General features: G+C 66.9%; 117 protein-coding genes and 1 pseudogene (2 of these 118 only partly in view). 60 read left to right on the forward strand and 58 right to left on the reverse strand.

What is annotated here, in order from left to right:
• The 3 genes from LTV02_RS12955 to LTV02_RS12965 form a co-directional block, all read left to right on the forward strand.
• Positions 1-194, forward strand: partial view of a patatin-like phospholipase family protein gene (locus tag LTV02_RS12955; RefSeq protein ID WP_233040243.1) — the 3' portion only. Its footprint begins 1312 nt before the window's first position; the window shows 194 of its 1506 coding nt (coding positions 1313-1506); its start codon lies beyond the left edge, outside the window; it ends in the stop codon at positions 192-194.
• 227 nt (positions 195-421) lie between these two features.
• Positions 422-1153, forward strand: coding sequence for a HalD/BesD family halogenase (locus LTV02_RS12960; protein ID WP_233040244.1), 732 nt, complete (start codon positions 422-424; stop codon positions 1151-1153).
• 118 nt (positions 1154-1271) lie between these two features.
• Positions 1272-1754: a hypothetical protein gene (locus LTV02_RS12965; protein ID WP_233040245.1), complete on the forward strand. Its 483-nt coding sequence runs from the start codon at positions 1272-1274 to the stop codon at positions 1752-1754.
• A gap of 115 nt (positions 1755-1869) precedes the next feature.
• On the opposite strand, the gene LTV02_RS12970 is transcribed toward LTV02_RS12965, so the two are convergent.
• Genes LTV02_RS12970 through LTV02_RS12980 form a run of 3 tightly spaced genes read right to left on the reverse strand, consistent with a single transcriptional unit; the run spans position 1870 to position 4759 of the window.
• Positions 1870-3162 carry a hypothetical protein gene (locus LTV02_RS12970; protein WP_233040246.1) on the reverse strand — a complete coding sequence of 431 codons (1293 nt, stop codon included), beginning with the start codon at positions 3160-3162 and terminating at the stop codon, positions 1870-1872.
• 4 nt (positions 3163-3166) lie between these two features.
• Positions 3167-4132, reverse strand: coding sequence for a DUF389 domain-containing protein (locus LTV02_RS12975; RefSeq protein WP_233040247.1), 966 nt, complete (start codon positions 4130-4132; stop codon positions 3167-3169).
• Between the two features lie 9 nt (positions 4133-4141).
• Positions 4142-4759 carry a DUF4203 domain-containing protein gene (locus tag LTV02_RS12980; RefSeq protein WP_233040248.1) on the reverse strand — a complete coding sequence of 206 codons (618 nt, stop codon included), beginning with the start codon at positions 4757-4759 and terminating at the stop codon, positions 4142-4144.
• Positions 4760-5163: 404 nt separating this feature from the next.
• Here LTV02_RS12980 and LTV02_RS12985 point away from each other — a divergent pair, with 404 nt between their 5' ends.
• From LTV02_RS12985 to LTV02_RS13015, 6 genes are all read left to right on the forward strand, one after another.
• Entirely contained in the window at positions 5164-5595 is a 432-nt protein-coding gene (locus LTV02_RS12985; protein WP_233040249.1) for a response regulator, read from the forward strand.
• Between the two features lie 58 nt (positions 5596-5653).
• Positions 5654-6448, forward strand: coding sequence for a hypothetical protein (locus tag LTV02_RS12990; protein WP_233040250.1), 795 nt, complete (start codon positions 5654-5656; stop codon positions 6446-6448).
• 113 nt (positions 6449-6561) lie between these two features.
• On the forward strand, positions 6562-7872 hold the full coding sequence (locus LTV02_RS12995) for an FAD-binding oxidoreductase (protein WP_233040251.1): 1311 nt from the start codon (positions 6562-6564) through the stop codon (positions 7870-7872).
• 75 nt (positions 7873-7947) lie between these two features.
• Positions 7948-8607, forward strand: coding sequence for a TetR/AcrR family transcriptional regulator (locus LTV02_RS13000; protein ID WP_233040252.1), 660 nt, complete (start codon positions 7948-7950; stop codon positions 8605-8607).
• 740 nt (positions 8608-9347) lie between these two features.
• Positions 9348-9689 carry a nuclear transport factor 2 family protein gene (locus tag LTV02_RS13010; RefSeq protein ID WP_233040253.1) on the forward strand — a complete coding sequence of 114 codons (342 nt, stop codon included), beginning with the start codon at positions 9348-9350 and terminating at the stop codon, positions 9687-9689.
• 35 nt (positions 9690-9724) lie between these two features.
• Complete coding sequence (locus tag LTV02_RS13015; RefSeq protein ID WP_233040254.1) at positions 9725-10069, forward strand: nuclear transport factor 2 family protein; 345 nt, start codon at positions 9725-9727, stop codon at positions 10067-10069.
• Between the two features lie 414 nt (positions 10070-10483).
• On the opposite strand, the gene LTV02_RS13020 is transcribed toward LTV02_RS13015, so the two are convergent.
• Positions 10484-11203 carry an alpha/beta fold hydrolase gene (locus LTV02_RS13020; protein WP_233040255.1) on the reverse strand — a complete coding sequence of 240 codons (720 nt, stop codon included), beginning with the start codon at positions 11201-11203 and terminating at the stop codon, positions 10484-10486.
• A gap of 164 nt (positions 11204-11367) precedes the next feature.
• Here LTV02_RS13020 and LTV02_RS13025 point away from each other — a divergent pair, with 164 nt between their 5' ends.
• On the forward strand, positions 11368-11877 hold the full coding sequence (locus tag LTV02_RS13025; protein WP_233040256.1) for a TetR/AcrR family transcriptional regulator: 510 nt from the start codon (positions 11368-11370) through the stop codon (positions 11875-11877).
• 233 nt (positions 11878-12110) lie between these two features.
• On the opposite strand, the gene LTV02_RS13030 is transcribed toward LTV02_RS13025, so the two are convergent.
• Complete coding sequence (locus LTV02_RS13030; RefSeq protein WP_233040257.1) at positions 12111-13547, reverse strand: ATP-binding protein; 1437 nt, start codon at positions 13545-13547, stop codon at positions 12111-12113.
• A 732-nt stretch (positions 13548-14279) separates the two neighbouring features.
• Complete coding sequence (locus LTV02_RS13035) at positions 14280-14996, reverse strand: VOC family protein (protein ID WP_233040258.1); 717 nt, start codon at positions 14994-14996, stop codon at positions 14280-14282.
• A 101-nt stretch (positions 14997-15097) separates the two neighbouring features.
• On the opposite strand from LTV02_RS13035, the gene LTV02_RS13040 reads away from it, so the two are divergent.
• The gene (locus tag LTV02_RS13040) at positions 15098-15478 is read left to right on the forward strand and encodes a PPOX class F420-dependent oxidoreductase (protein WP_233040259.1); all 381 of its coding nucleotides are present in this window, start codon (positions 15098-15100) and stop codon (positions 15476-15478) included.
• Between the two features lie 3 nt (positions 15479-15481).
• Here LTV02_RS13040 and LTV02_RS13045 read toward each other — a convergent pair whose 3' ends face one another.
• The 3 genes from LTV02_RS13045 to cobN all read right to left on the reverse strand — a co-directional run bounded on the left by LTV02_RS13045 (position 15482) and on the right by cobN (position 20474).
• Positions 15482-15871: a PPOX class F420-dependent oxidoreductase gene (locus tag LTV02_RS13045; protein WP_233040260.1), complete on the reverse strand. Its 390-nt coding sequence runs from the start codon at positions 15869-15871 to the stop codon at positions 15482-15484.
• 138 nt (positions 15872-16009) lie between these two features.
• Positions 16010-16519, reverse strand: coding sequence for a hypothetical protein (locus LTV02_RS13050; protein WP_233040261.1), 510 nt, complete (start codon positions 16517-16519; stop codon positions 16010-16012).
• 346 nt (positions 16520-16865) lie between these two features.
• A complete protein-coding gene (gene cobN, locus LTV02_RS13055; protein WP_233040262.1) occupies positions 16866-20474 on the reverse strand; it encodes a cobaltochelatase subunit CobN in 3609 nt (1202 codons plus the stop codon).
• Positions 20475-20748: 274 nt separating this feature from the next.
• On the opposite strand from cobN, the gene LTV02_RS13060 reads away from it, so the two are divergent.
• Positions 20749-21003, forward strand: a complete 255-nt coding sequence (locus tag LTV02_RS13060) for a hypothetical protein (RefSeq protein ID WP_233040263.1) — start codon at positions 20749-20751, stop codon at positions 21001-21003.
• 63 nt (positions 21004-21066) lie between these two features.
• Complete coding sequence (cobG, locus tag LTV02_RS13065; protein WP_233040264.1) at positions 21067-22383, forward strand: precorrin-3B synthase; 1317 nt, start codon at positions 21067-21069, stop codon at positions 22381-22383.
• 26 nt (positions 22384-22409) lie between these two features.
• Here cobG and LTV02_RS13070 read toward each other — a convergent pair whose 3' ends face one another.
• On the reverse strand, positions 22410-23750 hold the full coding sequence (locus LTV02_RS13070; RefSeq protein WP_233040265.1) for a DUF1214 domain-containing protein: 1341 nt from the start codon (positions 23748-23750) through the stop codon (positions 22410-22412).
• A 171-nt stretch (positions 23751-23921) separates the two neighbouring features.
• Here LTV02_RS13070 and LTV02_RS13075 point away from each other — a divergent pair, with 171 nt between their 5' ends.
• Positions 23922-24473, forward strand: a complete 552-nt coding sequence (locus LTV02_RS13075) for a hypothetical protein (RefSeq protein WP_233040266.1) — start codon at positions 23922-23924, stop codon at positions 24471-24473.
• Here LTV02_RS13075 and ddaH read toward each other — a convergent pair.
• Positions 24442-25326 carry a dimethylargininase gene (ddaH, locus tag LTV02_RS13080; RefSeq protein ID WP_233040267.1) on the reverse strand — a complete coding sequence of 295 codons (885 nt, stop codon included), beginning with the start codon at positions 25324-25326 and terminating at the stop codon, positions 24442-24444. The two genes, LTV02_RS13075 and ddaH, sit on opposite strands and share 32 nt — an antisense overlap.
• A 138-nt stretch (positions 25327-25464) precedes the next feature.
• Here ddaH and LTV02_RS13085 point away from each other — a divergent pair, with 138 nt between their 5' ends.
• The 4 genes from LTV02_RS13085 to LTV02_RS13100 all read left to right on the forward strand — a co-directional run bounded on the left by LTV02_RS13085 (position 25465) and on the right by LTV02_RS13100 (position 28759).
• Positions 25465-25902, forward strand: coding sequence for an Lrp/AsnC family transcriptional regulator (locus tag LTV02_RS13085; protein WP_067709352.1), 438 nt, complete (start codon positions 25465-25467; stop codon positions 25900-25902).
• Positions 25903-26000: 98 nt separating this feature from the next.
• Entirely contained in the window at positions 26001-26636 is a 636-nt protein-coding gene (locus tag LTV02_RS13090) for a precorrin-8X methylmutase (protein ID WP_233040268.1), read from the forward strand.
• Positions 26633-28165, forward strand: coding sequence for a precorrin-2 C(20)-methyltransferase (locus LTV02_RS13095; RefSeq protein ID WP_233040269.1), 1533 nt, complete (start codon positions 26633-26635; stop codon positions 28163-28165). The genes LTV02_RS13090 and LTV02_RS13095 overlap by 4 nt, the downstream gene beginning before the upstream one ends.
• A 48-nt stretch (positions 28166-28213) precedes the next feature.
• A complete protein-coding gene (locus LTV02_RS13100) occupies positions 28214-28759 on the forward strand; it encodes a PadR family transcriptional regulator (protein WP_233040270.1) in 546 nt (181 codons plus the stop codon).
• 3 nt (positions 28760-28762) lie between these two features.
• Here LTV02_RS13100 and LTV02_RS13105 read toward each other — a convergent pair whose 3' ends face one another.
• From LTV02_RS13105 to LTV02_RS13115, 3 genes are all read right to left on the reverse strand, one after another.
• On the reverse strand, positions 28763-29482 hold the full coding sequence (locus tag LTV02_RS13105; RefSeq protein ID WP_233040271.1) for a cobalt-precorrin-6A reductase: 720 nt from the start codon (positions 29480-29482) through the stop codon (positions 28763-28765).
• An 18-nt stretch (positions 29483-29500) separates the two neighbouring features.
• Positions 29501-30055, reverse strand: a complete 555-nt coding sequence (locus LTV02_RS13110) for a hypothetical protein (protein ID WP_233040272.1) — start codon at positions 30053-30055, stop codon at positions 29501-29503.
• 754 nt (positions 30056-30809) lie between these two features.
• Positions 30810-31547 (reverse strand): dienelactone hydrolase family protein, encoded by a 738-nt coding sequence (locus LTV02_RS13115; RefSeq protein ID WP_233040273.1) that lies wholly within the window; start codon positions 31545-31547, stop codon positions 30810-30812.
• A 236-nt stretch (positions 31548-31783) separates the two neighbouring features.
• Here LTV02_RS13115 and LTV02_RS13120 point away from each other — a divergent pair, with 236 nt between their 5' ends.
• Positions 31784-32461, forward strand: coding sequence for a PAS and ANTAR domain-containing protein (locus LTV02_RS13120; protein WP_233040274.1), 678 nt, complete (start codon positions 31784-31786; stop codon positions 32459-32461).
• Between the two features lie 43 nt (positions 32462-32504).
• Here the strand turns inward: LTV02_RS13120 and LTV02_RS13125 are convergent, their stop codons facing one another.
• Both LTV02_RS13125 and LTV02_RS13130 read right to left on the reverse strand, forming a co-directional pair.
• Complete coding sequence (locus LTV02_RS13125) at positions 32505-33311, reverse strand: ATP-binding protein (protein WP_332909597.1); 807 nt, start codon at positions 33309-33311, stop codon at positions 32505-32507.
• Positions 33312-33313: 2 nt separating this feature from the next.
• Entirely contained in the window at positions 33314-33703 is a 390-nt protein-coding gene (locus LTV02_RS13130; protein ID WP_233040276.1) for an STAS domain-containing protein, read from the reverse strand.
• Positions 33704-33898: 195 nt separating this feature from the next.
• Here LTV02_RS13130 and LTV02_RS13135 point away from each other — a divergent pair, with 195 nt between their 5' ends.
• On the forward strand, positions 33899-34129 hold the full coding sequence (locus LTV02_RS13135; protein WP_233040277.1) for a DUF4190 domain-containing protein: 231 nt from the start codon (positions 33899-33901) through the stop codon (positions 34127-34129).
• Positions 34130-34181: 52 nt separating this feature from the next.
• On the opposite strand, the gene LTV02_RS13140 is transcribed toward LTV02_RS13135, so the two are convergent.
• Complete coding sequence (locus LTV02_RS13140; protein ID WP_233040278.1) at positions 34182-35321, reverse strand: NERD domain-containing protein; 1140 nt, start codon at positions 35319-35321, stop codon at positions 34182-34184.
• Between the two features lie 375 nt (positions 35322-35696).
• Between LTV02_RS13140 and LTV02_RS13145 the strand changes: the two genes are divergently transcribed.
• The 3 genes from LTV02_RS13145 (at position 35697) to LTV02_RS13155 (ending at position 37564) form a co-directional block, all read left to right on the forward strand.
• The gene (locus tag LTV02_RS13145; RefSeq protein ID WP_233040279.1) at positions 35697-36293 is read left to right on the forward strand and encodes a DUF4352 domain-containing protein; all 597 of its coding nucleotides are present in this window, start codon (positions 35697-35699) and stop codon (positions 36291-36293) included.
• 107 nt (positions 36294-36400) lie between these two features.
• Positions 36401-36739, forward strand: coding sequence for a histone-like nucleoid-structuring protein Lsr2 (locus LTV02_RS13150; protein WP_233040280.1), 339 nt, complete (start codon positions 36401-36403; stop codon positions 36737-36739).
• 99 nt (positions 36740-36838) lie between these two features.
• Positions 36839-37564 (forward strand): hypothetical protein, encoded by a 726-nt coding sequence (locus tag LTV02_RS13155; protein ID WP_233040281.1) that lies wholly within the window; start codon positions 36839-36841, stop codon positions 37562-37564.
• A gap of 74 nt (positions 37565-37638) precedes the next feature.
• Here the strand turns inward: LTV02_RS13155 and LTV02_RS13160 are convergent, their stop codons facing one another.
• From LTV02_RS13160 to LTV02_RS13170, 3 genes are all read right to left on the reverse strand, one after another.
• Positions 37639-38124, reverse strand: coding sequence for a hypothetical protein (locus tag LTV02_RS13160; protein WP_233040282.1), 486 nt, complete (start codon positions 38122-38124; stop codon positions 37639-37641).
• 278 nt (positions 38125-38402) lie between these two features.
• Complete coding sequence (locus LTV02_RS13165) at positions 38403-39005, reverse strand: HAD family hydrolase (RefSeq protein WP_233040283.1); 603 nt, start codon at positions 39003-39005, stop codon at positions 38403-38405.
• Positions 39006-39218: 213 nt separating this feature from the next.
• Positions 39219-39992: a hypothetical protein gene (locus LTV02_RS13170; protein ID WP_233040284.1), complete on the reverse strand. Its 774-nt coding sequence runs from the start codon at positions 39990-39992 to the stop codon at positions 39219-39221.
• A gap of 198 nt (positions 39993-40190) precedes the next feature.
• Here LTV02_RS13170 and LTV02_RS13175 point away from each other — a divergent pair, with 198 nt between their 5' ends.
• Positions 40191-42110, forward strand: a complete 1920-nt coding sequence (locus LTV02_RS13175; protein WP_233040285.1) for a hypothetical protein — start codon at positions 40191-40193, stop codon at positions 42108-42110.
• Positions 42111-42145: 35 nt separating this feature from the next.
• Here LTV02_RS13175 and LTV02_RS13180 read toward each other — a convergent pair whose 3' ends face one another.
• Positions 42146-42778 (reverse strand): TetR/AcrR family transcriptional regulator, encoded by a 633-nt coding sequence (locus tag LTV02_RS13180; RefSeq protein ID WP_233040286.1) that lies wholly within the window; start codon positions 42776-42778, stop codon positions 42146-42148.
• Positions 42779-42998: 220 nt separating this feature from the next.
• Here LTV02_RS13180 and LTV02_RS13185 point away from each other — a divergent pair, with 220 nt between their 5' ends.
• The gene (locus LTV02_RS13185; protein ID WP_233040287.1) at positions 42999-43838 is read left to right on the forward strand and encodes a zinc-binding dehydrogenase; all 840 of its coding nucleotides are present in this window, start codon (positions 42999-43001) and stop codon (positions 43836-43838) included.
• Between the two features lie 201 nt (positions 43839-44039).
• The gene (locus LTV02_RS13190; protein ID WP_233040288.1) at positions 44040-44429 is read left to right on the forward strand and encodes a hypothetical protein; all 390 of its coding nucleotides are present in this window, start codon (positions 44040-44042) and stop codon (positions 44427-44429) included.
• 182 nt (positions 44430-44611) lie between these two features.
• Here LTV02_RS13190 and LTV02_RS13195 read toward each other — a convergent pair whose 3' ends face one another.
• The gene (locus LTV02_RS13195; RefSeq protein ID WP_233040289.1) at positions 44612-45550 is read right to left on the reverse strand and encodes an enoyl-CoA hydratase-related protein; all 939 of its coding nucleotides are present in this window, start codon (positions 45548-45550) and stop codon (positions 44612-44614) included.
• A gap of 71 nt (positions 45551-45621) precedes the next feature.
• On the opposite strand from LTV02_RS13195, the gene LTV02_RS13200 reads away from it, so the two are divergent.
• Complete coding sequence (locus tag LTV02_RS13200) at positions 45622-46080, forward strand: hypothetical protein (protein ID WP_233040290.1); 459 nt, start codon at positions 45622-45624, stop codon at positions 46078-46080.
• A 35-nt stretch (positions 46081-46115) separates the two neighbouring features.
• Here the strand turns inward: LTV02_RS13200 and LTV02_RS13205 are convergent, their stop codons facing one another.
• On the reverse strand, positions 46116-46466 hold the full coding sequence (locus LTV02_RS13205; RefSeq protein WP_233040291.1) for a putative quinol monooxygenase: 351 nt from the start codon (positions 46464-46466) through the stop codon (positions 46116-46118).
• 757 nt (positions 46467-47223) lie between these two features.
• Here LTV02_RS13205 and LTV02_RS39610 point away from each other — a divergent pair.
• Positions 47224-47682 (forward strand): annotated as a pseudogene (locus tag LTV02_RS39610) (MFS transporter); the annotation flags it as partial.
• 170 nt (positions 47683-47852) lie between these two features.
• Positions 47853-48749, forward strand: a complete 897-nt coding sequence (locus LTV02_RS39615; protein ID WP_408639399.1) for an MFS transporter — start codon at positions 47853-47855, stop codon at positions 48747-48749.
• A gap of 111 nt (positions 48750-48860) precedes the next feature.
• Here LTV02_RS39615 and LTV02_RS13220 read toward each other — a convergent pair whose 3' ends face one another.
• Positions 48861-49745 carry an SDR family oxidoreductase gene (locus tag LTV02_RS13220; protein ID WP_233040292.1) on the reverse strand — a complete coding sequence of 295 codons (885 nt, stop codon included), beginning with the start codon at positions 49743-49745 and terminating at the stop codon, positions 48861-48863.
• A gap of 71 nt (positions 49746-49816) precedes the next feature.
• Between LTV02_RS13220 and LTV02_RS13225 the strand changes: the two genes are divergently transcribed.
• Positions 49817-50404, forward strand: coding sequence for a TetR/AcrR family transcriptional regulator (locus LTV02_RS13225; protein ID WP_233040293.1), 588 nt, complete (start codon positions 49817-49819; stop codon positions 50402-50404).
• A 121-nt stretch (positions 50405-50525) separates the two neighbouring features.
• On the opposite strand, the gene LTV02_RS13230 is transcribed toward LTV02_RS13225, so the two are convergent.
• Complete coding sequence (locus tag LTV02_RS13230) at positions 50526-51434, reverse strand: alpha/beta hydrolase family protein (protein WP_233040294.1); 909 nt, start codon at positions 51432-51434, stop codon at positions 50526-50528.
• A 105-nt stretch (positions 51435-51539) separates the two neighbouring features.
• Between LTV02_RS13230 and LTV02_RS13235 the strand changes: the two genes are divergently transcribed.
• From LTV02_RS13235 to LTV02_RS13260, 6 genes are all read left to right on the forward strand, one after another.
• Positions 51540-52112, forward strand: coding sequence for a TetR/AcrR family transcriptional regulator (locus LTV02_RS13235; RefSeq protein WP_233040295.1), 573 nt, complete (start codon positions 51540-51542; stop codon positions 52110-52112).
• 26 nt (positions 52113-52138) lie between these two features.
• Complete coding sequence (locus tag LTV02_RS13240; protein WP_233040296.1) at positions 52139-52600, forward strand: hypothetical protein; 462 nt, start codon at positions 52139-52141, stop codon at positions 52598-52600.
• Between the two features lie 203 nt (positions 52601-52803).
• A complete protein-coding gene (locus LTV02_RS13245; RefSeq protein ID WP_157762073.1) occupies positions 52804-53118 on the forward strand; it encodes a hypothetical protein in 315 nt (104 codons plus the stop codon).
• A gap of 26 nt (positions 53119-53144) precedes the next feature.
• On the forward strand, positions 53145-53378 hold the full coding sequence (locus tag LTV02_RS13250; RefSeq protein ID WP_233041563.1) for a hypothetical protein: 234 nt from the start codon (positions 53145-53147) through the stop codon (positions 53376-53378).
• 107 nt (positions 53379-53485) lie between these two features.
• Positions 53486-54883 carry a serine hydrolase domain-containing protein gene (locus LTV02_RS13255; RefSeq protein WP_233040297.1) on the forward strand — a complete coding sequence of 466 codons (1398 nt, stop codon included), beginning with the start codon at positions 53486-53488 and terminating at the stop codon, positions 54881-54883.
• 127 nt (positions 54884-55010) lie between these two features.
• Positions 55011-55868, forward strand: coding sequence for an Rpn family recombination-promoting nuclease/putative transposase (locus tag LTV02_RS13260; RefSeq protein WP_233040298.1), 858 nt, complete (start codon positions 55011-55013; stop codon positions 55866-55868).
• 21 nt (positions 55869-55889) lie between these two features.
• Here LTV02_RS13260 and LTV02_RS13265 read toward each other — a convergent pair whose 3' ends face one another.
• Positions 55890-56255 carry a hypothetical protein gene (locus LTV02_RS13265; protein WP_233040299.1) on the reverse strand — a complete coding sequence of 122 codons (366 nt, stop codon included), beginning with the start codon at positions 56253-56255 and terminating at the stop codon, positions 55890-55892.
• A 260-nt stretch (positions 56256-56515) separates the two neighbouring features.
• Between LTV02_RS13265 and LTV02_RS13270 the strand changes: the two genes are divergently transcribed.
• A complete protein-coding gene (locus LTV02_RS13270; protein WP_233040300.1) occupies positions 56516-57463 on the forward strand; it encodes a decaprenyl-phosphate phosphoribosyltransferase in 948 nt (315 codons plus the stop codon).
• Here the strand turns inward: LTV02_RS13270 and LTV02_RS13275 are convergent.
• Positions 57410-58081, reverse strand: a complete 672-nt coding sequence (locus LTV02_RS13275; protein WP_233040301.1) for a hypothetical protein — start codon at positions 58079-58081, stop codon at positions 57410-57412. The two genes, LTV02_RS13270 and LTV02_RS13275, sit on opposite strands and share 54 nt — an antisense overlap.
• A 73-nt stretch (positions 58082-58154) precedes the next feature.
• On the reverse strand, positions 58155-58424 hold the full coding sequence (locus LTV02_RS13280; protein ID WP_233040302.1) for a hypothetical protein: 270 nt from the start codon (positions 58422-58424) through the stop codon (positions 58155-58157).
• Positions 58425-58486: 62 nt separating this feature from the next.
• Here LTV02_RS13280 and LTV02_RS13285 point away from each other — a divergent pair, with 62 nt between their 5' ends.
• Positions 58487-59095, forward strand: coding sequence for a hypothetical protein (locus LTV02_RS13285; protein ID WP_233040303.1), 609 nt, complete (start codon positions 58487-58489; stop codon positions 59093-59095).
• A 27-nt stretch (positions 59096-59122) separates the two neighbouring features.
• Positions 59123-60184: a GlxA family transcriptional regulator gene (locus tag LTV02_RS13290; RefSeq protein WP_233040304.1), complete on the forward strand. Its 1062-nt coding sequence runs from the start codon at positions 59123-59125 to the stop codon at positions 60182-60184.
• On the opposite strand, the gene LTV02_RS13295 is transcribed toward LTV02_RS13290, so the two are convergent.
• Positions 60124-60753, reverse strand: coding sequence for an HD domain-containing protein (locus LTV02_RS13295; protein WP_233040305.1), 630 nt, complete (start codon positions 60751-60753; stop codon positions 60124-60126). The two genes, LTV02_RS13290 and LTV02_RS13295, sit on opposite strands and share 61 nt — an antisense overlap.
• Before the next feature lie 11 nt (positions 60754-60764).
• On the reverse strand, positions 60765-61442 hold the full coding sequence (locus tag LTV02_RS13300) for an HD domain-containing protein (protein WP_233040306.1): 678 nt from the start codon (positions 61440-61442) through the stop codon (positions 60765-60767).
• Between the two features lie 140 nt (positions 61443-61582).
• Between LTV02_RS13300 and LTV02_RS13305 the strand changes: the two genes are divergently transcribed.
• From LTV02_RS13305 to LTV02_RS13320, 4 genes are all read left to right on the forward strand, one after another.
• A complete protein-coding gene (locus LTV02_RS13305; RefSeq protein WP_233040307.1) occupies positions 61583-62938 on the forward strand; it encodes a TIGR01777 family oxidoreductase in 1356 nt (451 codons plus the stop codon).
• A 68-nt stretch (positions 62939-63006) separates the two neighbouring features.
• Entirely contained in the window at positions 63007-64023 is a 1017-nt protein-coding gene (locus LTV02_RS13310; protein WP_233040308.1) for a zinc-dependent alcohol dehydrogenase family protein, read from the forward strand.
• Positions 64024-64361: 338 nt separating this feature from the next.
• Positions 64362-65486 carry a glycosyltransferase family 4 protein gene (locus LTV02_RS13315; RefSeq protein WP_408639359.1) on the forward strand — a complete coding sequence of 375 codons (1125 nt, stop codon included), beginning with the start codon at positions 64362-64364 and terminating at the stop codon, positions 65484-65486.
• Positions 65483-67582 carry an amylo-alpha-1,6-glucosidase gene (locus tag LTV02_RS13320; RefSeq protein ID WP_233040310.1) on the forward strand — a complete coding sequence of 700 codons (2100 nt, stop codon included), beginning with the start codon at positions 65483-65485 and terminating at the stop codon, positions 67580-67582. Before LTV02_RS13315 ends, LTV02_RS13320 begins: the two co-directional genes overlap by 4 nt.
• Before the next feature lie 3 nt (positions 67583-67585).
• Here LTV02_RS13320 and cbiE read toward each other — a convergent pair whose 3' ends face one another.
• Both cbiE and LTV02_RS13330 read right to left on the reverse strand, forming a co-directional pair.
• A complete protein-coding gene (cbiE, locus tag LTV02_RS13325) occupies positions 67586-68953 on the reverse strand; it encodes a precorrin-6y C5,15-methyltransferase (decarboxylating) subunit CbiE (protein WP_233040311.1) in 1368 nt (455 codons plus the stop codon).
• Positions 68950-69714: an SDR family NAD(P)-dependent oxidoreductase gene (locus LTV02_RS13330; protein ID WP_233040312.1), complete on the reverse strand. Its 765-nt coding sequence runs from the start codon at positions 69712-69714 to the stop codon at positions 68950-68952. The genes cbiE and LTV02_RS13330 overlap by 4 nt, the downstream gene beginning before the upstream one ends.
• 78 nt (positions 69715-69792) lie before the next feature.
• On the opposite strand from LTV02_RS13330, the gene LTV02_RS13335 reads away from it, so the two are divergent.
• Positions 69793-70209, forward strand: a complete 417-nt coding sequence (locus tag LTV02_RS13335; protein WP_269821625.1) for a PPOX class F420-dependent oxidoreductase — start codon at positions 69793-69795, stop codon at positions 70207-70209.
• A 91-nt stretch (positions 70210-70300) separates the two neighbouring features.
• On the forward strand, positions 70301-70906 hold the full coding sequence (locus tag LTV02_RS13340; protein ID WP_233040314.1) for a response regulator transcription factor: 606 nt from the start codon (positions 70301-70303) through the stop codon (positions 70904-70906).
• 9 nt (positions 70907-70915) lie between these two features.
• On the opposite strand, the gene LTV02_RS13345 is transcribed toward LTV02_RS13340, so the two are convergent.
• A complete protein-coding gene (locus LTV02_RS13345) occupies positions 70916-72679 on the reverse strand; it encodes a sensor histidine kinase (RefSeq protein WP_233040315.1) in 1764 nt (587 codons plus the stop codon).
• Positions 72680-72789: 110 nt separating this feature from the next.
• Between LTV02_RS13345 and LTV02_RS13350 the strand changes: the two genes are divergently transcribed.
• Together LTV02_RS13350 and LTV02_RS13355 are read left to right on the forward strand one after the other, a co-directional pair.
• The gene (locus LTV02_RS13350; RefSeq protein WP_233040316.1) at positions 72790-73917 is read left to right on the forward strand and encodes an epoxide hydrolase family protein; all 1128 of its coding nucleotides are present in this window, start codon (positions 72790-72792) and stop codon (positions 73915-73917) included.
• On the forward strand, positions 73914-74417 hold the full coding sequence (locus tag LTV02_RS13355) for a VOC family protein (RefSeq protein ID WP_233040317.1): 504 nt from the start codon (positions 73914-73916) through the stop codon (positions 74415-74417). Before LTV02_RS13350 ends, LTV02_RS13355 begins: the two co-directional genes overlap by 4 nt.
• A gap of 517 nt (positions 74418-74934) precedes the next feature.
• On the opposite strand, the gene LTV02_RS13360 is transcribed toward LTV02_RS13355, so the two are convergent.
• Positions 74935-75378: an SgcJ/EcaC family oxidoreductase gene (locus tag LTV02_RS13360; protein ID WP_233040318.1), complete on the reverse strand. Its 444-nt coding sequence runs from the start codon at positions 75376-75378 to the stop codon at positions 74935-74937.
• A 151-nt stretch (positions 75379-75529) separates the two neighbouring features.
• On the opposite strand from LTV02_RS13360, the gene LTV02_RS13365 reads away from it, so the two are divergent.
• The gene (locus LTV02_RS13365) at positions 75530-75679 is read left to right on the forward strand and encodes a hypothetical protein (protein WP_233040319.1); all 150 of its coding nucleotides are present in this window, start codon (positions 75530-75532) and stop codon (positions 75677-75679) included.
• Positions 75680-75868: 189 nt separating this feature from the next.
• Here the strand turns inward: LTV02_RS13365 and LTV02_RS13370 are convergent, their stop codons facing one another.
• The 3 genes from LTV02_RS13370 to LTV02_RS13380 form a co-directional block, all read right to left on the reverse strand.
• Positions 75869-76186: a hypothetical protein gene (locus LTV02_RS13370; protein WP_233040320.1), complete on the reverse strand. Its 318-nt coding sequence runs from the start codon at positions 76184-76186 to the stop codon at positions 75869-75871.
• A 177-nt stretch (positions 76187-76363) separates the two neighbouring features.
• Positions 76364-77569 carry a serine hydrolase domain-containing protein gene (locus tag LTV02_RS13375; protein WP_233040321.1) on the reverse strand — a complete coding sequence of 402 codons (1206 nt, stop codon included), beginning with the start codon at positions 77567-77569 and terminating at the stop codon, positions 76364-76366.
• A gap of 328 nt (positions 77570-77897) precedes the next feature.
• Positions 77898-78293 carry a hypothetical protein gene (locus LTV02_RS13380; RefSeq protein ID WP_233040322.1) on the reverse strand — a complete coding sequence of 132 codons (396 nt, stop codon included), beginning with the start codon at positions 78291-78293 and terminating at the stop codon, positions 77898-77900.
• 203 nt (positions 78294-78496) lie between these two features.
• On the opposite strand from LTV02_RS13380, the gene LTV02_RS13385 reads away from it, so the two are divergent.
• The 4 genes from LTV02_RS13385 (at position 78497) to LTV02_RS13400 (ending at position 80627) form a co-directional block, all read left to right on the forward strand.
• A complete protein-coding gene (locus LTV02_RS13385) occupies positions 78497-78772 on the forward strand; it encodes a hypothetical protein (protein WP_233040323.1) in 276 nt (91 codons plus the stop codon).
• Between the two features lie 195 nt (positions 78773-78967).
• A complete protein-coding gene (locus LTV02_RS13390; RefSeq protein WP_233040324.1) occupies positions 78968-79486 on the forward strand; it encodes a pyridoxamine 5'-phosphate oxidase family protein in 519 nt (172 codons plus the stop codon).
• A 182-nt stretch (positions 79487-79668) separates the two neighbouring features.
• Complete coding sequence (locus tag LTV02_RS13395; RefSeq protein WP_233040325.1) at positions 79669-80004, forward strand: hypothetical protein; 336 nt, start codon at positions 79669-79671, stop codon at positions 80002-80004.
• Positions 80004-80627 (forward strand): hypothetical protein, encoded by a 624-nt coding sequence (locus tag LTV02_RS13400; protein WP_233040326.1) that lies wholly within the window; start codon positions 80004-80006, stop codon positions 80625-80627. Before LTV02_RS13395 ends, LTV02_RS13400 begins: the two co-directional genes overlap by 1 nt.
• Positions 80628-80976: 349 nt before the next feature.
• Here LTV02_RS13400 and LTV02_RS13405 read toward each other — a convergent pair whose 3' ends face one another.
• Positions 80977-82104 carry a M24 family metallopeptidase gene (locus tag LTV02_RS13405; protein ID WP_233040327.1) on the reverse strand — a complete coding sequence of 376 codons (1128 nt, stop codon included), beginning with the start codon at positions 82102-82104 and terminating at the stop codon, positions 80977-80979.
• 102 nt (positions 82105-82206) lie between these two features.
• On the opposite strand from LTV02_RS13405, the gene LTV02_RS13410 reads away from it, so the two are divergent.
• Positions 82207-83178, forward strand: coding sequence for a 5'-3' exonuclease (locus LTV02_RS13410; RefSeq protein WP_233040328.1), 972 nt, complete (start codon positions 82207-82209; stop codon positions 83176-83178).
• Between the two features lie 244 nt (positions 83179-83422).
• On the opposite strand, the gene LTV02_RS13415 is transcribed toward LTV02_RS13410, so the two are convergent.
• The 13 genes from LTV02_RS13415 to dop all read right to left on the reverse strand — a co-directional run bounded on the left by LTV02_RS13415 (position 83423) and on the right by dop (position 97644).
• Positions 83423-84190, reverse strand: a complete 768-nt coding sequence (locus LTV02_RS13415; protein ID WP_233040329.1) for a DUF4333 domain-containing protein — start codon at positions 84188-84190, stop codon at positions 83423-83425.
• Between the two features lie 115 nt (positions 84191-84305).
• Positions 84306-87002, reverse strand: coding sequence for a DEAD/DEAH box helicase (locus LTV02_RS13420; RefSeq protein ID WP_233040330.1), 2697 nt, complete (start codon positions 87000-87002; stop codon positions 84306-84308).
• Between the two features lie 3 nt (positions 87003-87005).
• Positions 87006-87989: a twin-arginine translocase subunit TatC gene (tatC, locus tag LTV02_RS13425; RefSeq protein ID WP_233040331.1), complete on the reverse strand. Its 984-nt coding sequence runs from the start codon at positions 87987-87989 to the stop codon at positions 87006-87008.
• A gap of 93 nt (positions 87990-88082) precedes the next feature.
• Positions 88083-88352 carry a Sec-independent protein translocase subunit TatA gene (gene tatA, locus LTV02_RS13430; RefSeq protein ID WP_233040332.1) on the reverse strand — a complete coding sequence of 90 codons (270 nt, stop codon included), beginning with the start codon at positions 88350-88352 and terminating at the stop codon, positions 88083-88085.
• A 107-nt stretch (positions 88353-88459) separates the two neighbouring features.
• Positions 88460-89473, reverse strand: coding sequence for a 2-dehydropantoate 2-reductase (locus LTV02_RS13435; protein WP_233040333.1), 1014 nt, complete (start codon positions 89471-89473; stop codon positions 88460-88462).
• The gene (locus LTV02_RS13440; protein ID WP_233041564.1) at positions 89470-90444 is read right to left on the reverse strand and encodes a helix-turn-helix transcriptional regulator; all 975 of its coding nucleotides are present in this window, start codon (positions 90442-90444) and stop codon (positions 89470-89472) included. Before LTV02_RS13440 ends, LTV02_RS13435 begins: the two co-directional genes overlap by 4 nt.
• An 80-nt stretch (positions 90445-90524) precedes the next feature.
• Positions 90525-91517, reverse strand: a complete 993-nt coding sequence (locus LTV02_RS13445; protein ID WP_233040334.1) for a helix-turn-helix transcriptional regulator — start codon at positions 91515-91517, stop codon at positions 90525-90527.
• A gap of 210 nt (positions 91518-91727) precedes the next feature.
• Positions 91728-93086: a Pup--protein ligase gene (gene pafA, locus LTV02_RS13450; RefSeq protein WP_218026768.1), complete on the reverse strand. Its 1359-nt coding sequence runs from the start codon at positions 93084-93086 to the stop codon at positions 91728-91730.
• Positions 93087-93265: 179 nt separating this feature from the next.
• Complete coding sequence (locus tag LTV02_RS13455) at positions 93266-94060, reverse strand: peptidase inhibitor family I36 protein (protein ID WP_233040335.1); 795 nt, start codon at positions 94058-94060, stop codon at positions 93266-93268.
• Between the two features lie 115 nt (positions 94061-94175).
• Positions 94176-94949 carry a proteasome subunit alpha gene (gene prcA, locus LTV02_RS13460; RefSeq protein ID WP_233040336.1) on the reverse strand — a complete coding sequence of 258 codons (774 nt, stop codon included), beginning with the start codon at positions 94947-94949 and terminating at the stop codon, positions 94176-94178.
• Positions 94946-95737 (reverse strand): proteasome subunit beta, encoded by a 792-nt coding sequence (gene prcB, locus LTV02_RS13465; protein WP_233040337.1) that lies wholly within the window; start codon positions 95735-95737, stop codon positions 94946-94948. Before prcB ends, prcA begins: the two co-directional genes overlap by 4 nt.
• A 65-nt stretch (positions 95738-95802) precedes the next feature.
• On the reverse strand, positions 95803-95997 hold the full coding sequence (locus LTV02_RS13470) for a ubiquitin-like protein Pup (protein WP_067536347.1): 195 nt from the start codon (positions 95995-95997) through the stop codon (positions 95803-95805).
• Positions 95998-96144: 147 nt separating this feature from the next.
• Positions 96145-97644 carry a depupylase/deamidase Dop gene (gene dop, locus LTV02_RS13475; RefSeq protein WP_233040338.1) on the reverse strand — a complete coding sequence of 500 codons (1500 nt, stop codon included), beginning with the start codon at positions 97642-97644 and terminating at the stop codon, positions 96145-96147.
• Positions 97645-97776: 132 nt separating this feature from the next.
• Here dop and LTV02_RS13480 point away from each other — a divergent pair, with 132 nt between their 5' ends.
• Positions 97777-99012, forward strand: a complete 1236-nt coding sequence (locus tag LTV02_RS13480) for a DUF418 domain-containing protein (RefSeq protein WP_233040339.1) — start codon at positions 97777-97779, stop codon at positions 99010-99012.
• Here the strand turns inward: LTV02_RS13480 and LTV02_RS13485 are convergent.
• A complete protein-coding gene (locus LTV02_RS13485) occupies positions 98994-99707 on the reverse strand; it encodes a TetR/AcrR family transcriptional regulator (protein WP_233040340.1) in 714 nt (237 codons plus the stop codon). The two genes, LTV02_RS13480 and LTV02_RS13485, sit on opposite strands and share 19 nt — an antisense overlap.
• Before the next feature lie 95 nt (positions 99708-99802).
• Between LTV02_RS13485 and LTV02_RS13490 the strand changes: the two genes are divergently transcribed.
• Together LTV02_RS13490 and LTV02_RS13495 are read left to right on the forward strand one after the other, a co-directional pair.
• Positions 99803-100723 (forward strand): AurF N-oxygenase family protein, encoded by a 921-nt coding sequence (locus LTV02_RS13490; protein WP_233040341.1) that lies wholly within the window; start codon positions 99803-99805, stop codon positions 100721-100723.
• Between the two features lie 44 nt (positions 100724-100767).
• Positions 100768-101121 carry a DUF4873 domain-containing protein gene (locus LTV02_RS13495; RefSeq protein ID WP_233040342.1) on the forward strand — a complete coding sequence of 118 codons (354 nt, stop codon included), beginning with the start codon at positions 100768-100770 and terminating at the stop codon, positions 101119-101121.
• Positions 101122-101130: 9 nt separating this feature from the next.
• Here the strand turns inward: LTV02_RS13495 and LTV02_RS13500 are convergent, their stop codons facing one another.
• Entirely contained in the window at positions 101131-101817 is a 687-nt protein-coding gene (locus tag LTV02_RS13500) for a TetR/AcrR family transcriptional regulator (protein ID WP_233040343.1), read from the reverse strand.
• A gap of 132 nt (positions 101818-101949) precedes the next feature.
• Between LTV02_RS13500 and LTV02_RS13505 the strand changes: the two genes are divergently transcribed.
• Positions 101950-102405, forward strand: a complete 456-nt coding sequence (locus LTV02_RS13505; RefSeq protein WP_233040344.1) for a nitroreductase family deazaflavin-dependent oxidoreductase — start codon at positions 101950-101952, stop codon at positions 102403-102405.
• A 64-nt stretch (positions 102406-102469) separates the two neighbouring features.
• Here LTV02_RS13505 and LTV02_RS13510 read toward each other — a convergent pair whose 3' ends face one another.
• The 5 genes from LTV02_RS13510 to glnA form a co-directional block, all read right to left on the reverse strand.
• Positions 102470-102838, reverse strand: coding sequence for an arsenate reductase family protein (locus LTV02_RS13510; RefSeq protein WP_233040345.1), 369 nt, complete (start codon positions 102836-102838; stop codon positions 102470-102472).
• A 37-nt stretch (positions 102839-102875) separates the two neighbouring features.
• On the reverse strand, positions 102876-105029 hold the full coding sequence (locus LTV02_RS13515; RefSeq protein ID WP_233040346.1) for a hypothetical protein: 2154 nt from the start codon (positions 105027-105029) through the stop codon (positions 102876-102878).
• A gap of 252 nt (positions 105030-105281) precedes the next feature.
• Complete coding sequence (locus tag LTV02_RS13520; RefSeq protein WP_233040347.1) at positions 105282-105641, reverse strand: nuclear transport factor 2 family protein; 360 nt, start codon at positions 105639-105641, stop codon at positions 105282-105284.
• A gap of 68 nt (positions 105642-105709) precedes the next feature.
• On the reverse strand, positions 105710-107023 hold the full coding sequence (locus tag LTV02_RS13525) for a hypothetical protein (protein WP_233040348.1): 1314 nt from the start codon (positions 107021-107023) through the stop codon (positions 105710-105712).
• A 60-nt stretch (positions 107024-107083) separates the two neighbouring features.
• Complete coding sequence (gene glnA / locus LTV02_RS13530; RefSeq protein ID WP_269821626.1) at positions 107084-108520, reverse strand: type I glutamate--ammonia ligase; 1437 nt, start codon at positions 108518-108520, stop codon at positions 107084-107086.
• Between the two features lie 275 nt (positions 108521-108795).
• Here glnA and LTV02_RS13535 point away from each other — a divergent pair, with 275 nt between their 5' ends.
• The 3 genes from LTV02_RS13535 to LTV02_RS13545 all read left to right on the forward strand — a co-directional run.
• Positions 108796-110607 carry an AMP-dependent synthetase/ligase gene (locus LTV02_RS13535; RefSeq protein WP_233041566.1) on the forward strand — a complete coding sequence of 604 codons (1812 nt, stop codon included), beginning with the start codon at positions 108796-108798 and terminating at the stop codon, positions 110605-110607.
• Positions 110608-110618: 11 nt separating this feature from the next.
• The gene (locus LTV02_RS13540; RefSeq protein WP_233040349.1) at positions 110619-111803 is read left to right on the forward strand and encodes a PucR family transcriptional regulator; all 1185 of its coding nucleotides are present in this window, start codon (positions 110619-110621) and stop codon (positions 111801-111803) included.
• Between the two features lie 230 nt (positions 111804-112033).
• Positions 112034-112780: the 5' end (the start) of a CocE/NonD family hydrolase gene (locus LTV02_RS13545; protein ID WP_233040350.1), read on the forward strand. 1248 nt of this gene lie beyond the right edge of the window; only the first 747 of its 1995 coding nucleotides appear in the window; its start codon is at positions 112034-112036; its stop codon lies off the right edge, out of view.

Raw genomic sequence — 112780 nt, forward strand, 5'->3', positions numbered from 1 at the left:
CCACCCTGCTGACCGCCTTCGGCGTCGGCCGCGACGAGATCGGCACCGCCGCACTACGTCTGGACACCAACAACGACGGCGTACTGAGCTTCGACGAACTCGACGAGGCGTTCCGCGACTACTTCACCACCGACGAACCCGGAGCAGCGGGCAATCTACTGTTCGGACGGCTCGAACCCGGCAGCGTCCATTGACCAAGCACGCCTGGATCGCTACGGCATCCCCGGCTGCCTCGCGGTGTCGGCGCGGGCTGACTACCGATATAGATCAACGTCTTCCGGTCGTTCACGCAGTTCGGTGAACCCTCTGCGCGACGCCGATCGGCGCGGTACCGTCGAATCTTGTTGGTGACCAATAAATCTGGACTCGACGGGCATCGGGTGCATCCGAGGTTCGCCGAAGATCGGTGGGAGTCGTCCCAATGAATGTGCTCGACGATCTCCTGACCCACCTCGACGACCCCACGACCTCCAAGCGCTCCGATGATGTTCGGCGGCAATTCGGAGAGCGCGGTCTCGCCAGCGTTGGTTTCCTGGTTCCAGAGTCGGCGATCACACAGGTGCGACAGGAGGCCGAGCTATTGGCCGCCGCCCACGGCGTCCGGCGCGATCTGCGATTCACCGAAACCGGGAACACCGCCCGACATATGCGCAACGTGCGCCGCCACGCGATCCACGCGCACGGCCGTGTACTGCCCGCGCTCTACGAGGCCGCCTGTCTGCGCGAAGCACTCGCCACAATCGCCGGCGAGCCAGTGCTACCGTGCCCATACCAGCCGGAGCAGTACGTGATCACCGAATTGATCGCCGCCGGTGATACTCACGGATGGCACTGGGACGACTACAGTTTCGCCCTCGTCTGGGTGCTCGAATGCCCGCCCGCCGAAGACGGCGGCTTCGTACAGTTCGTACCGAACACGGTGTGGGACAAGAACGATCCATGCCTGGCCCGCCAATTCATCGGCAACCCGATCCATTCCGTGGAGTTGAAACCCGGCGATCTATACCTGATGCGCACCGACACCACCTTGCACCGGGTCTATCCACTACGGGCCGGCCGTCGCCTGATCGTCAACATGGCCTACGCGTCCCAGGCCGACCTGACCAAGCCGATCAGCCACGAAACCATGGACGCGCTGTGGGAAGCGACGTGAGAACGTCGAACGCCGGGCGAGATCGACGAAGCGTGCCGACTCGGAGAAGAGACACTCACAACGGTCGAGCAGACGACCTCGGACCGCGTTCTGGTCAAGGTGACGGTATGAAGTGAGCATGACTCGTATCGGTGTCGCCGGCCATATGAACATCACCGCGGACACAGCGGTGCTGGTTTACGACGAGATCACCCGGATGCTGGCTGCCGCAGGACCTTCCAGCGAACTCGTCGGCATCAGCTGCATCGCTCGCGGTGCAGACAGCGTCTTCGCACAGGCCGTCCTCGACCTCGGCGGCCGGCTCGAAGTGGTATTGCCCTGCCGGAGCTACCGCGAACGCAAGGTGAAGCCCGACCACGCCGAACAATTCGACGCGCTGCTCGCCCGAGCGGACGTAGTGAACGTTCTGGATTTCGACGTTGCCGGTGCCGAAGCATACGAGGCGGCCAATGAATCGCTCGTGGGATCGAGCGACCGTCTCATCGCGGTGTGGGACGGCAAACCCAGCGAGCAAGGCGGCACCGGCACGGTGGTCGAATTCGCCCAGAGCAAAGGAGTCCCGGTCGATGTCGTCTGGCCGGCCGGATCCACCCGCGCCTGACCGACGGTGTTCATTCGCAAATGGCTTGGCAGTCGGTGACCGCGAAGGTGCAGTTGCTGATCACGCCCTTACCGATGTGCCTTCGCCTGGCCGTAAGCGGCAACTCGATCTGCGCTCAGCCCAGTGCGGCCAGCAATTCCACAACGAGTAGAGCGGCAGCGGTGACGAGGACCGTCACGACGACCACCGATCCCGTCGGGTAGCGCCACGCTATGAGCGTGACCGCTGCCGCGGTAATGACGAGAATTCGGAGTGGGCTACGAAAGCGGGCCACGGCGGATTCGATTGCGAGCGGGTTTCGGTCGGTGCGACGCGCTCGTATCGCGGCGAGTGCACGGTTGTATTGGGCGCGAACCGCGGTCGCGGATGCGGAGGGTCCGCTGAGGAATCCGATGAGCGCGATCACCACGCCCAGAGTGAAAACCGCACGGAGCGTGGTGCGTAGCGGTTCCAGGAACGCATCGATCATGACTGCGGCCACTGATGGGGAGAGCGCGTCGGCGGGTAGCGCGTGTAGGTAGGCCGATCGTGCGATGCCGATGGTGGCGGCGAGTATCACCATGGCCACCGCCAGGGCCGCGCCTGTCCACGAAAAGGCCCGGCGGCGACCGCCTTTCGGTGCGGCCCATACCGCGATGACGGCGAGCAGCGTGGTGATCCACGGCAGCAGGTCGGCGGCGCGGTCGAGGATCGATGCCCAGCGTTGCGCCTTGACCAGTTGCGGGGATTCGAACAGGACGAACGACTCGTCGATTGTGGGTACGCGTTCGGCGAAGGTGAAGCCGCGATCGGTCAGGGCGGTGCGGACGCGGTCGATGGTGGGGGCGAGGGATATCGAGACAGTGCCGGTGTCGTTCATGTCGATGGCTTCGCGCGTGTCGCCGGTCAACATCGTGACGAGCGCTTGGTGCGCCTGGCGGTTGGCTTGGGTCCACAGGGTGGTGAATTCGTCCGAGTTCAATACGGATTCGGTGGTTTCGTGGACGAAGTCGTGTGCTTGTTGCTCGATGACCGGGGCCAGGCCGACGACGGCCGGAGGTACGCGTGGGGAGTCTTCGGCGATGGCCCGTAAGGCTTGTGCGGTAACGGTTTCGACGTCGAGGCGGGCCATGATGGTCGTGGTGATCCGGTCGGTGAGTGCGGCGAGCAGGGTCGGGTCGGCGCTCAGTGGGGCGACGGTCTGGACGTAGCGGTCGGTGTCGAGCAGTTCGCCGTGGAGGAATCGCGCCAGGACCGAGGCCAGGGCGAGTACGCCGACCAGGATCACTGAGACGAGAGTGAGGGACCAGCGCAGGGTGGTTCGGCCGGTGCGGCGGGTTGCGAGTTCTCTGCGCAGGCGGGTGAGTTCTTCGCGTTCGTCCGGATCGAGGGCGCCGGCGCGGTCCTGGGGGTCGTCTCGCGGGTTCATCGGGTCAGTTGCCGATCCGGCTGCCGACCGTGTGGACGATCACCACCCGGGGGTTCCATGGCACGAGATCGTCTACGCGGCTTTGTAATTCGCCCACGGGCGGGAGGTCGGAGGGCCCGAATATCTCGATGGTGGCTTTGTCGCTGTTCAGTGTCACCTGGGTGACCTCGGCGCCCTGGACGCCGCTGAGCCAGGATCGGGTGGCTTCGGCGATTTGATCGGCCCAGAGGGTGGATAGGGAGTTCACGACCATCGGGATCGCCACCAGGAGCAGCGCTGCCGCGAGCACCGCGTACGCGCGTCCGTGTTTCGCGGCGCCCGCACCTGCCTCGCGGGCGAACCCGGTGGCGATGAAAACCGCTGTGGCCGTGACGATCATGGCCACCATGTTGGAGGCGAACAGGACGAACGCTCCCAGTGCGAGCGCGGGTGCGTTCGAACCGAGGCAGACCCCCACGACGCCCAGTGGCGGCACCAGGGAGATCGCGATCGCGACACCGGGCAGCACATCGCCGACATCGCGGCGGATTATCGCGATCACACCGACGAGCCCGGTGGCGAACGCGGCTGTCAGGTCCATCAGTTTCGGTGAAGTACGCCCTGCCACTTGAGAATTGGTGAGTACATCGGCGGGATTGGGTAGCAGTTTCGCGACCAGGAAGCCGATCGTCACCACCAGCACGATGCCGGTGGCGACCAGCAGCAGGCTGCGGGCGATCAGCGACCCGCGCCCGGTCGCGATGCCCAGCGCGACACCCAGGATCGGCACCGACAGCGGCGCGACGATCATCGCGCCGATCACGGTGGCGGTGGAATCGCCCACCACCCCCGATACGGCGATCACGCTCGACAGCACGAGCATGATCCAGAAGGCGGAGCGTTTGGCGCCGGTATCACCGCTACCCAGGTCGAGCCGATCCACCAGCTCATCGAGAGTCCGGCGCTGACTCTCGGGTGCGAGCACTCCCATGACCGCTCCTTAACCTGAGGGCCAGCCGCCGTTCGCGCGGCTCATGTCGGCGTCTTTGCCCGCCAGATGCTGGATGCCGAGTTTCTCGGCGAACAGGTGACGCTGGGTGATCCAGCCCAGCACCGACAGACCGATCCAGGCCAGGGTGACGGTGACCTGCTGTATCCCAGGGTCGGGATTGCGTAGGAAGGCAAGGGAATCACTCATCCGCCCGAGCCCGCTGAGCACCATGCTGGCGCCGCCGATCGAGGTCAGCCACAGCAGCGCGCGGGCCCGGAACTTCTCGGCCAGGAACGCACCCGCCACGCACACCGCGAGCGCGACGATCATGCTCAACGCGAAGTTCTTGTCGCCGGGCTGCAGCACGGTGGCCAGTTTCGTGCCGATCATCGCGCCGGTGAGGCCGCCTATGAAGTAGGAGGCGAACCGGAAGACCAGCGAGGTGACCACCCACGAGGACACCGCGCCGATCAGGCCGATCAGGATCAGCCAGGAGAACGAGGCGTTGAAAAGGTCGGCGATCATCCAGCCGAGGCCGAATCCGATCGCGAGGATCCCGAGGTGCACCGACCGGATCCCATAGAAGCACAGCAGCGCCCCGACCAGGGCGACCACGATACCGTTCACGTGCGTTCCTCTCGCCAGTCGAGCTGCGAACCCGTCGGTCGCGGGCCGTACGGCTGATGAGCGACTACCGACCGGCCGACGCTACGGGGTACCGACCGCCGGCGCCTCACACCCTTCGGGTGAGATCCGACAAGCGCCAAAGTCGTTTGCGTGCCGGGAGTGGCTGATGAGGAAGCGGCTGATCGAGGGTTATGCGGTCGAGACCTGGAGGTCACGGAATAGGCGCGATTGTGTTGACTGCGTGAAAACTCTCCCCAATCCCATTGCTAGGAGATTGCGGAGTGACGTAGTTTTATGTTCCGTAGCTCGCGGTACCGGCATTGTGAATGCGGCACCGCCACCATTCTCAGCTCGTCGCGGCGCGGATGAACAGGGTCGGGGGACCCGCTTGCGAAGGATCTGCCATGAGCCAACTTCCTTATTCGACAAAGAAATCGACGATCGCCACCGAGCGTGTCGGCGAGCGGCCGAGCCGGGTTCTCGTTGTGGACAGCAATCCGGCCATGGCGGAGATCGCGGCGCTCGTGCTGGGCAAAGCGGGGCATGAGGTGCGGGTTGCGCCCAGCGGGGAGCAGGCGGTGGCTGTTTCCCGGCGGTGGAGTCCCGATCTTGTGCTGCTGGAGCTGGCGTTGCCGGACGTTTCGGGGACACGGTTGTGCCGGGTGCTGCGGCAAGAAGTCCAGGTTCCGGTGATCGCGTTCTCGCTCGATGGCGACCCGGAGGAGATTCGCGAGCTGTTCGCGGCGGGAGCGTTCGGTTATCTGCCCAAACCGTTCCGGACCACCGAGTTGCTCGATCGTGTCCGTGCGTGCCTGACCCCGCGGTTGTCGGCCTGACCGGAGCATCGACCGCGCTGACGACTGGCCTGTGCGTGCGGTAGCGCAAAATCGTTCGATGGTCCGGATTTCCGACATCACCGCCCTCGACGCGTGGCTGAACGAGCACTACGAGTTCGACGACGGCGTTCCGACGGTGGTGGAGCAGTCGAGCGATGGTGCGGTGACGCTCAGGTTCGACGAGTACGTCGAGCGGGGGTTGCGGCCGGGGGATGTGTCGGTTGTCGATGTGTACGAACTCGTCGCCGAGGCACCCTTGGAGTTCGACGCTCCCGAGAGCCCGCAAAGCGAACATCGGATCGAGGATGCCCAGGCGGATGCGAACGGCCGCTTGGTTATTCGGCTCTATGACGGGTGCCTGGTTGCCGAGGCGGTGACGGTTCAGCGAGTGCGGACAGAACGCCGGCGCACCGAGCCGTGGGTATCCGACGAATTCACCGTCACCACCGATGATCGCCACGACGATCGATTCTGGTCCGCGGCGGTGAGCACCGCGCTGGGCGCACCCGTGGTGTGGCGGATGCTCGCCGCCCCGACGCCACGCGAACCCGGCTCGGATATCGACGGCTGCTTCCTGCAGGCCCGGGATCGATTGGCGGAGACCGACTATGGCGTGTTCTGTACCCGGCACTCCGATGGCAGCGTGACCTTGCGGCCCAACGGCGACACCGATCCCGCGCTCTGGCGAGCGGTGCGGTTCGTGGCGGCCGAGTTCGCGACGGTCCGCTCGGGCAACTGCGTCTTCGGCTCGCACGATTGGGTGACTTATCTGACCACCGGACAGTTCCCGCCAGATGAGAGGTTGCGAGGCGCAACACCCTCCCCTGCCGCCGTTCGGTCGGACGAGTCCTAGGCAGGGCGAGCGCGCCTGCCATCAGGCGACGTCGGGCATCGGTGTCACACTTTTCGTTCCTGCATCGTCAACTCAGCAACTAGGTTCCGCTACTCGAGAGAACGAGGCTGAGGATGACCATCGACGACCTGCGCACCAGCGTCCGCGGCGGGGTACTGCTGCCCGGTGACGCGGACTTCGAGCCGGCCGCGCAGCCGTGGAATACCGCGGTGGCGCAGTCGGTCGCGGCCGTGGTCGAGCCCGCCGACGCGCGGGATGTGGCGGCGGTGCTGGAATACGCGGCTGCCGCGGGCCACGTGGTGGTCACCCAGCCCACCGGGCACGGCGCGACCGGCGATATCGACGGTGCGATCCTGGTGCGCACCAAGCATTTCGACGGCGTGGAGATCGATGCCGAGCGCCGGATCGCCCGGGTCGGCAGTGGCGTGCAGTGGGGGCGGGTGCAGGCCGCAGCGGCCGCGCATGGGCTGACCGGGCTGGCCGGCAGCAATCCTGTGGTGGGCGTGACCGGGTACACGCTGGGCGGCGGATTCGGCTGGTTCGCAAGGAAATACGGCTGGGCCGCGGACGCGGTGCGCGCGATGGAGGTCGTCGATGCCGCCGGCAAGCCACAGCGAGTCACCGCCGAGTCCGATCCGTTGCTGTTCTGGGCGCTGCGCGGGGGCGGCGGCGATTTCGCGATCGTGACGGCCCTGGAATTCGAACTGTTCCCACTCCCCCAGCTCTACGGCGGCCGGATGATGTGGGCGGCCGAGCGTGCGCGTGAAGTGTTCGACCTGTTCGTCGAGCTGACCACCGGGGCGCCGGAGGAGCTGTCGGTGTGGTTGCAGCGGTATCAGATTCCCGGTGCCGCCCCGACCGTCGCGATCGATTTCGCCTATCTCGGCGATCCGGCGGAGGGCCGTCGGCTGACGGCTCGTCTCGATGCGCTCGGCGGCATCGTGGCCGATTCCCGTGGTCTTCTCACTCCTGCCGAGATCGGGCGGATCACGGCCGAGCCCACCGACCCCAGCCCGTCCCTCTCCCGCGGCGAACTCCTCACCAATCTCGGCGATGCGGTGGTCAAGACGCTTATCGACGAGCCGGTCGCCCCATTGCTCAATATCCAGATCCGCGCGCTGGGCGGCGCCCTGGCCCGACCGTCGGCCGGTGGTGGCGCGCGCGGTCCGGTCACCGAGCCGTATGCGCTCTACTTGCTGGGCCTCGGGCTGCCGCACCTGCGCGAGGCGGTCGACACCCGATTCGGCGAGATCAACGATGCGCTGGGTTCGCACCTGACTGGCGCCAAGCCGTACACCTTCCTCGCACCCGGCGAGTCCGCCGCCGCGGCCTTCGACCCGCAGACCCTGGACCGGCTCCAGCAGATCAAGCGCCACCGTGACCCGAACAACGTCATCCGCGCCAATTTCCCCGTGCACGCCTGACCACCCGGCGCATTCGGTGATCACTTAACGCCCACCACCCGATGCCCCAATGTGCCGCTGCGCAATACTGATTCGATGGGTACCGACGACATCCCGCAGCCCGCCGCCCACGGCGCGCTCGCCACCGCCATGGCGAACCTGGAACGTACGCAGCGCCGCTTCCCCGAGGGGCAGCGCCGCATTTTCCTGGCTGCGCTCGATGCCTTCGCCGAACGGGGGTTCCATGCGACGACGACGCGGGATATCGCGGCACGGGCGGGGCTGAGTCCGGCCGGGCTGTATGTGCACTTTGGATCGAAAGAGGAAGTGCTGCATCAGATCTCGGTGTCGTCGGTGCGGCTGACCCATAACGTGGTGAGCGCCGCCGCGACCGCGCCGGGGACGCCGGTGGAGCGGTTGGCGGCGATGGTGCGGGATCTGACGGTGTGGCACGCCGAGCATGCGGCCACGGTGCGGATCGTGCTGCATCATCTGACGGACCTGACGCCCGAGCATCGGACTGAGGTGACCCAGATTCAGCAGGCCATCTACGAGATCATGGCCGCGCTGGTGACCGAGGGCGCCGGCACCGGTGACTTCGATGTCGCCGATCCCGGCGCGACCACCCTCGCCCTGACCTCGCTGTGTGTCGACACCGCGCGCTGGTATCAGCCCGGCTACCGGCGCACCCCGGCGCAGATCGGCGAAGACAATGCGACGGCCGCGCTGCGGGTGGCCGGGGTGCTCCAGCCCTAGGACGGGACGGCGACAGTCCGAGCCCGACACCGAGTGCGAGCAGGGGCGGTCGCGGTTTCGCGTGCGGGGAGCCGAGATTCACGGTCGCCGAGTTCGGTGGCCACCGTGGCGATGGTGTTCACCAGGGTGTCGAGGCGGGTGGCGAGTTCGGCGCGTTGGGTGGGGTCTCTGGTGGTAGCCGTCGTCGAAGAACAGTCGCCGGGCTGTGGCGAGCAGCTGTGCCCGAGTCTGGGCGTGGCTTTCCGTACGGCTCAGTCGCGGCATCGATCCGGACGACCACTGTCCCAGGTCCTGACCAGCGACCCGGTCATAGCATCGATCCTCACCGGCCTCACCCTCGGCAATCGCACCCCGACGGTCCCGATCACCCTCGTCACCGGGGACAACGACGACATCGTTCCCGCCGTCCCCGACCCGCTCCCTCACCCAGCGCTGGTGCGCGGCGGGCGCGAGCGTGCAACTCATCGAATCCCCACTGCCGACACTCCTGCCGGGGTCGATCCTCGGCCATACCGCCAACCTTCTTCACCAACACCACGACCTGGATGCACGACCGCCTAGCCGGGCAGCCAGCACCATCCACCTGCCGATGAGCACCCCGCCGACCGTGGGGCGAAAGCGCTGACGAGAGGCCCGGTGACGTTCGTCATGACATATCATGATTCGCTGGACCTCGAGTGCTGTTCAGGTTGCACGGTGAATGCGAACCATTTCGTTCCCCCGATCACTGAGGAGTTCCGATGAGCAGCGAACGCACCAAGGAACTGTTCCAGCAGCACCTCGAATACTGGAAGACCGGCGATCTCGATGGCCTCATGAAGGACTTCCACCCCGACGGCTTCATGATCAGCGGCAGCGGAATCGTTAAGGGTCTGGACAATATTCGCGATTTCTACGCCTATGTCTTCGCCAACGTCCTGCCCGACGATGTGCGGGCCGGGCTGGTGTTCGACAAACAGCAGTACGAGGGTGATGCCGTGTTCAGTGAATGGTCGGGTCCGGGCATCAAGTACGCCGCCGACACCATGGTTGTCAAGGACGGCCTGAAATGGGTCGAGACTTTCGCTGCCGTCTACGAATAACCCACTCCCGTAACTTGTTCCGAGAGGAGACCGGCATGTCCACCGACGAAACCCGAGCGGTGCTCGAACGCCACTTGAAGGCGTGGCGGGCGGGCGATATCGACGCCGTGATGGCCGACTGGGCCGAGGACGGCGTCCTGGTCAATGCCGCCGGCATCTTCGCCGGCAAGGACGCCATCCGCCCCTTCTACTCCGAGGTCTTCGGCACCTATTTCCCCGACGACGTCCGCGCCGCCGTCGACCTCGACCACATCAAAGTCGAAGGCGACGTCGCGTTCTGCGAATGGCAGGGCGGCATCGCCGAATACGCCTGCGACACCATCATCGTCCGCGACGGCAAGAAGGTCGCCCACACCTTCGCCGCCAAATACACGACGTGACCCCCCTTCACGCCAAACATTACCGGGGTCATCGATGTTGGGGTTGAACTCGGCAACGGCATCCCTGCGCTCGCACGGGTAACTGGAGATCTGATGCTGTCCAGTGCTCGTCAGTTCGAGAACTCGTTCACGCTGAACGACCCTCACATGATCGAGAACCAAACGTTCCAAGGCATTTAGGTCGCGATTGTGCGACTCCGAAGGGCGCGTTATCAAGCCGCAAACCATGGCAGTGCAGGATGCCGGGGCGGACTGAGGCAGGACCTATCGGAGACCGAAGGCGGTCGGCCCGTTGATCTTCGGGCCGACTGTTTGACCGTTCGAACCGCGCGGCTCGCGGCAATGTAGTACGTTCCCGGACGGTGCGACTGGAGCCGATTCGAGTTGCTTTGCAGGCTCGGCTTGAGGGGCTGGTCAAACCGCCGATCGATTTTGGCAGGCGGCGGCTATGTCCAGAATCAGTTCGGAGAACTCCGCGGGCATAGCGAGTGGGAGGTAGTGCCCGGCGCGGGGAACAACCAGTAGTCGGCCTTGCGTGCAGGCGGCCAGCGTTCGACGCTCACCGATACGGAAGTGATCGTGCGCGCCGTTGATGAGCCATACCTTTCCTGGAAATGCCCGCAGGCTGGCTGCCAGGTCGAAATCTCCAAGCGCGGCAACGACATCGGGGATCACCTCGGTGGCGATGCCGCCGCGTTCGATATCGTTCGCCACTCGCAGGGGCAGCACCTTTTCAAAGACTCGGCGGCTGATTCGGTCACCGCCGTCGGGGCGCGTCGACAACGCTGTGTGCATGGCCTTGAAGGGCATTGCCAGCATTCGATTGGGCGGGCAACTGGCTCCGGCGACGATCAATCCCGCTACCCGAGTCGGGTCCGTGGCCGCAGCAGCGGCACTGGTGAAGCCGCCCAAGGAGTGTCCCACCAGCACTGCGCGGCCACCGACGCTGTCGAGGCCGTCGTGGATCGCGGTAATCGCCGCGTCCAGGGTGAACCGTTCGCCTCGACGACTCCCGTGGCCCGGCAGGTCGACCGTGGCAACCTGGCGCTCGACGGTCAGCCGTTCGGCGACCGCGGGCCAGCAGGTGCCGCTGAGTCGGATGCCATGGACGAGAACGACGGGAATGGGGGACATGCTCACTCCTAGATTGCAACGCAACGTTGCGTTGCAATCTAGCCGCCTCGTCGGTGATATGCAACGCCACGTTGCGTTGTATTGTTGGCCAGGTGGAGAGATTGGACCGCCGAGCTGAGAACGGGCCCCGGAGAGCGCGGGAGATCTTCGCGGCTGCGCTGAGCTTGCTGTCCGCCGAGGGCTATGAGGGCCTGACGATGGAGGCGGTCGCAACGCGGTCGGGCGTGAACAAGACGACTCTCTACCGCTGGTGGCCTTCGAAAGACGCACTACTTGCGGCCGCGCTGAACGATTCCGATCTGCTGAGCTTCACGGTTCCCGACACCGGAAATCTGCGTGAGGACCTGCTGGCGGTAGCGACAGGGATCCGTCATCTGCTCACCGACGAGACGACTGCCCCCATCGCGACCGCCGTACTTGCCGCCGCGCCAGGGAGACCACAGCTGGCAACGATCAGCCGCGCCTTCTTCGCCGGTCGTCTGGAACGGGAACGGCCCATGTTCGAACGGGCGGTCCAACGCGGAGAACTTTCCGGGTCCGCAGACCCCGCAGCGATCATGGACACATTGGCCGGCTCGATCTGGTTCCGCATACTCCTGCGAGGCGAGGCCGCGTCTCCCGAATACCTGCGCGGCATAGTCGATCTCGTTCTATCGGGCACCGAAACATCTTGAGTACTGGCACCTGCCGACCTGCACGCTCCCGTTCCAACCCGCATCAAACGAACAAGACACGCTCCATTCGGCATGAGCGCGCACTTGAGTCCACCAGAGCCAGCCTCCAGACCGAGGCATCGGTGCCGGCACGGAGGCTGCCGGGCACGATTAGGACGAGGAACGGATGCGGCCATGGTTCCCAGCAAGAGCGGAGTCGGTGGCGGCCTCAGCGGTCCCGTAGGTGGTACGTCTCATCGCTGCCATGCGTGCAGCAGGTCCTCCGGACCCCAGTGCGCGGCGAGCGGCAGGTCACCTTCGACGCCCGATCTCGAGACCGCTATGAGTGGGGTATCGAGTTGTGTTCCGGGAACGGCGAGTACAGCTCGGGCCAAGGCGTCGTAGTCATGCCGGTCGAACGGATGGTCCTCGAGCCATTTGATCGATCCGACAAAATGAACCGCGCCTGCCACGGGTTCGCGATCGGCGCCGATCAGGTCGATCTCGGGATTGTTCTGCCGGTTCCACCAGCCGCCCACTGCTTCGGTATCGGGCCATCGGTCATCAGGTAGTAAGCGCTGCAATGATTCTCGGACCGCCGGCTCGATCGCGCGACCGCGCCATGTGGTCCACGAGCGCTCGATCCGCTCCAAAGCCAGATCGCCCCTGCCCCTTTCGACGAGCGGGATCGCTCGCTGCAGGAAGGCGAGCCAGAAGCGAAGATACGAGTCGGCGATGCGGTAGCGCTTGTTCTTGCTGCCAGGCTTCGTCGACAGCGGGATATCGGCGGCCACGATTCGCTTGTCCTGCAAGGTATTCAGCAACGGGGTCAGTGTCCCCGCGGGCAGTGCGCCAGTGCCTCCTGCGGCAGCGGCAATGGTGCTGAAGGTGCGTTCGCCACTACCGACCGCTTCGAGGACCGCTCGCGAGCGCGAAGACTCCGGAAACTCACCCAGCAGCGACAGTTCACCCGCGACCAGCAGGGGTGAGAGCGGATTCGCCGTGGCATCACGCAGGAAATCGGTGCGGGTCATCCCCGGCCGCCAGGATTGCACGATCTCGGGGAATCCACCGGTGATCAGAAGAGCGTCGAACGACTCGGCCGGGGACAGCCCCGTCATCATCTGCACATCGGCCACGTGCATCGGCTGCACGGCCATCTTCGTCGCCCGTCCGAAGAAGGGCCGGCTATGGGTTTGCAGAGCCTCCATCACCGAGATGTCACTGCCGACGAGGATCAGCAGCACGGGTTTGGCCGACAGATGCCGATCCCACACCGTCTGCAGGGCGCCTTCGAACTCCGAATCCTGTTCGACCAGCCACGGCACTTCGTCGATCACCACGATGCTGACAGCATCGTCGGGCAGGGCGATGGCCAAGGTCCGCAACGCCTGGTTCCAATCCGACGCCGAGATGCCCGCAACCAACTCCGCCCCGCGCAATGGCGAATGCGCGAGAGTGGCGATGAAGTCGTCTCGTTCGGACACCGGATTCCGCCCTCGCGTCGCCTGAAAGACGACATAGGGCAGCCCGGATAGGTCACAAAACTCCTGAACCAGCCGCGACTTCCCGACCCGGCGGCGACCGGTCATGATCACCGCACGCCCCCGGGTCGCACCAGTGCCGGCGACCACCAGATTCAACTGCATACCCAGCAGCTCCAGATCGACCGCGCGCCCTTTGAACTCCACCGCCAACCTCCCCGAACTTCGTACGTCGATCTAACCTTACATATATCCAATCTAAGTAAGATTCAATCTATGTAACCCAGGCCACTCAGTCCAGGGTCTCCCCTTGCCGGCCCCGCGAGAACCAGGGGGCCGGTCGCAGATGACGATCGAGCGGGCCGCACAGCCGGCTTCGACAGCAGGTAAAAGACGTTCTGCTGCGACATGCCGGACAACCCGGCCAGCCGAGTCGGCGTGTAGTAGTCCGGGTCCGCGGCACGCAGCCTCAGGAGAAGTTGCGACCTGGCGCCCTTGACCTTCTTCCCTGCTTCGATAACTCGGCCGTACTCGAGGAAGTGCTTCCCGATCAAATCATCGCGCTCTGCGTCATTGATGGCACATCGACCGACCGTACAAACCACTGGTAGACGCCGCTTCCCACTTCAGCAACAGAGGGAACCCTGTGGTAGCTGACCATTTGCTCAACTTCGAAAATCCCCGGCTTGCCGCATCTACGACCCGCCGACTCCCGTCGTGGGGTACTACCGGCACAACCCAGGACAGGGACTCGAACCTTCCAACTCATTACCAACTTCTGAGCGCAGGCGCTGCGGGAGTAGCCGGGACGGAGAGGGACACACGCCCATTGAAATACGCTTTGCACCAGAGGATTTCGCGTCTTCTCGGGACACTCGAGGACAGCTGAGGACCCCAGAAATCCTGCGATCTTGTGCCTGGTCGCCGCAGGCTCGGGAGCTAGTCTTCGGCGGTCAGCCAGGCGCGCAGGTCGGTGACCAGTTGGAGTTCGGCGGCGACCACGGCGCGGTCGGCGGTGTCGAGGTCGAGTTTTTCGATCTCGGCGACGAGTTCGGCGACGCGGGTGGGGTTTTCGGCGGCGGCGGCGATTTCGGCGAGCATGGCCAGGGCGCGGCCGTGTACTACCGGTGGGGCGGTGTCGCCGAAGCGGCGGATGCCGGCTTCGATGGCGCGGGTGGCGGCTTTGTCGTCGAGTTTCTGGTCGCGCAAGATGGTGGCGTTGTCCAGGACGCGGGCCAGGCCCTCGAGTGCTTTGGCACCGCCGTATTCGGGGTCGGGTTCGTCGTGCTGGACGTAGATGATGGTGTTGCCGACGGGATCGACGACGGTGAAGCGGCTCTGGCCGGGTTTGAAGCGGGTGATGCGGGGCGTGCCGCGGGCGGGGATCTTGCCGTAGCGGGCGCGCAGGGCGGCGGTGAATTCCACGTGCCAGGGCTCGATCTCGTCGACGAAGACCACGCAGCCGATGTGCGCGGCCTCGGCGTCGATGCCTTTGGGGGTGGGTCCGAAGTGCAGTTGGAAGCCGTCGCGTGCCACGGCGCCGTAGGTGTAGGGGCGGGTCTGTTCGTAGGTGACGGTGTAGCCGAGTGTGCGGTAGAAATCCAGGGTTTCGGGCAGGTCGCCGCCCCAGAGCATGGGGGTCGAGATGTTCGCCATCGGGTGCCTCCTCGCGGTTTTGCTTCGCCGCGATCCAAACTACGGAGAGACATCGGTCCCACGCACATAGAAATTTTCGCGGGCCCGGTTAGGCTGCGTGCGTGGAGAACCCGTTCGGGGCCGTGGGCACCGCCAACTACGTCAATCTGGTCACCTTCAAGAAGGACGGCACGCCCGTCGGCACCCCGCTGTGGGCCGCGCTCGACGGCGGGAAGATGTACATCTGGACCGTCACCGACAGCTGGAAGGTGAAGCGGATCCGGCGCAATCCGCAGGTCACCTTGCAGCCGTGCGATGTGCGGGGCAAGACGCACGGGGAGATCGTGAAGGGCACCGCGGTGGTGCTCGATGCCGCCGGCAGCGACCGCGCCCGGGCGCTGATCCGCAAGCGCTACGGCATCATGGGCATTCTCGCCATCGGCGGCAGCCTCATCCGGCGCGGCAAGAGCGGGACCATCGGTATCGAGGTCACCCCCGCGTAGCGGCTAACCGGCGGCCGCATCGGGGGTGATGGCCAGGCCGACGGAGCGATCGGGGCCGCGAAAGAGCTTGTGGCCCTTGATCGCCAGGCTGCCGATCCAGCCGTATTTGCGGCTCACCACCTCCCGCACGTGTTCGGTGCCGGCGGCGTCGAGCACCTGCGCGGTGCCGGTGACGATCTCGGTGCCGCGCACCCGTCCGCGGTTGTCGCAAACCTGTAGCGTGACGGCCGGATTGCGCCGGATGCGCTTGACCTTCCAGGTGCCCGGGTTGGTCCAGACCACGATCCGGTCCCCGTCGGGAGCCACCCAGACCGGCGTGCCGACCGGGGTGCCGTCCTTGCGGTAGGTGGTGATCAGCGCGTATTTGCCCTGTGCCACATCATGCCAAGTCATGTCCTCCACGGTAGGAATCCGGCGGTGCGGGCGCATCCGCCCGCGGACGGCCATCCCGCTACGCCTGCGGACGTAGCCCGGCGCGCGAAAGCACCGGACCGCCGGGGACCCGGTCCGGTGTTCGCTCGCGGCGTCAGCTCATGGGTTGTCCCCCGCGATGATGGCCCCGATCAGACCACCCACACCGCAGCCGACGATCGCGCCGATCAGGAAGAACCAGATCCCGATCAACACACCTACCAGGCAGCCGAGGATGGCGCCGGCGACGATGGTTCCGGCGCTGGCGACGTTCGCCAGCGCGGCCACCTGGGTGGTGGGCGCGGCGATATCGGCGGCGTTCTCCGGTCGTACCGTCAATACGGTTCCGCTGGAGTCGATTTCGGGCACCACGCTGACCGTGCGTTCGGCGGCCTGATAGGTCAGCGGCAGCGCGGCGAGCACCTCACCGCCGGTGCCGAGGATGTTCACGGCGCCGTCGGAGAATTCGAAATGTCCCGCGGTGAGAGTGGTGGTGAGGGCGGAACGGTCCTGGGCCAGCGCGATCTGATATCCGACTCCGCGGTCGACTCCGCTGATGCCCGGTCCGGCGACGGCGGGTTCACCGTGTGCGGTGGCGGTGGCCACGCAGAGCGCGGCGATGGAAAGCATTGCTGTAGCGGCTAATTTGGCAATTCGCATTATGGTTACCTGCAATCGAAGAGCCGATTCACCCCATGCTCGAGTAGGCGTTTCCGCACGGGAACACCGAATGGGTTGACTCGATTGCGCGAACACGAGGACGCGGCGAATCGGGAATACACTTCCAATTTTTCGGCCCAATAAGATGATTGGGTTGCCCAGCGCCTCCCCGGGTGACACCGGAACCATTCTTATGATCCGCTTAATGTCACACCCGGGGAAGATCAGGTGCCGGGGTTGTCCGCCCTTGTCCTGCGCGCCGCCCGACACGCCGCCCATCGCGTGTCGTTATTCCGCACCGAAATGCGGAATTCGCCTACTCCAGTTCGCCTTCGGTTTCCAGGTAGACCTGGCGCAGTCGCTCCAGGGTGGCGGCTTCGGGCTGCTCCCAGAGTTTCCGCTCCGCCGCCTCCAGCAACCGTTCGGCGATACCGTGCAGCGCCCACGGATTCGACTGCTCCATGAACTTGCGGTTCACCTCGTCGAAAACGTAACTGTCGGCCAGTTTCTCGTACATCCAGTCGGCGACCACATTGGTGGTGGCGTCGTAGCCGAAGAGATAGTCGACGGTGGCGGCCATTTCGAACGCGCCCTTGTAGCCGTGCCGGCGCATGGCTTCGAGCCAGCGCGGATTGACCACGCGCGCCCGGAACACGCGGGCGGTTTCCTCCGACAGGGTGCGGGTGCGCACGGCGTCGGGCCGGGTGCTGTCGCCGATATAGGCTTCCGGGTTCTTGCCGGTGAGCGCGCGCACCGCGGCGACCATGCCGCCGTGGTACTGGAAATAGTCGTCGGAGTCGGCGATATCGTGTTCGCGGGTGTCGGTGTTCTTGGCCGCCACCGCGATTCGCTTGTACGCGGTCCGCATGTCGTCGGCCGCGGGCGCGCCGTCGAGGTCGCGGCCGTAGGCGTAGCCGCCCCAGGTGGTGTACACCTGCGCCAGGTCCTCGTCGGTGCGCCAGCTCTTGGAATCGATGAGCTGCAGCAGGCCCGCGCCATAGGTGCCGGGCTTGGAGCCGAAGATGCGGGTGGTGGCGCGGCGTTCGTCGCCGTGCTCGGCCAGATCCGACTGGCTGTGCGCGCGAACGTAATTCGATTCCGCGGGCTCGTCCAGCCCGGCCGCCAGCCGCACCGCGTCATCGAGCAGGGCAAGCACGTGCGGGAAGGCATCGCGGAAGAAACCGGAGATGCGCACGGTCACGTCGATGCGCGGGCGGCCCAACTCCTCGAGGGAGATGGCTTCCAGCTTGGTGACGCGGCGGCTGGCCTCGTCCCACACCGGGCGCACGCCCAGCAGCGCGAACACCTCGGCGATATCGTCGCCGGAGGTGCGCATGGCCGAGGTCCCCCACACCGAAAGACCCACCGAGCGCGGGTATTCGCCGTGATCGGCGTGGTAGCGCTCGAGCAGCGAATCAGCCATGGCCTGCCCGGTTTCCCAGGCCAGCCGCGACGGCACGGCCTTGGGATCGACGGAGTAGAAGTTGCGGCCGGTGGGCAGCACGTTGATGAGCCCGCGCAGGGGCGAGCCGCTCGGCCCGGCCGGAATGAAGCCGCCGTTGAGCGCGTGCAGGATCCGCGCGACCTCGACGCCGGTCTGGCGCAGGCGCGGCACCACCTCGGTGGCGGCGAAGCCGAGCACCTTGCGCACGTTCTCGAGCCGCAGCGGCTCGTCGGTGCCGACCAGGTCCTCGGTCAGCGGATCGATGGCCTGCACGTCCCAGTCGTTCTGCTGCAACGCCGACACCAGCTCGCGAGCACGCGCCTCGAAGGTATCGACCCGTTCGCGCGATTCGTCGCCGCTTTCGCTGAGCCCCAAGGCTTCTCGCAGGCCGGGCACGTTGACCTCGCCGCCCCACAGCTGGCGGGCGCGCAGCATGGCCAGCACCAGATCGACCTCGGCCTCCCCCTCCGGGGCCTGGCCGAGCACGTGCAGGCCGTCGCGGATCTGCACGTCCTTGATCTCGCACAGCCAGCCGTCGACGTGCAGCAGCATGTCGTCGAACACGTCCTCTTCGGGGCGTTCGGCCAGCCCGAGGTCGTGGTCCATCTTGGCCGCGCGCATGAGCGTCCAGATCTGCTGGCGGATGGCGGGCAGCTTGGCCGGGTCCAGGGTGGAGATATTGGAGTGCTCGTCCAGGAGCTGCTCGAGGCGGGAGATGTCGCCGTAGGTTTCCGCGCGCGCCATCGGCGGGATCAGGTGATCGACCAGGGTGGCGTGGGCGCGGCGCTTGGCCTGGGTGCCCTCGCCCGGATCGTTGACCAGGAACGGGTAGATCAGCGGCAGATCGCCGAGCGCGGCATCGGTGCCGCACGAGGCGGACATGCCGAGGGTCTTGCCGGGCAGCCATTCCAGATTGCCGTGCTTGCCCAGGTGCACCATGGCGTCGGCGGCGAAACCCTCGCGCGCGGCGATCCAGCGGTAGGCGGCCAGATAGTGGTGCGAGGGCGGCAGATCCGGGTCGTGGTAGATAGCGACCGGGTTCTCACCGAAGCCGCGCGGGGGCTGCACGATCAGCACCACATTGCCGAATCGCAGTGCGGCGATGACGATTTCGCCCTTGGGGTCCTGCGAGCGGTCCACATACAACTCGCCCGGCGGCGGGCCCCACGCTTCGATGACGGCCTCGCGCAGGTCCTCGGGCAGGGTGGCGAACCATTCGGCGTACAGGTCCGCGGAGATGCGGATCGGGTTGCCTTCCAGCTGTTCGGCGCTCAGCCAGTCCGGGTCCTGGCCGCCGGCGGCGATGAGCGCGTGGATCAGCGCGTCGCCGTCCTGCTGCTCCAGGCCCGGGATCTCGCCCGCTTCGCCGAGATCGTAACCGGCCGAACGCAATTCGTTCAGCAGCTTGATCGCCGAGGCCGGGGTGTCCAGGCCGACCGCATTGCCGATGCGCGCGTGCTTGGTCGGGTAGGCCGACAGCACGATGGCGACCCGCTTCTCCCCCGCCGGAATGTGGCGCAGCCGCGCGTACCGCACCGCGATACCGGCGACCCGCGCGGCGCGCTCGGGATCCGGCACATAGGTCGACAGGCCGTCGGCGTCGAATTCCTTGAACGAGAACGGGACCGTGATGATGCGGCCGTCGAACTCCGGCACCGCCACCTGCGTGGCGACATCCAGGGGCGAGAGGCCGTCGTCATTGGCTTCCCACTGCGCGCGCCCGCTGGTGAGGCAGAGCCCTTGCAGGATCGGCACGTCCAGGTCGGCGAGCGCGCCCACATCCCAGGCTTCGTCGTCACCGCCGGCCGAGGCGGTCGCGGGCTTGGTGCCGCCGGCCGCCAGCACGGTCACCACCAGTGCGTCGGCCTGCCGGAGCCGGTGCAGCAGGGCCGGTTCCGCGGTGCGCAGCGAGGCGCAATACAGCGGGACCGCCCGCGCGCCCTGGTCTTCGATGGCGGTGCACAGCGCATCGATGTAGCCGGTGTTGCCCGCCAGATGCTGGGCGCGGTAGTAGACGACCGCGACGGTCGGTGCGCCCTCGGGCAGCTCGCGTGAATCGCGTTCCAGCTCACCCCAGCTCGGCATGTCCACCGGGGGTTCGAAACCGTGGCCGGTGAGCAGCACGGTGTCGGACAGGAAGTTGTGCAGTTGCCGCAGGTTCTCCGGGCCGCCGGCCGCCAGGTAGTTGTGCGCGTCCGCCGCGACGCCGCCCGGGACCGTGGAGATCTCCATGAGCTCGGCGTCGGGGGCGATCTCACCGCCCAGGGCGACCATTGGAATGCCGCTGGCGCGCACCGTGTCCAGGCCCTCCTCCCAGGCCCGGCGGCCGCCGAGAATGCGCACGATCACCAGGTCGGCGCCCTCGAGCAGGCCCGGCAGATCCGCGGGCAGCAGGCGCGCGGGATTGGCGAGCCGGTAGTCGGCCCCGCCGGCGCGCGCGCTCAGCAGATCGGTGTCGGAGGTGGACAGCAGCAGAATCACAGTTCGGCCTTCCTTGGGGTTGCGCGCCCAGCACGGTACGGCGCCCGCCGGGAAGGTCTGACTGTCACAGTGGCGCGACCGCACCGGAATTGCACCGGTTTCTTCTGGTCCGACGAGCCAGGGGATGGTATCGCGCCCGGGTCACGGTGCTGCAAAGGTGCAGCGCGCGGGTCTAGGAGACCGATCGGTCCGGGCGTACGCTGCCGGTATGCCGAAAACTCCAGGATGGGTCCGGCGGAACCGTTTTGCCGCCTGGTCAGGATACTTTTGCGCCTTGGTTGCCTTCGCAACGCTGGCAATGGCCTTGACGGCCGCCGGCTCCGGTCACGCGCAGTACGCCATGCTCGCCGGCATCATCTGCGCGGCAACGATCCTCTTCGCGATCACCATCATCAGCACCACCGTGCATCGCGATCACGTGCAACGCCACAATGTGCCCAGTCTCCTGATGGACAGCTGGGAACAGTCCCCGGCCTTCGCAACTCGCCGGGGTGCGGCGCCGGCCATCGAACCGCATCAATCCGCCTGATCCCCACCCCGCGGCGGGTGTCGGCGCATACGCACCGGCGCCCGCCGTAGGCTTGTTTCCGTCATGACGCGCACCGATCCCGATTCCTGCCCCGGCGTGCTCCGCCTGCACCAGGCCGCCGACGGCCCCCTGGCCCGCATCCGCGTCCCCGGCGGACACCTCACGCCCGGGCAACTGCAGGCGCTCGCCGAAGCCGCCCGCGATCTGGGCGACGGCAATATCGAACTCACCTCCCGCGGCAACATCCAGCTGCGTCAGGTCCACGACGCCGCCGCGCTGGAAGCCCGGCTCACCGCCGCCGGTCTGCTGCCCAGCGCCACCCACGAGCGTGTGCGGAACATCATCGCCTCCCCGCTCTCCGGACGAGTCGGCGGCTGGACCGATGTGCACACGCTGGTCCCGGACCTGGATCGCCGCCTGCAAGCCGACCCAAACCTGGCGCTGCTCCCCGGCCGGGTCCTGTTCACCCTCGACGACGGCCGTGGCGACGTCAGCGGGCTCGGCGGCGATATCGGCATCCACGCCCTCGACGAGAACACCTACGCCCTCCTGCTCGCCGGCGACGACACCGGCCTGCGCGTCCCGCCCCACGAGGCCGTCGACCTCATGCTCCGCGCCGCGCACGCCTTCCTGGAATTGCGCGACGGGCACTGGCGCGTACACGAGGTCCCCGACGGGCGCGCCCGCATCACATCTCACTTGCGCACGGCCGGTACCGATCTCGGCTCCGACAGCACTGCCCCGGCGGATGGGACCGCACCCGAAACCTCCAGCCAGGCGCCTTCGGCCCCGAACGACGAAGAGCCCGCCGCACCGCACGCGGCAGATCCGTCCTCCATCGGCGATCTCGTGAATCCGAGTGCACACCAGGATATTCCGATCGGCTGGCTGACTCAGGCCGACGGCCGGGTCACCCTCGGCGCGGGCGTGCGCCTGGGCTCGCTGCCCGCCCGCACCGCCGAGTTCATCGCCGCGATCGAGCGCCCGGTGTACGTCACTCCGTGGCGCAGCCTGGTCATCACCGATCTCGACGAATGGGCCGCCGAACAGGTCGTGCGCGTCCTGGCCCCCATGGGTTTGATCTTCGACGCGAACTCCCCCTGGCTCGAGGTCTCCGCCTGCGCCGGGCAACCGGGCTGCGCCAAATCCCACACCGACGTGCGCGCCGACGTGACCGCAGCGGTCGAGTCCGGCCGCGTCGTGCACGAGAATCCGGATGCACCAAGGCAATCCGACGCGGACGGACTCGACGCCGACGAGGTCGTGGCAGCGGGCCGTCAGCACTGGTCGGGCTGTGACCGCCGCTGCGGCCGCCCCCGGGGCGAGGTCACCGACATCGTCGCCACCCCGGACGGTTACCGAATCACTCCCGCGGGCTGACACCAGGAGCATGTCCACCGAGAAGTTCAGGCCATCGGCGCGGCGTCCTCGAGCCGCCACCGTTTGTCCATGACTTCGGGGCCTACACCGTAGAAGCGGAACATCAACTCGAAGGTGTCGCCCTCGCCGGTTTCGATGCAGTTGGCCTCCAGGCCCGGCAACGCACGGGGACCGAAATACACATCGACGGAACCGTCGTCGTTGACCACGAGACCGGGCCGCTGGGACGAGACGGAGTAGGTGGTGTTGCCCCGGATGAAGGTGTGGTCCTCACCGTCGTACATGGTGACCGACCAGTACTGCGAGACGGGGACGTCGGCGGGCACCCGCAGGCGATAGGTGCGGTCGGAGCGCAGGATGTCGCCGTCGCGATCGCGCAGGCTCACCAGATAGAACTGGCCGGCACCGAGACGTTTGAGACCGATGAACGCCATGTGGTAGATCACCGCGCGGTCGGTGTAGGGGTAGACCGCGCCGTTGGTGAAATTGTTGCTCTGTCCCTCGATGAAATCGCGGCCGGCGGGGAAGAACCAGTGCGTGTCCTCGTAGAAGGCGGGCTCGGTGCGGTAGACCTCACGGATCCACGCATGTGCCTCGCGCACAGCGTCTTCCAGGAGAGCAACCCGCGCCCGGTCGGGGTCGAACGGCGTACCGCGCCGGATGCCGACGGCGGCCAGCATTTCGGCGAAAGCACGGTCGCGCGGCAGCCACGGTTCGGCCTGCACCACGCGGTCGAGGGCCTGCCAGAATTCCAGGTCGTACGGGATGCGAGTGTCGATCAGTTCACCGTGCAGATCCCGGCGCGGCGTCTCCGGCGCGGTGTGCGCCGCGGCCAGCGGGTAGATGCGAATGCCGCGGCAGTATTCCAATCCGGCGTCCAGCGCCTGCTGGGTGTTCTCGGGCAGGACCGAACGCAGCAGCGCGTACACCTGGTTCGTATCCGAGCGCAGCACGAGGAACCCGTCCGGCACGGGTCCGTCGTAATCGGGCGGCAGGATCAGATAGCGCGCGCCACGGCCCCGGTCGGCACCGAATTTGCCGACGTCCTCGAGCGGCACCTGCCAGATATTGCAGAGGCTGCCATTGAGGACGTGTTCCTCGGTGCCCGCCGGAATATCGAGCACCAGCGGGCCGTCGCGGCCGACGTCCAGGAAGGCCATGTAATAGATCAGATCCGGATTCGGGGTGAGGGTCTGATTGCGCCAATCCAGCAGTTTCGACCAGTACAGGAATTCGGCCTTGCTGTCCGGCGCCATCACCGAACGCATGACCTCGAAGTTCACCGCGGCCATACCCCATACGGCCGCCTCCACCGCCCGCCGATACACGGCACGATCAGCGAGATCCCGCTCTGCGAACCCGGCCATCCTCCGCCTCCTGGAAAGTTCGGAAACCGCCGCGGATCGGGTGCGGCCCAGCCAGTCTCGCTGCCCGTCGCCCCGGGACGCATCACCCCGTGCGGGTGAAAGCGGGCGTGGTGCGGCGAATGCGGATCGGCGCTGGCACAGTGGATAGACACGCGGATCCGGGAGGGTCGGATGGCTGTTTCGAGGCTCAGTGACGAGGAGATCGCCGGGATGTCCGACGAGGAGCGGCGGGCGTTGATCGCGCGGTTGCGGCTGCCGCCCGAGCGGGTGCTGCCGCGGCCGGGGCTGGTGACGTGGAATCGGCGAATTCGGTTGACGCTCATGGTCGGCGGGTCGATCGCGTTGATTCCGTGGATCGTGTTCCTGGCCATGACGCTGCCGATGGAGTATCACGCCAGGAACTGGTCGATCACGTGGGTCGGGTTCGACATTCTGCTGGTGTTGATGATGGCCACCACCGCCTATGTGGGCTGGCGGCGGTGGGCCATCTTGCCGTTGCCCGCGTGCGGGACGGGACTGTTGCTGCTGGTCGATGCCTGGTTCGACATCATGACGGCGGATTCGCGGGACATGTGGGTGTCGGTGGGCACCGCGCTGATCGGCGAGATACCCCTAGCGGTTCTGCTCATCAGCGGGGCGCTCATGTTGTTCCGGTTCCTCGTGCTCGTGCACCCGCTCTACGATCCGGCGGTCAGTGCATGGAAGGCGCGGCTACCGTTCTGACCGGGCGGACCGCGTGCAGTTCCATGGTGCAGCATTTGACGCTGCCACCGGACTTGAGCAGTTCGGACAGGTCGATGCCGATCGGCAGATAGCCGCGGGCGCGCAGCTCGGCGGTGAGCGTGGTGGCGCGGTCGGTGAGGAAGACGTGGTAGCCGTCGCAGACACCGTTGAGGCCCAGCACATTCGCGTCGTCCTCGGTGGCGATGACGGCATCCGGGTAGAGGTCGGCGAGCAGCCGGGCGCTCTCGGGGCTGAAGGCGGCCGGGTAGTAGGCCACCGTGTCGCCCAGGACCATGAGGGCGGTGTCGAGGTGGTAGAAGCGCGGGTCCACCAATTCCAGTGAGACGACCGGCAATTCGAAGAATTCCTCGACTTCGCGGTGCGCGGCCGGGGAGGTGCGGAAGCCGGTGCCGGCCAGGATGCGGTCTCCGGCGATGGCGAAATCGCCCTCGCCCTCGTTGGTTTCGGCGGCGGGGGCGACGCGGGTGAAGTTCCGCCCGGCCAGCCAGCGGTGGTAGGCCGGGCCTTCGGCGGCGCGTTCGGGATTGGCGAAGCGGGCCGAGAGGGCGCGGTCGCCGATCACCAGTCCGCCATTGGCGGCGAAGACCATGTCCGGCAGCCCGGGCACGCCCTCGATGGTCTCGACCTGGTGGCCGTGGGCTTCGAACGCGGCGCGCAGGCCGTCCCATTGCGCCAGGGCCAGGTCCCGGTCGACCGGGGTGGCGGTGTCCATCCACGGATTGATCGCGTAGGTGACTTCGAAATGCTCGGGCCGGCACATGAGATAGCGCCGCGCGGTCGGGCGGCGGGTGCCGGCGGGTTCGGGGGTGTGGAGCGTGGCTGCGATGGTCAACGAGGCTCCTCTGGAGTTGGGCGCGTAGCGCGGTTGCCACGAAGGTAATCGGCGTAGCGTTGCGTTCGGAACACCGATTCGTTGCGTGATCTCGGCACATCGCGGAGATTCATTGCGCCCGGACGACAGGGGTGTGGCATGGATGAACTCGACCGCAAGATTCTCGGCGCGCTGCTGAAGAACGCGCGCGCCTCCTTCCAGGAGATCGGCGCGGTGATCGGCCTGTCGGCGCCGGCGGTGAAACGCCGCGTGGACAAGCTGGTCGCGGGCGGCCAGATCACCGGCTTCACCGCGGTGGTGAATCCGGCCGCGCTGGGCTGGCGCACCGAGGCGTACGTCGAGGTCTTCTACCGCGACAACATCTCTCCGGCCGAACTGCGCCGCGGCCTGGAACCCATTCCGCAGGTGGTCGGGGTGTGGACCATCGCCGGGGAGGCGGACGCGCTGGTGCACGTCATGGCCACCGATATGGCCGAGATCGAATCCACCGTGGAGCGCATTCGCGAGAACGCGCGGGTGGGCCGCACCCGCAGCAGCATCGTCATGTCACGGCTGCTGGAACGCCCGCGCCCCTGAATCGGATATCGGCCCCGCGTCCGGCTCCGGGTAGCTGGCGGGGTTGCGGATGTGACCCGCTCCACGGCCGTCCGGCGGCGAAATCTAGGGTGGACGGCATGTCCGACGTGCGTACCAGCTACATCAAAGACGGGGCCGAGATCTATCGGCGCTCGTTCGCGACCATTCGGGAAGAGGCCGACCTGGCGCGATTTCCGGCGGATGTGTCGCAGGTGGTGGTGCGCATGATCCACGCGTGCGGACAGGTCGATCTGGCCGCGGACGTGGAGTTCAGCGCCGATGTGGTGGCCGCGGCGCGCGCCGCGCTGCGGGCCGGTGCGCCCATTCTGTGCGATGCGAACATGGTGGCCTCCGGGGTGACGCGCAAGCGGTTGCCCGCCGATAACGATGTGCTGTGCATGCTCGGCGACCCACGCCTGCCCGAGCTGGCCGAAACGCTCGGCAATACCAGATCCGCTGCCGCGCTGGAGCTTTGGCGCGATCGCCTGGACGGTGCGGTGGTGGCCATCGGCAATGCGCCGACCGCGCTGTTCCATCTGCTGGACATGCTCGACGCCGGCGCCCCGAAACCCGCTGCGGTGCTGGGCATTCCGGTGGGATTCATCGGGGCGGCCGAATCCAAGCAGGCGCTCGCCGAGTACGGCGGCGTCGAATTCCTGACCGTGCGGGGACGGCGCGGCGGCAGCGCCATCACCGCCGCGGCCCTCAATGCGATTGCGAGTGAACAAGAATGAGCGGCAAGCTCTGGGGTGTCGGGCTCGGACCCGGCGATCCGGAACTGGTGACGGTGAAGGCGGCGCGGATCATCGGCGCGGCCGATGTGATCGCCTTCCACAGCGCCAGGCACGGGCGCAGCATCTCGCGCGCCATCGCCGCGCCGTACATGCGCGCAGGGCAACTCGAGGAGCATCTGGTCTACCCGGTCACCACCGAGACCACCGATCATCCCGGCGGGTATCAGGGCGCGATCGACGAGTTCTACGAGCAGGCCGCCGAACGACTGGCCGGGCACCTGGCGGCGGGCCGGTCGGTCGCGCTGCTCGCGGCCGGTGATCCGTTGTTCTACAGCAGCTTCATGCACATGCACCGCCGGTTGGCCGACCGGTTCGACACCGAGATCATTCCCGGCGTCACCTCGGTCAGTGCGGCCTCGGCGGCGTTGGGTACGCCGCTGGTGGAGGGTGATCAGGTGCTGTCGGTGCTGCCGGGGACCATGTCCACCGAGGAGCTCACCCGCCGCCTGCGTGATGCCGATGCCGCCGCGATCATGAAGCTGGGCCGCACGTATCCGAATGTGCGTCAGGCGCTGGCCGATTCCGGTCGCCTGGATGACGCGTATTACGTCGAGCGGGCCAGTTCCGCTCGCCAGCGGGTGCTGCGGGCCGCCGATGTGGACGAGGCGAGCGTGCCGTACTTCGCCATCACCGTGGTGCCCGGGCCGACGCCCGCGACGCGGATTCCACTGAGCGACAACGCCGTCGGCGCCGTCACGGAAACCGCTGCCGAGCAATCGAATGCGATCGGTGAAGTGGTCGTCGTCGGCATGGGCCCCGGCGCGTCGGGCTGGACCACCCCCGAGGTCGCACGAGCACTGTCGGAAGCCACCGACATCGTCGGCTACACCACCTACGTCAACCGCGTCCCCGAACGCGCCGGCCAGCGCCGTCACGCCAGCGACAACAAGGTCGAATCCGAGCGCGCCGCAATGGCTTTGGACCTCGCCAAGCAGGGCGCGAAGGTCGCCGTGGTGTCCTCGGGCGATCCCGGCGTCTTCGCCATGGCGGCCGCCGTGATCGAGGAGTCCGCGGACCCGCAGTGGCGCGAGGTGCCGGTGCGCGTCCTGCCCGGCGTGACCGCCGCGAGCGCCGTCGCCAGCCGCATGGGCGCACCCCTGGGCCACGACTTCGCCATGATCTCGCTCTCGGATCGTTTGAAGCCGTGGGAGACCGTCGCCCAGCGCATTTCCGCGGTCGCCGCGGCCGATATGGCGTTCGCCGTCTACAACCCCGCCTCCACCCAGCGCCGCTGGCAGGTGGCCGCCATGCGCGATCTGGTCCTCGAGCACCGCAAGCCGGAGACCCCGGTCGTGATCGGCCGCGATGTGGGCGGGCCGGCGGAATCCGTCCGCGTGGTCACCCTGGCCGAATTGAATCCGGAGGAGGTGGACATGCGCACCCTGCTGATCGTCGGCGCGTCCACCACGACCGTGTTCGAGGCCGCCGGTGGGCCCCGGGTGTTCACCTCCCGGCGTTACGGCAGCTAATATCCCATAGTGGAACGTGAAGCGGCTCGACCCGAGTAAGGAGACGCGGTGGCAGAAGACAAAGCCCGACGCTCGCTCAACTCGACGGCCGCTTCGCTATTGGGGTTCCTGCATCAGGGCGAGATGTCGGGGTGGGACCTGGTCGCGGTGGCCCAGGCCCGCATCGGCGACTTCTGGACCATCACCCAGAGTCAGGTGTATCGCGAGCTGGCGGCCATGCATCAGATCGGATTGGTCGAGAAGGGCGAGTCCGGGGCGCGCGACCGCACGCCCTATCGGATCACCGAAGCCGGCCGCGATGCGTTCGCCGAGTGGATCGCCCGCGATCCCGGTGCGGAGACGATCCGGGTGCCGTTGCTGCTGACGCTGTCGTTCGGGGAGTTCGTGGAGCGGTCCCGGCTGGATCGGATCATCGCCGCCAATCGGGTGATTCACGAACAGCGTCTGGCCGGGTATCTGTCCGGTCATGACGAGCAGCAGCTCTCGCCGTTCGAACGGGCGACCTTGGATTTCGGGATCCGCTACGAGCGCGCGGTGCTCGACTGGTTCGACCGGCTGCCCGAACTATTGGATCGCAAGAGCCGGTTGTCCTGAGATTCAGCGCAGGCCGCGCAGCCAATCCCAGGCTGCGGCAACGGTTTCCACGCTGAGCGCGCCCACCGGCAGGGCGGGGCGATCGATCACGACGACGGGGAGGGCGAGGGCCCGGGCGGCTTCCAGCTTCGCTTCGGTCAGCGCTCCCCCGCTGTCCTTGGTGACCATCACGTCGATGCGGCGGTCGGTGAGCAGGGCGGTTTCGTCGGCGAGGGTGAACGGTCCGCGCGCGAGCAGGATTTCGTGGCGTGCGGGCAGCGTGCCGTCGGGTGGATCGATGGCGCGGATCAGGAACCAGGCGTCCGACTCCGCGAAGGCCGCCACACCCTGGCGGCCGATGGTCAGGAATACCCGATCGCCCATCCCGGTCAACGCTTTGGCTGCCCCGGCCAGGTCCGGCACCCGCACCCAGTGGTCACCGTCTTGTTGCCGCCACGCCGGACGGCGCAGATGCAGCACGGGCAATCCGAGCGATCCCGCCGCTGCCGCCGCATTGGCGGTGATCCCGCCGGCGAAGGGGTGCGTCGCATCGACCACAGCCTCGACCCCGTTGCCGGACAGCCATTCCCGTAGCCCGTCCACTCCCCCGAACCCCCCGACCCGTACCTCCCCCACCGGCAGCACGGGTTCGCGAACACGACCGGCGAGCGAGGAGACGATCTCGAATCCTCGCTCGCCGGAGACGATGTCGGCCAGTTCCCGGGCTTCCCGGGTCCCGCCCAATATCAGTGTCTTCAGTCTTCACTCACCTCGAAGCGCGGCCGACCCGGAGTCGACCAGCGGCTGTCCACCGACCACCAGCAGTCCGATCAGCGCGCCCGGGAACGCACCGATGCCGAACAGGAACGCACCCAGGATCGCGCCGACGATGCCGCCGACGGCCGACCGCTGCAGCTCCCGCCAGAACCAATCCGAGCCCGCCGAAATATCCTTCGCCTCGCTCGGCGCGACCGCCGGGCTCAACGCCAGCTGCTGCCCGTCGTTCTCGATCCGCGCGGACACCGCCTGCACCCCGGAAGGCCCCGCGAGCGGGAACTCCGCGACAACAGCGCCCGCACCGTTCTTCAGCGTGACAACCTTACCCTCGGCATCCACGCTGAACGCCCCACCGGTCACCTCGGCGAGCAATTCCTTCCCCGACTCCGAGGACTTCAGCGTGTAATCGACACCCTGCGCCTGCCCCTGCGCCGACTGCGCCTGCTCGACAGCGGCGGGCGCGGCGGTCGAGGTCCCCGCGGCGACGGTGGTGGCGGCAACCGCCAGGAAGGCGGTGGCCACGAACTTCTTGTAGATCATGAATCTCCCAATGCGATTGGTACGCAACCCCTTACTAATCGGGTCACCCACCGCACCCTACCTTTGAATATTCGATGTTTCACTATGAATGCTTCGCACGTGCACCGGATTTCGAGGAAAGGCACCGCTCGTCCCACCCGCATGTCACAATTGCGCACCCCGCCCGAATCGACCCTCACGACATCGGTGACAGTTGTCGTTGACAGTATCTTCTTGCGGCGCAGACCATCTCGATTCGAGACGTGTACAGGATGCGTTTGAAAGTGGAGGTGGCGGTAACTCCCGCAGCGTAGATGCCATCGCGAGCCGATGCTTTCCCGCTGCCGGTCCCACAGTACGGTGATCCGGTCATCTCTTCGGGCGAACCCCGGTCATCTGCCGCAGCCGCGTCGATTTCTCTGCCCGATCGTCATGGAATGCGCGCCGCCCTCACGCTGCCAGGGACTGATCACCGATGACCGGACCTTCCCATCTAGCCGACCCCACCCCTGCCGCAGAGGTCGAAGCGTTCATTGCGGACCTCGATCAACTCGTGCAGCAGGTATTTCATCTCGGCCTGCAACTGCATCGCTTCGCAAGGCACAGCGGCTGATGCCGTACATCGCAGGTCTCGGATGCACCACGCCGCGGCCATCCCGACCCGGATCGGGGGATTCCGCCGGTGACGGTCTCCCCCGACTACGACTCAAGGTCCTGCAATGGCTGCGGCGAACTACTCCGGTGCTGCGGTCACCGCGGGTCCGGCGGTCCGGGCTTACCTCGTCAGGTGGCGGGTGAAGAACCGGTTCGCTTCCGCACCGGCGTAGTGCGGGACGCCGGTGTGTCCGCCCATGTTGGCGTGCAGGGTTTTCTCCTTGGAGCCGAAGGCGTCGAACAGGTCCAGGGATCGCTGCCGGTCGTTTCCTTCGTCGTCCCATTGCAGCAGGACGTGCAGCGGGATGGTGACCTGACGGGCCTGTTCGACGATGGTCAAGGGGACGAAACTTCCGGCGAACAGGACTGCGGCGGTGATGCGCGGATCGATCGCCGCCAGCCGGGTGGCGATGGAGATGACCCCGCCGGAATAGCCGACCGGCCCGCCGATTTCGGGTTGGGCGAGGAGGGCGTCGAGGGTGGTCTGCCATTCGGGGACCGCCTGGTCGACCAGCGGGAGGATGAGCCGGTCGATGATCTCCTCATCGACCGGTCCGCCGGCCGCCAGGGCCTGCCTCAGGTCGGCCAGGGCTTGATCGGCGGCGGCGGAGCGGGGACGGTCGCCGCTCCAGGGCAGCTCGATGGTGGCGGTGGCGAAACCGGCTGCCACGGTGTGACGGGCGCGGTCGAGAAGCCGGGGGTAGGCCTTGCGCAAGCCGAGGGGCGGCGGGCTGACCAGGATCAGCGGTGCCGGGGCGGTCATGGAGGCGGAGGTCCACAGAATGCCGGGGATTTCGCCGAGCTGGAATTCGCGTTCGCGGAGGTCGTCGTCGAGACGCTTGTCGGTAATGAATTGCACGGTCGTGCCTTTCGGGAGCTGTCTGAACGGCGCTCCCGGACGACCTATCGCCCGACCGTGACCCCGGAGGGGAGCACCCATGTCGATACTGCGTTCACGGATACCACCTCCTCGTTCACTGGCACGGCCCCGGAAATGTAGCAGTCCCGCGCAGGGTGCGCCATCGAGTTTTCGTCGCGGTGCCGAGACCGCGAACTTCGATGGTGGCGAGGCTGATCGGGGGCATAATTTCGGATGTGAGCGATCCGTCGGGATTGGGTTACACACCCGAGTGGGAGCACATCGCCGCGGTGCGGCCGATGGTGGGTAGCTTCCGGTTCTGGTTCACCACCGACCGCTGGGAGTGGTCGCCGGAGCTCTACCGGCTGCACGGCTACGACCCGGGCGAGATCGAGCCGACCACCGAATTGCTGATCAAGCACAAGCATCCGGATGACCATCACGATATCGCCGAGGCCATCACCCGTTCGATCGATCAGGGCGAGCCGTTCTCGAGCCATCACCGGTTCCTCGACACCGCGGGCGGGGAGCACAACGTCATGGTCGTGGCCGACCGCATTTTCAATTCCGAGGGGCGGCCGGTCGGCACCACCGGCTTCTATATCGATCTGTCCGACGAACGCGCTGACGCGGAACGCGATGTGCTCAATGAGCGGATGCCGGAAATGGTGCATGCCCGTGCGTACATCGAGCAGGCCAAAGGGGTGCTGATGCGCATCTACGGCATCAACGCCAATCAGGCGTTCCGGGTGCTGGTGTGGCGGTCGCAGGAAACCAATACCAAACTGCGCGACCTGGCCGAGCAGATCTTGCTCGATCTCGGACAGCTCTCGCCGCCTCCGGCGGCCACTGTCGCGGCCTTCGACCATCTGCTACTGACAGCTCACGAGCGCGCACACCATCGAAACACCTGATCGGACAGCGCACCTGTCCGCGCCCGGCATCGGCCATGCTCCGCTAGTCATGAGCCCTGGGCCAGGCAGGTGCACTGCGCTTACTCGGGATCGGCGAGATGGCAGGCGCCTCCAAGCAGGCCCACACGACTTTCCCGCCGCCGGGCCGAGGCGTGCTGCCCCATGCGCGTGTGGCTGCGGCCACGAGGTGCAGGCCGTAGCCCCGCTGCGGGCCGTCGGCGCGGGGGACGTGGGCCAGGGGAAGGTGCGAGTCGGTGTCGCTGACGGCCACGGCCAGTTTCTCCGGCCGCCATTCCAAGCGCAGCCCGATCCGCTCGGTGGCGGTGTGCAGGACCGCGTTGTCCACCAGTTCGGTGACCACCAGCCGTGCGGGCTCGCCGACCTGCACCGCCAGCGCCCAGCCCGCACAGGTGTCGGTCACGAAAAGCCTTGCCCGCTGGGCGCAATCGGCACCGGCCGTCAGCTCCAGGGCTGCGCGCCGCCGCGGCGGCGTGGTCCGGGAGGCCGCCGTCGCCGCGGCGACCGACGGATGTACGGGCACGAACCGCGACACCGCGCTGGCCCTCAGGCGCATCCGGAGGTTCGCTGCCGGCGCGACCAGTAGCAGCGGCACCGCCGGCCAGTTCTGGATACGCATCCACGCGTTGCTGAACGCGGTGAACAAGGCATCGGTACCGAAACCCAGCTCGTCGAGCAGCACCACCAGCGCCGACGGCTCGTCGAGCGCGAATTTGACCAGCGTGTCGGTGAACTCGCGATACCCGGCCAAGGTCAGCAGGCCGTGCGGGCGCACGACCATCACCGTATCGAGCGTGTTGTCGGTGGTCGTCTCCCAACCGATGTCGTCCATCCTCACCCGGCGGTCCCCGCCACCGGCGGACTCGTACCGAGATCGAGGTAGCCGTCCAGCGCCGCCACCTCGAGCACCCGCACCAACAGCGGCCCCGCGGACCGCAGCCGCAGCCGGATCCGACGCTCGGCGCACACATCGGCGAGCTCGGCCAGCACCGCCAGCCCGGCCGCTCCCAGCAGCGAGACCTCCGCCAAGTCGATGACCAGCTCCTGTCCGGTCCTGACCTGGTTCCCGGCCGCGGTCAGCATGGCAGCGAGCCGTGGCTGGGTGAGCAGGTCCACCTCCCCGGCCACCGTTACCCGCACCCCACCCGGCACGGCGTGAATCACACAGCGCAATCCGGGCACCGACCCCATGGGGTCAGCGCCGCCAAACCCGTTGGGAAACATGCCGAACACCCTAGGAGCGCTGCCTTTCGCAGGTGACGGAATTGCCATAACCGATGTCAATCCCGCCAGACATGCCCGCGCGACGCCGACGAACCCGAGGGGCCACGATAGGGATCCGATTCGCGGGTAGTCCACCTCACGAGATCCGAAAGCGTTTCCCCGCACCCGGATTCGCCCACAGGAAGGTCCCGACCGATGACCACACACCAGCACCACGCACCGGCCACCACCCCACGGAAGACGAGTCTGCTGGCCGCCGCCACCTTGCTGACCGGCTTTTTCGGCTTCTGCTGCATACCCCTGCTGCTGGGACCGGTTGCCCTGCTCCACGTCAAACAGACCGGGGAGAAGGGCCGAGGGATGGCCATCACCGGCATGCTCGCCAGCCTCGCTTGGATCGCCGCCCTCACGGTCCTCGCCCAGTAGCGCGACAGCCGGGCCCGCCCATTCGGCTCCCCAGCGGTGCGCTACGCGGCCTTCAGCAATCGGCTTGGAAGGGAAAGCATCCGGGCAGCGAGGTCGGGTGCGGTCGTTCGGCGGACGATGCCGGGGTACCCGCAGGTGCGTTGACCGGGGTCCCGGCTCCGGAATCCTTCGGCGTGGCGCCGAGGTGCAGGTTCACATACACCAGTAGCGCGCCGATTACCGTGACGCACAGCGCTATTGCTCCGGCCACCGCGGAGTTGAACCGCCGCTGCGAGGGATCCGGCGTGCGGACGACCCGGGACGGCAGCGGTCTGGATTCGAGTTCGGAGCGGAAAGTCCTTGGCTCGGGCGCAAGCGGCCGGGATTGGACGGGCAGCGGGTCCGGACTGGGCGCGACATCGGCGTGGTCGCGTTCCGGCGGTGGGGACGTCGGGTTGTCCAGCCAGGAGAACGGGTCACCGCGCCAGGTCAAGGTCGGTGCCACATCGGGTACGGGTATGCGATCGGTCGCGGGCACGGCGGCCGCGGGCAGCGGAATGGTCGAATGCGGTGTGAGCTCGTCGGGAAATCCCTGCTCGACGAGATCGTCCACGGTGACCTGATGCGCGAAGTTCAGAATCGAGAGCAGCGAATGGACCTGTTCGGCGGTCCAGCAGATCGCGCGATCCTCACCGTACCGCTGGAACCAGCGCCGCAGATCCTTGAGCATGCCGACACGGACGTCGGCGGTGGCCGACCATCGCCCTCGATCGAGGGCCAGCTTGTGCTTGGGCTGCGGCACCACCAGCACCAACCCGAGCACGAACGCATCGTCATTACCGACCTCGCCGGCCAATGCCTTGGCGAGAAACACCCCCTCCCGCGCCTGCTCGACCGGATTGATGTCGTTGCCGCGCAAGGCAACCGGGTCCCCGTCGATGCCCGGCATCGACCAGGCCTCATCCTCCGGACACGACAGCGTGCCGTCGACCGGCCGGCGAATGGCCTCGACCTCGATCACCACACACAGCTTCGGGGTGATGACCAGCAGATCGGACTCCCCCACCTCTCCATCGTCCCCACGCTCGGAAACAAAGGCCCCCGATAGCGCGACCCCACCGATCAGAAAGGCGCCGTTCCACCCGCGCAGCCGCTCGAGCACCGCCTTCTCCGCCTCGGTAATGCCACGTCGATCCCCGTTGAGGACCAGCATCGGGGTTCACCTTCCTCGCACGATCCATGCCGAAACCAGCTACAGCGCATCAAGATATCCGCCGCTTGTTACGGCCGATCACCGTGATGGAGACTGAGCGGTCTTCGAATGCCGTTGCGCCCGAACATGATCAGCAGGCACGGATTGTCAGTTACGGGAACCACGGTGGCGCGTTAGGCTCCCACAACCGTTTGCAACCTCGAGGCAAACACGCAGGCTGGAACCTAGCTCAGGGGAACAGTGAACTACCCGCCACCGAATGGGCCGTACGAACACTATCGGCCGCAGCAGCCGCCTCCGCCGCGCCAGCAGTATCAGTTCCCCCAGCAGCTACCTGCTTATCCGCGACCGAAGCAGCCCTCGACGCCGGTCTGGGTGTGGGTGCTGGTCGGGATGCTCGTCTTCTGCTTCGGAGGGTGCGGTGTCCTCGCGTTGTCTGCGGGCGGCGACTCGAAAGCCAAGAGCGGCAAGACAACCACTCAGGCCGTAGTCAGCAGCGCGCCCGCGCCTGCCCAGCCGCCCGACGGTCAAACCGCAGCACCCGCACCCGCGCCAACGTCGACCAAGCCGAAAGGTGCACCTGCGCCGGCAGGTTCGGCGGTTCGGGATGGACAGTTCGAGTTCACTGTCCTGGGCATCGAGCAGGGCGAAACCCAAGTAGGCAACGGACTTTGGGACGCGAAGGCCAAGGGCGAGTTCATCATCGTCCACATCTCGGTCAGCAACATCGGCAAACGAGCGCAAACGTACTTCGCCGCGAACCAGCTACTCTTCGATGACCAGGACCGGCGCTTCGAATCCAGTTTCGAGGCCGGTATCGCTCTCGAGAGCGGCTCAGCCAGCGAAGAACTCAATCCTGGCCAGCAGTTCACCACCTTCGTCGTATTCGACGTGCCGAAAGGCCTTGTCCCGGTTCACATGCGGTTTCACGACTCCATGTTCTCCGGTGGCGCGAAAGTAGCGCTGCGATAGCCTCTGCGACAGCATGGGTGAATCCGGTTCCCACCGGCCCCGCTCCGAGGTCGGATCGGGACGGGGCTACCATCTGGCTCGCAGTAGGAACGAGCTGGAGGACGGCCTTGGCGAAGCGCATTGTGGTCACACTCGTCGACGATTTCGACGGCACCTCGACCGCCGACGAGACGGTGACCTTCTCGATCGATGGAGTCGGCTACGAGATCGACCTGTCGACTGAGCACGCCGAACAGCTGCGCGCGGTGTTCGGCGACTGGATCACCCACGCCCGCAAGATCTCCGGCGGCAAACGCCGGCCAGCCGCGCCCAAACAGCGCACGGCCACCAGCCGGCAGGAAAGCGCGGCGGCACGGCAGTGGGCTCGCGAGCAGGGCCTGCAGGTCTCGGCGCGCGGCCGCATCTCCGCCGAGATCCTCGCGGCTTATCACGCCGCGGGACACTGACCGAGCCTGCTCGGCCTTTGGGGCCGATCCCGACCGGATCGGTCGGTACAGCGACCAGCACGGAACCTCGAAGTCGAGCGAATCGCTAGGGTCGCGGTGGTGGGCAATATTTTCAGCGCGCAGTCGGTCGGCCTGAAGGTCTACTTGGCCAACGGCGGCACAGACGTGTTCTGCGACGTGATGGCGCTGGCCGGTTCCGGCGTCGCGCGCACTCCGTGGCAGCAGAACCTGGTGCTGCACTTCTGCGATATGGCGCGATACGCCCGTGGCGTCAGCGGATTCGATCTCGCCGAACTCCCGTGGACCTCGGACCATCGGCGAGAGCAGGAATTCTTCCTCGCCATCCTCGATCGCGCACGACAGCGCACCGGATGGGACAGACTGCACTACATTCCGGCGATCGATGACCGTCTCGAGGCATTCGCGCAGATGGTAGGCGCGTTCGATGCCCGCGAGATGACCGGCTCCGATTTCGGAGATTGGACTCGCGCACCGAAACCGCATCATGTGGAGCAATGTGTCCGGCACGGAGTCTTCCAGGGCGAGTTCCTGTGTCGTCTATGCGACCCCATGCTCCAGCCCATCGACGCACCCAGGGTGTGGGAACTGACGAGCACTCGCATGGACGGCGATGTCCTCATCCACCGTGAAATACGGCAGATCCCAGACGAGGTAGAGGCCCGCGTTCTTGAGGTTGTCGGCGCTCCTGAGCCCGGACACGTCGCAGTAAAGGTCGAAAGTACGGTGTTAGAAAGGGTTTCCGTGATCATCGAGGCCCCACTGGATGATCGCGACGACCATTGGCTCAGCCGAGCCGTCGCCTGACCACCACCGCCGGCGCAGTACAACACGGCATTCCCGAGGAGTTGGGATACCAATCTCACGAGAACGCTATGGGGTCAGTCGGGCACGACGCAGATAGTGAAGTCGAGCCGGGGATAAACGATAGCTGTTGTGCCGCAGCGGTTTGCATCAGCGACGCCATCAATCACCTCGGTGATGCGTTCAGCTCCTGGGAGGTGCGCGCCGCACTCGACGCGCTCGGGATTGCTGTCCTCGCTGAGGTTCCAGCAGCTGCCCGGTGTCATGTTGTAGGTGAAGCAGTACAGGGCGAGACGGTAACCGTCGTCGGTGCGATGGTGGTAGCTCAGTGTCGCTTGCGGGCCGCAGCGCTGGTCCTGGGTGTCGGCGGTCAGCTGATACTGCTCGATCAAGCGATATTTCGCCGCCGTGGAGTTGCAGTCGGCGGGGCCGCCGGTGTTGCTCGCCACGTCCCTCGAGGCGCAGCCACCGATCGGTACACCGTCGTAGAGGTTGGGGTATCCCGCCGCTGTCGGCGCGGCGATCACACCGATGACGCTCGCTATCGCGGCCGAAGCGAGCAAGCCGGACAACCTCACGCAAAACCCCCGAGCGGTTCGAGTACCTACCGGAAGACACAGTAGCGCAGCGGGATCCGGCAAGGACGGCGAATGATCTTGAACGTGTACAGGTTCAATATGACCTGTCGATCTTCTGCCACCCGCGATGCCTGTTCAGGTCAACGCTGCCGGTCCGGCCCCGCCACCAGGCAATTGCCCTCCGGCCCGTATCCGAGTACCACCGACCAGCGATTCAGGTCCGACCTGCCGCCCGGTCGAGCAGAGTGACATCGGCTCGAGCTCTACAACAAGGCCGCGTCGAGCAACGCGATAGTCCTCGTATTGCTCTCGTGCAGGATGGCGGTGATACCCACCGATTCCGCGCCGGTCACCGCCATCTCGGAATCGTCGACGAATACCGTCTCGCCCGGGTCGACACCGAGTCGCCGGCACGCGAGCAGATAGATCCGCGGATCCGGCTTGGCCATCCCGACCTCGTGGGAGTACACGATGTCATCGACAAGGTCCTCGAAACCGTAAGCGGCGCTCTCATGTTCACGCGCGCCGACGAAACTGTTGCTCAACAGCCCCGTCCGGAACCGAGGCCGCAATCCGGCCAGGTAGTCGATGAGCTCGAAGTTCGCGACACCGAGGTACTGCTTCCACATGTCCGTCATCACCGCATCCGCGATTCGGTCGTCGACCGACAATCCGCTGCGGATCGCTTCCCGCACTTGGGATTCAGTGACGGTGCCGCGCTCACCTTTGGCCCAGATCTCGAACAGCTCCGGTCCGAGGTCCTCGAACGTCAACCCCAATCGGTCCAGCCAATCCGCGATGAACGTCATTTCCGAGTTCACCTCGAGGACTCCACCGATGTCGAAAATGACCGCCCGCACCCCCATGGCCGAAGTCTACCGGTGCACCAGTCGGCTGCACCCACGCGGCAACCTCTCGAATCTGTCCCGACCGAGTGGGTGTCTATGCGGCTGGGTGCGTAATCGGCTGTGGCCGTGAGCTATCCGACAGCGATAAGCCAGGAAGTCCCGACCCTGCCCACGAACTGATCGATATCTTCGCGGGACAACGGCGGTCAGGCCCGCCGACTCGGCTCTGACTCAACCCGCAAGAGCCCGTTGGACGGCATCGGGGGCGATGAGGTGGATCGCATCATCGACGATGTCGGCGAACGCGTAGCCTGCCGCCCACACCTCAACGATGGCGGCGAACGGGTTCCCGAGTTCAGCGAAAGATCGCCCGGCCACCTGCGGACGGTCAACTGTCGACGGCACCGTCAGGTCTTGTTCGCTCGCACGACGCCAGGCTGTATCCAGATTCAGGTGCCACACTGCACGTTTGACGAACGCGTCGTGCTGGTCAGGGCGAAAGACGTTCGGGCCCCGCACACGACCGAGGTTGCGCTGATCGGAGAACAGCTGCCGTATCACTTCAGCGTGCGGATGGGGCATGGTCGCGCGCATCGGCGCGGGCAACGGCCCGCCGACGCGCCACACGATGCGGTCGGTGCCCGGTACACCCCAACCGACGAGATGTTCGACCGCGAGACGCGCAGCCGCTTCGGCGCGGGCAACTCCCTCCGGGTCCTGGCCCAGCACCGTCGCCACCGATACCGGCAGCTGGTCGGTGATCGCGGTCTGCGCGGCGATCGAACCAATGGTGCCGCAGTCACCGCAGGTCCAGGCATCGTCCTCCCACCGCATGTCCATGTCGTAGCCGCCGACGGTGCCCCTCCCGTTGCAGCGCGGGCAGGCAACCAGTTCGGTGGTCCGGAATCTGCGGCGCGGATCGGGCGTGAAAACGACCGGCTTGTCGGCGCGCTTCGGGCGCATCACACGTTGGGACAACCACTCGAATTCCACCGTCGCGCTCACGCCCTCCCCCGATCTTCGAACCGCCGGTGACCTGTTCGATCACTCGGACACCCTGCGCCGAGCCTGACACGGGCGGTTCAACGGCACAATCGAATTTGAGTCGCGATCAGACAATCACGTTCGGTGTTGCGATCGGGTCCGCAGGGGGCAACAGAACACCCACGCGGGGCCGCGGGCGCGGACTTTACTATCCCTGGAATGGACCACACCGCAAACGATCTCGTCTGGTCTGAGCTGGAACACAATTACGGTGACGCCTCGGACACCCCGGACCTGCTGAGGCAGTGCGCCGACCCCGACTCCGATACGGCGCTGCGCGCGCTTGCCGAGGTGTCCAACAAGCTCTACCACCAGGGTGGCTGGGTCTGCTCGGCAGCGTCGGCCGCGCTTCCGCTGCTGGCCGAGCTCGCCTCCGATCGTGCTGTGCACCATCGGCACGAGGTGGTGGAGTTGATCGGGCTGCTGGCTCGTGAGGCTGTCACGGTGTCCGGCGAGTTCGTGGACCGCGAGTGGCTGCCCGCACTGGACGCCGTCAGGCCACAGTTGCTCACCCTGCTGGGCGATCCGGACGTACTCGTGCGTCGCCACGCGACTTTGCTTGTGGCGGAAGGCATCCGGCACCCGGACTCGGTGGCGGCGCTGCGCCGTCGTTGGGCGGTCGAGGTCGACCGGGCCACCCGAGCCGATCTCGTGCTGGCGTTCGGCGCCGCCTGCACGTGGGCCTCGGACGCGGCGCTGCGAGCCGAGCTGGTCGCGCTGCTGGCCGAGGACGATCTTCAATTGCGCCTTGCCGCTGTGCACGCGTTGGCCGAGTCCGACCCGACGGTCGCGGCGCGTCAGGTCAGCACATTGGTGGAGGCGGTGCTTGACCCCGGCTCCGCGTTGTGGCCGGACTCCGCGTGGATCGGCGGCACACCCGCCACGATCGTGCACTCCACCGGCGCGCTGCTTGCCGCAGATCCGGTCGCGGCCACCGTTTTCGCCGTCGGGACAGCCCGCGACGACAACCCACAACGCCGAGTGGCCGCCCTCGGGCACACCCAGCAGGTGCTCTCGCAGTGGCGCACCACCACCGACGAGTTGCTGCCGTTGCTGACCAGGAGTCTCGGCGATGAGGCGCCAGAGGTCCGCTACCGTGCGGCGGCGCTGCTCGCGTGTCTGGGCCCGGACGCCGCCGCACAGGTTGACCAATTGCTCACCCGCACCACCGATTCGGCGCTGCGGGGCTCTCCCGATCCGAGCACCGTCGGCGACGCGGCGGTGTGGGCGCTGGCCCGGCAAAATCATCCGGGCTGTCTGCCCGGCCTGCTGGAACGGCTGTCCGGCGACCGGCTGGGGTTCAACACCAGGCTTGTTCACTTCGGACGGGACATGCCCCGGATGGGCCAGCCGGCCATCTGCGAGGTGCTGATCCCGTTGCGCCACCATGCCGAGGTGCTGCTCGGTCCGCTCGCTGCCCGGCGAGACCTCGCCTCGAATCTGTGCCGGGTGGTCCAGGCGTGGGGTCCCTCGGCTGTCTCCGCTTTGCCCGCCGTAGTGGACGCGGCAGCCGACGGGAAGCTTCTCGCCGTGGCCGCGATGGCGATGGGGGCCATCGGCCCGGCGGCCGCGGACGCCGCGCGTACCTTGCCTCGTGACGTGGATCTGCCGGCGGTGACGTGGGCGCTGTGGCGCACCGGCGCCGATCCCGAACTCGGCCGTACTTCGTTGATCCACCGTCTGTCGCGACCTGAGCCCCGGCACAATGTCATCGCGTTGGTCGCCGACCTCGGCTCTGACGCTGCCTCGTGTGCCGACACCCTACGCACCTTGACCAGCTCCGCTGACATGTGGACGCGGGTCGAGGCCGCCCACGCTCTATGGCGGATCACCGGCGACCCGACCGTACCCGCCGCCGTTCTCACCGAGCTGTCACAACCCTTGGCACAGGGCGACTGCCTGCCCGCCCGCATTGCCGCCCTGTGTCACCTGGCCGACATCGGCGAGGTCGACGATCGCACCCGATCGATGGCCCGGGCCATCGTCGAAAACCCGCGGCGCATCGCCTATTTCGGAGGATGGCGCACCTTCACCGAGGACGAGCGAATCAGGACCGCCGCGTCAGCGCTGCTGCACTGACCAGCGACCGTGCCGCATCGGCGATCATCCTGCTATCACCCGGGTGGGGTCATGGTGAGTGCTTCGGGCACGACCGCGAATACGGCGTGCAATCCGGAGGTGAGGGTGCCGGCGTTTCGGGGCCGGCTGTGACTCCAGGTGTCGAGGGCGCGGTGGAACGCGGCGAGGAGGATGTCCAGGGTCAGGCGGGGGCGTGGGTCGGTGGTGGGGTCGAGGTCGAACCGTTCGGCCAGGATGGTCAGGGCTCGTTGGATGGTCGTGTCGCAGAAGTGCAGATTGTGTGCGCCCATGGCGGGGGTGGTGCGGGCGAGGTGGTGGCTGCGCGCGGCGCGGTCGGCCCAGCCGTCGGCAGGCATCTTCTCGACTGCGGCCAGCAAGGTGTCCTGAAGTGTCAGCAGGAGCGGCCGGGGTTCGGTGGGCCGGTCTGCCAGCTCGGTGAGGAAGACCGCCCAAAGGTCTTGCAGGGGCGCCATGGCGACGTCTTCTTTGCTGGTGAAGGTGCGGAAGAACGTGCGCTTGGATACCTCGACGGTGTCGCAGAGCTCATCGAGGGTGGTGCTGTCGAACCCGCGGTCGGTGAACAAATCCAGGGCGGTGTCGATGAGCGCCTGCCGAGTGCGCTGTTTCTTCCGCTCCCTCAGAGGCAGCTGGTCGGTCGCGTCAGCCATAGCTATCACCCTAGCGCCCATGAGCAGCTTTTGCCCATACACAGCGTTTGCCACTGAGTGGCACATTATCGTCGCGGTCGGCATCAGCGACCGCCCCCGAGGGGTATCCACCATTGAAAGGCGTTGTCGCATGCGCGCATTGGTTGTCGATCGTTCCGTTCCATCGGGCCTGCGGATCGGAGAGGTTCCGGATCCCGATCCAGCTCCGAACCAGGCTCTGGTGCGAGTGACAGCGACCTCGCTCAATGACGGTGAGATCCGGTTCGTTCTCGCCGACGCCGCCGACGGCGCGGTACTGGGCTGGGACGCGGCCGGGATCGTGGAGCGGGCCGCGGCCGATGGTTCCGGTCCGGCGGTCGGCACCCCGGTGATCACTCTGGGCGCCGCCGGCGCGTGGGCGCAGTTGCGAGCGGTTGATACGGGCTTGCTCGGAATCGCCCCTGCCGGTGCGGATCTGGGAACACTCGCCACGATCCCCGTCGCGGGCACGACGGCACTGCGCGCACTGCACCGCCTCGGCCCGATCCTGGGCCGGCGAGTACTTGTGACCGGCGCGACCGGCGGTGTCGGCCGGTATGCGGTGCAACTCGCGCGCATGGGCGGCGCGCACGTCGTGGCCGCGACCGGGGATCCGGCCCGTCACGGCGACCAACTGCGAGCGCTGGGCGCCAACGAGGTCGTGACCGATCCCTCGGCACTACGCGATCCCGTGGACGGAGTGGTGGATCTGATCGGAGGCCACCAGCTCGTGGACGCCTACCAGCGGTTGAGCGAAGGCGGCACGCTGGTTGCGGTCGGTCACGCGGCCGGGCAGGACGAAAGATTCGAGTTCGGAGCATTTTTCGGCGATCAGGGCCGTCACGATCGCTCGATCACGACGTTCTTCCTCCTCTCGTCCCCGAACCTGGGCCCGGATCTGACCTGGCTGGCAGAACAGGTGACCGCAGGGACCCTGGACGCCGGCATCTCCTGGCGCGGTGATTGGGACCGAGCAGCGGAAGCTGCCGAGCTATTGCTGGCCCGCCGATTGCACGGCAAAGCGGTCCTGGAGCTACGGTGAGACGCGAATACTACGACAGTCCTGGACATAGCTGTAGAGGAATCCCTTTGGCCCGCCCGGGGTTTCGTCCGTCGCGTCTGTCCGATTTCCATGCCGATCAGTTTCACCTACGTGGCTGGATCGAGTAGCAGTCGCGTCGCTTCCACCAGGCGTGGATCGATATCATCGCGCTGGTCTGTTCACCGACCCCGATGAGGACACATGGCGCACGAACTCGACGCGGTGATAGCGAGATTCGACGTATTGAGCGACCTGGCGCGAGAGCGTTTGCTCCCTGTCGTCGCGCTCGAACGAGGATTCGGCCTGGTGCCGCTGGTGGCCACGGTGGTCAAGAAGCTTGCCGCAGAGCTGGTTTTGCCCGATCGTGGCCGCGCGGTCGTACAGATACGCGAGCTGCACCCGCTGTTTCAGCAGTGGTCGGGCGCGGGGCCTATCGTGTACGCGGGCAACGATGTCCATGCCGGATTCGGGTCGCAGTCCGCGATGATCTGGCAAGACCAGCGGGTGGTATTCAGCCAGACGGGGTATCCCTACAGCGGGCCGATCTCCATGGCGCTGTTGCGACTGGGCGTGACAGGGGGAATTCTCTAGTACGACGAGTTCGACATCCTCGGGCTCGGGCGACACCGCTCCACCGCCGGCTGGCTCAACGACGCGACGCCGGGCGGTCAACGCGCTGGCTCGCATGACGATCGGGCTCGATGACCCAGGCAAACGCGCAACCGGCTTTTGGCATGCCGAATCGAGCTGTCCCTCCCCCGCCATGCGGTGGCTCAGCGGCCCGGCAGTTGATTGCGGGGATCCAGCCAGTCCGACAGCTCGGGAACATCGGTGCGGGCCACGCCGGTGAACGCGGCGGGCCGCTTGGTCAGGAACGCTTTAATGCCTTCGACGAGGTCGGTGCTCCGTAAGGCGTGCGGAATGGACTTGCGGTCGAAGGCGAAAGCGGCTGCCGGGCTGCCGTACGCTGTCATGGCGGTGAGGCCGCGCCGGATCACCGCGGCGGATGCGGGCGCGATCTCGGTGGCGAGCTCGCGTGCCAGGGCATAGACCGCGGCCGAGAGTTCGTCCGCGGGATGCAGACTGGTGACCAGTCCTGCGGCCAACGCTTCCTCGGCATCGACCAGACGTCCGGTCAGCATCCATTCCTTCGCTTTGGCCAACCCGACCAACTGCGGGAGATACCAAAGCGATCCGGCTTCCGGGACCAATCCGCGCCGGCCGAATACGAACCCGAATCGTGCATCGTCGGCGGCGAGCCGGAAATCGGCGGGCAAGGTCATCGTGATCCCGACGCCGACGGCCGGTCCCTGCAACGCGACGATGACCGGTTTGTTCAGATTAGTCATCGGCCGAGCCACCCGGGTCGCCCACTCGACCCACTCCGGGGCATCCATGTCCTCGTCCGCGCCCTCGGCCAAATCCATTCCGACACAGAAGTATTTGCCGGTCGCGGCCAGCACCACCACCCGGACTTCATCGTCCGAGTCCGCCGCGATGAACGCAGCACCCAGCTCATCGGCCATCTCGGCGGTGAACCCGTTACGCGCCTCGGGCCGGTTGAGCGTGATCGTCGCGATGGCGTCCGCCACGGCATAGGTAATCGTCGTGTACGTCATGCGTCGATACGGCCCATCTCTGCAGCGCTGCAAGGAAACAGATGTTTCCTCATGGTCTTCGTTCAACCTATAGCGGCCCGGTCGAGCTGTCACCGTGTATGTGAACGCGGCGTCTGGGCCAAATCCACCGTCTCGAGGGATAACCTGCCGGAGGAGGTCTTGCGGTGGTAGATGACCAGCTCTTCGAAATCCGAGACGGCAGTTTCTCACTGGCCGGTGAGCGCCCCGGCGAGCCGATGAGCGCCGTACGGGCTGCCGCCTGTTGGCTGTACAGCGACGTGCAAGCCGATGGTCGCGAGGTCGTGGAGTTGGTGGACCGCCTGTCACGCCTCACCCAGCACATCGTCTCCGATGACGATGAACCATATGAACGATCGGGCAACGCCTGGTACGCGGTGATCGACGCGGCCGGGGTGACGCTCGAGAACCATTACATCGACTACCCGCCCCTCACACTCTCGCACGCCGACATGCTCGAAGTTCTCGGACAGTTCTGGGAGTGCTTTCGACTGGCGGGCAAACGCAGTTCACTCCGTCGTGGTGTCGACCGGTCCACCAGAACCCGCGGACGAGCACCCGAAATTCCGTTCCCTCTCGAACCGCCCCGAATCCACAAGCGGTAGCCCAGAATGGCAGACCTCAACGCGATCGCGTCGGGTCAACTGCCGAAACGCAACACCGAGGGCGTCGTGCCGGGCGCCCACAGCGCGATGAGCGCGTCGATCAGCGACTGGTGTTCGGCGCCCTCGGCCCGCATGTGCTTGTCGAGCAGGTCCTGACCGGTCCAGCGCTCCAGAATCACCAAAGTGTCCGGGCTGCTCATGCTTTGCAACAGGTCGTACTGCTCGCAACCATCCTCGCGCTCCACGACGGCCTTCAAAGCCTCGAATGCTTCGGCGAATTCGCCCGCCCGCCCCGGCGCAACCTGAATGGTGACGATGTGCTGGATCGGCATGAACCACCACTCCTCCCAACAGATTCCGCCACGGTACTCGGAGATGGTGGCCACGCCGGGCTCGCCGAAGTCCAGAGACCGTGGATAGTAAGGCCCGCCCCCGATGGGGGTGGTGCGCCTCGCCATTGAGACGCACCACCACCATCGAGGTCACTCGTCGCCGTTGACGAGAACTGCCTTATCCGGGCACCCCGGTCCGATCCCTCGAGGACCGAGCTATGCACCCATTGCCTGCATACCCGGTCGCCGAGCACCGACCCCTGCGACCGCGTGACATGCGACACCCCCTTGTGGCGAACAGCGGAACTGATGGTGTTCAGAACGTGCCCGTGGCGGACACATCGTGGCCAAAGTCCGGCATTGCCCCCTGTAAATCCTGTGTTCCAAGTGCCCGCAGGAACTGCCGGTAGGATCTGGAGGCGAGCACACGATGTGCGACTTCAGTTTTTTTCTGTAGTGGAATCGAGGTGGTGACTTATATCCCAGGCCATGTAGCCGTCCGTGTTCCCCCATGTCCCGATCGTGCGGACATGTTCGGGGCGGACGTCGTGCTGGCCTGAGTTGCGTCACCTCCCCTGCAGTACTCCCGGGTGCAGCTCCCGTCTGCCCCGGGTTTCGTGTCTTCCAGCCCCGGCGCGGTTGACGGCGAGCTCTCTCGATTTCCGAACAGGAGCCCACCGTGCCTTCCCCCGCGCTCGACAACGAGCCCCAGGACATCCCCGAGCCGTCTACCTCTGCGCCCTCGAGCGGGCCGTCGAAGCTGACGGCGGCCGCCAGGATCGCCCTGGTGGTCCTGCTGACCGGCGAACTCATGAACATCGTCGATGACTCTGTCGTCGTCACCGCCATCCCGACCCTGCAGCAGTCCCTGGGTGCCGGACCGGCGGCTGTGCAGTGGGTGACCGCGGGCTATGCGCTGACCTTCGCGCTCGCGTTGATCACCGCCGGCAGGCTCGGTGATATCCATGGTCGGCGAAAGATGTTCTTACTAGGTGCCTTTGGGTTCACCCTCGCCTCTCTGCTGTGTGGGCTGGCGGCCGGCCCTGGGATGCTGATCGCTGCGCGCGCACTCCAGGGCGCTGCCGCGGCGGTGATGATTCCGCAGGTCTTGGCCACTCTGCACACGACCTTCGCCGGTGCCAGCCGCAGCCGGGCTTTCGGTCTTTACGGCGCGGTGCTGTCGTTGGGCAGTGTCGCGGGACCTGTGCTGGGCGGATTTCTCACCCAAGCGAATCTGTTCGGATTGTCTTGGCGGCCGATCTTCCTGATCAACGTGCCCGTGGGAATCGTGGTGATCCTGCTGGGGCGCAAGTTCGTCGCCGAAACCACCACGACCGAGGCCCATCGCCTCGACCTGGTCGGGGTGGGCCTGTCCGCGACAGCGATGGTGCTGATCCTGTTCCCGCTCACCGAGGGACGAACCCATGGCTGGCCGCTGTGGTGCTGGTTCATGCTCGCCGTCGGCCTGCTCATACTCGGGGTCTTCGTGCGCTATCTGCGGCACGGCACGGCACGGACAGGGCACCGCTGGTGGATCTGTCGTTGTTCCGGGACAAGCACTTCCGTGGTGGCCTGTCCGCCCAGTTGATGCTCGGACTGCTGTGCGGGCTGTATTTCATGACCTGGGCCCTGTACCTGCAGTGGGGCTTGGATATGAGCCCGGCCATGTCCGGCTCGGCGTTCGTGCTGCTCGCGCTCGGGGAATTGGCCGCTGCGACGCTCGCGGCGAAGACCGCCGGACGTTTTGCCCGCCGCCTGCCGCAGACCGGCGTCATGATCGCGCTGGCCGCGATCACGGTCTACGGACTCCAGATCAGCGGCCGGCACGGTGATTTGACCCTGTCGGCGATGACCGCGCCGGTCGTGCTGCTCGGATTCGGGCTCGGTATGGTCGGCGGACCGATCGCCGATCTGGCTATGGCGAAGGTTCCGCACGAGAGCGCCGGTTCGGCCTCGGGCCTGTTCAATACCGCGTTCCAACTCGGCGCCGCGTTCGGTGGCGCACTGACCGGACCGGTGTACTTCGCTGTCACCGGCGGTTCGTCCGACCATGTGCTGAACCATGACGGATTCATCGGTGTGCTGTGGACGGCCGGCGGTGTACTGACGGTGATGTGGGCGTTGATGTTCTACCTGCCCCGGCAGGGCTTACGACAGGTGCATCAGGTTGCCCGCGGTGGTGAAGAGGCTCTTTCCGAGCTTCACGACCGGGATGCCGATAGGCGCGAGAATGATGGTGACGGACAAGATGATTCCGACCAGCCAGACCAGTCCCGCCACGATTCCCAGCACTGCGCCGAGCACGGCTCCGAGAATGCCCAATACCGCAGCCAATAGTTTGTTCAAAGCTCCCATGATGACCTCCTGAGTCATTCACGGCATAACCCGTTGAGCCCATCACATGCAGCGAGCCAGCGGCTGCGGGAGCGGCACTTTCGGCTCCCCTGTTCACCCGTAGTGACGAGGCGGCCACTGCCGTAGCGAATTCTGTTCGCGTGCCAGGAATTCGGCGAAGGTGCTGGCGGGGCGTGCGGTGAGATCGCGGACGGTGGAGGTGATCTCGGCGGCGGAGCCGTTCGCGACGCCTTCGAACAATGCGGCCACGTCGGCGGCGAACTGTTCCGGTAGCCCTTGGGTGATCAGGTTGTCGGCGAATTCCTTTGCGGGCCGGTCGATATAGGAGATCGTGCGCCCTACCGCGCGCGAGAGCAGTGCGGCTATCTCGGCGTGGGTGAGTGCTTCGGGGCCGGTCAGGACGAATCGCCGGGCGGTCAGGGAATCGTCGCCGAGGACGGCCGCGGAGCAGTCGGCGATATCGGCGCAATCGATGTAGGACACGCGGCCGGTGCCGTATGCGCCGAGCAGGTCGTCGCCGCTGGTGAACGCGCCTGCGCCGGTGAGGAAGTTCTGCATGAATCCGCTCGGTTGCAGAATCACCCAGTCCAGTCCGGATCGTTCGAGGCGGGCTTCGATCTCGGCGTGCGCGCCTTCGGCCAGCGGGCCGCCCGCCCGTGCGCCCATGACCGAGATCTTCACGATGCGGCGCACGCCCGCGTGGACCGCCGCGTCGATCACGGCACTTTGGTGGGCGATCATCGGCTGGGGTCCCGGTGTGGGTTGTGCGCCGGCCGAGCACAGGAAGACCTGGTCGACACCGGTCAGTGCCGCGGCGATCGAGGCGGGGTCGTCGAAATCTCCGACCACCAGATCGCAGTCGAGGTCGCGTGCGCGTTCGGGTGCGCGCACCAGCGCTCGGCAGGGCATGTCCCGCTGCCGCAGCCGGCGGACCACGTGGCGTCCGATCGAGCCGGTGGCGCCTGTAATCAGGATCATCACGAAACTCCAACTAAAATCGAGGAACCCTCGGAATATATCTCGAGGCACTCTCGACTTAAAGGGGTCTGATGGAAGAGGTCAGCTCGAAGCCGCGCCGTCCGCGCGCGGACGCCCTGCGCAATCGCCTGCGCCTGCTCGCCGCTGCCGACGAAGTGTTCAGAGCGGCCGGTTCGGACGCGCCGCTCGATCAGGTCGCCCGGCGCGCCGAAGTCGGCATCGGCACCCTCTACGGCCACTTCCCCACTCGCCGCGCGCTCATCGCGGCGCTGCTGGCCGAACGCAATCAGGAACTGTTCGACCACGGCGATCGGCTGATCGAGCAAGTGGTCACCATCGACACCGTCGGCGAGTGGGTGCGCGCGGTGGTCCGGCATGCCGCCACCTATCAGGGGCTGGCGGTGGTGCTTGCCGAAAGTCTCGGCGACGATGCCAGCGAAATGCACGAATCCTGCGTGCGGATCAGCGATATCGGCGCCGAACTCCTCAGGCGCGCGGAAGGAACGGGCACACTCGCACCGGACGCCAGCGCCCAGGATGTGTTCACCCTCATCAGTGCGGCCGCGTGGACGCGCGAACACGCGGGAGAAGGCCAAGCGGAACGGTTGATCGTACTAACGCTCGATGGATTGCGGCGCCAAAACCATCCAGCGCGTTGATCTTTCATATGCCACGCGCCGACCGGCTCGATAGCTGCGGATCGCGGTGATGCCGTGCATCCAGAAGACGTCGACGCGATAGCCTGCTCGGCAACGGCGAACGAGGTCGCGGCGACAGGTGCTACTTGTGGTCGATCCGGCCGATCGGATCGGCGGTGCCGGCCAGGTCGGCCTGTAGCTTTTCCCATGCGGCGGAGTCGATTTCGAGGGCGCTGCGCAGATAGGCCCAGGCGGCCTCGCGGATCAGGGCGACGCGTTCGGGGTTTTCGTCGGTGGTGTCGGCGGCGTTGTAGGCGTGGATGCCGCCGAGCAGGTGTTCGCCTCCGAAGACGGTGAGCAGGCTGCTCGCGCCGGGGCTGTGAGTGTACACATCGGTGAACCAGTCGGGTCCGCGGGTCGAGAGCTGGGATTGATCGTGATCGCCCGCGACCACCAGCACTGGTGTGGCAAGTCCGCTGAAGTCCGGGTTCATGAAGGGGAAGTTCGCCACGGCGAACGGAGACAGATCATCTCCACCAAGGCCCGCAGTCGCAAGCAGCACACCGGCTTTCACACGAGCGTCGGTCAGATCGGGACCAGGCTGCCCGTCCGCGCCGAGGACGCGGGCACCGAGCAGCATGCCGACGGTCTGCCCGCCCCAGGAGTGTCCCGCGACGGTGATCCGCTCGCGGTCGACACGCTCACTGAGGCCCGGAATCGCGGCGAGGACCTGCTCGAGGTCGTCCAGCACCCGCACCACGTCGGTGACGCGGATACGCCAGATATCCGGGTAGCGCGGATCGTCAGGAGTGACGCCGAGGGTCCGCGAATCCAGGAATGTGGGCTGGACGACGACGAATTCGTGTGCGGCCCAATGGTCGACGAGCGGGTCGTAGGAGGACATGGACTTGCCGAACCCGTGCGCGAGGACGACGACCGGCAGGCCGGATCCGGAGACGGGCGCGGACACGCGAACTTCAAGGTCGACGCCGCGCTCGGGCGCCGGCAGCGTGACGGGCTCGAGGCTGATGATCGGTGTGGGGGCGAACATGCGGAAGATCCCTTCGAGGGCGATAGACTCCCAAGCGGAGCACTGTTCCGAATATACGGAGCGCTGTTCCGCTTGACAAGTGCAGCCGAAGGAAAGGAGTGCCGCGTGAGTGAGCCGTCACCGGCCCAGGCCAAGCGCGCAGATGCCCGGCGCAACGAAAAATCCCTGCTGGACGCCGCGGCCGCAGTCTTCGTCACCGATGGCGTGGACGCGCCGGTGCGCCGCATCGCCGCCGAGGCCGGAGTCGGCATGGGCACCATCTACCGCCACTTCCCCACGCGCGCAGACCTTGTCGCCGCCGTCTACCGCCATCAGATCGACGCCTGCGCCGAGGCCGGCCCCACCCTGCTCGCGACCGCGCCCTCCCCCTTCACCGCGCTCCGCCAATGGGTCGAACTCTTCACCGACTTCCTCACGACCAAACACGGCCTCGCCGCCGCGATGCGCAGCGACCCCGACGGCATCACCGCCCTGCATGCCCTGTTCCTGGACCGCCTGGTTCCCGTCTTCGAAAACCTCCTCACCGCGGCCCGCAACGCGGGCGAGGTCACCACCGATTTCAGCGCCTACCAACTGATGCGCGCCATCGGCGATATCTGTGCCGGCGCCGAGCTGACCGACCCGAACTACGACCCCCGCCTCACCCTGCGTCTACTGCTCGACGGCTGCCAGAAATAGAAACGCGCGCTCACTATGCTGGCGACGTGTTCATCGCAGGCATCGGACCGTTCACTGCACTGCCAGGCCCCGAAGGCGAGAGCATCTGGTCTCCAGCGGCTGCGATCGGCAGCAGCCTGTTCGACGATCCGATCGAGGTGAATGTTCTTCTTCCAGAGGGGCAGTCGGCCGATGCAGCGCTCATTACGACGGTTCTGGGCGACCTGGACCACTACCTGCTGCTCGGCCTGCGTTTCCTGCACACCGAGCTGACCGCCAACCCCGAATCCTTCGGCTCGACACCCGAGGACGCACGTCGATTCGAGCGGTTCGATCCCGCAACCTTCCCGGTCGACCGCCCGCAACTGAACTTCTACGAGGGCGCCGAATGGCTCCTGCGCTTCGCCGAGGGCGGCCTGCCGATCTGCGAACCTTACGGCGTGGCAGTGGTTTTCGTGAACCACGAACCGGCGCGGATCGAGGATCTGAGCGACTCGGCATCGATCTGATCGGTTCATCGACCTGTCCCAGCAGTCTGCGACGATGTCGTCGACGGAGCCGTCACCGAAGCGGAGCCCGGCAGCCTCGTGTGACGCCGATTAGCCAGGCGTTCGCGCGCTTTGCTCGAGCGGCGGTTGGACCGGTCCATCGCGGGTACGCAACCTTCACGACCGCATTTCCGACGTCCACGGGTAGTGAAGGGAGATTTCGCATGACGACGAGTGGAGGAGCCATGTATCCGTCCTCGCGTGAGCCGGTGCCGCGGCAATGGCGCAGGCCACGCCACCATGCCGGTGAGGGCATCGAGGACGGGGTCAACGTGGTCGGCGTGTTTATGTTCCTGCTGGGGATCCTCGCGCTGGCGCTTACTCTGGTCGCGGCCGGGTATGGCTTCGCCGGATGGGCCACGGTGGCCGGCATCGCCTGCGGGTTGCTGTTCGTGGGTGCGGTGGCGGTGATTTCGCTCGAATGGCATCGCCAGCACGCGGATGACGGGCCCGAACCCGAAGAGCGACAGGGGCATTGATCCCGCGACGATTGGAAGTGATGTTCATGGCGATCTGCCAGACCTGCGGAAACGACTACGACAAGGCTTTCACCGTAACTCGCGACGGCCGGTCGGCGACCTTCGACAGTATCGAGTGCGCGGCGGCGGTGCTCGCGCCCGAATGCGCCCATTGCGGTTGCCGGATTCTCGGGCACGGTGTCGAATCCGGTGACAGCATCTTCTGCTGTGCGCACTGCGCCGAACGCGCGGGGCATTCGGCACTGGTCGATCGGGTCTGAGCCTGGTAATTCCGCCGAACACCCGATGGTTCGCTGAATATGCTTGATCTGACGTCTCCGACTGATTGCCTGACGTCGCAATGCCGTTGGGCGAAGGGGGAATCGGGATGGTCGGGTCCGCATACGAGGCTGACATCGACGAGGCGTTAGTGCGATTCGGCGTGCCGGGAGCCGGCTGGGCGGTGATCGCCGACGGCCGGATCGCACAAACCGGCGTGTCCGGAGTCCAGACTGCCGGTGAGCGGCAGCCTGTGACAGGCACGACGAGATTTCAAGCGTGCTCGATCAGCAAACCGGTTGTGGCGCTGGCGATGTTGCGACTGGTCGATCAGGGCGTGCTCGATCTGGACGCCGACATCAATGGCATATTGCGCTCGTGGCGGTTGCCGCGCAACAGCGACTGGCAGCCGGTGGTGACGCTGCGGCAGCTGGTGAGTCATTCCGCGGGCCTGACGGTGGCGGGGTTCCCGGGTTATCGCCGTACCGAGCAGCTGCCGACCACGGCGCAGATTCTGCGAGGGGAGTTTCCGGCGAATACCGCCGGAATACGAGTGGACACCGTCCCCGGCGCGCAGTTCCGTTACTCCGGGGGCGGAACGATCGCGATGCAGCTGCTCCTCGAGGAAGTGACGGGCGCCCCGTTCCCGGCGTTGATGCGCGAACTCGTGCTGGACCCGATCGGTATGGCCGACAGCGATTTCACACAACCACCGCCTCCAGCGCTCTACGACGTGCTGGCCTCCGGGCACAGAGCCACCGGTGCGGTCGTCTCGGGCGGCTGGCACGTCTACCCCGAGCAGGCCGCCGCCGGCCTGTGGACCACCCCGAGCGACCTCTGCAAGTTCGCCCTCGCCGTCCGGGCCGCCTACATGGGCGCGCCGGAGGGTCTCATCCCACAACCCCTTGCCCGCGAAATGCTGACCCCCCAGATCATCTCGTTGACGCCGGACCCGCTCGGCGACCTGAACGCGGTCGGCCTCGGCCCCTTCCTCGCCACGAACGGCCCCGCGAGATTCGGCCACAGCGGCGGGAACGAAGGCTTCCGATGCCACCTGCTGGCCTACCGCGATATCGGCGTCGGGGCGGCGGTGATGACCAACAGCGACCACGGAACCTATGCGATGCAACGCGTCTTCGCCGCCATCGCCAAAGCCCACGACTGGCCGGACTTGCCGATCGAGATCGAAACTCCCGACCTACCCACCGAATCGACCCTGGCAAGCTTCGAGGGCCGCTACCGACTCCACACCGGATTCGAATTCACAGTCACCCCAACCCATCACGACCTTCAGGTCACCTTCGACCGACAACCCGAGATGACCTTCAGCTCCCCGAAAGCGAACAGCGAAGGACCCCCACTGTTCGTCTCGGTCACGTCCGAAACGGCTCTCCGCCTCGACGGCGACACGCTCGTGTTCCTCCAAAACGGCCAGGAAGTCGCCTGCGAGCGCCTCCCTGCGAATGGGGATCGGGAGCCATCGATTCGGCCCGACACCATTCGTTAGCGCGGCGGGCTGACCTCGGCAGTAGGCGAGCGCAGCGACATCGGACGGCACACCCGAACTCCCCCAGCAAAATCCGACAACCCTCTCATCGCTCGTGGCGATGCCGCAGCGCAGTTAGTTCGAGCAGATGCCCGCGTCACCTCAGAATCCGCATGATGCGTACTTCCGACGCGTACTGTCCCGCCCCGCTGACGCGGCGTCGATCATCAGCCCGCTCCTTCCCGGACCTGTTGCAGCACAAGTGGAGTGGGATTCCCTCAAGCTGTTGTCAACCAGCTTCGTGTCCGAGGACTTACGTTCTCGCTACGGCGATCTGCTCTTTCGCGCCAGGATCAACGACCGTGAGGCCTATCTGTACGCACTGATCGAACATCAAAGCGGCAGCGACCCTTTGATGGCGTTCCGCATGTCCGAACTCATCGATCTCGACGACCCCACCCGAGTGGCGCTCGGTCCATACCTGCCGCACCTGAGGTTCCTCCTCGACGACATCACAACAGTCGATGTCGAAGCCATCCGGGCTCGCCACGCCACACCCGCGGCCACGTTGATGCTCGTGCTACAGAAAATCGCACCTGCCAACGACCGGCTCGGCACCGAACTCATGCCGCTGATCACCGAGTTCGTCGGACTGCTGGCGGGACCCACCGGGGTCGATGACCTGCGATGCCTCCTGAAGTACATTTTCTATGTAGGAGAAACGAAAGCCACCGATCTCGATCCACTGATCGACCAGCTCGGCGAACAGGCCAAGGAGGCGATGATGACCACTGCCGACCAGCTCCGGGCCGAAGGCGCGGCGCGCGGGCACGCTGAAGGGCGGGCCGAGGGCCGGGCTGAAGCGTTGACCGAGCTGCTGACCGCCAAGTTCGGGACCCTGCCGGGACCGGTCGCCGCCACCATCGCAGCGGCGAGCTCCGAGGAACTGCGTGCATGGACGGTCCGGGTGCTCACAGCAACCCAGCTGGAGGATGTTTTCTCCTGACCACGGAGAGCTGGTCAGCGATCACCATGCGGAGCCGGTGTGAACCTGGGAGCGTGGCACTGCGCTGGTGATCGACCACCCCGCGTCTACGGCGGGTGCGCCGCACGAGGTATCGAAAGTGACGCTGGAATGCGGGTCGGCCCACTGACTGGTGGGGTAGCTGGTGGTCTGGAAGGCGGGAGTGGTGCCGGGTTCGTTGAAGGTGGTGCAGCTGACCTGCGCGGAGATCAGGTAGGTCTCGTCGTTGTCGTTGGTGCAGGTGGCACCTTCGCACCAGACGCCGGGTGCCACGTAGTAGGCCGCGGTGGCGGGTGGTGCGAGCAGAACTGCTGTGGCGCAGGTGATTCCAGCGATCGCCGCTAGTGTTGTGAAAGTCCGAGATTTCATCGATTTTCTCCCCCGAGACGATTCTTGCTCTCTGCGACGGTCACACCAGTTCGTCCGCGGCGCAAGCGAATTATGCTCCGTCGCTTGGTGATATGTGCTGTTCGATTACTTCATTGGATCGACCACGAGACAGAACGGTGAGTGTTTGGGAGGATGTCGGCGGCGGTGTTGCGGGTCGAAGCGATCGCGGAGCCGTCGCAGCGCAATGCTCGCCGCGCGGAACGCGATTCCCGCGCACCATCGGAACCAGTCAGGTTGATATGAGCGAAGAGCCGACCACCATCGAACTCGACGAGGCCGTCTTCACCGGACCGCCCAAGACGCTGGCCGGCGGACTGGTCAAAGCCCTGCGGCCACGGCAATGGGTGAAGAACGTTCTGGTGCTGGCCGCGCCGCTGGCCGCCGGCACAATTCCGGGCACCGACACCTTCGCCATCTCCGATCTCACCCGCGATCTGCACATCGCTATCGCGTTCGTGGCGTTCTGCCTGGCAGCGTCGGGCATCTACCTGGTCAACGACTCCCTCGATGTGGAAGCCGACCGCGCGCATCCGACCAAACGCTTCCGCCCGATCGCCGCCGGGGTGGTTCCGGTGCGCCTGGCCTACGCGCTGTCGGTGGTGCTGCTGACCGCCTCGATCCTGATCTCGTTCGCGGCGACATGGCAACTGGCCGTGGTGATGACCGCCTACGTCGGCATCCAGCTGGCTTACTGCTTCGGTCTCAAACATCAGGCGGTCCTGGACGTCTGCATCGTGTCCTCGGGCTTCCTGCTGCGCGCGGTCGCCGGAGGCGCGGCGGCGAATATTCCTCTGTCGCAATGGTTCTTGCTGATCGCGGCCTTCGGTTCACTGTTCATGGCCGCGGGCAAACGCTATGCCGAGCTGAAAATCGCGCTGGACACCGGCGCCAAGATTCGCAAGTCGTTGCAGTACTACACCCCCACCTACCTACGCTTCGTGTGGACCTTGTCCGCCACGGCGGTCGTGGTCTTCTACGGCCTGTGGGCGTTCGAGGCCGGTCATCAGGACAACCCGTGGTTCGCAATCTCGATGGTCCCCTTCACGATCAGCATCCTGCGGTACGCGGTCGACGTCGATGGGGCCGGAGCGGGTGAACCCGAAGAGATCGTGCTGGGTGACCGCACTCTGCAGTCACTTGCCCTGGCGTGCGTGGCAACGATCGGTGTGGCCGTCTACCTCACCTGATACGCGGCGATGGCGTGGCTCTGCGAGGGGCTCATAGGCCTCGGTCTCGAGACTGTCGTGACGGACGACCACGGCTCGGTATTCCTGCAGCAGCATCGCGATCTGTGGATCGTGGATCGGGTCGAAGGGGCGATCCGCGGCGCGGCGGTGCTCTGCGAGAGCGGAGGTGAGTCGCCCGGCCCGCCGGTAGCCCGGTACGTGGAGCACGGTGAGGGAGGCCAAGTGGTTTTCCTGTTCCCTGAAGATGTCGACGCGCGAGCTGACCAGCCCGAGCATTCGGGCTACCAGCAGCGGAACGCCGACGATCAACTGCGCCGCCATCTCGATCAGCGAGATGGCGAAGAGCGCCGACCACAGAAGCAGAGCGAGCAGTTCGATCACTTGCCCGACAACGACCACCGCCAACAGGAATACCAGCAGTAGCGGGAATTTCCACACCCAATCCCAGCCGTTGAGCCGGTCCAGGTTCTCTTCGCGCTCGGCCTGCCGTCGCTCCTTGCGAAGGGTTCTCGGCAGGGGCTTTCGCCCCTCTTCCGGCCCCATGGCGTGCGCCGCTCCCGCGGGCACCGCGTAGCGGAAATAGGTGTTCTCGATCGCGATATGGAACGGCTGAACCACCCTCCGCCACGGAGTGAACCTGCGCCGCAGATACCAGAGTCGATAGTTCCCGTCCCGGATCCTCACGACGGCACTACCGCTGATCGACGCCGCGTCGGGCGCTGCCGCCGCCGGAGCCGCCGCCCTGTTGGCCACTGCCGCCTCGGGTTTCACAGGGCTTGGTGTTGGACTTGGTTCCTGGGGAAGAGCAAGGAGTGCCCGAGGCGCCGCCCCCGCCGCCGCCTGAGGGTTTGGCAGCAGCGGTGTAGGCGGGCTGCGGGGTTTCGGGTGCTGCCGCGGAGGCGGTGCCGACGGTCAGTAGTCCGAGTGCGCTGATCATGGCGGCGGCGATTGCGGTTTTCATGTCGTTTTCTCCTTCATCGGGTGACAAGATCACTCTGTCGGGAGGGTGTTAACGAAACCTTGTTGATCGCTTATGAGGGTCCGCGTACCGCGTTCGGCGACAACGCGTTTCGGTCGTTGTGGATGGTTCTGTGCCAGGCTGGCGAGGTGGACCCAGCAGGAATGAATGAAGCCGATACCCCGCAGGCGATCGGGTCGGCGGTGAGTAAACCGGGGTGGCGGACGGGGAATCCGATCAGGGTTGCTGTGGTGGCCCTGCTGCCGATGGCGTTCGTTGCCGGGACGGTCGTCGCCGAAAAGGTTGTGGATCAACCCACTACGCGGGGCGGGAAGATTCTCGCCATGAGCAATTTCCTCGGGCTCTCCGCGCTGTGCGCGCTCGGTCCGCTGGCGGTGGTGGCGCTGATCGGGGCGATTGCGTTGCAAAATAACGACATTCGCAGGGGAAATTGGTTCGCGAAGGTGGCCGGTACGGCTGCTGTGATCGTGTGCGTCCTGGTCGTCGTTGCTGTTCTCAGCGATGCTTTCGGCGCCGGCTCGCGGCCGTACGAGTGGCATCCGATGTATTCGCCGCCGGCGGCCCTGCTCGCGGTCACCCCGCATCTGGTGATCGCGATCGCCAATATCTACGTGCTCGTTCGGCTCTCGAAGCGAGATCATCCCGCTGGCTAGAAATATGCGGTTCGCTAATATCTAGCCGTGAGACCTGTTGTCGTACTGGCCCTCGATGGGGTGGTGGGCTTCGACCTCGCGATTCCGGGGCAGGTGTTCGGCACCGCCAATCTCATGGTCGACAGCCCGGTGTACGAGATACGGATCGCGGCGCCGGGGCGATGTGTGCGCACTGCAAGCAGTTTCGGGGCGCTCGAGCTGCGTACCGAGTGGGGGCTGGAGGCGCTGGCGGATGCCGACACGATCGTTGTGCCCGGTCTCAGCGATCCGCTGACCGCGCCTGCGGGGGCGGTGCTGGACGGGCTGCGGGCGGCGTGGGCTCGGGGTGTGCGGATCACTTCGGTGTGCAATGGCGCGTTCGTGCTGGCGGCGGCGGGGTTGCTCGATGGCCGGCGCGCGACCACCCATTGGCAGGATGCGGCCGAGCTGGCGCGGCGCTATCCGCGCGTCACCGTCGATCCGGCGGTGCTGTATGTGGAGGATGGCAATCTGTGCACTTCCGCGGGAGTCGCCGCCGGCCTGGATATGTGCCTGCATCTGGTGCGCAACGATCTGGGGGCGGCGGTTGCGGCCGACACCGCGCGGCACATCGTGATGCCGCCCCAACGGCAAGGTGGGCAAGCACAATTCATCGTTCATCCCGATCCGGGTTCGGGTGCGAGCGGTCTCGGCGACACCTTGCATTGGATGACCGCCAATCTGGACCGGCCGCTGACGCTGGCGGAGATCGCCGATCACGCCGCGTTGAGCGTGCGCAGTCTCAACCGGCATTTTCGGGCACAGGTCGGGACCACGCCGCTGCAGTGGCTGTTGCACGCGCGGATCCGGTACGCGCGGGAGTTGCTCGAGACGACCGATCATTCCGTCGAAATCGTCGCCCGCCGTACCGGATTCGCGACCGCGACCGCTATGCGCCACCATTTCACCCGGCATACCGGTATCGCGCCGCACCATTACCGGGCGAACTTTCGCACCGCTCGCCCGGCCGAGTCGGCGCACCCGGCCCGGCCGGAGTCGATGTGGGGACGCTATTCGCCCCACAGGCAGAATGCCGCGGCGAGTTCCATATCGGTCACGCCGCGTTCCTGACGCTCACGCAACAGCTCACCGCCCAGGGTATAGCGCGGTGCCGCGGCGTCCGACCGGGACGCGCGCTCGACGATCGCGTCGACCAGCGACCGCACCATGTCGAGGCGTGGATAGGCGCTGTGGATCCGCTCCCCCGCGGCCGCGGCGATTTCGGCGCCCCGCCCGAAATCCATTCCGATCCCGCCCCGGGTGAGATAGGCCAGCAGGCCGCGCCGTTCGGCGATGCCGGGCGAGGTGTGCAGCGCGATCGCCTCCCAGACCGCATCGACGTCCTTTTCCGGGACCCCGTGCTGTCGCAGGACCGACGCGGCCAGGTCCGCGCCTTCCACCTCGAAACGTGTTGTGCCCTTGGCGAGTTCACCGGCGCCCAGGTCGTGCATGACGGTCGCCGCGAACAGCAGATCCCGGTCGTAGGCGGCGTCGGTCAGCGCGCCCTCGTGGGCGGCCAACAGCTCGGCGAAGAAGAAGCTACGGATGCTGTGGTTGGCGATCGAAGCCGACTCCGAGGAACGCACGACGGACAGAATCGCCTCGGCCAGTGGACTTTCGGGAAGTTCGAATGAAGTCATCGCCCCTCCCGTCAGTTCGCCGCAGGCGTCGGGTCGCCCCAGCCCGCTGCGGCGACGAAATCGAACCAGGTGAGTTCCGGTGCGTCCTTGTAATACAGCGAGCGCAGCTGCCCGGGGAAGGTGTGCGGGCTCCCCTTCGCCGGATTCGCCTGCACCTGAGCGGCAATGAGCTCACCGAGGGCGTAACCCAGATTCTCGCGAGGCCACGCGGCGTGCACCCGCTCGGCGAACCCGGCCGGCAATTGCTGCTTGCCGACGCCGAGAATGTCTGCGGCGATCCCTTGCTGCGTGACGGCCTCGACGGGACCGAAGTGGGGCGCCAGTCCATCGCTGGTGTGCAGCGCGATCGCATTCCACACCGGTTGCACCCGGGCCGGTTCCACCCCGCGCGCGGTGAGGAACGCCGCCGCCGCGTCCGCGCCATCGACCTCGAAACGCTTGTCGTTGTTGGCGAATTCGGTCACGCCCAGATCGTGCAGAATGCAGGCCACGTAGACGAGTTCCTCGTCGTAATCCACCTCGGCCCGCAAACCCGATGCGGCGGCGAGCTCACGCGCGAACAGGTAGCTGCGCACCGTGTGGTTGTACACGAACGACGGCGACACCGAACGCGCGAGAGCGTCTGCGGCAGTGGCCAATTCGGTATCCGGAACCGCGAACCCGGCGCGGGCGGCAGCGTCGATAGTCATGGTGATCCTCTCCCGGGGACGCATCCCCACCGTGCTCTGTTCGATCGAGCTTCTCGATTCTCACCGCGCCCCGGACACCCGGACAGTGGCCGGAATGCCGGATATCGCTAAAAACTGGCCAGCCACGATAGAGTCGAGGCATGGGTATCGAACGGTCCGCCGTTGTTCCCGCGCCGCTGTCGGAGGTCTTCGACTGGTACGCGCGTCCCGGTGCGTTCACGCGCCTCACGCCACCGTGGCAGCCCATATCGCTACGCGAGGAGACGGATTCGCTCGCGCGGGGGCGGGCCGTGCTGGGTTTGCCGGGCGGATTGCGCTGGGTGGCGCGCCATGACCCGGACGGGTACGCGCCGCCGAATCGGTTCGTCGACGAGATCGCGCGCGACGGGCTGGCGTCGCTGCCCGCGGCGCTGGCGGTGCGCTGGCGGCACACCCACGAATTCGAGGCCGTGGACGACGAGCACACCCGCGTCGTCGACCGGATCGATACGCCGATTCCCGAGGCGCTGCTGTCGGCGACCTTCGAGTACCGCTACCGGCAGCTGGCCGATGATCTCGCCGCGCACCAGCGTGCCGCCCGGCACGGATTCGGTTCCTCGGTCATCGCGATCACCGGCGCCAGCGGGCTGGTCGGCACCGCGCTCGCGGCGTTCCTGAGCACCGGCGGGCACACCGTGGTGCGCCTGGTCCGGCACACTCCGCGCAATGACGGTGAGCGGCAATGGAATCCGGATGCGCCCGAACCCGGCCTGCTCGACGGCGTCGATGCGGTCATCCACCTGGCGGGCGCGTCGATCGCGGGCCGATTCACCGAGCGGCATCGCCGGGAGATCGCCGACAGCCGGATCGGCCCCACCCGCAGGCTGGCCGAACTGGCGGCCAAGACCGGTGTGTCCACGTTGGTGAGCGCCTCGGCGATCGGCATCTACGGCTACGACCGCGGCGACACCGTCCTGAGCGAGGACAGCGAACGCGGTGCGGGTTTCCTGGCCGATGTGGTCAGCGACTGGGAGGACGCCACCGGCCCGGCCGCCGACAGCGGTACCCGAGTTGTGAAGGTGCGCACCGGAATCGTGCAATCGCCGCGCGGCGGGACCTTGCGCCTGATGCGCCCGCTGTTCTCGCTCGGGCTCGGCGGCCGCATCGGCGACGGCCGGCAGTGGCTGTCGTGGATCGGCATCGACGATCTCATCGATATCTACCACCGGGCGCTGTGGGACACCGAGCTGTCCGGGCCGGTCAATGCCGTCGCGCCGGAGGCGGTGCGCAACAGCGAATACACCAAGACGCTGGCCGCCACCCTGCATCGCCCCGCCCTGCTCCCGGTCCCCAGCTTCGGCCCGGCCCTGCTCTTGGGCAAACAGGGCGCCCAAGAACTCGCCAATGCCAGCCAGCATGTTTCGCCGACCCGGCTCCTCGCCGTCGAACATCGTTTCCGCACACCGGATCTGGGTTCTGCGCTGAGCCATCTGCTGGGCACGGACCAACCGGACTGACCACGGGGACAGGTGGTGGGCACGCCTCGCGCATCCCCGCCCACCACCGCTCCCGTACGATCTTGCTCATGCGAGGCACCGTCTTGTACGCGCCGTTCGACATCCGTTTCGAAGAGCGCCCCGATCCGCGCATAACCGAGCCCACCGATGCGATCATCCGCACCGCCGCGACCTGCGTCTGCGGATCGGACCTGTGGAACTACCGCGGCATCAACCCGGTCACCAAACCCCGGCCCATCGGCCACGAATACGTCGGCATCGTGGAAGAGGTGGGCGCGGCAGTCACCTCGGTGCGGCCGGGCCAATTCGTGGTCGGCGGGTTCGCGTACTCCGACAACACCTGCGCGAACTGCCGGTACGGATACCAATCCGCCTGCACCCATGGCGGTTTCATGGGCACCTGCCAGGCCGAGCTGATCCGCATTCCCCAGGCCGACGGCACCCTGGTCGCACTCCCCGGCCAGCCCGAGGCCGATCTGATCCCCAGCCTGCTGACCTTGTCGGATGTGATGGGCACCGGCTGGTACGCGGCCGTAGCCGCCCAGGTCGGCCCCGGTTCGACCGTCGCGGTGGTCGGCGACGGCGCGGTCGGGCTCTGCGGCGTGCTGGCCGCGAAGGAGCTCGGCGCCGAACGCGTCATCGCCATGAGCCGGCACGAGTCGCGTCAGAAACTCGCCCTGGAATTCGGCGCCACCGAGATCGTCACCGAACGCGGCGAGGAGGGCGTCGCTCGCATCAAGGACCTCACCGCCGGGGTCGGCGCGGACGCGGTGCTCGAATGCGTCGGCACGAACGAATCCATGGTGCAGGCCCGGCATTCCACCCGGGTCGGCGGCACCGTCGGATTCGTCGGCGTTCCCCACGATGTCGAGATCAGTGGTGAGGAACTGTTTCGCACCCATGTGGGTCTGCGTGGCGGGCCCGCGCCGGTGCGGCGGTTCCTGCCCGATCTGATCGCGCGGGTGCTCGAGCGGCGCATCGATCCGGGCAAGGTGTTCGATCTGACCCTGCCTTTGTCGGAGGTGGCCGAGGGTTATCGGGCGATGGATGAACGGCGGGCCATCAAAACACTGCTGCTGCCCTGAGTTTCGCCCCGCCGCAGTACCGTGAGAAACACGAGAAAAAATGCGGGGGTGATTAATGGAGTTACCCCGTATCGCCCGGGCATAAACATACCTATAACCATGTGATCACGAACCGGTGTGAACAGGACATTCTTCCTTGCTGTGCGCACGTCGCGGTGACAGTGTGGAGGGCGGTTTGGCTCAATTCAACCTCAACGACGAGGAGTTTTGAAATGAGTAACAAGCTTTCCCCCGATGCTTCGATACGAAGTGCGTTGGAGCTGCTGAGCAGCAAACGTGGTAATCCCGCACCGCTTCGGCTCGGCAATTCGGAAAACAATTCCCTTCATATTGTTCTGGTGGCTCCCCCGTATTTCGATATTCCGCCCGCCGGATACGGCGGCGTGGAGGCGGTGGTGGCCGCGCTGGCCGATGAACTGGTCGAACACGGGCATCGGGTGACCTTGCTGGGCGCGGGCCGGGCCGGCACCAAGGCCGATTTCGTGCGGGTGTGGGACGAGCCGCAGACCCAGCAGCTGGGCCAGCCGTATCCGGAGATCGTCAACGCGCTCAAGGCGTGGCAGGTGATCGAGGAGCTGCACCGGCGGCATCCCATCGACGTGGTGCACGACCACACCTTCGCCGGACCCGGCAATGCGGCGGCGTATCGCATGCTCGGCATTCCGACCGTGGTGACCGTGCACGGGCCCGTCGATGCCGAAATGCACGAGTACTACCGGGCATTCGATCGCAGTGTGCGGCTGGTGGCGATCAGCGACCGGCAGCGGGAACTGGCGCCGGACCTGAACTGGATCGGGCGCGTGCACAATGCGATCCGGCCCGAGGAATGGCCTTTCCGGCCGGAGAAAATGGATTACGCGCTGTTCCTGGGCCGGTACGCGCCGTACAAGGGGCCGCATCTGGCCCTCGAAGCCGCCCATGCCGCCGGCCTGCGGCTGATCCTGGCGGGCAAATGCAACGAGCCGCCCGAACGCGCCTTCTTCGACGAATTCGTGCGCCCGCTGCTGACCCCGGACGACGATGTGTTCGGTGAGGCCGACGCGACCGAGAAGCGGCAACTGCTGGCAGGTGCGCGCTGCCTGCTGTTCCCCATCCAATGGGAGGAACCGTTCGGCATCGTGATGATCGAGTCCATGGTGTGCGGCACTCCGGTGATCGCACTGCGCGGCGGCGCGGTCGAAGAGGTGATCGAGCACGGCGTCACCGGGTTCATCTGCGACGATCCCGACGAGCTGCCCGACGCCATCGCGCGCATCGGGGAGATCGATCCCTTCGCCTGCCGCGAACGCGTCGAGCGGCTCTTCGCCACCGACCGTTTCGCCGCCGGCTACGAAGCGGCCTACCATCGGGCCGTCGCCAAGGCCCCGAACCGGCCCGCGCACACCGTTATTCGCACCGCCGAACGCCGTCGTCCACCGGTGATCGCGCCCCGTGACACCGAGTTGCCGAGCGTGTACCCGTGACGGTGCTCAATGCCGGGCCGCCGACCCCCATCGACGGCGGCACCGGTCTCGTCACACTGGTGGAGGCGAGCACCTTCTGCCTGTCCGATCAGCTCGGCGACATCCACCCGGGCACCGCGCACGGCCTGTTCTATCGCGATGCCCGGGTGCTCACCCGCTGGGAACTACGCCTGGACGGGCAACCGCCGGAACAGCTTTCGGTGGTGCTGCGCGATCCGTACCGGGCGCGGTTCGTGGCGCGCAAACCACCACCGCACGGCGTGGCCGACGCGACCGTGCTGGTGCAGCGGCGGCGGATGATCGGCGAGGGCATGCGCGAGGCCATCACGGTGCACAATCTCGGGTCCGAGGACACCGCCATGACCGTAACCCTTACCGCCGACGCGGATTTCGCGGATCTGTTCGCGGTCAAGGAAGGCCGCGGACACGGGCACGGGTGCGAATACAGCGTGGCCGAAGGGGCGTTGCGGCTCACCGGGCGCAGCGGCTCCGGCCGCGAACTGGCCATCACCGCCGACGGGGAGCCGGAGATCCAGCCGGGATCGCTGTCGTGGCAGATCGTGGTGCCCGCGCGCGGGGCCTGGCATACCGTGGTGCACTGCCAGCCCATCGTCGAACATCATGCGGCGCCGATGAAATTCGATGCCACCGACGAGGACAGTCCGGCCTACAAGATCCGGCAGTGGCGGGCGACCACCACCGCGCTGACCGCCAGCGGCAGCGGGTTGAACACCATCCTGCAGCGCACCGAGACCGATCTGGGGGCGCTGCGGCTCGATGATCCAGAGGACGGGACGGCGTATGTGGCGGCGGGCGCGCCGTGGTTCATGGCGCTGTTCGGGCGTGACAGCCTGCTCACCTCGTGGATGGCATTGCTGCTCGATTCGGCGCTGGCCGTGGGGACGCTGCGGCAGCTGGCGAAACTGCAAGGGAAGGAAGATGATCCGGTCACCGAGGAGGAGCCGGGGCGGATCATGCACGAGCGGCGGTACGGGCCCGGTAGTGAGCGGGTGCTGGGCGGCAGCGTGTACTACGGCAGTGTCGATGCCACGCCGTTGTTCGTGATGCTGCTGGCCGAATGCCTGCGCTGGGGCGTGGAGCCGGGGGCGATCCGGGAACTGCTGCCGGCGGCCGATGCGGCGTTGACGTGGATCGATACGCTCGGGGACGGTGATGGGGACGGGTTCGTGGAGTATCGGCGCAAGACCGATCGCGGACTGGCGAATCAGGGGTGGAAGGACAGTTGGGACGCCGTCGGATTCGCCGATGGGCAGCTGGCCGAACCGCCCATCGCGTTGTGCGAGGTGCAGGGGTACACCTATGCCGCTCGGCTCGGACGGGCCGATCTGGCGGAGGCGTTCGGCGATCACGGCGCCGCGGCGCGGCTGCGGGAGTCGGCGCAGGAGTTGCGGGAGCGGTTCGACGAGGCGTTCTGGATGGCAGGCGAAGGGTGTTACGCGCTCGCCTTGGACGGCCGTAAACGGCAGGTCGATGCGGTGTCCAGTAATCCCGGGCATTGTCTGTGGACCGGGATCGTGCCCGATGAGCGCGCGGCCGAACTCGTGGAGCGGCTCGGGGGCGCGGATCTCAACAGCGGATTCGGTTTGCGCACACTGTCTTCCACCGCCAGCCGGTTCAATCCCATGGGATACCACAATGGTTCGGTGTGGCCGCACGACACCGCCATCGCGATCGCGGGGCTGCTGCGCTACCGGCATATTCCCGGTGCGATGCAGTTGGCCGAACGGCTGGCGACCGGGCTGCTCGAAGCGATTCTCGAGTACGGCGCGCGGCCGCCGGAGCTGTTCTGCGGGTTCGCGCGGACCGAATTCCGTTCGCCCGTACCGTATCCCACCTCGTGTTCGCCGCAGGCGTGGGCGAGCGCGGCGCCGCTGCTGCTCATGCGGTCCTTCCTCGGGTTGCAACCCGATGCGCCGAGCCGCACCCTGACCATCGCGCCGCGTCTGCCCGAACGCGCGGGCACGGTGCGGCTGGCGGACCTGCGGCTGGGGTCGGCGATCATCACCATCGAGGCCACCGGGACGAGCGCGAAAGTCATCGGGCTGCCTGATGATTGGCGGCTCGAGGAGCAGTGAGGGTCACTCGGCGGGCTTCACCACCGACCATTGGGTGACCGGGAGCTGGGGACGCCAGGAGGTGAAGCCGCCCAGGGGTTCGGCGCGATAGATCTGGAAGCGGCGCAGCGAACCACCGTGGGCGGCGGCCAGGCTCGTGACCAGGGCCTCGGATTCGGCGGTCACGGCGTTGGCCACCAGGCGGCCGCCGGGGCGCAAGCGCTCCCAGCATGAGTCGAACATGCCGGGCTGGGTGAGCCCGCCGCCGATGAACACCGCGTCCGGGGCCTTCAGATCGCCGAAGGATTCCGGGGCGGCGCCCAGGACCTCGATGCCCGGCACGCCGAGTTGCGCCGCGTTCTCCGTGATCTGCTTGCGGCGGCTGTCGTGCTGTTCGAAAGTCACTGCGCGGCACGAGGAATCGGTCCGGCACCATTCGATCGCGATCGTGCCGGAACCACCGCCCACATCCCACAGGAGTTCACCGGGCGCAGGAGCCAGCGCGGCGACGGTCAGGGTGCGCACCTCGGCCTTGGTGAGCTGACCGTCGCCGCCGTAGACCGTGTCGGGCAAGCCCGGCAGGCGAGTCAGCCGGACCGCCCCGGGATCCGATATCGCTTCGACCGCAACGATATTCAGCGCATCGCCTACAGGATGCGCCCAGTCCGCGGCGGTACCGTCGAATACGCGCTCCCCCGGCCCGCCCAGCTGTTCGAGCACGGTCAGCCGCGACCCGCCGAATCCATTGGCCGCCAAGAGGTTCGCCAGCTGCGCGGGCGTCGCCGCATCGGAACTGAGCACCAGCACGCGCCGGCCGTCCGCCAATTCCGGCAGCACCGTCTCGATCCGCCGCCCCACCGCACTCACCACCGGCGTCTCCGCCAACGCCCAGCCCAGCCGCGCACATGCCAGCGAAGCCGACGATGGTTGCGGCAGCACCCGCAGCGCTTTCGCGCCGACCAACCGCGCCAGCGTCACCCCGATCCCGTAGAACATGGGATCGCCACTGGCCAGCACACACATACGCCGCCCCGCGAATTGCCGCAGCAATCCCGGCAACGCGGGCACCAGCGGCGACGGCCACGCCACCCGCTCGGCACCACACGACTCATCGGGCACCAACTCCAGTTGCCGCCCGGACCCGAACAACACCTCCGCCGCCGCGATCTCCCGCCGCGCGGCCCCGCCCAGCCCATCGAACCCGTCCGCGCCGATACCGACCACGGCGATCACGCCCGCTCGAGGAGGCAACTCGAGAACGCCGTCACCACCGCTCGGCAGAGTCGATCCGGCCTCGCCATCGCCGCGGGATGAGGTCGCATCGGCGCTGGTGCCCGAGAACGAGCGACCTCCGCTCTCGTCCGGTTGCCGACCAGCGGTGGGGTCGCTCATCGCGGCGCTCGTCGCCACAACGACTGCGGGACAAGGCGCATGGCGATGAAGACCAGCTTCAGTCGCTTGGGCACCGTCACGATGCGCGACCGCTTGTACAGGCCCGCGATCACACCGTCGGCGACCTGGTCCGGAGTGCTGGACATGGGGGCCGGTTCCATGCCCGCCGTCATGCGGCCGATGACGAACCCGGAACGCACCAGGAGCAGGTGAATCCCGCTGCCGTGCAACGCATCCTGGAGGCCGTTGACGAAACCGTCCAGGCCCGCCTTGGCCGAACCGTAGACGTAGTTCGCCCGGCGCACCCGGATACCGGCGATCGAGCTGAACGCCACCAGCTGCCCATCTCCCTGCTCCCGCAGCAGATTCGCGAGCAGGGTCAGCATGTTCACCTGTGCCACATAGTCGGTGTGCACGATCGCCACCGCATGCGCCGGATCCTGTTCCGCGCGAGCCTGATCCCCGAGGATCCCGAACGCCAGCACCGCCACGCCGATCCGCCCGTGCTCGGCCACCACCCTCTCCAGCAGCGCCTGATGCCCACCAAGATCGTCGGCATCGAATTCGACCGTCTGCACCGCGCTGGCCTCGGCGGTCAGCAACTCACGTCGCTGCTTCTCCAGATCGTCGCTGCGGCGCGCCGCCAGAATCACCACACGCCCCGGTGCCAGCCGCCGAGCCACTTCGAGCCCGATCTCACTGCGTCCACCCAACAGCAGAATGACGCCCGCGTCGACGTCCCGTGATGATCCGAATGCCATGGCCCACAGTTTGCCATCCGCCCCGGAACACACCGCGTGGCGAGCGTGTCGAAACCGCCGATTGCTAGCGTCATGGCCATGACCACCACCTCCACCCGCCCCGGACTGACGCCGGCCGCCACCGAATTCGTCACCGAACGCCACCTGGCGACCCTCACCACCCTGCGCGCCAACGGCACCCCGCACGTGGTCGCGGTCGGGTTCACCTGGGATCCGGAAGCGGGCGTGGCGCGTGTGATCGCCGATGGCGCGTCGGTCAAGGTCCGCAACGCCCGGCGCTCGGGCTATGCCGCGGTCAGCCAGGTCGACGGAGCACGCTGGATCACCCTCGAGGGCAAAGCCACCGTGTACGACGACCCGGCTTCGGTCGCCGAGGCCGAGGAGCGCTACGCCGGCCGCTACCGGCAGCCGCGGGAAAACCCGACCCGCGTGGTCATCGCCATCACCGTGGAGAAGGTGCTCTCCAGCAGCGGCTTCAAGCCCACCGCTCCCTGAGCCGGACGCGGAGTGGGCTGCCGGGATCGGTTCGGTCCGGTTCTGGGCTACCCGTCGCCGACCGCTCGAAGGGATCCGGGATGATTCGGCGGTGATTCGTGTATTGGTCGCCGAGGATGTCCGTATCCTGCGCGAGGCGCTGATCGGCCTGCTCGCCCTCGAGGACGACCTCGAGGTGGTGGCCGGTGTGGAGTCCGGGGAGCAAGCCGTCGACGCGGCGATGCGGCACGGGGTGGACGTGGCGGTGCTCGATATCGAGCTGCCGGGGATGGACGGTTTGCAGGCGGCCGAGGTGTTGCGGGATCGGCTGCCCTCGTGCCGGGTGCTCATCCTGACCGGTGTCGGGCGGCCCGGGAATCTGCGCCGGGGTATCGCCGCCAAGGTCGCGGGGTTCATGCTCAAGGACGCGCGCCCACAGGATCTCGTCGACGCGATTCGCGTGGTGGCACGGGGTGGGCGGGTGCTGGATCCGCAACTCGCTTACGCGACACTGGATGTGGCCGACAGCCCGCTCACCGAACGCGAGACCGATGTGCTGCGCGAGCTGGCCACCGGCGCCTCACCGCGCGAGGTCGGCACCCGATTGCATTTGAGCTATGGCACGGTCCGGAACTATCTGGCGTCCGCGGTGACCAAACTCGACGCCCGCAATCGAGTGGATGCGATCAATCTCGCGACCGGAGCCGGCTGGCTGTGAGACGCACGCTCACCTGGGCAGGGTGGCGGTGAGGGTGAACCGGTCCGAATCCCGTTCCGTCGCAAGGTTTCCACCGGATTCGGTGAGGCGCACGGTCATATTGGTCAGGCCGGTGCCCTGACGTTCCAGGGGTACGGATGCCGCACGATTGTTGGTGATCTGCATCCGCATCGCGTTCTCGTCGGCCGTCACCCGGATCGAGGCCAGATCCGCTTCAGAGTGGCGCACGATATTGGTGACCGCCTCTCGCAGGACGATCGCGAGCACCCGGCTCTCGGGCGCATCCGGCGCGACATCGATGCTGACCTCGGCCCCGGTCGCCTCCAAAACCGAACGGGCACCGGCGATCTCCGCGGTCAAGGACAACTCGGCGGGCCCGCGCGTGATCGATCGAACCTCCTCGAGCGCCCGGCCAGCCAGATCTGCCAGCTGCCGTAGCTCGTCGGCGGATTCCGCGGACGGGCGGCGCGCGGCGAGTTCGGCGTTGAGGGTGAGCGCCGACAGGGTCTGCCCCAGCAGGTCGTGAACATCACGGGCGACTCGGAGTCGTTCGGCGACCACCGCCATCCGCAGCGCCTGCGCCCGGGTGCGCTGCAGCTCGCGATCGACTTCGGGGATGCGGCACAACACGTAGACGTAGGCGACCACGATCACCGACGTGACACTCCAGTAGATCCGCCACCCGAAATGAATACCGTCCCAATGGAAGGTCCAGGCGGCCGCCAGCGAACAGACCAGTACCAGCGCCCACGTCCAGATCGCTCGAATGCGAACGACCATGGCGCCGAACATCAGAAGGAACGGTGCGGCAGTGGCCGCCGGCCAGGCCGGGAGCACCAGGGCCGATCCGACGACCACACCGTGCAGCGAGAGCGTCCACGGCCAAGCGTGTGGTTGGGCAGGGGTCGTACGGGGCGCACCGTGATGAAGCTGAAGAGCACCCGAGATGATCATCAGGACAATGATCAGCACGAACTCACGGCGGCTCACCCCGAGCTGCGCGATGTTGATCAGCGGCATCAGACTGCAGTTGATCAGGAGAAAAAGCAGGAACCACCAGGCGAATCGCACCTCGGACGTTGGCGGCGGTGCGTCGCCGGTCGCCGGTACGGCGGCGCGCTGCGCGTCGGCGACCGATCGGACCGTCGTGAGCGCGTTTCTGCTCGACTCGGCGATACGGGTCAGTTCCACCCGGCCGGGTGCCTGGCGCAGCTGCCGGATGATCGCGCCGAGTTCGGCTCCGAGGGTGTCGTGCAACCGGGCCGCCGTGCGCAACTGCTCGGTGGCGACCGCGACGGCGGCCAGCTTCCGCCGTTCGCGAGCGGTTCGATCGAGCTGCCGGACCAGGTACACCGCGGCGTAGAAGGTGAGACCCACGTTGAGGTCCACGACGAGGGCACTGACCGCTCCGAACCAGCCGTCGAGTACCCGGTTCAGCACGGATTCGCCGACGACGACCGCGGCGAACAGCGGCCAGGCGAGGCGTGGGCGGAGGGTGAGCGCGATCGCCGCTCCGAGTAGACCCGCGACCGGTCCCCACGCGGCGCCGAGCCACAGGTAGGGCGCGAAGACCAGGATCGCTTGGAGACCGAGCAATGCCGTCGGCCGCCATCGCCCGAGACTGATCACCGCTTGCAGCGCGATGATCGCCATCAGAACGATCGTGCCGATGCTCGTGAAAGGCGATGCCTCGCTGATCAGTGCGCCGGTCCGGGCCACCAGCTGCCCGAGCAGCATCACCGCCACAAGTATCCATCCGGGCTGTCGGCCCACCGCTCGCCTCCAGCACCGGTCGTTCGCATCACGCAGGAATGTGCATTTTGCACGGGCATTGCTGCATCGGACACTGCCGCTCAGCTACCTGCGCGGCGAACACTACTCATATGACGGAAATTCAGCCATTCAAGATCGACATCCCCCAGGCCGACATCGATGACCTGCGTGATCGCCTGCGCCGCACCCGATGGACCGGCGAGCTTCCCGGCCAGGGCTGGGACCGAGGCGTACCCGTGGACTACCTCCAGCAGCTCGCCGGTTACTGGGCCGACGGCTTCGACTGGCGCACCGCCGAAGCCGAACTGAACGAGCTACCCCAGTTCACCACCGAAATCGACGGCCAGACAATCCATTTCGCGCACGTGCGATCGGACAACCCCGAGGCCGTTCCGCTGCTGCTCCTGCACGACTGGCCCGCCTCGTTCATGATCTTCCGCGAGGTCGTCGAACCGCTCTCGCGGGACTTCCACCTCGTAATTCCCAGCATCCCCGGCGTCGCGTTCTCCGGTCCGCTCGCCACCGCCGGCTGGCACGCCGGGCGGATCGCCGCCGCGTTCATCGAACTCATGTCCCGCCTCGGGTACCAGCGGTACGGCGTGCAAGGGCAGGGCGGCGGCGCCTGGGACGCGGTCGAAATCGGACGGCAGGCGCCCGAACGCGTTGTCGGCGTGCATGTCAACGGCCATGTCACCTTCCCGATCGGGCAGGACGGCGAGATGGACGGCCTGACCGACGCCGAGATGGCGCGCCTGGGCAAACTGCAGCACTTCCGCGACGACATGATGGGCTTCGCCATCCAGCAGTCCACCCGCCCGCAGACCCTGGCCTACGGTCTGCACGATTCCCCGGTCGGTCAGCTCGCGTGGATCGTGGAGAAGTTCCGTGAATGGACCGACCCCGCCGTCGAACTGCCCGAGGACGCGATCGGCCGGGACAATCTGCTCACCAATGTGAGCCTCTACTGGTTCACTGGCACCGCCGGATCATCGGCCGGCCTCTATTTCGACAACGCCCACAACCCCGAGGCCTGGACCCCACGCGAGCCTGGGATCGTGCCGACCGGAGTGGCCTTGGCACCGACCGACATCACCATCCGCCGCTTCGCCGAACGCGATGCGCCCGTGACTCATTGGACCGAACTCGAACAGGGCGGCAACTTCCTGCCGATGGAACAGCCCGAACCCTTCGTCGCAGATGTGCGTGCGTTCTTCCGGGGACTGGGCGCTATCGAATGACGGCGGACCCGGAGGGCCGCGCAACGGTCACTCCGTGGCTCGTCGTGCCGGACACCGCGGCCTTACTCGAATTTCTTATTGCAGTCTTCCGCGCCGTGGAACTGGTGCGCATCCTCGACGACGCTGGAGCCGTCAGCCATGCGGAAGCCCGCATCGGAAACACGGTGGTGACTATGTTCGATCGCAAGCCGCAATGGTCACTTGCACCGCAGTTCCTGCGGGTCGATATCGACGACACCGCAGCCGTCTACACCAAGGCACTCGGCGCCGGGGCGCGGTCGATCACCGAACCCACCGCGCTGGCCTTCGGTGAACTCGTCGCTCGCTTCGCCGATCCCTGGGACAACATCTGGTCGGTACATCAGCGGCTCGAGAAAGTGACAGCGGAAACAATGGCCGGCCGCTGGCAGGACCCCGCCTATGCGCGCAATCTGCGCTACACCCGCGAGTCCCTGCACCGCGAACTCGACAGCGGGGCAACACAATCCCCGTTCGACTGAATTCGATCCGGAGTTCAAGAGCGCCGACGCCCGCAGCGCCGACCAGTGTGGTCGGCGCTGCGGCACGACGGTCTGTTCCCCTGGTTCCCAGCACCAGGGTGTTCGTCGTTCCGCATTGGCCCACAACATAATCAGGCCGATACGATTAGGGCAATCGCCCGATGGCAGCTGGTCTCCCTGCGCAATAGCATCGAGCGTGTCGCAGGGGAGAAAACGCCCTGCACTTCACTCCCAGGATGGTCCACTGTGCGCTGGATACGATCAGGCGTCTTCGCCGATCCGCCACTGGAACTCACAGACGCGGAACGCAAACGGGGTGAGCGGGCAGCCCAGAAAGCGGCCCGAGAGGCGCGGAAGTCCCTGGCAAGGACGAAGCGGTCCCAGTATCGACGCTACCGGAAATCGGCCGGCGACAGGTATCTGGACTGGCCGCGGTGGCGCATCGCCTACGTCGACGAATATCGACGCGGACCGCTCCCCGAGTCCACCAGGGGTGGCATCTCCGCAGGGGACAGTTTCATGGGGAGCTGACGGGCGGCGCGGCCGCTGCGAAGTCATCCAGACCATTGAGTCGTGTGTTCTGTGCAGCCCGAATCAACCAGCGCCCCGACTGTTGTACGAGTATCGCGGTGATGAGACCACGGCGATCCTCGCCTACCGGAGAGCCCGGCAGGACGTGATCGGGCCACGCCCATACGGTGTGCACCAACATCACTCCCGGAGTAAGCGGCTGGATGCCGACAACCGTTTGGCTGTAATTCTTCTTCTGCGCCAGCACGGATTCGGGTACATCCTCGTGTCCACGCACGTTCTCTTCCCTCGATCGCCACCACACACCCCGATGGGTGATGAAGTCGCAGTCCTCGGTGAACAGCTCCCCCCACTCCCCCATCCTGTGCTGAACCCAGAGCTCGGTGTAGCGATCGAACAGTTCTCGGATCACCTCGGTGTCATCAAGCATGAATCGATCGTGAAACATCAACCATAGTTGAGGTCAAGTCGGTCTCTTGCCGAATACAGGACACTTACCCGGTGTATTCCGTTGCTGCATATGGTCATTCGTCCAGCGATACCCTGGGCCTGTCCACATGGATCGACGAGGGAGGCACGTCATGACCGAGAAGGAACCAGCACCGAAAGACCCGGGCCCGGTGAACGCCACGGAAGATCACGCCGAAACCGAGGACAGCAATGCCATCCCCGAGAAAAAGCAAGAGGGGCCGACGGTACGGGTTTCACCGGTCGTCGATTACGGCATCTGAGGTAGCGCTTGCTGCTTGATCCTCCGCGCCTGAACGGCGCAGGCCAGTGCACTGTCCTGCCGCGAGGCGCGCGGTTCGAGACGGCCAAGCGGTCGGCCCCAAAGATCGACGGGCCGACCGTTTTCGATCTTCGTACCCACCCCGCCTCAGTTGCCCCGAACGTCCTGCACTACCGAATGAGCAGGTCAACTAGTCCGGCGAAAACACCATGGTCGCCTTGGTCCCCGAACCGATAGGCTTCCCTTCGTCATCGTAGACATCCACGCGCAGGGTCTCTCCTTCGTAGGCGTGAGACAGGTGCGGAACGTCGATATTCAGCCGCCGAGCCTCGAGTGCTGTTTTCGGAACTGCCTGAAGCTCAGGGATGTTGGGGAGTATCCATCGGTACGAGAAGTTGCCCTCCACCGGCCCCTCCGGCCCGATCACATTTGCCGTCAAGTCGCTGCGCTGCCCGGATCGCAGAAAGGTCGAGCCTGATATCACAACGGAGCGCTCAGCAGTCGTCATGGCCGGATGCTACCGAACCCTGACTACAGCTGTGCGGGGCTGCGGAGTTGAACGCACCATGATTCCGCGACCCGGGTGTTGGTCGGCCATCCAAACTGTTTGGCCGATAGCGCTTCCGAGTGCGCGCTATTGCCGATGGTCGCGCCAATCGGAGAGGCCTGCGAAGCGCACGGAAGATCAACGGGTTGTGCTGTTTCCGGTACGGCACAGGGCGTGATCGACCAGGGCCATGGCGGTGTTCTCCTGGGCGATCTGATGGTCTTCGGTGTCCTGCAGGAGGGTGGACATGGACACCACGACGCTGCGCGTGCCGTCATCGGTGACGCCGTCTCTGGTCTTGTAGCCGGGGATGTCGCCGCCGTGCATCCAATATCTTCCACCGCAGGACAATTCGATCGAGAACAGGCCCAGGCCGTAGCGGGCTCCGGGGAAGATCGATTTGACCTCGGGGTCGGTGTCGACGGTCGTCTTCATTTCGGCGAGTTGTTCGGGGCGCAGGAGTTTGCCGCCGAGCAATGCCCGGAAGAAGGTGTTGAGGTCTGCGGTGGTGGTGATCAGCGCGCCGGCGGCGGCGGCGAATACGCCGATCCGGTTGTCGGTGGTATCGACCAGTCCACCCGTGGGCCATTGCGTGTATCCGGTGGCGTGCGGGGCGGGAACCGTGACCGCGCTGCCGGGGTAGCTGGTGTGCGCGAGGCCGAGCGGGGTGATGATTCTGTGGTCGACTTCCTCGTACCACGGTGTGTCGGTGACTTTCTCGATGATCATGCCCGCCAGCAGGTAGCCGGTGTTGCTGTAACTCCAGCCGCTTCCGGGGGCGAAGTTCGGCGGGCTCTGTACGGCGGCGGCCACCACCTGATCGGCCGGAGGTGGTGTGGTGAGGGCATAGCGGTGAAAATCCTCCGGGGAGGCCAGCTCGTACGGATTCGGGTACGTCAGTCCGCTGGTGTGGTTGAGCAATTGGCGCACCGTGATCTTGGTGCCGTCGTTGCCGTTACCGTGCACCACGCCCGGCAACCACTTCTCGACTGTGTCATCCAGGGCGATTTTGCCCTCACCTACCAGCTGTAGCAGCACGGTGGCGGTGAATGTCTTTGTCGCGCTCGCGGTCCGGAAGTACCCCTCGCCCGAGACCGGACTCCGACTCACGGTATCGGCGACACCACTGGTCACCACCGTGCTCTTGCCGTCAGCGGCGACCAGCCTGGCCTGCACACCCGTGATACCGACGTCACGAATCGCGTCGGCATCGCGTTGCAACGTGGTCGCGTCGGCCGCGGTGGCCGATGTCGTCGCACTGGGTGCGGCGACAGGCCGGTCGGGCTGGCAGGCGGTCGTCACGAAAGCCGCGACGACCAGCATCGACCCGGCGGTGCCAAACATCTTCGATCTCAACGGATTCCCTTCGGGCAATCAGGCAGTTACAACACCACCACGGTAGGATTCCGCGCCGCCGCGCTCCATCCCGCCGAGACCTCGATCGCCACTACAGTCAGCGCCCCGTCCACGGTGGTGCCAGCACTACCCTGCCGGTCTTCCTCCAATCAGATAGGCATCCCGCGAACATACTCATCTGCCGCTGATCGCTCGGTCCGCGGCGGCCAGCGCCGCCAACTGAAGATCAACGGCCCCGGTACATCTCGGGGCCGTCGCTGTGTCCGCCCATGCCGAATTTCGCTCGGTTGTTCGCAGCACAGATTCAGGGCCGCATTCAGCGAGGTCTGAGCTCCTCAGCTATTTGATCGAGGCTTGCCACTGTGATGTTCCAGCGATCCTCGTCCTTGTAGTCGAAGTCAGCACGAAGAACCAGATCGGATCGATTGATCTGGAGTAGACAAGACTTCCAGCTGGCATCGCCTTGCGCCGACATCGCAGCCCGTAGCTCCGCAACGCGTTCCAGAACATCCCAAGAGTCGGGCATGTTTCCCTCCCAGCCACCGTCGGCGGTATACACCCAGCCCCACAAGGACGAAGTGCCTCGACCGAACGCCACTACCACGGTGATCCCGCTCCAGTCGACTTGTTCGTACGCCGAGTCGCCGACGATCAGCTCACAAATTTCGATCCGCAGCTTATCGACGCCATCGTCGCCGAGCGACCTCGCCATCGCCAGCCCCTCCCTGTCACCACATGCACGTCGATCGATATACCGATTCGGAGACTACAGAACGGAGGGCTTAGAACGCCCGGTCATGCCGCTGATAAGGCTGTTCGAATCGAGCGAGCCATGTGGGATGTGATCGGAGACATGCCCGCTTCGGGCACCTTCGCTGATTGTCCGGAATAGTCTCGGGCCGGGAGGTGGTCAATGTGATCGGTCACAAGCGAGGTGTCGTCGCCTCTGAGGTGCGGGAGATTCTGAACTACTTCGGCAAGTGCCCAATCTGTGGGCACCCGGCGCGTGCATGGCACATCACCGCGGAGTTCGACGACAACCAAGTCGAGAGCCAAGATGTCGCGGAGTGCGGTGGTTGGTGCGGCTGGAAGGGCCCAGTCCGACCGGTCGCGATGACCGCCGGCGCATTGGTGCTCACCAAGGAGCGCAAGGAGTTCAGAGCAGTCCCCCTGGGTCTTCCTTCAGCCTGAAGGGCGAACATCCTGCATTACCGCTTACAAGGCCGTTCGCTGTGTTCCGAGTCCTCGCCTCAGGGTGAGTTTTAACTCGGGTGGATGACCATGACGCCCTTAGGCTGAGCAAGTAAGCGACTGGGAAGGGGAGCCCATGGCCAAGCAGTTCCCGCATCTGGATGAACCCTTGCGGCGTTCATCGAGGCGCAAGCGATGTTCTTCGTCGCCACGGCACCGTCACAGGGCGGACGAGTCAATCTGTCGCCCAAGGGATATCAGGACACCTTCGCGGTACTCGACGATCACACTGTCGCCTACCTCGATCTGTTCGGCAGCGGCGTGGAGACCATCTCGCACCTGCGCGAGAACGGCCGCATCACGATCATGTTCTGCTCGTTCACCCGCAACTCCCGGATTCTGCGGCTGTTCGGCGCAGGGCGCGTAGTACGACCGGACGACCCCGAATTCCTAGAGCTACGAACGAATTTCGGACTCGACCATCCGGGTATCCGCGCAGTCATCGTCGTCCACCTCGAGCGCATCGCCGATTCGTGTGGGTACTCCGTCCCCTATTACGAGCTCATTGGTGAACGGCCAGTCCTCGACTCCCATCACGCCAGGCAACCAGAGGAGAAATTCGCGGGACGGATCGCCGGAGACAACGGACACAGCATCGACGGCCTCCCCGCACTGGATCCGGACCATCCGGTGCCATCCCAGGTGCCTCGCTAGGAACCATCGGAACGCAATCTTCCCGCTCCTCCCCTCCAGCATCTAGCCCAGAACTTCGAACAAGCTTGTACCGCAACGGAAGCCGGACAAGTCAGTGGTCTGCGCAATGATGATGGCCATGAACGCAGGACTACTTACCGACGTCTGGCGGCGGCTGCTCGCCGACCCCCCGCAAGTCGTGGGTGCTTTTCGAGCACGGCACCTGTGTCGTGCTCACCGCTCCGGACGGGGATCTTGCCGAGCAAGCCACCACGATCCTGGCGAAGTTCGGCCCCGTTCGTGCCGGATCGGCGGCAGGCGATTTCGGCGTGATCAATCCCAAGGATGTGGAGGGATGGGTGGTCACCGGGCACCACAACGATGTCCTCACCTACGTCGGTCCCGATGAGCCCCAGGATCGTTCGCAGATAGCAGTCGGGCTGTGCGGTCGTACCAAGCGCCATCGGGACGGCACCGAGCTGCACGTCGTCCATGTCGAGGACCGGCGGTCGAATACCCCTGATCCGAAGGAGGAATGATGGCTCGCGAGCATCGGGTGAGCGCGGACCGGGCCGCCCTGGCCGGCCTCGAGGATGTGCTGACGTGCACCGGGCCGACTTGCGGTGACACTATCGACTGGAGTTCCTGCGCAATCTCTTTCCCGGCCGACTACCGCGCCTTCGTGACCGCCTTCGGCGACGGCTCGATCGAGGACATCATCAGCATTCTCGTCCCTGATGTCGCCTCGGCCCAGCCGCACGCCGCTACGCTCGCGCGGATGTCGGACGCAGCGGCCGAGTGGGAGGACCCGCTCGGTTGGGAGTACGAGTGGGCTCCGGCGGACCGGGGCCGGTATGAGCGAGCGGACCTGCTCATCTGGGGCGGAACCTGTACCGGTGACACGCTGTGCTGGGTTACGACCGACCCGGACCCGGATCGATGGCCGGTCGCGGTCTACGCGCGAGGGCGGCTCGAGTGGGCGGTGTATCCGTGCGGCATGGCCGAGTTCCTGGTGAAGCTGCTGCGCAACGAGTGGCCGCGGAACCCGATCAGCGATGATTCGTTCGAAAACATTGTGGCCCCACGCTTCCAACACGAGAAGGACGAGTCGGCCGCGTATGCGGTTGGGGTTGATCCCTGGGAGCCATCGGAAGCCACGTAGAACACGCACACGGTTGAGCTGTTGCGTGCGGAACCGTCTACGATTTCCTGCTGCGCATGCCGTCGTACGCCGCGTCGGCAGTAGCCGTCCAGTCAACTTCGAGCTGTCGAGAATGTTGTCGTCGCGGTAGCGGCCGAGCAGCTCGTACATTTCGTCGCCGCAACGCGGCCCACACCGCTCACCATGATCGCGTGGACAGGCCAAACGGGTCACTTACCGAGATCGCCGATAGGTCGAGCGCTCATCGGCTGGGCACGAGCCGGCGAAACGAAACGCCCCACCGCTGAACGATGCTCAGCGGTGAGACGTTCGGGTTCGCCGGAACGGCGAAGGGAAGTACCTGCCAGGGTCAGAGGCGGGTGAGCCCGTGGGGCCGTTTGTTCATCGATTCGCAGCCGTCCGCGGTGACGACGACGATGTCTTCGATGCGGGCACCCCACTGGCCGGGGAAGTAGATGCCGGGTTCGATGCTGAACGCCATGCCGGGTTCCAGGACCAGGTCGTTGCCGGCGACGATGTAGGGCTCTTCGTGGACCGAGAGGCCGATGCCGTGGCCGGTGCGGTGGACGAAGTATTCGCCGAGACCGGCGGCGGCGAGTACGTCGCGGGCGGCGGCGTCGACGGATTCGGCGGTGACGCCGGGCTTGGCGGCGGCGACGGCGGCGGCTTGCGCGCGTTCCAGGAGGGCGATCTGGTCGGCGATTTCCTCTTCGGGTTCGCCGAGCACGTAGGTGCGGGTGGAGTCCGAGTAGTAGCCGGGTTCGACCGGGCCGCCGATGTCGATGACGACGACATCATCGGGTTCGATGACGCGCTGGGAGACCTCGTGGTGCGGGTCGGCGCCGTGCGGGCCGCTGCCGACGATCACGAAAGCGGCTGCGGTGTGGCCTTCTTCGATGATGGCCGCGGCGATGTCGGCCGCCACTTCGGCCTCGGTGCGCCCGGGGCGCAGCCATTCGCCCATGCGGGCGTGCACGCGGTCGATGGCGGCGCCCGCGCGGCGCAGGGCGTCGATCTCGCTGTCGTCCTTGAGCATTCGCAGTTCGCGCAGCACCGGGGTCGCCGAGATGGGCAGTGCGCCAAGGTGATCGGCGATGGGCAGCAGATGCAGGGCGGGCATGGCGTCGTCGACGGCGGTGCGCGCGCCCGCGTTCAGGATGCTCTTGACGATGCGGTAGGGGTCCACGCCGTCGACCCAGTCGACCACCTGCAGGCCGAGTTCCCCGGCCGCGGAATCCTTCAGCGAGGCCAGTTCCAGTTTGGGGATCACCACCGACGGGGTCTCCCCGCTGGCCGGAATCACCAGGCAGGTGAGCCGTTCGAAGGATTGTGCTCGCGAACCGATCAGATACCGCAGATCCGGTCCGGGGGTGATGAGCAGTGCGTCCAGGTGGGCCTCGCGGGCGAGTTCCGCCGCCCGCTCCAACCGCGCCCCGTAGATCCGTGCCGCGAACCGTGACTCGTCATGAGAGCTCATGTCGATCCAACCTACCTGTTCGGGCAAACCACGCGCAGCCCAGTGGGGCCCGCCGGGGCCGGAAACCGATAATGTCCCCAGGTCCCGGTAATGTCGGACGGCATGAGCACCCCTGCCGCCGGTCCGCTGCTGCTGCTCGACGGGGCCAGCCTGTGGTTCCGCGCGTTCTATGCGATTCCGGAGAAGATCACCGCACCGGACGGGCGGCCGGTCAATGCCGTGCGTGGGTTCACCGATATGGTCGCCGCGCTGGTCAAGCAGCATGCGCCGAGCCGCCTGGTGGTGTGCCTGGACCTGGATTGGCGGCCGCAGTTCCGGGTCGATCTGATCCCGTCCTACAAGGCGCACCGGGTGGCCGAGGACCAACCTGTCGCTGCCGCAGACGGTTCGGTGGCCGAGGAGGTGCCCGACACCCTCACCCCGCAGGTCGGCATGATCATGGAAGTGCTGGCGGCCGCCGGTATCGCCACGGCCGGCGCGGACGGCCTCGAAGCCGACGATGTGATCGGCACCCTGGCCACCGTCGAGCGCGACAGCGAGGTGATCGTGGTGAGCGGCGACCGCGATCTGCTGCAATTGGTGCGCGACACCCCCGCCCCGCCGGTACGCGTCTTCTATGTGGGCCGCGGCCTGTCCAAGGCCGAGCTGTGGGGCCCGGCCGAGGTGTCGGCCAAATACGGTGTGCCGGAAGCGATCGCGGGCCCCGCCTACGCCGATATGGCCGCCCTGCGCGGTGACGCCTCCGACGGGCTGCCGGGTGTGGCGGGCATCGGCGACAAGTCCGCCGCCCAGCTCATCTCCCGATTCGGTTCGGTGGAGGCCCTGCGCGCCGCCGCCGCGGACCCCGATTCCGACCTGGCCAAGGGCGTGCGCGCGAAACTCGTTGCCGCCGACGACTATCTGAAGGCCGCCGCCCCGGTCGTCCGCGTCGTGCAGGACGCGAAAGTCGAATTCTCCGGCTCGGACCTGCTCCCCCGCACCCCCGCCGATCCGGACGCCCTGCAGGCCCTGGCCGTCACTTACAACGCCGAAAGCCCGGTCAAGCGCCTGATCGCCGCCATGGCCAAGCGCTGAATCTCGCTGACACAGCGCGAGATCCCGGCCGAAAGCACACCGGGATGACGGTTGGCCGGACGGCCGGAATGACGGCGGGTAGGCGGGATGACAGTAGACCGGCGGAACGCCTGACAAATGGAATGGGCCCGGTGGTGATTCGCTCGAATCACCACCGGGCCCACCACGTTTCACGCCGGAACTCGGCGCCCCTCCCGATCCCCCGGGGTTTCAGGGACTTGCCCCTGAGAGCCCGGGAGTTGTTCTAGCTCGGGCGCCCGACCTCGTACGTGCCGTCGTCCTTGGTCACCTTGATGGTGACCTTCTTGCTCTCGCCACCCACCTTGAGCTGGCATTCGAAGGTCGCGTCCACCTTGACCTTCTGCCCGGACGGGCAGCTGACGTCCTGTACGTCCTCGATGCCGTAGGAGTCCTTGAGTACCTTCTGCACCCCGGTCGCCACGGCCTTGTTGTCGAGCTTGTCGGTGGCGGTCAGGAACAGCACCCCGGCGATGATGCCGCCCAGCACCACCAGCAGCACCGCGACGCCGCCGATGATCAGGCCGGTCTTCTTCTTGCCGCCGGGTTGCTGCGGCTGCGGCCACTGCTGGCCCGGCTGCCCGGTCTGCTGGTTCCAGTCCGGCTGGCCCTGCTGCGGCCACTGCGGCTGACTCTGCCCCCAGGTCTGCGCGCCGGGCTGCACCTGCGGCTGCGGCTGGCTCTGATTCCAGTCCTGCTGCCCGGGCTGGCCCTGCTGGGGCCACTGCGGCTGGCTCTGTCCCCACTGCGGCTGGCCCTGGACCGGCTGCTGCGGCTGGCTCTGCCCCCACGGCTGCTGGCCCGGTGCGGGCTGGCCCTGCTGCGGGTCGCCCCACTGCGCGGTCGGCGGCGCCGGCTGCTGCGGCTGTCCACCCCACTGCTGACCCGGAACAGCACCGCCGGGCGCGGGCTGGCCGCCGCCCCACTGCTGCGTCGGATCGTTGCGTCCCTCCCCTGTGCCAGGGGCGTCGTTCGGTCCGTACGGGCCGCTCATTTGCTTGCCTCCATCGCAATTCCGTTGCACAACACGCTAGCCCCCCGAGCGGGAACACGCTCGTGAACCCACCGCGGTCGCCTACGTTCAGGAAATCAAATCACAGTCGCCCAGGCTAGGCGGCGTCCACCGCCACGACACCCCGCCGGATGGCGCGCACGGCCTTGGCCGCGGTGGCGGCCACCTCCTCGTCGTCGGCGGTGGAGTGGATCTGGTCCAGCAGATCGATCACCTGACGGCACCATCGTACGAAATCGCCTGCCGACAACGAGTTTCCGCGATCGCCGCTGGCGAGCAGGGCGTCGGCGAGGTCACCGCCGGCGGCCCAGGTGTGCACGCCGGAGATGAAACCGAGGTCAGGTTCGCGGGTCGGTTGCAATCGGTGTTTGGCTTCGTCCGAACGCAATTGGCTCCAGACGCCGATGGTGGCGTCCACGGCGCGGCGAATCGGTGCGGTCGGTCCGGACGCGCCGAGATAACCGCCCTCCTGCCGGGATTCGTACACCAGGATCGATACCACCGCCGCGAGCTCGGCCGGACCCAGACCGCGCCACAGGCCCTGGCGCAGGCTTTCGGCCACGACCAGGTCGGCTTCGGCGTAGATGCGTGCCAGCCGCCGCCCGTCCGCGGTCACTTCGCCGTCGGCGACGTAGCCGCGTTCCTGCAGCAGTCCGAGAATGCGATCGAAGGTGCGGGCCAGCGAGTTGGTGGTGGCCGCGACCTGCTGGCGCATGGATTCGGTTTCCCGGTCCACCCGGTTGTAGCGTTCGCCGATGCGCGCCAGTTGTTCCCGGTCCGGCCGCGAGTGCGCCGGATGGTTGCGCAGCGCGCGCCGCAGCGCCTGCAGTTCGTGATCGTCGGAGGCCCGCGACTTGGGCCCACCGCTGCGTCCGCGCCGCGGCACGCTGATCCCGGTGCTGCGCAGCGCCGAGGCCAGGTCCCGGCGCACCCGCGCGGTCCGGTGATCGACGTGCTTCGGTAGCCGCAGTTTGCCCAATGTCTGTGCGGGCGTGGGGAAATCGGCGGCCGACACCCGGCCCGCCCACTTGTCCTCGGTGAGCACCAGCGGTCGCGGATCGCCCGGTGTCATATCGGGTTCGAGCACCACGGCCAGGCCCTGACGCCGCCCGGACGGAATCGCCACCACATCCCCGCGCCGCAGCGCGCCCAGCGCCGACACCGCGGCCTGCCGCCGATCGGTACGCCCCTGGCGTTCGATACTGCGTTCCCGCTCGCGGATGCGTTCGCGCAGCTGGATGTATTCGAAGAAGCTCTCATCGCCCAACTGCGAGCGCAGTTTCCGCATCTGCGCCTCGTTGCGTTCGATGCCGCGCACCAACCCGACCACCGACCGGTCGGCCTGGAACTGGGCGAAGGACCGCTCCAGCAGCGCCCGCGATTCCACCGCGCCCATGCGATCGACCAGATTGATCGACATGTTGTAGCCGGGCCGGAACGAACTGCGCAGCGGATAGGTCCGGGTGGAGGCCAGACCGGCCACCGCACTGGTGTCCACCTCCGGCTGCCACAGCACCACCGCGTGCCCCTCGACATCGATGCCGCGCCGCCCCGCACGCCCGGTGAGCTGCGTGTACTCCCCCGGCGTCAGTTCGGCGTGACTCTCGCCGTTGAACTTGACCAGGCGCTCGAGCACCACGGTCCGCGCGGGCATGTTGATGCCCAATGCCAGTGTCTCGGTGGCGAATACGGCCCGCACCAGGCCCTTGACGAACAGCTCCTCGACGGTGTGCCGGAAGGCCGGCAGCATGCCCGCGTGATGCGCCGCGAATCCGCGATGCAGCCCCTCGCGCCACTCCCAGTACCCGAGCACCTCGAGATCGCTGCGCGGCAGGTCCCCGGTGTGCTTCTCGATGATCGCGTCGACTTCCTCGCGGTCCTCCTCGCGCGAGAGGTCCAGCCGCGAGCGCACGCACTGTGCCAGCGCGCCATCGCAACCCGCGCGGCTGAAGATAAAGGTGATGGCCGGCAGCAGCCCGTCCTCGTCCAGCCGCGCGATGACCTCCGGCCGCGGGGTGGGCCGGTACATGCGCCGCCCGCCGCCGCGCCCGCGCCCGGGCACGCCCCAGTTCTCCATCCGGTCAACGGCTTCGCGCTGTTTGATGAAGCGCACCAGGTCCTGGTCCACCACCACTTTGGCGTCGCTGGACTTGGGATCGAACAGGTCGAACATGCGCCGCCCGACCATGACGTGCTGCCACAGCGGCACCGGCCGGGTCTCGTCCACGATGACGGCGGTGTCGCCGCGCACGGTTTCCATCCAGGCGCCGAATTCCTCGGCGTTGGAGACGGTCGCCGACAGGCTGACCAGGCGCACCTCCGGCGGCAGGTGCAGGATGACTTCCTCCCACACCGCGCCGCGGAAGCGGTCCGCGAGGTAGTGCACCTCGTCCATCACCACGTACGAAAGGCCCTGCAGCGCATCCGAGCTCGCGTAGAGCATATTGCGCAGCACCTCGGTGGTCATGACGACCACGGGCGCGTCCGGATTGATGGACTGGTCTCCGGTCAGCAGGCCGACGGTGTCGCGTCCGTAGCGCTCGGTCAGGTCCGCGAACTTCTGGTTCGACAGCGCCTTGATCGGCGTGGTGTAGAAGCACTTTCCGCCCGAGGCCAGGGCCATGTGGACGGCGAATTCACCGACCACGGTCTTGCCCGCGCCGGTGGGCGCGCACACGAGCACGCTGTGCCCGCCCTCGAGGGCTTCACACGACTGCTGCTGGAAGGGATCCAGTGCGAATTTCAGTTCGGCGGCGAATGCCGCCAGTTCGCCAGTAAGCGACCTTGATGTCACTTGTCAGAGCGTATCGGAGTAGTCCGACGTGGATCGCGTGGTTTTCTCCGGGGATGTCGCGGGTGTCGTCGCGCCGACCGGCTCGGGAGTCTCGACGGGCGCGACGCCCTCGACGCCGGAGGTGTCGCTCAGCGGAGACGCCTCGTCGTCGGAGAGTTTGCTCCAGTCCTCGTTCAGCTTCGCCTTGCGCTTGTCGTTGATCCGAGCGATCTGCACGGCGACCTCGAACAGCACGGTCAACGCCAGCGCCAGCGCCAGCATGGAGAACGGATCCTGCGGGGTCACGATGGCCGCGAACACGAACAGGCCGAAGATCAGGCCGCGCCGCCATTTGGTGAGGCGTTCGTAGGTGAGCACGCCCACGAAGTTCAAACCCACGATGATCAAAGGCGTTTCGAAGCTGACGCCGAAGATGATCAGCAGCTGAATGATGAAGCCGAAGTATTGCGAACCGCTCAACGCGGTGATCTGCACGTTGTTGCCGATGGTCATCAGGAACGCCAGCGCGTGCGAGACGATGAAGTACGCCAGCACCGCGCCCGCGACGAACAGCGCGGCGGCGGCGGTCACGAAGGACACCGCGTACTTGCGTTCCTTGGCGTACAGGCCCGGGGTGATGAACGCCCACAGCTGATACAGCCAGATCGGGCAGGCCAGCACCACGCCCGCGGTGACGCCGACCTTCAAGCGCAGCATGAACTGTTCGAACGGCGCGGTGGCCAGCAATCGGCAGGCGCCGTCGGGGCTGAGCGCGGCGCGCGAGGACGCGGGCAGCTCGCAGTACGGTCCGGTCAGGATGTCGCCGAGCGCGGTGATGCCGAACAGCGAATGCGAGTACCAGTAGAAGCCCAGGAGCGTGGTGACCGCGATGGCCGCCAGCGCGATGAGCAGGCGGGTCCGGAGCTCGGCCAGATGCTCGACCAACGACATGGTGCCGTCGGGATTGGTTCGCCGCTTGCTGCGTCGCGGATCGAACGGAATACGCATGTAAGTGCTGCCTCGCTGCGAGTGAACGCCCCGGACCTGGACAAAAAGCTATCCCGGGATGAGCGCCCGCTCACCCCGGCACCGTGGCCTGGATCAGGCCTGCTGCTGGTCGCCCTGCGGCTTGGTGAGGTTCGCGGCCGGCGCGGCGGTCTGCGCCTGCGGCAGCTGTGCCTGCGGCTGCGGGGCCGCGGCGGGGGCGGCCTCCTCGGCCTTGCCCTCGGTCTGCATCTGGTTCATTTCGCTCTTGAAGATGCGCAACGACCGGCCGAGGCCACGGGCGGCGTCGGGCATCCGCTTGGCGCCGAAGAACAGCAAGAAGACCAGCGCGACGATCAGCAGATGTGTGGGACTGAGCGAGCCCATCGTTTCCTACCTCCAAAGACTGTGGTGTTTCAGATGCTACCGGACATGCATATGACGGCTGCACCCGTCAAGTGGTCGGAGCGCTCGCGTGAACGCCCGGTGAACGCCTAACTCGCCGCGGCGGCGGTCAGTTCCGCCAGCAACTCCGCGCCCGACCAGGTGCGACGGTCGCCGTCCTCCGCCCGGTGCACGAGTTCGATCAACCTGCGGTTCACCGGCGTGGGTATGCCGACCATGGTGCCGAGGCTCACGATCTCGCCGCAGAGCCAGGCGATCTCGGTCTTGCGGCCGGCGGCCAGATCGTCGGCCATGGACGAGCGGGCCACCGGATCGATGGCCAGCACCTTGCCGGCAACCCGTTGGAAGAGGCCGTCGGGGAAGGTGAGCAGGCGGGCCATCAGCTCGGGCGGCAGCGGGGTGAGCCGGGCCGGGCGGATGCGGGCGTGATCCATGGCGATCAGGGCCTCGCGCTGGGTCAGGGCCAGGCAGCGGCGATAGTCGCGATTGCCCAGCTCCTCGCGCAGCGGGCGGCCGGACAGCGCGTTGATCGGATTGTTGAGGTTGAGCAGCAGCTTGGCCCACTGCACCGGCAGCAGGTCCGGGTAGCGCTTGACCTCGAGGCCGGATGTGCCGAAGACCGGGGCGAACCGGTTCAGCACCGGATCGTCGGCGATGGCCACCCCGCCCGCGGTGCCGCGGTGGAATCGGCCGCCGGGATGGTGCACGACATTGAACATGACCATGCCGGGCAGCACCACGCACGCGGGCAGCACCTCGCGGATCACCGCGTCGTTGCCGATGCCGTTCTGCAGGCTGATCACCACGGTGCCGGGCTTCAGCAGGCCCGACAGCTGGCGTGCCGCGGATTCGGTATCGGCCGACTTCACCGCGATCAGCACCAGGTCGGCATCGCCGGAAGGTTCGGTGGCGGTGCGGAATCGGCCCGCCTCGACCCGGAGGTCGTGGCCGTCGAGGTCGGTGAGCCGCAGGCCGTGGGCGGTGATCTCGTCGAGCATGCGGGGCCGGCCGACGAAGGTGACGTCCGCGCCGGCGGCCGCGAGCGATCCGCCGACGTACACCCCGATACTGCCCGCGCCGAGCACCATCACGCGAAAGCTCAAGCGGGACCGACCTCCTCGAGCCCGGTCGGCGCGAGCGCGTCCGCGGCGTCCGGTTCGTGGGCCAGCGCGGCGTAGGCGGCCAGCGCGGCGCCCGAGCGCTCGCGGACGGCGCTGACCAGTTCGGGCGGCCCGAGCACGGTGACGCCGGAACCGAAGCCGAGCAGCAGGCGGGCCATCCAGTCGAGGGTGGCGAAGCGCATGGTGGCTTCGATGCTCTCGTCCGCGTGGGTGGTGACCTTGTGCATGGGGTACTGGTCGAGCACCCAGGCGTAGTCGGGGCGAATCAGCAAGCGCGCCAGCGGGACCGCGGGATCGTCCACGAACAGGTCGAGGGCGGAGGTCTCGTCGGCGGCGGCCTCGGCGGGCGGGCGCGCGGGTTCGTCGAGTTCGGTGGCCTCTTCGATGCGGTCGAGGCGGAACAGGCGCACGCCTTCGGCTTCGCGGCACCAGGCGCGCAGGTAGGAGTTGTTGTCCACCAGCACGATCCGGATGGGGTCGACCACGCGTTCGGAGACCACGTCGCGGCTGGCGGAGTAGTAGACCAGGCGCAGGGCGTGATCGCGCTCCAGGGCGGACCGGACGGTCGCCACGGCGGGGGCCTCGGTGGGGACCGGGACGGTGATGGCGTCGAATTCCAGTCCGGAGAAGGCGGATTCGATCTTCGCGATGGCCGATTGCGCGGCGCTCGGGTCGACCATGCCGGGCAGGTCGGCGATGGACCGCAGCGCCACCAGCAGCGCGGTCGCCTCCAGGGAGGTCAGCCGCAGCGGCCGGTCGATGCCCGCGGAGAAGGTGACCTCGATGCTCTCCTCGGAGAAGGACAGGTCGATCAGGTCACCGGGTCCGTAGCCCGGAAGTCCGCACATCCACAGCTGATTCAGGTCGGTCATCAGCTGTTTGGTGGTGACGCCCAGTTCGGCGGCGGCTTCGGCGGCGGAGATGCCCGGATTGGCCTGGAAGTACGGGATCATGTTCAGCAGCCGGGCCAGGCGGGTGGACAGCCGGCTCCCGGCCGCCGCCGCATTCCCCCGCCGTCCATCGGACGCGCGCGTCACGCCGACACCTCCGTCCGTTCCAGCACCGACTCGAGCCGGGCGATCACATTGTCGCGCAGGTCATCCGGCGCGAGCACCAGGGCGTCCGCGCCCAGACCGGTGATGAGGCGGGCCAGCCAATCGCGCGAGCGCACCGGCACTTCCACGATGGAGCCCTTGCGGCCGCCGATCTCGCGCTCCTCCATGGTGGCGCCCAAGCGGCGGATCTCCTGACCGCGCCCGTCGGCGACCCACACCGTGGCCGAACCGGTGATCGGGGCCTGCCCGGTCACCTCGGCGACGCGAGCGCGCACATCCACGCCTTCGGGCTTGTGCACCACATTGGCCGGGCCGTATTCCACGATCTCCTCGCCAATACGCGAGACCCGGAAGACGCGTTCGGCCTGGCGCGCGTTGTCGAAGCCGACCAGGTACCAGCGGCCGTGATGGGTGACCACACCCCAGGGCTGCACATCACGTTCGATGGGATCCCCGTGCGACTGCCGGTGCTGGAACTTCACCGCCCGGCCCGCGTCGATGGCGGCCAGCAGCTTGCCGAGGACGGGTTCGGAGCCACGGGTGCGCGCCGGCACCGCGGGCACGGAGGCCACTCCGGATTCGGGTTCCACGTGGATGCCGGCCGCTTTCAGCTTGAGCAGCGCGCCTTCCGCGGCGGTCGCCAGTTCCGGCGATTCCCACAGCTGCACCGCGACCGCGACCGCGGCGGCTTCCTCGCTGGTCAGGTCGATATCGGGGAGTTCGTAGGAGTCCCGGTTGATCCGGTACCCCTCGACGCTCGAATACCGGCTCACCGGGCCGATTTCCAGGGGAATGCCCAGATCGCGCAGCTCGTTCTTGTCGCGCTCGAACATGCGGCTGAACGCCTCGTCGCTCGCGGACTCCTCGTATCCCGCGACACTTTCCCGGATCCGCTCGGCGGTCAGGAACTGGCGGGTGGACAGCAGCGCGATAACCAGATTCATCAACCGCTCGACCTTGGATATCGCCACCCGTAAGAGAGTAATGTGCCCGCCCCGCCGCCGTGGTACGGCGGGTCCCAAAAATCGCCGGACCCGCCGAGTGAGATCCCTTCGGGGATGCGCGCGGCTGCCGTCGCCTCCCCCTTCCATGCCACGGGCCGCGAACCCGTCCGGGTTCGCGGCCCGCTGTGCACTCGGGGATCGCCGCGCAATCGCGTTGCGCTACACCGATGTTCGCGACTACATGGAGGCGATGAGCCGGTCCACGCGCTCGTCGACCGAACGGAACGGGTCCTTGCACAGGACCGTGCGCTGCGCCTGATCGTTGAGCTTGAGGTGCACCCAGTCGACGGTGAAGTCGCGTCCGGCCTCCTGAGCGGCGGTGATGAAATCGCCGCGCAGCTTGGCCCGGGTGGTCTGCGGCGGCGTGGTGACCGCGGCATCGACCGCCTCGTCCTCGGTGACCCGCTTGGCCAGACCCTTGCGCTGCAGCAGGTCGAAGACGCCGCGGCCGCGCTTGATGTCGTGGTAGGCCAGATCCAGCTGGGCGATCTTGGGATCGGACAGCTCCATGTTGTAGCGGTCCTGGTAGCGCTGGAACAGCTTGCGCTTGATGATCCAGTCGATCTCGGTGTCCACCTTGGCGAAGTCCTGCGCCTCGACCGCGTCCAGGGTGCGGCCCCACAGGTCCACCACCGCGTCGACCTGCGGATCGCGATCGCGATTGTTCAGGTGCTCGACGGCGCGGGCGTAGTACTCGCGCTGGATGTCGAGGGCGCTGGCCTGCCGTCCGCCAGCCAGCCGCACCGGGCGGCGACCGGTCAGATCGTGCGAGACCTCGCGGATCGCCCGAATCGGGTTGTCCAGGGCGAAATCCCGGAACGCCACGCCCGCCTCGATCATCTCGAGCACCAGCGAGGCCGTGCCCACCTTGAGCATGGTGGTCGGCTCGGCCATGTTCGAGTCGCCGACGATGACGTGCAGGCGCCGGTACTTCTCGGCGTCGGCGTGCGGCTCGTCACGCGTATTGATGATCGGCCGGGACCGGGTGGTCGCCGAGGAGACGCCTTCCCAGATGTGCTCGGCCCGCTGCGAGAGGCAGAAGGTCGCCGCCTTGGGCGTCTGCAGCACCTTCCCGGCGCCGCAGATCAACTGCCGGGTCACCAGGAAGGGCAACAGCACATCGGAGATGCGGGAGAACTCACCGGCGCGGACCACGAGGAAGTTCTCGTGGCAGCCGTAGGAGTTGCCCGCCGAGTCCGTGTTGTTCTTGAACAGGTAGATGTCGCCGCCGATACCCTCTTCGGCGAGACGCTGTTCGGCGTCGATGAGCAGATCCTCGAGGACCCGCTCGCCCGCGCGGTCGTGCGTCACCAGCTGCACCAGGCTGTCGCACTCGGCCGTCGCGTACTCCGGATGGGAACCGACATCGAGGTAGAGCCGGGCGCCATTACGGAGGAACACGTTGGAACTACGGCCCCAAGAAACTACCCGGCGGAATAGATACCGGGCCACCTCGTCAGGACTCAACCGACGGTGACCGTGGAAGGTGCACGTCACCCCGAATTCGGTTTCGATCCCCATGATTCGTCGCTGCACCCTATCGACATTACAGCGATGTTGTGTGCTACCAGGGTGTACTCGGACAGGTACTGCAAACGGGTTCACAACGATTTAGCACGGTCTGCAACCCGGCAGCACGCGCACGCAGCGAAAAAGCAAGGCCCCTTTGCACTCTCCCATTGAGAGTGCAAAGGAAATCGTCCCGAATAGCGGGATTATTTTGTCGTCGTCACCACACCGGAACTCCCCGCCGGAGTCCGTTCGACCGTGCTGCTCGACGGGACGGCCGAAGTGGTCGTCACCGGGGTGGTTGTCGTGGTCGTGGTGGTGCTGGACGAGGCCGGCGTGCTGGTCGGCAAGGCGCCCACGTGGATCGAATGCGCCCGCGCGCTCCAGGAATTCGGCAGATCGCCCTTCGTACCCTTCTCGACCCGGTAGGTATCGCCGCGATAGTCGTACCTGTCGAACAGCGTCACGAAGGTGCCGGTCCGGTTCAGCACCGAGACCGTGGCCGCATCGATGTGCTGCCCGCGCAGATCCGGTGAACCCTCGGCGAACAGCGACATCTTGCCGTTCCCGTCGCTCCCGGTGAACAGGCAGATCTTCTTGTCCGGGCAGCGATCGAACCCGTCACAGCCGCCCTTGGTCTTGCACATGTCCTCGACCTTGGCGGGCAACGTCTTCCCCGACACCGTCAGGTCGTTGCCGCCCTTGCCGGTGACGACCACCACCGGCTGGTCCTTGTCCGGTTCGGCATTGAGGTTCTCGACGAACACCTGGCACGCGGCGGTGAGCGCGATACCGGCCACGGTGGCGACCGCGGCGACGGCCGCGGTCTGCACGGTGCGCCCGGCGCGCAACGTGGTGGCGATGTAATCGACCACGGGAACGACCAATTCGCAGGTCGTCTCCTCGGCCTTCTTCACGATCTGATCCTGATCGGCCTGCTTGCATCCGGTCACTCCGACGCTCAGTACGAGCAGCGTCAGCAGCGCCACAATCCTTGTCACACAGGCACAATCGCGAACGGGGGTGTGATCGTAAACACGTTCGGCCGCGATTCCTCCCGGAATCGCGGCCGAACGTGGGGGCCCGGTGCCGTGCGGGCCGAATGTTGGTGCGGGGCTACGGGTTGGAGGGGTCTCCGGCCGACGGTTTGTCGGCTTCCGCGGCGGCCTTGGCGTTGGCGGCCTTGCCCGTGACCAGTTCTTGCAGAACCGAGCCCTGGATGCGGCGGAAGGCGCGGCGGGGGCGGGCCTGTTCGAGGGTGGCCACCTCGAGCGAGCCGACGCCGACGGTGCGCTTGTCCTTGTCGCCCTCGGGGGCGGCCTTCTGCAGGGCCGCCGTGGCGACGGTGACCGCGGTGTGCAGGTCCATGCCGGCTTTGTAGGAACCCTTGAGCGCGGCGATGATCGGATCGGTATTACCGCCCATCACCACGAATTCCCGTTCGTCGACGATGGATCCGTCGAAGTTGATCCGGTACAGGACCGAATTCGACTCCTGCTCCGGGTATCCCACCTCGGCGACGCAGATCTCCACCTCGTAGGGCTTGAGCTGATCGGTGAAGATGCTGCCCAGGCTCTGCGCGTAGAGATTGGCCAGGAAGCGGCCGGTCACGTCGCGGCGGTCGAACTGGTAGCCCCGCAGGTCCGCCTGCAGGATGCCGCCGCGGCGCAGCGCCTCGAACTCGTTGTACTTGCCGACCGCGGCGAAACCGACACGGTCGTACAACTCGCTCACCTTGTGCAGTGTCGCCGAAGGGTTCTCGGCGACGAACAGCACGCCCTTGTCGTAGGTCAGCACGACGACACTGCGGCCCCGGGCGATGCCCTTGCGCGCAAGTTCGGTCTTGTCGCGCATGATCTGTTCGGCCGACGCGTAATACGGCAGTGTCATGCTTCGCCGCCCCCTTCCGCAGCCAGGGCGGCACGATCGGCGACGATCGCCCGCGTGATGTCCTTGAGCCGTTCCTCGGACACCTCGGCGGAGCCCTCGGCGTCGATGACGATCGCCGTCGGGTAGATGTCCCGCATGGTGTCGGGACCGCCGGTGGCGGTGTCGTCGTCGGCGGCGTCGAACAGCGACTCGACCGCGTTGCGCAGCGCCTTGTCCTGATCGATGCCGCGGCGGTAGGTCTTCTTCAGCGACGACTTGGCGAACAGTGAACCCGACCCCACCGCGGTGTAGCCGAAGCGCTCTTCCGAGCGCCCGCCGACCACGTCGTAGGAAATGATGCGCCCGGCCTTGTCCGGGTCCTGCGCGGCGGGATCGAACCCGACGAGCAGCGGCACCACCGCCAGGCCCTGCAGGGCCGCCGGCAGATTGTCGCGCACCATCTTCGACAGCTTGTTGGCCTTGCCGTCGAAGGTGAGGGGGACGCCTTCGATCTTCTCGTAGTACTCGAGCTCGACCGCGAACAGGCGGATCATCTCGATCGCCATGCCCGCGGTGCCCGCGATGCCCGCCGCCGAGTAGGTGTCGGTGATGTACACCTTCTCGATGTCACGGCTGGCCAGCAGATTGCCCTGGGTTGCCCGCCGGTCGCCCGCGATCAGCACACCGCCGCGGTAGGAGACCGCGACGATGGTGGTGCCGTGCGGGGCGATATCGGAGGGCGCACCCCCGGTCAGGGGTGCGCCGGAACCGTGGGAACCGTTGCCGGGCAACAGTTCCGGTGCGGACATTCGCAAGTATTCGGAGAAAGAGGATTGGGCGAACCCCGTCTGGAGCCGCAGGGGGTCACCTTGGGTCACTGGCCGCCCTTCTGCACATAGGCGCGGACGAAGTCCTCCGCGTTCTCCTCCAGGACGTCGTCGATCTCGTCGAGCAGGTCGTCGGTCTCTTCAGCGAGCTTCTCGCGACGCTCCTGTCCAGCAGCACCGTCCCCGACCGGGCCCTCGTCCTCGTCGCCACCACCGGCGCGCTTGGTCTGCTCTTGTGCCATAGCAGCCGACCTCCTCTGTGATCATCGGCGAGCACCGGAAAGATCCGATGCTCGTGCAGTCAACATTACCCACGGTCGGCGACAACATGCCGGATTAGCCGCAATGTGCTCTTGCTGCTATCACTCCGACGCTGTCGCGGATCGGGGTCAGTGGGTGAGTTGCTGAACCAGTTCCGACGCGGTGTGGACACCGTCGAGCAACTTCCCGACATGGGACTTGGTGCCGCGGCGGGGTTCCAGGGTGGGGATGCGGACCAGGGAGTCGCCGCCCAGGTCGAAGATCACCGAGTCCCAGCTGGCCGCGGCGATGTCGGCACCGAAGCGGCGCAGGCATTCACCGCGGAAGTAGGCGCGGGTGTCGGTGGGCGGGTTGGTCATGGCGTCGACGATCTGCTGCTCGGTGACCAGGCGCTGCATGGAGCCGCGGGCCACCAGGCGGTTGTAGAGGCCCTTGTCCAGGCGGACATCGGAGTACTGGAGGTCGACCAGGTGGAGTTTGGGGGCGGCCCAGGTGAGGCCCTCGCGGTTGCGCATGCCTTCCAGCAGACGGAGTTTGGCGGTCCAGTCCAGCAGGTCGGCGGTTTCCATGGGGTCGCGCTCGAGCAGGTCCAGGACGTGGGCCCACTTCTCGATGACGTCCTGGACGCGAGGGTCGTCATTGCCTTCGCGGTCCATGAACTTCTCGACGCGATCGAGGTAGATGCGTTGCAGCGCAAGGCCGGTGAGCTCGCGCCCGTCCGAAAGGGCAACGGTGGCACGCAGAGTGGGGTCGTGGGAGATGGTGTGCACCGCGGTCACCGGGCGAGCCAGCTGGAGATCGGAGAGATCCTCGCCGGCTTCGATGAGGTCGAGCACCAGCGCGGTGGTGCCGACCTTGAGGTAGGTCGACCATTCCGACAGGTTGGCGTCGCCGATGATGACGTGCAGGCGCCGGTACTTGTCGGCGTCGGCGTGCGGTTCGTCGCGGGTGTTGATGATGCCGCGCTTGAGCGTGGTCTCGAGGCCGACCTCGACCTCGATGTAGTCCGCGCGCTGCGACAGCTGGAAGCCGGGGGTGTCACCGGACTGGCCGATGCCCACCCGTCCGGACCCGCAGATCACCTGACGGGAGGCGAAGAACGGGGTCAGGCCCAGGATGATCTGGTTGAAGGGGGTGTCGCGGCTCATCAGGTAGTTCTCGTGGGTGCCGTAGGAGGCGCCCTTGCCGTCGACATTGTTCTTGTAGAGCTGCATGCGGGGTGCGCCGGGCACGCTCGAGGCGTACCGGGCAGCCGCTTCCATGACGCGTTCGCCCGCTTTGTCCCAGATAACCGCGTCCAGGGGGTCGGTGACCTCGGGCGCGGAGTATTCGGGATGGGCATGATCGACATAGAGCCGGGCGCCGTTGGTCAGGATCATGTTCGCCGCGCCGACCTCGTCGGCGTCGATGACCGGGGCGGGCCCGTTGAGCCGGCCCAGATCGAAACCGCGCGCGTCGCGCAGCGGGGATTCCACCTCGTAGTCCCAGCGAGTCCGCTTGGCGCGCGGCACGCCTTCGGCCGCGGCATAGGCGAGCACCGCCTGGGTCGACGTGAGAATCGGGTTGGCCGACGGCTCCGTAGGCGTCGAAATGCCGTACTCGACCTCGATTCCGATGATGCGCTGCATGGGTTCGAGCCTAGGCGAACACCACACCCGGGCGCGGGTGGACTGTCCGGGTTGGGGTCATTCGCGAGTCGGATGCCGCATCGTCCCGCAGGCCGATCCGGAATGAGCGGCCCGCCCGGCAGAATGGCGCGCATGGTCGAATCGGTCTCCCCGCAACGCGTGACGCCCCCCGCCACCGGCGCGCCGGAGGCACCGAATCCCACTCCCCCGCAAGCACATTCGTCCCGATTGGCCGCCCTGGACGTGCTGCGCGGCATCGCCATCCTGGGCACGCTCGGCACCAATATCTGGATCTTCACCAATGCCGAAGGGCTGCTGGGCTATTTCGCCCACAGTGACGAACCAGACGGCGCGTGGCTGTGGGCGGAACGGTTCCTGCAGCAGCTGGCACAGGGCAAGTTCCTGGGCCTGCTCACCATCATGTTCGGCATCGGGCTGGCGATTCAGCAGCGTTCGGCGGTCAAGTCGGGGCGACGCTGGCCGGGCGGCTATCCGATTCGCGCGGGCCTGCTGTTCCTGGACGGCCTGCTGAACTTCTTCCTGGTCGCCGAGTTCGATGTGCTGATGGGATACGCCGTCACCGGCCTGGTGGTGGCGTTCGTGCTGGCCACGAGCCCGAAGGCGCAACGCCGCTGGCTGATCGTGGCGGCGAGCATCCATGTGACCATGCTGTCGCTGCTCGCGGTCGCGATGGCCTTCGCCCCCGCCGACAATGCCCCGGCCCGCGAACCCCTGGACCCGAATCCCTATGCCGACGGCTCGTTCTGGGACCTGGTGGTCTTCCGCTGGGAGCATCTGCTGATCTTCCGCCTGGAGCCGATCCTGATCTTCCCCATGTCGATCGCCCTGTTCCTGCTGGGCGCGCGTCTGTACCGCGCGGGCGTCTTCCTCCCCGAGGGCGCGCGAATCCGCAAGCGGCTCATGATCATCGGTTTCGCCGTCGCCGCTCCCCTGGACCTGGCGCTGGGCATGATCGGCGGGGACCTCATCGTGTTCACCCGCTACGGCCTGGCCCCGTTCGTCGCGATGGGCATCCTGGCCCTGGTGGCCGAGGTGTACGTCCGCCGCCCGGCTCCGGGTCTGGTCGGCCGCCGCTTCGCCGAGGTCGGCCGGATGGCGCTGAGCTGCTACATCCTGCAGAACCTGGTCGCGGGCGCCATCTGCTACGGCTGGGGTCTGGGGTTGGCCGCATTGGTCTCCCCGAACGCCCGCGTCCCGTTCACGGTCGGGGTCTACCTGCTGGTTTCGGCGCTCATGCTGGTCTTCGCGCACCTGTGGCTGCGCCGTTTCGAGCGCGGCCCGGTCGAATGGCTGTGGAACGCGAGCTATCGCGCGCTCACCGAACGCCGTCAGCCCGCCGCGGCCTGAGCACCCGCCCGGGCGATCACCTCGGCCACCACGCTGTCACGCGAGAGCGGCACGTCCAGGCTGCGGGCATTGCCCTCGATGAGCGCCAGCACCGATTCGGTGAGGATCCCCTCGACCTGCTCGGAGGTCAGGGTGTCGTCCGAGCGCCAGCTGTTGACCACCCCGTCGACGAACCCGACCATGCCGAATGCCATGGGCCGCGCCCGATTCCGGTCCAGCCCGAAGCGCGCCAGGGTGTCGGCGAACAGATCCGCCAGCTGCCCGCCGATCCGGTCCCGTGCCCCCGCCAGCGCGCTCGAGGAGATGTGCTGCGGATCGGCGGCGGTCAGGAAGCGATGCAGGTTCGGATGCCGTTCCACCCAGCCGACATAGGTCCCGACCGCCCCGCGCACGGCATCGCGCACGGTCCCGTCCGGCCGTAGTCGCGGTAGCAGTTCGGCCAGCAGCGAATCCAGGATGTGCCGGCGGATCGCCTCGTCCAGGTCAGCGCGGCCGTCGAAATGCCGGTACACCACCGGCCGCGGCACGTGTAGGCGATCGGCGATCTGCTGCACCGAGATCTCGATGCCGTTCTCCTCGATCACGGCGGTGGCGGCATCGAGCATGTCGGCCCGCCGCCGCGCTTTGTGCCCGTTCCAGCGGGTACTGCGGCCGTCCTCGGCCTGGTTCTGCTTTCTCGCGCTGATCCCGGTCACGCCGCTCACGATACCCATCCGATCGTTGACCGATACACGGTGTACCACTAATCTGAGTGTAACAGCTTGTATCAGTTATCGAGCGAGGAGCTGTCATGGGCGACAACGCCGTCACCGCCGACACCACAGCCGCACTACTCCCCCGCGAATCCTTCGCCCAGCGCCTGCTGCAGGGTTCGGTGAAGAAGTCCTACGACCCCGTGGTGGATCTGGACTGGGACGCCCCCCTGGATCCGGACAAGCTCTTCCTGCCCGCGGAGGTGATCTCGCTCTACGGCACCGCGCTGTGGGAGCAGATGACGCCCGAGCAGCGCCGCGAACTGTCCCGCCAGGAACTGGCGAATGTGCTCTCGGTGGGCATCTGGTTCGAGAACCTGCTCAATCGCCTGCTGCTGCGCGAGCTGATGGCCAGCGATCCGACCTCACGGCACGCGCACTACACGCTCACCGAGATGGGCGACGAATGCCGGCACATGATGATGTTCGGCAAGCTCATCGACCGGGTGGAGGCACGCCCGTACTGGCCCAATCGCTATGAGCGCCTGACCATCAGCGCGTTGCAGCTGTTCCTGCGCGGGTCGATGGTGTGGGTGGGCGCACTGGTCGGCGAGGAGATCTTCGACGCGATCCAGCGCCGCACCCTCGACGATCCGCAATTGCAGCCGGTGGTGGCGCGAGCCATGCGTATTCACGTGACCGAGGAGGCGCGGCACATCGGTTTCGCCCGTGACGCGCTGGCGCGGCGGGTGCCGGCCATGTCGAAATCCGAACTGGCGTATACGCGCTTGTGTGTGGCGGTGGCCGCGCCGCTGTTCGTGCATCTGATGACGAACTGGCACATGTACAGCCGGGCCGGGATCGAGGACGGGCGTGCGGCCCGCCGGATCGCGCGCGGCAATCCGCACGCGCAGCGCACGCTCGGCACGGGGGCGGCGAATCTCGGTGCGTTCCTGGAGAAGCAGGGCCTGATCGGGCCGCTCGGCAAGCGGATCTGGCGGCGCCGGGGGCTGCTGTGAGGTTCCGGCGGCGGGAACGTGCCCGCGATCGGAGCCGAAGCGCCTTGCGCGGGTGGGATACCGGCGACGGCACCGCCGCGGGGTCATTGGAACCCGAACCCGCGCCGGAGTATTCGGGCCCGGCGCTGCTCGACGCACCGGGACTGGAGCTGTCGGTCACGGTGGCGCTGAGCGGTCATCTGGACCCGACAGACGGCCATTTTCATTGGTACGGGCGAATTTCCGCCCCGGAAACGGCCGATCTGCCCGATCCCGGGCGGGGCCAGATCTTCCTCACCCTGCCCGGCGGCACCCCGGTCGCCGGTCGGCTCCAGGAGCGTGATCCGTGGGGCAATCTGCGGGTCACCGGGATCGGCGCGCCGCCGTTCCCCTTGGCCGAGGACGATATTCCGGCCTGATCGAAGCCGTCAGTCGAGCCCGATCAGGTCGGCCATCGCCTCGACGGAATAGTCGAAGAACGGTTCGGCCGGATCCATGCTCCCCACCAGCTGGCCGAACAGTTCGAAGCTCACCGCGCCGAACAGCTGCGTCCAGGCGATTACGAGGCGCACCACCACCGCGTCCGGTACGCCGGGCGCGAGTTCTTTCGCCACCCCGGCGGCCTGCGCGGCGAGGCGCTCGTCGAGCGTCTCGGACCGCTGGGTCAATTGCCCGCTCTCCCAGGCTCGATGGACGATTCCGAGCACCGTGACCGGCACCCGGGAGGCGTGCGCGATGGTGGCCTGCGGCGCTTGATATCCCGGCACCGGCGAGCCGTACACCAGCGCGTATTCGTGCGGGTGCGCGATCGCCCAGTCCCGTACCGCGTGCGCCACCGCGCGCCATTGCGCGCGCGGTGAATCCGCCTGCGCCGCCGCGGCTTCCACGGCCCCGCCGATGGCGTCGTAGGCCTCGATGATCAGCGCGGTCAGCAGTTCGTCGCGGCTCGGGAAGTACCGGTACAGCGCCGAGGACACCATCCCCAGCTCGCGTGCGATGGCCCGCAGCGAGAGTCCGGGCGCACCGCTGTCGGCCAGTTGCCGGCGCGCGGCGTCGGTGATTTCGCGGGTGATCTCGGCCCGGGCACGCTCCCGGGCGGTCCTGGTGACGCTCATGCGAACAGTGTGCCACATTCCGGATCATCGAAAACTTTCGAGAGCACCGCTCTTGACATGACGGAACCGGCACGTGCACACTGGTCACACCAGAGAGCACTGCTCTCGAATCGGATTCACGAGGAGATCGTCATGGACGCCCACACCGCCGCCACCCGCAATATCGCCCCCACCGGCATCGAGCCGGTCATGAACCGCATGTTCAACCTGCTGCCCAAGCTCGGCATCAGCGTCGCCGGTTCCCGCCTGCTGGCGGTGCGCGGCCGCAAGAGCGGCGAATGGCGCACCACCATGGTGAACGTCCTGACCGCCGAGGACGGCACCCGCTACCTCGTCGCCCCGCGCGGCCACACCCAGTGGGTCCGCAACCTGCGCGTCGCCGGTTCGGGCGAACTGCGCCTGGGCCGCAAGGCCGAACCGTTCACCGCCGTCGAGGTCGCCGACGCCGACAAGGTGCCCGTGCTGCGCGACTACCTGAAGCGCTGGGGCTGGGAGGTCGGCAAGTTCTTCGAGGGCATCACCAAGAACGCCACCGATGCCGAACTGGCCGATATCGCACCCGGCTTCCCCGTCTTTCGCATCGCGTGAACACGATCAGTGGCACACCAGCGCGGAGAAATCGGGCGAATCCCCGCACTGGTGTGCCACTCGTTCAGCGCAGCGTGTCGAGGGATTCGTCGTCGCGGACGACGCGGGCCTTGCCGTCGGCGGTCAGGACGATGGGACGCTGGATGAGGCGGGGGTGGGTGGCGAGGGCGTCGATCCAGCGGTCACGGTCGGCGGGGGTCTTGCCCCAGGCGCGCACGCCCAGTTCCTTGGCCTCGGCCTCGGCGGTGCGGGTGATCTGCCAGGGTTCGAGGCCGAGTTTGCCCAGGACAGCACGGATTTCGTCGGCGGTCGGCGGGTTGTCGAGGTAGCGGCGTTCGACATAGTCGGCACCGGTCTCGTCCAGCACCGCTTTGGCCGTGCGGCTCTTGGAGCACTGGGGGTTGTGCCAGATTTCGGTTACTTCGGATGCCATAGCCGCAGCCTAGGCGGTCGCCCGGGGGCGGCCGCGTTCAGAGCCAGTCGACATGCCAGTGGTAGGGGCGCATCCAGTAGAGACCGGCTTCCGGGATGGGACCGGCCCAGCGCTGCGCGGCTTGTTCGTAATGCCAGCGGTATTCGGGCGCGGGCTCACCCTCGTGGATTTCGCGCAGATGGCGACGCCAGGTGTTGAGCATCGGCGGAACCGCCATCGGATCCTGCCCCGACGCCCAATCCACGCACCGCCCCATGAGGGTGTCGACCGCGTGATTGGCGGCATTGCGATCGCCGGTGCTCAGCGAATGCAGGTACGCGGCAACAAGGTTGTAGGCGATCCCGTCGTGCACGGACGTCTGCCCGTTCTCCAGCGCCCAGATCCCCAGATGTGTCGGCCCCTGCTCGTCGATCCACACCTCGTGCGCCTCGGCCACCCGATTGTCGAAGATCAGCGACATCAGCAGCCCCAGCACCGCTTTCCCCACGATCAGCGGATCCGGCTTCCCACTCGCCATCGAATCATCGATCAGCGCACGATAAGCCGCCGCCGCGATCCCCGGCCGCTGCGCATCCAGCAACGCGTCCGCTGTCTCCCCACCGGCCACCATCTCCGCCGGCGGCTGCGCATGCGGCGTGGCGCTCTCCGGATCACTCCCCGAAACCCGCAGGTACTGGGTCGCATTCGCATCCGCAGGCGACGGCGCGTACGTTCCGGCCAGCGGCGGCGGTATCGCGCCGGGCCCGGTGAACGGCGGCCCGCTCGGCGGCGGACCTCCGAAAGGACTTGCGCCGGCGGGCGGAACAGCGGACGGCCCCGCCGCGGGTATGGCGACGGTGGGAGGTGTGCCCGCCGGTCCCTGGGACGGAATGGCCACGGTCGGCGGAGCGCCGAAAGGATCAGCCGCCGATTCGGGTGCCGCGAATGGACCACGCGGCGGGACGCCGGCCGGACCCGAGTTGGGCGGCGTGGTCGCCACCCCCGGGAAAGGGATGACGACAGCGGACTGCCCGCCGGTCGGCGACTGGATGCCGAAGGAATCGGCGGCCGCCGAGGGCTCCACAGCGGTGAATCGATCCCGCGGATCGAACGAGTCGGCGGGCGCGGGCGAATTAACGGCGACATGCGGATCGGGACCCTCGGGTGAATCCGCAGGCGCATAAGGATCCACGGCGGCGAAAGGATTCACGACAGCGGGCGAGTCTGCGGCAGCGAAACCGTTTTCAGCGCCGAAGGACTCCGCCGCAGCGAAACCGTCCACCGCATCGAAGGGTCGCGCGGCAGCGGAACCGTTCCCGGCACCGAAGGATTCCCCGGGAGCGAAACCGTCCACAGCACCAAGGGGTTCGGCCGGGGCGAAACCGTCCACAACACCAAGGGGTTCGGCCGGGGCGAAACCGTCCGCAGTACCGCGGGGTTCGGCCGGGACAGCAGGGTTCGCGGAGGCGAGGGGGTTTGCCGGGTTGAACGGGTCTGCCGGAGCCAGGGGGTTTGCCGGGGCGAAAGGATCGGCGTTTGCGAAGGAGAGCGGGGCGGGGGGTGTGGCGTTGACGGCGGCGGCGTGGTCCAGGTATTCGAGTGCTACGCGGGCGAATTCGATGTCGTGGCTGGTGAGCCAGGCACGGCCGGAGCGTAGGAGGTCGATGAGGTCGGGGCCGGCGCCGTGTTCGATGGCGGCGCAGACGCCGTAGTAGCCGTAGGCGCGGTATTCGTCGTAGCCGTCGCTTTCGGCGACCAGGAGGCGGGCGTAGCGGCTGGCCAGGTCGTGGCGTTCGATATCACCGAGCAGGGTGCAGGCGGTCATGGCGGCCATCAGGACTTCGCCGTGATCGGCGTGGGCGCGGCGTAGTTCGATGCAGCGGTCGGCCATGGTGACGGCGCTGTCGGCGCGGTCGAGCTGGGTGGCGGCCTCCACGGCCATGGAGTACATGCTGGCCATGGTGGCGGGCGGGATGTCGGCGGGGAAGCGGGCGGGGCCCTGTTCGGCGATCCGCAGGGCCTGCTCGAATTCGCCTGCGGCGAAGGCGGACCGGAAGCGGTAGGAGACGATCCAGCCGTAGTCCTTGGGGTCCGGTGGCGCGGTGAGCCCGTCGTCGAATGCCGTCAGCCTGGCCAGCGCGTCCGGTGCGCGGCCCGCGTCCAGCATGCCGCTCGCCTCGTTCATCACCTCGACGAACGCATTTCGATCCACAGCCTCCACGCCTTCCCACATCATTCAGGCCCGGATCGTATGGCGCACTGCCAGACCGCCGGGCCCAGTGAGGGCAAGGTCATAGTTTGGAAACCCGCGGTATGACCGCGGGCCCGCCGATAATGCCCCGCCCCAACGTAATTGCACCTTACCGGCGTCCGCCAGGGTGCTGCCAACGAGCGGGTCTGCGTGTTGCGTTCGCCGGTGGCGTGGGGTTCGGGCCGCGCCACCGGTGTGCGTGCGCAACGGTTTTCAGCCCGGAACCTTGTCCAGGAAGCCCTGCACGCGGCTGATCCGCCCATCGGCCAAGGTGATCACGTCGAAGCCGATCACCAGGGGTTCGTCCGCGCCCGGCGCGCCGAGGGTCCAGGTGAACCGGGCGATGTCGTGGTGCCCGTCCACCGGCCCGAGCCCGAATCGCAGTCCGGCGAACTGGGCTTGCGCGCCGGCCACCATCGAGTCGATGGCGTCGGCGCCGGTCAACTGGGCCAGCGGGTCGGTGAATTCGGCGTCGGCCGTGTACAACTCGTCGATCAGCGCTTTGCGCTTGCCGGCGTCCTGCTCGTTCCAGGTGTCGATGTAGCGCTGGGCCATGTTCTCGTATTCGCTCATGTACCAAGCATCTTCGCCGCGGCGCACGGAAGCGATTACGCGTCAGGTAAAGCTTCCGGAGACGGCCGTCACAGCCAGTCGATGACCCAGCGCGAGGGGTGTGACCAGTAGAGGGGTCCCAGCGGCGCGGTGTATCCCAGCCGCTGTTCGGCCGCCTCGACCTGCGCGAACACCTGCGGCGGCGGGGCGTCGTCGTAGATCTCGGTGAGATGCCGCCGCCAGTTGGTCAGCATGCGCACCACGACCTCGGGTTCGCGCGCGACGGCGTATTCGGTGCAGTTCGCCATGATGGTGTCCACGGCCCGGGTCGCGGCGGCCTTGTCCCCCGAGGACAGCGAGTGCAGGTACGCCTCGATCAGCCGGTAACCGATGAGATCGTGCGCCGAGGTCTGTCCCTGCTCCAGCGCCAGCGTGCCGATCTTGGTGCCGGGCCCGTCGTCCACCCACACCTCGAACGCTTCGCGCACCCGATTGTCGAGGATCAGCGCCTGCAACAGCCCGAGCAGTGATTTGCCCATGATGAGCAGATCCGGCCGGCCGGTGGCCAGGGCGTCGGCGATGAGCGCCCGGTAGGCCGCCTCGGCCCGCGCCGGTTGTCCCGCCGCGAGGAGTTCGTCGGCGTATTCTCCCGCCGCGCACTGCTCGGCGGGCGGCTGCTGCGCCATCGGAGCCGCCTGCGGGCCCTGTCCGGGCGCGAACCGCACCCCGCTGACCCGGTCGACCGCCTCGGCCCGCTCCCGCAGCGCCGGGAAGCTCTCGATGAACCCCAGCGCCGCCTGCGCCTGCTGATTCTCGCTCCCGCGCAACCATTCCCGGCCCGCCAGCAGCACGTCCATCACCTCGGGATCGTGCTGTTCGGCCACCAGCTCGCACAGCTGCTGATACCCGTGCGCCCGGTACCGCTCGAACCCCTCGCCCGCGTTAACCAGCAGCATCGAGTACCCCCGCGCCAGGTCGCGCCGCCCGATCCGCCCCAGCAGCGTCCCCGCCGTCATGGCCGCCATCAGCACTTCCTCGCGCTGATTCTGGCTGCGGCGCAGCTCGATACACCGATCCGCCATCCGCACCACCGCGTCCGGCTGCCCGAGCCGCGCGGCCGCTTCCATGGCCTCGGAGTACATGGTCCCCACCACCGGCGCGGGCACATCGGCCGGGAACCGTTCGGGTCCGTGCTCGGCCAGCCGCAGCGCCCGCGCGTAATCCCCGGTCTCGAATGCGCCGCGGAACCGGTAGTAGTGGATCCACCCGTAATCCTCGGGCGGCAGCGGCGATTCCAGCCGCGCGTCATAGGCATCGAGCAGCGCCAGCGCTTCCGCCGCCCGGCCTGCCTGCAGCAGCTGCGTCGACTCCGTCATGACGGCGACGAACTTCTCGCGATCCACGCGCGCACTCCCCTCCGGTCGAACCACGGAGTCTAGGGCACGACCGGATCGGCGGGCGATCTACACGTCGAAGTACAGCTCGAATTCGTAGGGGTGCGGGCGCAGGTTGATTTCCGCGATTTCGGTGTCGCGTTTGATCCGGATCCAGGTGTCGATCAGGTCCTCGGTGAAAACGCCGCCCTGGGTGAGGTATTCGTGGTCGGCTTCGAGCCGGTCGATGACGGCGCCGAGGCTGCCGGGGGTCTGGGTGACCTCGGCCGATTCCTCGGGGGTGAGTTCGTAGAGGTCCTTGTCGATGGGGATGGCGGGCTCGATTTTGTTCATGATGCCGTCGAGTCCGGCCATCATCATGGCGGCGAAGGACAGGTAGGGGTTGCCGGAGGAGTCCGGGCAGCGGAATTCCAGCCGTTTGGCGTACGGGTTCGCGCCGGTGACCGGGATGCGCACCGCGGCGGATCGATTGCGCTGGGAGTAGACGAGATTCACCGGCGCTTCGTAACCGGGCACGAGGCGTTTGTAGGAATTCACCGTGGGATTGGTGAAGGCCAGCAGGGACGGCGCGTGATGCAGCAGCCCGCCGATATAGTGGCGCGCCAGATCGGAGAGCCCCGCGTAGCCGGCTTCGTCGTAGAACAGCGGCGTGCCGTCCTTCCACAACGATTGGTGCACATGCATTCCCGAGCCGTTGTCGCCGAAAAGCGGTTTGGGCATGAAGGTCACGGTCTTGCCGGACTCCCAGGCGGTGTTCTTGATGATGTATTTGTAGAGCATCAAATCGTCGGCGGCGGCCAGCAGCGTATTGAATTTGTAATTGATTTCGGCCTGTCCGGCGGTGCCGACCTCGTGGTGGCCCTTCTCCAGTTCGAATCCGGAGACCATGAGGTTGGTGCACATCCGGTCGCGCAGGTCCACATCGTGGTCGTACGGCGCGACCGGGAAGTATCCGCCCTTGGGTCGGATCTTGTAGCCGCGGTTGATGGTCCCGTCCGGGTTCAGCGCCGACCCGGTGTTCCAGTCCGCCGAGGCCGAATCCACCTCGTAGAACGCCTTGTTCATGCTGGTGTCGTAGCGCACCGAATCGAAGATGTAGAACTCGGCCTCGGGCCCGAAGTAGGCGGTGTCGGCGAGTGCGGTGGAGCGCAGATATTCCTCGGCCTTGCGCGCCACATTGCGCGGATCGCGGCTGTAGGCCTCGCGGGTGTGCGGATCGTGCACGAAACAGTTGATGTTCAAGGTTTTCGCGGCCCGGAACGAATCCAGTTGCGCGGTGCGCAGATCCGGCAGCAGCAGCATGTCCGATTCGTGGATGGCCTGGAATCCGCGCACCGACGAACCGTCGAAGGCGATGCCGTTGTCGACCAGATCGTCGCCGAACATACTTGCAGGAATGGAGAAGTGCTGTTGCACGCCGGGGACGTCACAGAACCGGATGTCGACGTATTCGACTTCCTCGGTGTCGATGTAGTCCTGCACTCCGCTGGTAGTAGGTGGGATCACTGTGGGGCTCCTCGTACAGCCGCACCGCTGCCCGATCGGACGGCCCGGTCGGGGTCCGGTGTCCTCTTCGTGCAATTCACGATACGTCCGACGCATGATCAAGATTCCCGAATCGGACCGGGCCACAGCCTTTGTCACTGTGCACAAATCGCCCCGGGCAGATCTTGCTCATTGCCACTTACCGCAAGCGGACTTTGTGCGGTGTGCTGTATGACACCACGGGGCCGTGGCGGCCCCGCCCACGCATGAGCCAGAGGTAGGTCGTGAGTTCATCCATGGCGGCGCAGCCCGCGCCCGCAGCGGCGGCACAGCCGGCGCCCCGCACCCTGTGCGAGGCGTTCCAGTCCAATGTGACCCGGTATCCGGACGCGGTCGCGCTGCGCACGCTGGGCGGGGCGGTGGCGATCACCTGGGGCGAGTACGGGCGGCGGGTGCGGGCCATCGCGACCGGGCTGGCGGCGCGGGGCATCGGCGCCGGGGACACCGTGGCGCTCATGATGACCAACCGGCCGGAATTCCATCTGGTCGATACCGGCGTGCTGCACACCGGGGCCACGCCGTTCTCGGTGTACAACACCAATCCGGTGGATCTGCTGGTCTACCAGTTCGGCAATGCGGGCAACAAGGCGGTGATCTGCGAGCAGCAGTTCGCGCCGCAGGTGCTGGCGGCGGTGGAAAAGGCGGCGGCGCAGGGGATCACGGTCGAGCACGTGATCTGCGTGGACGGCGCGCCGGAGGGCACCGTGCCGCTGGCCGACATCGAGGCGACCGAGGCGGCGGACTTCGATTTCGACGCGACGTGGCGCGCGGTCGATCCGCAGAGCGTGCTCACCATCGTCTACACCTCCGGCACCACCGGGCCGCCCAAGGGCGTCGAGCTCACCCACGTGAACTTCCTCGAGAACGCCCGCGTGGTGGACGAATTCGGCGGCGGCACCCCGGCCGATCGCGTGGTGTCCTACCTGCCCGACGCGCACGCCGCCAATCGCTGGGTGGCGCACTATCTTTCGCTGATCTCCGGCGGCCAGATCACCACCAGCCCCGATCTCAAGCAGGTCGCCGCAGCCCTGATCGAGGTCCGGCCCACGGTCTTCCTCGGGGTGCCGCGGGTGTGGGTGAAAGTCAAAGCGGCGCTGGAGGAGAAGCTCGCGGACGAGAGCCCGGTCAAGCGGAAGCTGGTGGGCTGGGCCATCGCGACCGGGCGCGCCCGCGCCCGCGCGGTCTCCGACGGCCGCGCCCAGGGCGTGCTCGACAAGGTGCGGTATCGCGTGGCCGATCGCCTGGTGCTCTCGTCCATCCGGGCCCGCCTGGGCCTGGACCAGGTGCGCATCGCCGTCACCGGATCCGCGCCGATTCCCAAGGACACCCACGAGTTCTTCCTGGGTCTCGGTCTGCCGTTGTGCGAGGGGTACGGCATGACCGAATGCACCGCGGCGGCGACGCTGGGCCGCCCGGACCGCATCAAGATCGGCACGGTGGGCACGCCGGTGCCGGGCGCGCAAGTCCGCATCGCCGAGGACGGGGAGGTCCTGGTGCGCGGGCGCATGGTCATGCGCGGCTACCGCAACGCCCCCGACAAGACGGCCGAGGCCGTGGACGCGGACGGCTGGCTGCACACCGGCGATATCGGCGAACTGGACGCCGAGGGGTTCCTGAAGATCGTCGATCGCAAGAAGGAACTCATCATCAGCGCGCACGGCAAGAACATGTCGCCGACCAATATCGAGAACACCGTCACCGAGAGCACGCCCCTCGCGGGCACGGTGGTGGCGATCGGCGAGGCCCGCCAATACAACACCGCGCTCATCCTGCTGGATCCGGATCTGGCCGCCGCCTTCGCCGAACGCCATCAGCTACCGGACCGCAGCATTGCCGCCCTGGCCGCCGACCCGACCGTGCTGAAAGCCCTGCAAGAGGGCATCGATGCGGCCAATGCCAAGCTCTCGCGGGTGGAACAGATCAAGAAGTTCGCGGTGCTGCCGGAGGTGTGGAATCCGGGATCGGACTGCCTCACGGCCACCGGCAAACTCAGGCGCAAACCCATAGCTATTGCCTATGCGGATACTATCGAGGCGCTGTACAGGTAGTAGGAGAGTTGATGCAGGCACGAACCCGGGACCGGGCGCTCGAGGAGCTGTACCGGCGTGCGGTCGTGGTGCGGGACGAATTCACCAGCGTGCTGCCGCCCTACCGCACCCTGCCGCAGCGATTGGTGGAGAGCGGATTCGAACGCGGCATCAAGCTGAACGTCGAGCTCTACTTCGACTATGTGCGCAGCGGCGTGACCCCCTCCCACGACGACACCCGCGAACTGGTGGAGATCGCGCTGGGCCGGGTGCGCGACGGCGAACCCCTCGAAGAGGTGCTGGGCCGCTACCGCTACGGCGCGGAATTCATCTGGACGCGCCTGCGGGTCGCGGCCGACGAGACCGAACGCGAACTGCTCACCGACGCCGCGCTCTCGCTGCTGCAATACGTGACGCTGGTGACCGAGCGCATCGCGACCGCCTGCCTGCAACGAGCGCACGATCCGCGCTGGGAACTGCTGGATCGCCGCCGGGCCATCGCCGACGCGCTGCTCACCGGGCGCGATCCGATCGAATGGGCCGAGGAACCGGCCATCGCGGTCCCGGACGCGGTGCTCATCGCGGTGTTCCGGCTCGGCGGCGGGCGCGGCACCGACACCAGCGAGCTGCGCCATCGCATCGAGGCGATTCCCGGGGTGTTCCTGCGCCTGGACAGCGGCGGCTGGACCGCGCTGCTGCCGCTGCAACCCGGCGACGATGGCACCGCCACCACCGCCGCGCTCGCCGCCCGCCTGCCCGCCGCCGTGCCCGGGCAACCCGAGCGGCCCGCGCCGTTCTGGGTGGGCGTCACCGCAGCCCCCACCCGCGCGGCGATTCCCGAACAGTTCGCCGAGGCCCGCATGCTCGCCGAACTCGGCCGCTGCCTGGATCGTTCGCAGATCGTGTGCCGGCGCGCCGATCTGATGTTCGAGTACACGGTCGCGGCGGGCGGTACCGCGCGGGCCGGGCTGGCGGCGGTGCTGGCCCCCCTCGACGCGCAGCCGCTGCTGGCCGAAACCCTGGAAGTGTTCGTGGACACCGGTTTCAACCAGCTGGCCACCGCGCGGCTGCTCACCATCCACCGCAATACGGTCACCTACCGGCTGGCCCGCGTGCACGAACTCACCGGCCTGGACCCGCATCGCCCCACCGATGCCATGACGCTGTCGGCGGCCCGCATCGCCCGCCGGCTCGAGGCCGCGTCCTTCACGCCGTAGCCCGTTAGGCAAGTGCACAATTCGCTCGCGCGCAGTCTTGGCGATTGCCGATGGCGGCACGCCAGGGCTGTGCGGTGTGCTGAATCCCGACGACGAGGTCGGCCCGCGACGCCGTGCGAACGGTGGTGCGCGGCGGCCTCCCGACCGATCCGCAGAGGTAGATCTTGAGAAGCAAGCCCAGGCCGCCGCGTCGCTGCCGAGTCGCGCCACTGGCGATCGCCGGATTCTCCGTGCTCGCCCTGACCGTGTCGGGCACGACGTCCGCCCACGGCGCACCGGTGTTCGGCCCGGTGCCGGACGCGCCCGCGAATTTCGGCCTGCCCGCCGGCTACCAGCCCACGCCCGCCAGGTACGGGGTGGAATATCAGCTGGGACAGGTGGTTTCGCTCTCCGACGGCACCCAGCTGCAGACCGAGGTGCGATATCCGACCGATCCGGCGACGGGGCAGCGGGCGGCCGGGGAATTCCCGGTGGTCGTCAACTTCACCACCTACGGCGCGGTCACCAGCGCGCTCACCGCCGCGATCACAAGCGTCATCGACGAACTGCACATTCAGCTGCCGGATCAGCTGAAGGACGCGCGCCGCATCATCAATCAGGCCACCTCCATGCAGGACGTGCTGGTGCGGCACGGCTATATCGAGGTGACCGCGGACGTGCGCGGCACCGGCGGTTCCACCGGGGCGTGGAGCCCGGCGTCCAAGCAGGACGGCAAAGACGGTGCCGAACTGGTGGATTGGGCGGCCAAGCTGCCCGGCTCCAATGGCAAGGTCGGCATGTACGGGTATTCGTTCCCGGGCCTGTCGGCCATGCGGACCGCCGAAACCGTCGGCCCCGGTTCGCCGTTGAAGGCGATCGTGCCGTACGCGGTGCCCAACAACATCTTCGACGAGGTGCTCAATCAGGACGGCATGATGAGCCCGCTGCTGCTCACCGTCATCTCGCTGATGGTGCCGTACATGAGCCTGATCGGGCCG

It is taken from the genome of Nocardia yamanashiensis (assembly GCF_021183565.1).
GTDB lineage: Bacteria > Actinomycetota > Actinomycetes > Mycobacteriales > Mycobacteriaceae > Nocardia > Nocardia yamanashiensis.

Bases quoted from the DNA above. Each gene is read 5' to 3' on its own strand.
- LTV02_RS13405 (WP_233040327.1), bottom strand. From the start codon at position 82,104: ATGAGCTCTCATGACGAGTCACGGTTCGCGGCACGGATCTACGGGGCG.
- LTV02_RS13190 (WP_233040288.1), top strand. From the start codon at position 44,040: ATGGCGCACGAACTCGACGCGGTGATAGCGAGATTCGACGTATTGAGC.
- LTV02_RS13470 (WP_067536347.1), bottom strand. From the start codon at position 95,997: ATGGCACAAGAGCAGACCAAGCGCGCCGGTGGTGGCGACGAGGACGAG.
- LTV02_RS13305 (WP_233040307.1), top strand. From the start codon at position 61,583: ATGGGTATCGAACGGTCCGCCGTTGTTCCCGCGCCGCTGTCGGAGGTC.
- LTV02_RS13165 (WP_233040283.1), bottom strand. From the start codon at position 39,005: ATGGGGGTGCGGGCGGTCATTTTCGACATCGGTGGAGTCCTCGAGGTG.
- tatC (WP_233040331.1), bottom strand. From the start codon at position 87,989: ATGCGTATTCCGTTCGATCCGCGACGCAGCAAGCGGCGAACCAATCCC.
- LTV02_RS12965 (WP_233040245.1), top strand. From the start codon at position 1,272: ATGACTCGTATCGGTGTCGCCGGCCATATGAACATCACCGCGGACACA.
- LTV02_RS13380 (WP_233040322.1), bottom strand. From the start codon at position 78,293: ATGGCGAGGTCGCTCGGCGACGATGGCGTCGATAAGCTGCGGATCGAA.
- LTV02_RS13490 (WP_233040341.1), top strand. From the start codon at position 99,803: ATGGGCGACAACGCCGTCACCGCCGACACCACAGCCGCACTACTCCCC.
- LTV02_RS13390 (WP_233040324.1), top strand. From the start codon at position 78,968: ATGTTCTTCGTCGCCACGGCACCGTCACAGGGCGGACGAGTCAATCTG.
- LTV02_RS13075 (WP_233040266.1), top strand. From the start codon at position 23,922: ATGGCTGTTTCGAGGCTCAGTGACGAGGAGATCGCCGGGATGTCCGAC.
- prcB (WP_233040337.1), bottom strand. From the start codon at position 95,737: ATGTCCGCACCGGAACTGTTGCCCGGCAACGGTTCCCACGGTTCCGGC.
- LTV02_RS13130 (WP_233040276.1), bottom strand. From the start codon at position 33,703: ATGTTTCCCAACGGGTTTGGCGGCGCTGACCCCATGGGGTCGGTGCCC.
- LTV02_RS13225 (WP_233040293.1), top strand. From the start codon at position 49,817: ATGGAAGAGGTCAGCTCGAAGCCGCGCCGTCCGCGCGCGGACGCCCTG.
- LTV02_RS12985 (WP_233040249.1), top strand. From the start codon at position 5,164: ATGAGCCAACTTCCTTATTCGACAAAGAAATCGACGATCGCCACCGAG.
- LTV02_RS13255 (WP_233040297.1), top strand. From the start codon at position 53,486: ATGGTCGGGTCCGCATACGAGGCTGACATCGACGAGGCGTTAGTGCGA.
- LTV02_RS13540 (WP_233040349.1), top strand. From the start codon at position 110,619: ATGCAGGCACGAACCCGGGACCGGGCGCTCGAGGAGCTGTACCGGCGT.
- LTV02_RS13270 (WP_233040300.1), top strand. From the start codon at position 56,516: ATGAGCGAAGAGCCGACCACCATCGAACTCGACGAGGCCGTCTTCACC.
- dop (WP_233040338.1), bottom strand. From the start codon at position 97,644: ATGCAGCGCATCATCGGAATCGAGGTCGAGTACGGCATTTCGACGCCT.
- LTV02_RS13135 (WP_233040277.1), top strand. From the start codon at position 33,899: ATGACCACACACCAGCACCACGCACCGGCCACCACCCCACGGAAGACG.
- cobG (WP_233040264.1), top strand. From the start codon at position 21,067: ATGACGCGCACCGATCCCGATTCCTGCCCCGGCGTGCTCCGCCTGCAC.
- LTV02_RS12975 (WP_233040247.1), bottom strand. From the start codon at position 4,132: ATGGGAGTGCTCGCACCCGAGAGTCAGCGCCGGACTCTCGATGAGCTG.
- LTV02_RS13360 (WP_233040318.1), bottom strand. From the start codon at position 75,378: ATGCTTGATGACACCGAGGTGATCCGAGAACTGTTCGATCGCTACACC.
- LTV02_RS13295 (WP_233040305.1), bottom strand. From the start codon at position 60,753: ATGACTTCATTCGAACTTCCCGAAAGTCCACTGGCCGAGGCGATTCTG.
- LTV02_RS13180 (WP_233040286.1), bottom strand. From the start codon at position 42,778: ATGGCTGACGCGACCGACCAGCTGCCTCTGAGGGAGCGGAAGAAACAG.
- LTV02_RS13125 (WP_332909597.1), bottom strand. From the start codon at position 33,311: ATGGACGACATCGGTTGGGAGACGACCACCGACAACACGCTCGATACG.
- LTV02_RS13365 (WP_233040319.1), top strand. From the start codon at position 75,530: ATGACCGAGAAGGAACCAGCACCGAAAGACCCGGGCCCGGTGAACGCC.
- LTV02_RS13090 (WP_233040268.1), top strand. From the start codon at position 26,001: ATGTCCGACGTGCGTACCAGCTACATCAAAGACGGGGCCGAGATCTAT.
- tatA (WP_233040332.1), bottom strand. From the start codon at position 88,352: ATGGGCTCGCTCAGTCCCACACATCTGCTGATCGTCGCGCTGGTCTTC.
- LTV02_RS13070 (WP_233040265.1), bottom strand. From the start codon at position 23,750: ATGGCCGGGTTCGCAGAGCGGGATCTCGCTGATCGTGCCGTGTATCGG.
- LTV02_RS13370 (WP_233040320.1), bottom strand. From the start codon at position 76,186: ATGACGACTGCTGAGCGCTCCGTTGTGATATCAGGCTCGACCTTTCTG.
- LTV02_RS13310 (WP_233040308.1), top strand. From the start codon at position 63,007: ATGCGAGGCACCGTCTTGTACGCGCCGTTCGACATCCGTTTCGAAGAG.
- LTV02_RS13220 (WP_233040292.1), bottom strand. From the start codon at position 49,745: ATGATCCTGATTACAGGCGCCACCGGCTCGATCGGACGCCACGTGGTC.
- LTV02_RS13300 (WP_233040306.1), bottom strand. From the start codon at position 61,442: ATGACTATCGACGCTGCCGCCCGCGCCGGGTTCGCGGTTCCGGATACC.
- LTV02_RS13095 (WP_233040269.1), top strand. From the start codon at position 26,633: ATGAGCGGCAAGCTCTGGGGTGTCGGGCTCGGACCCGGCGATCCGGAA.
- LTV02_RS13110 (WP_233040272.1), bottom strand. From the start codon at position 30,055: ATGATCTACAAGAAGTTCGTGGCCACCGCCTTCCTGGCGGTTGCCGCC.
- LTV02_RS12970 (WP_233040246.1), bottom strand. From the start codon at position 3,162: ATGAACCCGCGAGACGACCCCCAGGACCGCGCCGGCGCCCTCGATCCG.
- LTV02_RS13015 (WP_233040254.1), top strand. From the start codon at position 9,725: ATGTCCACCGACGAAACCCGAGCGGTGCTCGAACGCCACTTGAAGGCG.
- LTV02_RS12960 (WP_233040244.1), top strand. From the start codon at position 422: ATGAATGTGCTCGACGATCTCCTGACCCACCTCGACGACCCCACGACC.
- LTV02_RS13440 (WP_233041564.1), bottom strand. From the start codon at position 90,444: ATGATCCCGTACTTCCAGGCCAATCCGGGCATCTCCGCCGCCGAAGCC.
- LTV02_RS13140 (WP_233040278.1), bottom strand. From the start codon at position 35,321: ATGCTGGTCCTCAACGGGGATCGACGTGGCATTACCGAGGCGGAGAAG.
- LTV02_RS13375 (WP_233040321.1), bottom strand. From the start codon at position 77,569: ATGTTTGGCACCGCCGGGTCGATGCTGGTCGTCGCGGCTTTCGTGACG.
- LTV02_RS13250 (WP_233041563.1), top strand. From the start codon at position 53,145: ATGGCGATCTGCCAGACCTGCGGAAACGACTACGACAAGGCTTTCACC.
- LTV02_RS13400 (WP_233040326.1), top strand. From the start codon at position 80,004: ATGGCTCGCGAGCATCGGGTGAGCGCGGACCGGGCCGCCCTGGCCGGC.
- LTV02_RS13350 (WP_233040316.1), top strand. From the start codon at position 72,790: ATGACGGAAATTCAGCCATTCAAGATCGACATCCCCCAGGCCGACATC.
- LTV02_RS13330 (WP_233040312.1), bottom strand. From the start codon at position 69,714: ATGGCATTCGGATCATCACGGGACGTCGACGCGGGCGTCATTCTGCTG.
- LTV02_RS12995 (WP_233040251.1), top strand. From the start codon at position 6,562: ATGACCATCGACGACCTGCGCACCAGCGTCCGCGGCGGGGTACTGCTG.
- LTV02_RS13245 (WP_157762073.1), top strand. From the start codon at position 52,804: ATGACGACGAGTGGAGGAGCCATGTATCCGTCCTCGCGTGAGCCGGTG.
- LTV02_RS13510 (WP_233040345.1), bottom strand. From the start codon at position 102,838: ATGGCATCCGAAGTAACCGAAATCTGGCACAACCCCCAGTGCTCCAAG.
- LTV02_RS13265 (WP_233040299.1), bottom strand. From the start codon at position 56,255: ATGAAATCTCGGACTTTCACAACACTAGCGGCGATCGCTGGAATCACC.
- LTV02_RS13010 (WP_233040253.1), top strand. From the start codon at position 9,348: ATGAGCAGCGAACGCACCAAGGAACTGTTCCAGCAGCACCTCGAATAC.
- cbiE (WP_233040311.1), bottom strand. From the start codon at position 68,953: ATGAGCGACCCCACCGCTGGTCGGCAACCGGACGAGAGCGGAGGTCGC.
- LTV02_RS13535 (WP_233041566.1), top strand. From the start codon at position 108,796: ATGGCGGCGCAGCCCGCGCCCGCAGCGGCGGCACAGCCGGCGCCCCGC.
- prcA (WP_233040336.1), bottom strand. From the start codon at position 94,949: ATGACACTGCCGTATTACGCGTCGGCCGAACAGATCATGCGCGACAAG.
- LTV02_RS13500 (WP_233040343.1), bottom strand. From the start codon at position 101,817: ATGAGCGTCACCAGGACCGCCCGGGAGCGTGCCCGGGCCGAGATCACC.
- LTV02_RS13520 (WP_233040347.1), bottom strand. From the start codon at position 105,641: ATGAGCGAATACGAGAACATGGCCCAGCGCTACATCGACACCTGGAAC.
- LTV02_RS13355 (WP_233040317.1), top strand. From the start codon at position 73,914: ATGACGGCGGACCCGGAGGGCCGCGCAACGGTCACTCCGTGGCTCGTC.
- LTV02_RS13480 (WP_233040339.1), top strand. From the start codon at position 97,777: ATGGTCGAATCGGTCTCCCCGCAACGCGTGACGCCCCCCGCCACCGGC.
- LTV02_RS13335 (WP_269821625.1), top strand. From the start codon at position 69,793: ATGACCACCACCTCCACCCGCCCCGGACTGACGCCGGCCGCCACCGAA.
- LTV02_RS12990 (WP_233040250.1), top strand. From the start codon at position 5,654: ATGGTCCGGATTTCCGACATCACCGCCCTCGACGCGTGGCTGAACGAG.
- LTV02_RS13260 (WP_233040298.1), top strand. From the start codon at position 55,011: ATGCCCGCGTCACCTCAGAATCCGCATGATGCGTACTTCCGACGCGTA.
- LTV02_RS13000 (WP_233040252.1), top strand. From the start codon at position 7,948: ATGGGTACCGACGACATCCCGCAGCCCGCCGCCCACGGCGCGCTCGCC.
- LTV02_RS13085 (WP_067709352.1), top strand. From the start codon at position 25,465: ATGGATGAACTCGACCGCAAGATTCTCGGCGCGCTGCTGAAGAACGCG.
- LTV02_RS13035 (WP_233040258.1), bottom strand. From the start codon at position 14,996: ATGGCGAACATCTCGACCCCCATGCTCTGGGGCGGCGACCTGCCCGAA.
- LTV02_RS13050 (WP_233040261.1), bottom strand. From the start codon at position 16,519: ATGCTTTCCATCGCCGCGCTCTGCGTGGCCACCGCCACCGCACACGGT.
- LTV02_RS13505 (WP_233040344.1), top strand. From the start codon at position 101,950: ATGGACGCCCACACCGCCGCCACCCGCAATATCGCCCCCACCGGCATC.
- LTV02_RS13280 (WP_233040302.1), bottom strand. From the start codon at position 58,424: ATGAAAACCGCAATCGCCGCCGCCATGATCAGCGCACTCGGACTACTG.
- LTV02_RS13230 (WP_233040294.1), bottom strand. From the start codon at position 51,434: ATGTTCGCCCCCACACCGATCATCAGCCTCGAGCCCGTCACGCTGCCG.
- LTV02_RS13415 (WP_233040329.1), bottom strand. From the start codon at position 84,190: ATGAGCGGCCCGTACGGACCGAACGACGCCCCTGGCACAGGGGAGGGA.
- LTV02_RS13045 (WP_233040260.1), bottom strand. From the start codon at position 15,871: ATGACTTGGCATGATGTGGCACAGGGCAAATACGCGCTGATCACCACC.
- LTV02_RS13175 (WP_233040285.1), top strand. From the start codon at position 40,191: ATGGACCACACCGCAAACGATCTCGTCTGGTCTGAGCTGGAACACAAT.
- LTV02_RS13020 (WP_233040255.1), bottom strand. From the start codon at position 11,203: ATGTCCCCCATTCCCGTCGTTCTCGTCCATGGCATCCGACTCAGCGGC.
- LTV02_RS13410 (WP_233040328.1), top strand. From the start codon at position 82,207: ATGAGCACCCCTGCCGCCGGTCCGCTGCTGCTGCTCGACGGGGCCAGC.